Origin of the sequence: Corynebacterium sp. Marseille-Q4381 (assembly GCF_036881695.1) — a bacterium.
Taxonomy (GTDB): domain Bacteria; phylum Actinomycetota; class Actinomycetes; order Mycobacteriales; family Mycobacteriaceae; genus Corynebacterium.
The window spans coordinates 1-111322 of sequence record NZ_JBAJNR010000007.1 but is presented as its reverse complement, the minus strand read 5'-3'; the positions used below and the strand labels follow the sequence as shown (position 1 = coordinate 111322).

Below are 111322 nucleotides of genomic sequence, written 5' to 3'. Positions count from 1 at the left end.
CGAAGATGCGATCCACCAGCGCGGCGTCCGCGATGTCGCCTTCGTAGTGGTCGAAGCGGCGGGCGAAAACGCGCAACCCCGTGGAGTAATCATCAAGAATCACCGGGGTGATCCCGTTGTCTGCGCAGCAGCTAGTGATGGTCGAGCCGATGTAGCCGGCCCCGCCGGTGATAAGGACCTTCATTGCTGTCACCGGGAGTTAGTTCAAGCCCGCGTAGGAGTGCAGGGACGCGGAAACGAAGTTGACGTAGGTCATGTTGAACACCGTCATCAGCATGGCGAAGACATTAATCCACGCGGCCTTCGAGTTCTTCCAGCCGGCGGTGGCGCGGGCGTGGAGGTAGGCGGCGTAGAGCACCCACGTAATCATGGACACGGTTTCCTTCGCGTCCCAGTTCCACGGGCGGCCCCAGGCGACCTCCGCCCAGATCGCACCGAAAACGATGCCGATGCCGAACAGCGGCAGCGTAACAATCGCGGACTTGTAGGTGATGCGGTCGAGCGTCTTCGCGCTTGGCAGCGGCTTGGCGATCGCGCCAAAGAAGCCCTGCTCCTGACCCTTGGGCTGCCACATACGCAGCAGGTACAGCGCAGCGAAGACGCCGGAGACGATGCCGATCGACGCGCCAACGGACACCGTGGAGACGTGCACCGGCAGCCAGTACGACTGCAGCGCCGGCACCACCGGGGCCGCCCTCAGGTGGAACACGGTGGAGTTCAAGAACATGGTCACGACCATGGGGAACAGCAGCCACGGCCACAGGGAGTGCCAGCTCTTGCGCTGGATCACGGTGGCGGCGACGACCATGATCACCGCGGTCATGAACAGGATGTACTCGTACAGGTTGCCCAGCGGGAACCGCTGCGTGGCAATACCGCGGGTGACAAAGGCGACGATGTGCAGGGTGACGCCGAACCAGACCAGGGCCTGGGTCATGTTCGCCCACTTGCGCGCGTTGGCCACGCGCTGGTCGTACTCGCCCGGCGGGATGGAGTTCTCGCCGCGGGATACCGGCTCCTCGACCACCACCTCGTGGTTGCCGCCGCCGGCCGTCACCGCGACGGCGGTTGTGACCGCGGCGCGCTCACGGCGCAGGTCGATCACGCTGATCAGCCGGCCGTAGTAGATGCACGACATCACGAGCGCAGCGATGTAGATGACAAACGCCGTGCGGAACGTCAGGTCCGACAGGGCGGCCATTGAAGAATCCACGAGCATGTGCTTAAACTACCGCACCCGTCAAGCGCGTTCCAAGAGGTCGGGTTCGTCCTCGTCCAGCTCATCCAAGTCGCCGACGAGCTTTGAATCGGCGCGCCCGAGCACATGCGCGGCGATGTCGTCGAACTCGCTACCCCAACCCGCGCGGTCCGTGCGCGATAGCCCCGCGATTTCGACGAGGGTGCCGGAGGAGGGGTTCGTGGCGTCGGCAAGCGAAAGCCTGACCCAAATGCGGCGGCGGCGAATCGTCAGCGACGCGGCGAGCGCGAGCAGCATGGTCACCGTGGTGACGAGGATCCAGGGCTGGAACGGGTCGCGGGAAATTTGGTAGTTGGCAAACTCGGCGGCGCCGTCGAAGCGCACACTCACCGGTCCGGCGGGGTCGCCGACGTCCACCAAGGCCTCCTGGCCCGGCTCGAGTTGGAGGCGGTCGACTTTTTGCAGGCGGCCGTCGGCAAGCAATGCCTGATCCAGCACGAAAATGTTCTGCGGGCGACCGGTGTCGAGCCCGGCGTCGCCGGAGTACACCTCAACCACCATCGCCGGGTCCTCCATCGCGGGGAAAGCGGACTGCAGCATGTCGGCGTTCGGCCCGACCCAGGACGCGGTGGGGGCGAAGACGCCCTCGATCGCGATTTGGTGCTGGCGGCGGTCGTTCAAATCCGGGTACATGCCCGCCGGCGGGTCAAAGCGCATCACGCCGGAGGAGAGGAAGGTCTGCACGTCGGTGGGCCTAAACTGCACCATCTGGGTGCGGGATTCGCCGTTCGGCCAGGTGATTGTCACCTGCGGGGCGAACCCGTGGCCCTGGAGGTAGACACGGTCGCCGTTGATGCGCAGCGGGTTGTTCACCTGAAGGGTGTAGGGCTGCCACTGATCCTTCGGGGTAGCCAGGTCATCCGTGTAGGTGATGTCGGACCAGAACCCGTTGGCTTGGCCGTTGTTCAGGTACGCCGCGCGGAAGTTCTCCGATTCGATGCAGAAGGGGGTAAGCCCCGTGCCGTCGAACAGCGGCCCGGCGCGGAAGACGTCGAAGTTGGCGGGGCTGGTGTTGCAGAACTCGCGGGAGCGCTCCACCGGCACCGCGTACTCGGATTCGGAATCCGTGACCACGATGACCTGGCCTTCGTAGAAGACCATACGGCCGGCGGCGAACGTGACGATCATGCCGACCAAGCCGATGTGGAAGATCAGGTTCATCAGCTCGCGGGCGTAGCCGCGCTCGGCTGAGATGGAGAACGCGCCCGCGCGGTCTTCACCCGGCGCGTAGTCCGCGACGTGCCAGCGCTTCAGCGCGCCTTTGGAGCGGTCGGCGATCTCCTCCACCGACTCGTCGAGGGTGGCGCTTTTGTACATCGGCATGCGCGCCAAGTACTTCGGGGCGCGCGTGGGCGTGGCGCGGTAGGCGCGCCAGTGGTCGACGGAGCGGGGGATGATGCAGCCGACGAGGGAGACCATCAACAGCGTGACAATCGCCACGAACCAGGTCGAGGAGAACACGTCGAAGAACTGAAGTCGGTCGTAAATCGGACCGAGGGTGGGGTTGGCGTTGAGGTAGTCGTCGACAAGCGATGTGCTCACCTGGCGCTGCGGCAATAGCGCGCCGGGGATCGCGGCGAGCGCGAGCAGGAACAACAGAATCAGCGCGGTGCTCATGCTGGTCAGCCAGTGCCACGCCTTCCGCAGGTAGAGCCACACCGTGCGCATTGCCGTCACCTCAAATCACCGTCGTTCCGAAACCAACCGTAAGCTGCCGCGCCCAGCCGATGAAATGATTCCACGCGCCGGTGATCAGCAGCACACCGACCACGATCATGGCCACGCCGCCGATCACCTGGATCTGGCGCGAGTGGCGGCGCAGGAAATCGACGCTTCGCACCGCGCGAGCCGAGCCGAGGGCGAGCAGGAGAAACGGCAGACCGAGCCCCAGGCAGTACATGATCACCAGCACCACACCGCGCGCCGCGGTGACACCGGCGGTGCCGACGGACACGGAGATGATCGCGGCGAGCGTGGGCCCGAGGCAGGGCGTCCAACCGAGGGCGAACACCCCGCCGAGCAGCGGCGCGCCGAGGATGGTGGCCCAGCGCTTCGGCTGCATGCGGGTGTCGCGCTGGAGTAGCGGCACCGCGCCCATGAACACCACGCCCATCACGATGGTGATCACCCCGCCGATGCGCATCAGGGTGTCGGCGTTGAGCTGGATCAGCGAGATCGCACCAAAGACCGAGACCGTGGCTAGGAGGAAGACTACGGTAAACCCGAGGATGAACAGCAGGGCCGCCCCCGCCACGCGGGCCTGCTTGGAGGTCACGCGCGGGCCGTGGTCGTCGAACTCCATCTCGCCGCCGACGACGCCGGTTAAGTACGACAGGTAGCCGGGCACCAGCGGGATGACACACGGGGAGGCAAACGACACCAGCCCGGCGAGCATCGCCGCCAGCATGCCGAGCAGCAGCGGGCCCTCGGCGGCAAGGTTGGAAAAGAGATCGCCCACGTACGCTATTCCGTTTCCAGCTTGGCGGTGACCTCGAGGATGTCGTCGGCGCTTATCTCGCGCAGGAACACCGCCGCCGGGCGGTGCTGCTTGTCCAGGATCACCGTGGTTGGGATGACGGAGCTGGGCACGCCGCCGAGGAACGCGGCGGTCTTGAACGGCGGGTCGTAGATCGACGGGTAGGTCACCCCGTTGTCGGCGACGAAGTCGCGGGAGATCTCGGGGTTGAAGTCGCGGACGTTGATGCCGAGCACCGTGCCTTGGTTGTGCGCCTGGAGGGTCTCGTGGACCTCCTGCAGGTCGTCCACCTCCGCCCGGCACGGCGCGCACCACTGGCCCCACGCGTTGACCACCACGATCTGGCCGTCGAAATCCGACAGGCGGATCTCCTGGCCCGGGTCGGTGAGCGATTCCCCGCCGAAATCTGCCAGGGGTTTGCGCTCAGCCTCGTCGTAGAAGATCTCCACCTGCCCACCCGGCGAGTGGAACGAGAACGTGCCGCCACCGTCGGTGGTATCGCTCGCGCAGCCCGCCACGCCGAAGACGGTCAGGCAGAGGGCGGCGCTTAAAAACGGTGCGGCAAACCTGGAGTGCATGGCGTGGCTTTCTAAATGTGGGCGGCAGGGGTGTTGTACGACCAGTCAATAACAACGTCGTCGTCGAACACAAGTGAGGTCACGCTGGCCAGGTCGCACTCGCGCGAGGCGTGGTAGAGAGGTTTGCCCTGCACGTGGCGCTGCACCATGACAATCGGCAGCTGGTGGCTCACCAGCACTGCCTCGTGGCCCTCGGCGTGCACCCGCGCGGCCTCGATGGCGGTCTCCATCCGGGCGAGGATCTCCGTGTACGGCTCGCCCCAGCTGGGCTTGAGCGGGTTGGTCATGTGGCGCCAGCGAATCGGGTTCCACAGCTGGGAGCGCACACCTTTGGTGCGGAGCCCCTCGAAGGTGTTGGCCGCCTCGATGACGTCCGGGATTGTGTCAATGGCCAGGCCGGTAAGTTCCGCGATCGGCTGCGCCGTCTCCTGGGCCCGCTCGAGCGGGCTGGCCGCGAGGTAGGTCACGTCGCAGCCTTCGAAGAAGCGGGCGGTGGCCGCCGCCATTGACTGGCCCCGGGAACTTAAGTGGTAGTCGGGCATGCGCCCGTAGAGCACCCGCTTCGGGTTGAACACTTCCCCGTGGCGGACCAGGTGCACGGTGGTGCGCGGCGCGTCTTGCGTCATCAGCGCGGCTCCGCGGCCGCTGCCGCCTTCGCCGCCGGCACAAGGGCCTCTTCGATGCGGCCGAAATCCTCGTCCGTCAGCGCCGTGGAGACGAACCAGGTCTCAAACGGGCTCGGCGGGGCGTAGACGCCCGCGTCGAGCAACGCGTGGAAGAACGCCGGGTAGCGCCACGTCTGCGCCGCCTTCATGTCGTCGAAATTGTGGCCCTGCCCTTCAGCGAAGCGGACCGACAGCATCGTCGCGGCGCGCTGGATGTTGTGCGCAACCCCCTCGCGCGTCAGCGCAGTCGAGATCAGACCAGCCAAGGTGTCCGCGTTGCGGTTGAGCACGGGGTAGATGTCCTCGGAGGCCAAGCGAAGGCTGGCCAGCCCCGCTGCCATGGCGACCGGGTTACCGGAGAGCGTGCCCGCTTGGTAGACCGGCCCGTTCGGCGCGAGGCGCTCCATAATGTCACGGCGCCCGCCGAATGCTGCTGCCGGGAGCCCGCCGGAGATCACCTTGCCAAAGGTGGTCAGGTCGCCCGCCACGCCGTCGACGCCGTACCAGCCCTTATACGAGGTGCGGAAGCCAGTCATGACCTCGTCCAAGATGAGCAGCGCGCCGTGCTCGTGGCAGACGTCTTTGAGCTTCTGGTTGAAGTTATCCTTCGGCGCAACGGTGCCCATGTTGCCCGCCGCGGCCTCCGCGATCACGCAGGCGATCTGGTCGGGGTTGTCCTCGAAAGCCTTCCGGACGGCGTCGATATCGTTGTAGGGCACCACGATGGTGTCGGCGGCTTGGGCACCGGTGACGCCGGGGGAATCGGGCAACGAAAACGTCGCCAAGCCGGAGCCCGCAGACGCGAGCAGCGCGTCCACGTGACCGTGGTAGCAGCCGTCGAACTTGATCACCTTCGGCCGTCCGGTGAAGCCGCGGGCGAGGCGCACCGCGCTCATCGTGGCCTCCGTGCCGGAGTTGACCATGCGGACCTCTTCCACGCTGGTGCGGTTGACCAGGTGCTCGGCGATCTCCACCTCGGCCTCCGTCGGCGCGCCGAAGCTCAAGCCCTTGCTCAGCGCGTTTTCCACCGCGGCGATGATGTCCGGGTGCGCGTTGCCGTGAATCATCGGACCCCAGGAGCACACCAGGTCGACGTACGCGTTGCCGTCCGCGTCAATCAGCGTGGAACCGTGCGCGCTGTCGATAAACCGCGTCTGCCCGCCGACGGACCCGAACGCGCGCACCGGCGAGTTCACGCCGCCGGGAGTGAGCTGCTGCGCGCGAGCGAACAGTTCGGCGGAGCGTGTCGTGTTTGCTGAAGTCGGTTTTTGGGCAGTCATGGTTGCCTATTCTAGGCCATATGAACATTGCATTTTTAGGCCTCGGCCGCATGGGCACCGAGCTGGCGCTCAAGCTTGTCGACGATCACGATCTCACGGTGTGGAACCGCACTCACTCCAAAACCGAGCCGCTGGTTGCGCGTGGTGCGCGCGCTGCAGACTCCCCTGCCGAGGCGGTGGACGGCGCCGAGCTGGTCATCACCTCCCTGTTCGGCCCGGCGGAGGTGCGCGAGGTTGTCATCGAACCCGCGCTCATCCCCGACGGGGTGACCTGGGCGGACGCCACCACCATCTCCCCCACGGACGCCGCCGAGTTCGCCGCCGCGGTGCCCGGCTTCATCCACACCCCGGTTGTCGGTTCGCTGCCGCCTGCGCGCGAGGGCAAGCTCGGGGTCTACGTGGGAGGAGCAGATGCTTCACGACGCTCCCTTGTCGCCTCCACCGTCGCCCCCTGGGCAGCCGCCAACCCGGATCGCCTGCGCGAAGTCGACAGCGCCTCCAAGGCCGCGGTGGGCAAGCTCTTGGCCAACCTGGCGCTTGCCGTGAGCATCGAAGGCTTCCGCGAAGCCCTCGACATGGGCGAGTCGCAGGGGCTGACCGAGGACGAGGTCATTTCGATGCTTGGGTCAACGGGGCTCGAGTTCATCGTCAACATGAAGGCGCCGTTCGTGCGCGGCGAGCGCTCCACGGACCCGGGCGACTTCTCCGTCGACGCCATCGCCAAAGACGCGCGGTTGATGATTGCTTCCGCCGACCACGAACTGCCCGCCGTCGCTGCGGCGCTGCGCTCCCTTGAGGCGCAGCAGCGCGCAGGCCACGGCGACGAGGATCTGTCGTCGGTGGTTGTCTACCGCGACAACTAGCCCTTGCTTGCTAGTGGCCAGCCTCGATCTCGTTGCCGACCACCTCAGCGGGGCGGTTGGCTGACTTCGACTGCTTGCGGAAGATCCCGAAGAAGACCACCACGATCAGGCCGATCGCGATCCAGTTCGCTACCTTGGCGTACTGGTCGAGGACGGTGACCACGGGTTCGCCGATCCACCAGCCAAGGCCGAAATAGAGGAACGACCAGATGGTTTTGGACACGAAGTCCAGCACCATGAACTTCCACAGCGGCATCCCGGTCATGCCCATCAGCACGAACACCACAAAGGCGATGGGCAGCGGGATCGGCACGTACGCCAGGAAGATGCCCAGCCATCCGAGCTTGACCGCCCAGTGCTCGACGCGCTCAATATTCTTTGCCGCGCGCTTGGAGTTCGCGCCTTGGACCTCCAAGATGCCGCGGCCCCACAGCTTGCCCGCCCACCAGTAGATCCAGTCGAATTTGATCGCGACGATCGATCCGATGAGCAGGTAGACCAGCCAGTGGGGCGCTTGCCCAACCGCCGCAAGCGCCCCTGTGGACGCCGCACCAAGGCGTGAACCCGTGAGCGCGAGCATGATCGGCGGATCGAGACCCAGCAGCCACGCCCGGAGCGGGATCATGGCGAGGCCAAAGAGCCCCACGAACCCGAACCAGCCGAGGCACCAGTAGTCAGCCTTGGTGGGTTTGCCGTTCCACGGCAGGCCTTCTTCCTCCCACCACTCCTTTTCCTGCGGTTCCATTCGTGTCACCTCTGCTTCAGGATTTCCTGCGCAGCGGCGCGGGCGTCTGCGATCACGGCAGGCACGCCCACTCCTCCGGCCCACGCGCCGGTGGCGGAGATGCCGACGACGCTGGCGAGCTGCTCGCGGGCGGTGGCGACGGTGGCGAGGTGCTGCTCGTCGAAGCGCGGCAGCCCGCCGAACCAGCGCTGGACGTAGATCTCTTCCAAGCCGGCAGCGCGGCCGTCGAACCCGGTGATCGTCTGCAGGTCGTCCAGCGCCCAATCCACAAGATCGTCCTCGTCGGCGCGCAGCGGGACGTCGTCGCCGAAGCGGCCGAAGCTGGCGCGCACCAGCGCACCGCCGCGCTCTGCCAAGTGCGGCCACTTGCGCGACGAAAGGGTGAACGCCTTAGCGCCGACGTCGTCCGCGCCTGCGGCCACCAGCACACCAGAGTTCTCCGGCAGGCCCTCATCAGTGGCAAACCGCATGCCCACCACCACCGAGTTCGCGAGCTGCACCGTCTTCAGCGTCGCCGCCACCTCCGGTGCGACCTGCTTGAGCAGCAGCGCCGCTGTTGGGGCGGGGGTGGCCAACACCACGTGGTCGTAGACCGTGTCCTCGCCGCCTTTCAAGCGGAACCCCTCGCCCTCGCGGGTGATGGCGGAGATGAACGCGTCGATATAGATGTCGGCGCCAGATTCCTCCGCCAGCGTTTCGTAGAGCTCCTGGTAGCCGTCGCGGAACGCGTTGAACACCGCGCCTTGGCCGGTGGGCAGCTCCTTGCGCGCGTCCTCGAGGTTGCGCACCGCCTCGGACAGGTGGACGGTGCCGTTGTCGCTCGCGGCGGCAAGGCGGTCGAACTCCGCCGCCAGCTGCGGGATGGTGGCGCGAACGCCCAAGTCGTCCGCCGCGCACGAGTAGACTCCGCCGAGCAGGGAGGTGACCACGTTGTCCACCACCTCGTCGCCGTAGCGCTCGCGCACCAGCTTGCCCACGTTCTGATCCCCGCCGATCTCCCACGCGAATCCGTCGGTGCTGCCCTCGGCGTCGATGCGGGCGGCGGTTTCGGCGGACACGAGGTGCGCTACCGGCTCCGACGTGGACGGGATACCCATGATGCCTGCGCGCGGCAGCGGCTCAGTGCGGCCGTCCACGTACACCAGCGACCCCAGCCCCGAGGGCTCGACCAGCGCATCGGCTAGTCCCAACTGGTGGAAGAGCTCCACGGCGTCTTTCCGGCGCGCCATGAACGCCTCGGCGCCCATGTCGGTGGGGCCGGCCTCGAAGGGGACGGTGAAGAGTTTGCCGCCGATGCGGTCGGTGGCTTCGTACACGTCCACCTCGATGCCGCCGCCCTCGGCGGTGCCCAGCTCGTACGCGCAGGTGAGCCCGGCTAGGCCGGCGCCGATGATTGCTACCTTCATGTTCTTCGTTGCTCCTCTTGTTACGCCTCGTGGATCACGCGCACCGCGTGCGTGATGGCGTCCGGGTCAGTGGTGGGCAGCACGCCGTGTCCAAGGTTGAAGATGTGGCCGGTGGCGGTGCCTTCCTCGATCGCGGCGGCGGCCTCGGCCTTGATGCGGCGCACTTCGCTCTTGATTACCTCGTCGCCTGCGAACAAGATGGCGGGGTCCAAGTTGCCCTGCAGCACCCTCGGCGAGGCGAAGCGGCGCGCAGCGGTGTCGAGCGGGACCCGCCAGTCCACACCCATGACCTCGCTGCCGGCCTCGCTCATCGCGCCGAGCAGCTCGCCGGTAGCCACCCCGAAGTGGATGCGCGGAATCTCTCCCGCGACGGACTCCAAAATCTCCACGGAGTACGGAAGGACGTGGGTGCGGTAATCCCGCTCCGTCAAAAAGCCTGCCCACGAGTCGAACAGCTGCATCGCGTCGATCCCTGCTTCCACCTGGGTGCAGAGGAACGCCGTGATGGTGGGCACCAGCTTGCGCATGAGCGCGTGCCACGTCTCCGGGTCGGCGTGCATCATGGCTTTGGTCTTCTCGTGGTTCTTGCTCGGCCCGCCCTCAACCAGGTAGCTGGCGAGGGTGAACGGCGCACCGACAAAACCGATGAGCGCCTGGGTGCTGTTCAGCTCCTCGAGGATGATGCGGATACCCTCGGCGACCTCGTCAACGTGGTGGTCGAGCTCCGGCAGGGCCGCGACGTCCTCTTTCGTCCGTATCGGCTTGCCCATCACCGGGCCCTTGCCCGGCACGATCTCGACGTCGACGCCCGCAGCTTTCAGCGGCACCACGATATCGGAGAACAAGATCGCCGCGTCCATGTCGTGGCGGCGCACCGGCTGCAGCGTGATCTCGGCGAGCAGCTCCGGCATGAAGCACGAGTCCAGCATGGGGATGCCCTCGCGGACCTTCCGGTACTCCGGGAGCGAGCGGCCGGCTTGGCGCATGAACCACACAGGAGTGCGGGTTGGGGTGCGGCCACAGGCGGCGTCGATAAGCGGGGCGTGGTCGAGGTCGCGTCTGGTCATGCTGTGTAAGCCTAGACGGGGAAGCGCCCAGCGCGTAGCGAGCGTTGCTCGATGATCAGCGACGACCCGAGCATGAACAGCGTCGCACCCATCGGGGGCAGCACACCGAACATGGCTAAGCCCACCGCCGCGGCGTTGTAGATCAGGGCGAACGCCATGTTGGAGTCGATAATGCGGGACACGCGGCGGCCGTGCTCGATCAGCTGCGGCACCGCCATCACGTCGTCGCGCATGATGACGGCATCCACGCCTTCCTCCCGGGCCTTAAAGTGGCCCTCGAAGAACTCGTCCTCGGCGTAGAGGATGCCCACGTCGCCGACCTCGATCACGTCAAGCACGCTGGTGGAGCCGACCATGGCCACGTTCGCGCCACGCGTGTGGAGCTGGCGCACCGCAGCCGCCTTGTCCTGGGCCGTGATGCCGGCGAGCACGGACGTGATACCGAGCATGTTGGCGAAACGGCGGCCCACGGTATAGGTGTCGCGCGTCAACATGACGGTGGTGGTGCCCATTGCTTCGAGACGGTCCACTGCCTCCGCAGCGTCCTGCTTCTCCGGGTCGTGGAGCGTGATCACTCCGCGGTCTTTGCCCTTCCAGCGCACCACGATCGGGGCGCCGCCGGACGTCGCCGCGAGTGCGAGCCGGCCGGACAAGCGGGACATGTTGAGCGGGCGCCACAGCAGTGCGTCGAGGTGGGTGGAGGCGTCGTCGTCGGCCACGCGGCCGTCAACAACCGGGCGCAGCGTGACGCGCCCCTTCGTGGTGCCGTCGGCACCTAGCTCGACTTCTTCCAGATCGACGCGCCACGGTGCGCCGCGGCCTTTCGCCTCGCGGGCGGCGGCGACGATGGCGCGGGCTGCCGGGTGGTTCGACTCCACCAGCAGCGCCCCGGCGATAAGCAGGACCATCTCGGAGTCTTCCCCGCGCGCGGCAGTGACCGTTTCGACGTTCATCTCCGGTTCAACCAATGTGCCGACGCGGTTGAAGACCACCGTGTCTACGTCAGCCAGCCGGCGCAGGGTGATGCCGTCGCGCACGAGCACGGCGTTGCGCGCCGCCGCCTCGATGCCGTGGCGCGTGGCGAGCGCCGGGGAAATCGCCAACGCCACCGGCGCCACGACCGCGAGAATGGCGAGCGCGGTGGAAAAGGCGGCGTTCAAGTCCCCAGTGATCAGCCACCACATGCCGAAATCCACCACTGCCAGCACGTAGGCTGCCGGGATGAGGAGACTGGCGGAGCGGGTGGAGACCATCGTCGCGGCGTTTTCCCGGCGCGACGCTTCCTCCACCCAGCGGCTCACCGAGGACCAGCGGGTGGCGTGCCCGGTGCGCTGCGCGCGGATCTTCACGGAGCCGCGTTGGACCACGGCGCCTGCCGCCACATCGTCGCCCACGCCGACGGAGTCTTTGAGGTCGACGTTGGTAAGCACATGCCTCAAGCTCGCAGAACCGCCGACGACCTCCCCGTCGACCGGGACGATCGACCCGCTTCCAACCACCACGTCGTCGCCGCGGTTGATTTCGGAGAGCGTGAGCCACTGGCTCTGACCGCTGCCGCGGCGGGCCACTTCATATTTGGTCTCGGGATCCGGGGCGAAGCGGCGCATCTGGTCCACCAGCGAGCGGCCAATGCGTTTGGAGTAGTAGCGGCCGATGAGCAGCAGCGCGGTCACCCCACAGGCAACGTCGAGGAAGATCTCAACCTCGTTACCGCGCCTGGTGGGCAGCCACCCACCTGAGGAGACCCAGCCGATCTCACCGGCGGAAGTGAACACCAGCGCCGCGGCGGACCAGATGTAGGCTGCCAGCACCGCGACGGAGCTCGCGCCGTCGAGAGCCGAGAGCCCGCGGCGCACGCCCCCTGCCATCGCGCGGTGGAACGGCAGGGCGCACCACAGGGCAACCGGGGTGGCCAGCGCGAAGCAGACCCACTGCCAGCCGCGGAACTGGATCTCCGGGATGTAGCTGAGGACAACCACGGGGATGGCCAGCACGATGGCGGTGATCAGACGGGCAGGGGTGACCAAGTCGCGGGCGGTAAAGAGCACGTCGCCGGAGTCAGTCTTCCCGCGCGTGCGGCGCACAAACCCAGCCTCGCGCGCTGCTGTGAGCGTCGCCTGCGCATCCTTGCGGCGCTTCCGGATCTGCCCCGACATCCCACGCGTGCTCAAGCGCGGCGAGCGGCGGTCGACCGGCTCGTGCATGAGCGCCCGGCGACGCAGCGTGGAATCCGTCATCTCGGCCGTGACGTCGAAGGACTCGATCACCTCCGCGAGCTTCAACGGGTCGATCGTCGTCGGCGCGGTCACCCAAGCCATGGAAGTGGAGTACACCAGCTGGGCATCCACACCGGGGATAGCTTCAAGCGCTTCCTCGATGTCACCGAGCTGCGGCCCGTCTTTCAGCCCGTCGAGCTCGAACGCGTACGACGCGTTCGCCTGGCGCGGCGCGTCCTCGTCGTCGGAGACACCGTGCACGGCATCCGGGTCGATGCCCGCCAACTTGGCTGCGCGTCGGGCCTGCTCAATGGACTCGGACAGTTCCTCAGAGATCAACGCACCACCGTCTTCGTAAGCTTCGTTAGCTGACATTGCGCCACAGATCGCCGCTGCGCTCGTCCACGAACGCGTTTGCTGACGGGCGGAAGATAAAAAACGCGCCCACGGCGAGGAGCGCCACAATGGCGAACACCACCCAGCCAGCGACACCGACGAAGAAACCGGCGAAGTTGAGGAAGATGGTGAGGAAGATAAACAGCGACGCGGAGCGGCGGGCGCGCTTGGACCCGCGCTCGAAGAACGCCGCGCACGCGGTCAGGCACAGCGCGAGGATGATGTTTCCGGCAGCGACGATGCGCATGTTGCGGCGGAACGACATCGCGACGTCCTGCTCTAGCTCCGCAGGCGCGCCGGCGCGCAGCATGAGGAAGCTAGACACCAGCATCAGCACAGCTGCGAGCAGGAAGCACCAGTACCCCGCGCGCAGCGGTGCGGGCCACTTATCACCCACCGGCCCCGAATAGCGGCGGTTGCGGTCGTCGGGGTCTGCGACCATCGAAGGAAACATCCCGGCCATGTGTTCTTACGCTCCTTTATCACCGGGGCCCGCGCTTCCGCCGCGCCCCTTGGTGGGCGGTGCACCAGCTTCCGCCCAGTCAGTCGCTTCCTTCTGGGAAGCGTAAAACAGGCCGAGCGCACCCGCCACGCCGATAATGATCTGCACGACGCCGTCGAACGCGTAGAACGCCAGCGGCACGGCGGAGGCGGCGGGCTTCGCCACAAACACGGCGAGCACGCGCACAGCGAAGAAAACTGAGAACACTTGCAGCAGACGGCGAGCGGTCGGAGCCCACTTCTTCTGCTTCTGCAGGGCAACCAGTGCGGTTACAAACAGCGCGATGATAGCTAACTGGATCAACGCGGCGATAGCAATGGAACCCCACATGCTGGCCGAAACCACCGATTCGGGAACCTCTTCGCCCTTGGTCTTCGCCGCCTGCTTTGCGGCGGCGATGAGCTCGCTCGGGTCGATAACGATGGCGACAACCGTGAGGATCTGGTGGAGCAGCTCGCCGGCGATCATGACCGCCCAGCTCAACAGCATCAATCGCACAGCCTCCGGCTGCTTCGGGTTCTTCGACGGGCCTTTCTTGCGGTCCACAGCAGCCGGGTCGACGTGCGATCCGGTCTCCGGGTTGACCGGCGGCCCGGCTGGCGCAGAAGGCCCCGGAGGCGCGGGGATGTTAGCCACGGCCGCCGCCCAGACGCTTGGCCGCCTCGATGGCGTAGTAGGTCAGAATCTGGTCGGCGCCTGCGCGCTTGATGCCGATGAGGGACTCCATCATCGTCTCTTCGAAGTCGATCCAGCCGTTCTGCCCGGCAGCTACCAGCATCGCGTACTCGCCAGAGACCTGGTACGCGGCGACCGGAACCGGCGACATCGCGGCCACCTCGGCCAGCACGTCGAGGTACGGCATCGCGGGCTTGACCATGACGAAGTCTGCGCCTTCGTCGATATCCAGCTGCGTCTCCAAGATGGACTCGCGGATATTGGCCGGGTCCTGCTGGTAAGTGCGCCGGTCGCCCTTGAGCGACGATCCCACGGCGTCGCGGAACGGGCCGAAGAACTTCGACGCGTACTTGGCGGAGTACGCCATAATCGCCACGTCGGTGAAGCCGGCCTCGTCCAGCGCAGTGCGGATCGCCTCAATTTGGCCATCCATCATCCCCGACGGGCTGACAATGTGGGCGCCCGCCTCAGCCTGCGCTACCGCCATCTTGGTGTAGAGATCGACCGTTGCGTCGTTGTCCACCACTTCGCGGCCCCAGCGGTCGGTGGTGAGCACGCCGCAGTGACCGTGGTCCGTGAACTCGTCCAAGCAGGTGTCAGCCATGATCAGCAGGTCGTCGCCAAACTCGGCGCGCAGCTCCCGGAGGTTGCGGTTGAGCACGCCGTCGGCGTCCCAGGCCACCGAGCCTTCTGCGTCCTTGTCCTCGTCCACCGGGACCCCGAACAGGTCGACACAGGTCACCCCGGCGTCGAGCGCTTCGTGGCAGATCGCCTTCAAGCTGTCGGTGGTGTGCTGGTACACACCCGGCATCGAAGTGATCTCGCGGGGAGCATCGATGCCGTCGGCCACGAAGAGCGGGAGGATGAAGTCCGCCGGGGTCAGCCGCGTTTCGGCCGTCAAAGTGCGGATTTGCGGGTTCTGCCGCAGGCGGCGCGGGCGGCGCAGCAGCGGCAGGGAGTGGGCGTTGCGATCTTGCGACATGTGCCCCATCTTAGGACGAGGGGCAAATTATCGTGCTAGCTCGCGGTATCCGCGACGTCCTGGCCGGCAGCAGCGGCGGTGTCCTCGCTCGCCTTGCGGCGCGCGCGGCGCTTCTTGCGCGGCGGCGGCAGCTGGCCGGCGGCGCGCAGGTCGGCAACATGGGCCGCGAGGGCGTCGACAAGCGAAGGCACGTCTGCCACCTCGGGGACGACGTCGACGCGCAAGCCCTGCTCCCGCGCCTCCGCAGCGGCCATCGGACCGATGCAGGCGATGATCGTGCGCGGGTGCGGTTTGCCGGCGATGCCGACCAGGTTCTTGACCGTGGACGCGGACGTGAAGCACACCGCGTCGAAGCCGCCGGACTTGATCATGTCGCGCACCTCAGGCGCCGGCGGGGCGGCGCGCACGGTGCGGTACGCCACCACGTCGTCAACCTCCCAGCCCTTCTCCACCAGGCCGTCCACCAGCACGTCCGTTCCAAGGTCCGCTCGCGGCAACAGCACGCGGGAGACTGGATCGATGTCTTCGACGTACTCGGGGAAGACTTCCACCAGGCCGGCGGCGTTCTGCTTCGTGCGGTGCGGCAGCACCTCCGGAAACATGCCGCGGGCGCGCACGGCGTCGGCGGTCTTCTCCCCCACCGCGGCGAGGTGCACTCCAGCGAACGAGCGCGCGTCGAGGCCGAGTTCCTCGAACTTGTCCCACACCGCGTCCACCGCGTTGGTCGAGGTGAACACGACCCACTGGTAGCGGCCCTCAACGATGCCCTTGATCGCGCGGTCCATCTGCGCGGGGTTGCGGGGCGGCTCCATGGAGATCGTGGGCACGGACTGCGGGATCGCGCCGTAGGAGCTCAGGCGGGTGTTCATAGGACCCGCCTGTTCCTTCGCGCGGGGCACGAGCACGCGCCAGCCGTAGAGCGGGCGGTTCTCCCACCAGGAGTATTTCGCGCGCTCATCCGGCACGGTGCCGAGGGTGACCACCAGCGAGCCAGACAGGTCGGCATCCAACTTCGCCAGGGTCTCAAGCGTGGCGTCGAAGGTGCGCTGCAGCCGCGTCGTGCCGTTCGTGGTGACCGAGACCGGAGTCGAGCCCGTGAATCCGCGCTGCGTGAGCTCAGCAACCATGACCGCGAGGTGCTCCTGCGCGGCCTGGAACACCAGGGGCTGCGGCGCGGTGGCCAGCTGGTCCCAGTCCACCGACTCGTTTGCCAGGTCGGTTTCGGTGTAGGTCGAGCCCAGCGCGATGCCGGCGAAACTCGGCACCGTCGACGGCAGGCTCATGCCCGGCACCACCTGGAATTCGAGCCCGGCAGCCGCCGCTGCGGAGACCTCCGCCATGACCGAATCGCGGGTCAGCGGGTTACCGCACACCAGGCGGATCACGTCGCCCTCGCCGCCTTCGCCGCGCTCGGCCAACTCCTCAGCGTCCGCGAGGGCAGCTTTTAGCTTGTCGACGATCCCTTCAACCCCACACTCAACCTCAACGACCTCCGCTGCGGTCGGGTCCTCGGGGCGGGCGGGTTTGCGGCGCGCGCCGGCCTCTTTGGCCTCAGCGACCATCTGCTCGTACGCGGCGTCGGCGGCCTCGAGCTTGGATTTCGGCACTGGCAACCCAGCGGCGATGACGTTTTGGACCCCCTGAGAAACCTGCGGATCCACCAGCGCGATAGCATTGGATTCCAACACCTCGCGAGCGCGGATGGTCAGCAGATCGGGGTTTCCCGGGCCTGCACCGACGAAGATGATCTTTGTCATAAGTGAACTTTTCTAAGGCACAAGTAGTCGTCTCGGCAAAAAGGCCCCGTTTAAGGGACCCGATAGCACCGAGACTTGGGTGTGTTTGCTAGGTCCACCTTAAGGTGGACGCGTCTCGAAACAAAAACGCGTCTTAGGCGTCGCCCATCACAACCGCCGCGCCGCGCTCCAACAGCGCCGCGGCAACCCGCTTCCCCAGTTCCTCAGCCGAATCCGCCGGGCCCGCCAGTGTTTCGACGATTTTTTTCGAGCCGTCGAGAGCGAACACGCCGGCGCTCAAAGTGAGCACGTCCTCACCGCCGGTCTCCCCGCCGTAGGTGGCGTACGCCGCGACCGGTGCGGTGCAGCCAGCCTCCAGCGTCGCCAGCACCTGGCGCTCTGCGCGCGCCTGCACCGTCGCAACCCGGTCGGACAGCGCATCGATCGCGCTGCGCGTTTTGTCGTCGCCACTGCGGCACTCCACCGCCAGTGCGCCCTGGGCAGGCGCCGGCATAAGCACGTGCGGCTCGAAGATTTGGGTGGCCCGCTCGGCGTAGCCGCCGCGGGACAGCCCCGCGTACGCCAAAACGATCGCGTCCAGCTCGCCGGAGGTGACGTACCCCATGCGAGTCTCGATGTTGCCCCGCAGCGGGCGGATCTCCAGGTCCGGGCGCAAACTGCGCAGCTGCGAGACGCGCCGCGGCGCTGACGTGCCCACCCGCGCGCCTTGCGGCAGTTGGTCGAGAGTCAGCCCGTCGCGGGCAATCAGTGCCTCCCGGTTGTCTTCTCGCGCGGGCACGATCAGGTGCGCCCGCGGCTCGTCCGCCGTCGGCAGGTCCTTGAACGAGTGCACGGCAATGTCCACCTCGCCGGCGAACAGCGCGTCGCGCAGCGCGGAGGTGAACACACCCACGCCGATGCGCTCGACTGGGGCCGTCGACACATCGCCGGGCGTGGTCACAATGTGCAGCTCGGCGGGGTGGCCTAACTCCCCGAGAGCGTCCCTGACGTGTCCGGACTGGGTGGTCGCGAGGTGCGATCCTCGGGTACCGATGCGCTTCATGCGTGCTCCTTTGGGTTCATGTCCTCTGGGCGCGGCAGATTCTGCGCGTCGACGGCGATGCTCGACCTGCCGATGCCGAACAACTCCTCGAACACGGTGTCAATGCTGACGGTGTTCGAGGACGCCGCGAGCTCCTTGATCTTCACCGTCGGCGTGTGGAGCAACTTGTCCACAACGCGGCGCACGGTGCGCGAGACCTGTTCGAAGTCGTCGTCCGCCATCTCGGGTAGCTTCGCGCGCAGCTTCTCCAGTTCGAGTTCCTGAATCTCGTTCGCGGTCCGGCGCAGCTGCGCCACGGCCGGGGCAACCTCGCGGACGCGCTGCTCCGAGGAGAACGCCTCGACCTCTTCAGCCACAATGCTCTGGGCGAGTCGCAGCGCGGTCGCGTCCTCACGCGACGCATCCCCGCGGCGTTTGTGCAGGTACTCAATGTTGATGAGGCGCACACCCTCGCGGGAGACGACGTCGTCGGCGATATCGCGGGGCAGCGACAGGTCGATCAGCGTGGCGGGCCCCGAAAGGTCCTCCGCGGTGATGGTGAACCCGTCCGACGCAGTTGCAGAGACGGTGATGTCCGCCCGCGAAATCGCTCCGGCGCGCGCGTTGAAGTCCACAACCTCGGCGCTCACGCCCGCCTCGCGCGCGTGCTCGGCGAGGCGCTCGGCGCGCGAGCGCGTGCGGTTGGCAATGATCAGTTTGCTCACCCCGCGCTTGCCCAACTGCGTCGCCGCGAGCGAGCTCATCGCCCCGGCGCCGAGCACCAGCGCTGTTTTGCCCTCGAACCCGGACGCATCCATGGCTGCCGCGGCCTCGTCCAAAGCGAAGGAGACCATCGACACGCCCTCGCCGTCGATGCTGGTCTCGGAGTGCACGCGCTTGCCGGTGTGCAGGGCTGTTTGGGCGAGCGAGTGCAGCGTCGGGCCCACGGTGCCGCGCTCGGCGGCGTCGAGATACGCCGTGCGCACTTGGCCGATGATCTGCTGCTCTCCAACCACCATCGAGTCGAGGCCGGCGGCGACGGAGAACATGTGCTCCGCGGCCGCGTCGGCGTAACGCACGTAGAGATAGGTGCGCAGCTCCGCCTCGGAGACACCTGAGACGTCCGCCAGCACCTCCAGCACGTCCTCCACCCCGGCGTGGAACGCGTTGGTCACGGTGTAGATCTCTAAACGGTTGCACGTCGAGATGATCATCGCTTCGCTCAGCGACGCCTGATCCACCAACGCCGCCCCGGTCTGGTTTTGCACCGCGGCGTCCATACTCAACCGCTCAAGCAGCGCGACTGGAGCCGAGCGGTGGGACATCCCCACGACCAATACGCTCACGCAATTCCTCCTCAGCTGCGAATCAACCGAAAGTATAATGCCTTAGGATTCGAGCTCTGTTTCCAGCTCGTGAAGGTCCACTTCCCAGCACGCGAATTCCTCTCCGTCGATCACCACCACCGGCACTCGGTCGCCGAATTCCGCAGCCAGCTCGGGGTCGGTGTCCACATCCACGGTCCGCATCAGGGCATCATGCTTATCGACGACGCCCTGCACCTCCCCAGCCACCCTCACACACGAACCGCAGCCTTCGCGCACCATAATCTCGACCGTCTTCACACCCGTTCCTCCTCGTCTTCCTCAGCGCCACCATCCGGTACCATGAACTAATCCGTTCACGCTAACAGCAGAAAGGCGGGCTTTAAGGAAAGCCATGGCTGAGCCCAGTGAGCTGCTTTCGCAGTGGAGCGTCTCGCACGGTAACTTGCGCCGTTTTTTCGAGGACCGCGCTCTGCCCCCGATCGACGAAGCATCCCAGCGCACCGCCGGCGAGGCCGCAGCCGCAGCCGCTATCGAGGAGACGTTCGGTATCAGCATCGAGGACTTCTCCCTCGGCGTGCACTCCGTCGGCGGCGCGTTCGCGACTGCCGGTCGCCCGCATCTGACCCAGCCCGACCCGGACATCCCAGTCGATGTCGGCGCCGCCGCCTTTTTCGACGTCGACAACACACTCATCCAGGGCTCGTCGTTAATCCTGCTCGCCGAAGAGCTGGCCAAGCGCCGTTTCATCTCAATTCGCGAACTCCTGCCCGCCGTGGTCAAGCAGCTGCGCTACCGCATCTCCGGCTCCGAAAACGCCGACGACATTGCTGAGGGTCGCGAGCAAGCTCTCGCCATCGTCCGCGGCAAGTCTGTCGCCGAACTTCAGGAGCTGTGCCGCGACATCGTCGACCGGCACATGCTGACCAAGGCGTACCAGGACACCATCGAGCTCGGCGCGATGCACATCGCAGCTGGCCAACAGGTGTGGCTTGTCTCTGCTACTCCTGTGCAGATTGGTCAGGCGCTGGCGGAGCGCCTTGGATTCACCGGCGCGCTGGGCACCGTCGCGGAGGAAGAAGACGGGGTGTTCACCGGCCGCCTCGTCGGCGACATCCTGCACGGACCGGGCAAGAAGCACGCCGTCGCCGCGCTCGCTGCAATCCAGCAGCTGGACTTAGGCAAGTGCACTGCATACTCGGACTCGGTCAACGATCTGCCGATGCTCGAGATGGTCGGCGAGCCCATCGCCGTCAACCCTGACAGAAAACTACGCCAGCACGCGAAGGCCCGCGGGTGGGCCATCCGCGACTACCGCTCCATGCGCCGCGTCACCCGCTCGTACGCGCTTCCAGCTCTTGCCGTCGCCGCCCTCGGCGCGGGTGCCTTCGCACTGAACCGCCGCCGCTAGGCCAGAGCCGAGGGGTGAGGCTTCTCTAAGTTAGAAGCCCGCCGCGGATTATGCGCGGCAGAATTTCACCCCACCTGCAACAGCAGCATCAACCCCGCGAGGACACTTCCCCGCCGAGTTGACCGTCACCCACCGCGTTTCCCCAGGACATTATGCGAGGCATAATTTCGCCCCACCAGCCCCACGGGCCACACCCGCAGGTTGAGAAGCTGCCGCGGATTATGCGTGGCAGAATTTCGCAACACCTGTCACAGCCACGGGTCCACCAGATCGAGCACTGTCCACCGTCAGGCATAAAAAACCGCCCCCGCTGCAGACAGTTTCTGCTGCGGAGACGGTGTGAAGCCCAGAAGACTTACTTGCCAAGCTTGCGACGCTGAACGCGCGTGCGGCGCAGCATCTTGCGGTGCTTCTTCTTGGACATACGCTTGCGGCGCTTCTTAATTACAGAACCCATTGGGTTTGCCTCGTTTCTACAAATCGGTACATGTACTCGTTCACCGGCAGGCCAGGCCGGTTGGAATGGGTAACAGCTTACCCAGTGCCCCTCGCTGGAGACAAAAAGAGAAACGTCCGACGCCTCACCCAAAGGGCGGCGCCGGACGGGCTTTGGGGTGCGGAGCTAAGCGCAAAGGCTTAGACCGCATCCGTTCCCACGTCGTACACCGAGGACTCGAGGTACTCGCTGACCGCGGTCTCGTTCACGCGGAACGAGCGACCCACGCGCACAGCCGGCAGCTCACCGGAGTGCACGAGGCGGTAGACGGTCATTTTGGAAACGCGCATAATCTCCGCGACTTCCGCGACGGTAAGGAACTTACCCTTCTCTTCATTTGCCATGTTATTAACCTTCCGCACGGTAGGCGCGCTGTAGGCTTCCCCTCCCACAGGACGGACACGCACGTGCTCACGCGAGCCTACCGTGAACCTTGTGCCACGCGCGACTTATGATCTAAAAATTTTTCAAAGTGCTGTGAGATCGCTCGTGTGATTCACGGGACGAAGCGGGCGGGCTACAGACCAAGCTCGGCAGAGCGCGCGGCACACGCTTCAGTTGCTCGGTAGACCGCGCCGCGCAAACCCGATTCCTCCAGCTCGCGGATTGCGCGCACCGTTGTGCCCGCGGGAGACGACACCGCCGCGCGCAGCTGAGCCGGCGAGACTGGGCCTGAAAGCATCACACCTGCCCCCTCCGCCGTGGATGTCGCCAGCTGGGTAGCCAAGTCGCGGCTTAGGCCGAGGGAAACGCCGGCGTCGATTAGCGCCTCTGTGAACAGGAAGTAGTACGCGGGACCTGAGCCGGAAATCGCCGTCACCGCGTCCATCTTCGCTTCGGCGACCTCGACAACCTCGCCAGCGGAGGCGAGCAGGCAGCGCACCACCCGGCGCTGCTCTTCGGTGACGTAGCGCCCCCACGACACTGCGAAGACTCCCTTGCCCACCAGCATCGGGGTGTTCGGCATAACGCGGACGAGCGGCGCACCGGCGGTGGGGACCGCCGCCTCCATCGCGCTTAGGGTCACACCCGCCGCCATCGACACCAGCACGGTCGCGACGTCGTTGCCTTCGACAACCTCGCCGATCTCCTCGAGCACCTCCCCGATCTGGGCGGGCTTGACGCACAAAAAGACGGCTTCAGCTTCCTGAACGGCTTCGCGGTTGTCGGTCTCAGTGTGGACCTGGTAGCGCGCGGCCAACTCATCCGAGTGCTGCGCCGAGCGGTTTGTCGCGGTGATTGTCTTCGGGTCTACGTCCGCGTCGATCAAGCCAGCGATCAGCGCCTCGCCGATGTTGCCGGCTCCGATGACTGCGATCTTGCGAACGCCCTTCGCCTGCTCCACCGCGGTTTGCTCCACAGTCTCCTCTGGTGTGTCCATACCGGCCAAGCCTAAACACGTTCACCCCGCCGGTCTAGGCGGCGGCCTAGAGGCGGGGTGAACGGTAAGGGGAGAGATCTATAGCAGTGCGGGGCCGAATGCGACAACGATCGCGGCGATACCCGCCAGCGCGGTGGTGAGCCAATCGCGGCCGGTACCCAACGCGCGTGCTCCGAAGATCGCGCCGGCGACAGCAGCGATGCCCAGCACCGCCGCGAGGATGGCCGAGGTGTTCGCCCAGAGCCACTGGAAGAGCAGGAAGCCGGCGACACCGACAAGCACGCCGAGGAAAACCAGTAGGACCAGAAGGATCGGGTTGACGCCCTCCTCCTCAACCACGATCTCATCGGCGGGAACAGTCTCAGGCTCGAGGAACTCGTCGAGTTCATCCGCAGGTTCAGTAACCTCAACCGGATCGGTGTCCTCGACGGGAACTTCCACCACCGGCACTGCATTCGGCGACGTCTCCGCCATCGACGGCGCGGGTTCCTTCGCCTCTGCCACAGGCTCGACGCGATCGACACGCTCCGGCTCCGGTGCGGCAACCTTGCGCAGAACCGTCGTCTCTTCGCCTGTCTGCTCTTCACGCGCCGGTTTCGCAGCCTCAGCCTTCGGCGCCTCAACCTTTGGCGCTGCAGCTTTCGGTGCCTCAGCCTTGGGCGCAGCAGCCTTCGGCGTCGCCTCCTTCGGCGCAGGCGCAGAGTATCGAGTGGAGCCCGGCACCTTTGGCACTTCCGTCTTCGGCTTTTCAACCTTCGGCTCTGGCGCGTCGATTGGCACGGAAGAGTGGCGCGACTCGACCGGCTTGGCCTCGACCTTCTTCAAGGACCCGGTGAGTTCTGCGACGGACACACCGCCGTCTTCCAAGCTGCGACGACGACGCCGGCGCGTCCCTGCCTCGGGGTTCTCCTGTTGCGCCTTGGCCAGGATCTCCGCGACGGTGAGTTGCTTCTGCTCAGACATCAGTCGTCCGCTCCTTCATCCATTCCTCCGGCACCGGCTGCGGTGTCCTGGTCGATCCACTTCAGGATGACACCCTCGCGCAGCGCCCACGGACAGATTTCCAACTTATCAATGTTTAGCGCGCGCATCGCGGCTTCCGCGACCAGCGCGCCGGCAACAATTTGGTGGGAACGATCCGAGTTGATGCCCTCGAGTTCCGCGCGGTCCGCAGCGGTCATGCGGGAGATGAACGCGATGAGCTGGCGCAGGCCCGGCGCGGTCAACGTCCGCTTAACGTACGGCCCGGCAGATGACGGCGCGGCACCAGTCAGGCGGGCAAGCGAGCGGAAGGTCTTCGACGTGCCGACTGCTAGGCCGGCTTCGCCCATGGCGCGGAACTGCTCAGCGGGGCCAGCAAGCTCTGCGTCGATGTAGTCGCGCAGCAGGTTGATCTTTTTGCGCTCCGGCGGATCGGTGTCAAACCACTCGTGGGTGAGCCGGCCCGCACCGAGGTCGAGCGACACCGCGAGGTCGGGGATCTCTTCGGTGCCGGTAGACATCTCTAGTGAGCCGCCGCCGATATCTAAGTTGGTGATGCGACCTGCTGACCAGCCGTACCAGCGGCGCGCCGCGAGGAACGTCAGCCGCGCTTCTTCTTCCCCGCTGAGCACGCGCAGGCGAACGCCGGTTTTTTTCTCCACGCGCTTAAGCACCGCGTCAGAGTTCGAGGCGGAGCGCACAGCAGAAGTAGCAAACGCCAAAAACTCCTCGCAGCGGAGGTTGTCCGCGAGGTCGGAGGCTTCTTGGACAGCGCCGACGAGCTTGTCCACGCCCTTGTCTTCGATGTTGCCGTCTTTATCAATCAGCTCCACCAACCGAAGCGGTTGCTTCCAGTCCGACATCGGGGTTGGCCGGCCGCCGCTGTAGGCATCCACTGCCACGAGATGGACAGTGTTGCTGCCTACGTCCAATACACCTAAACGCACACAGCCAGCGTAACGGGTCTACGGTACCAAGGTGTGAATCAACCAGCCTCTCAACCAGTTTTCCTTGGATTTCCTGTGAATTCCCCCGCTGGGAGGTCTATTGCCGCTGGGCGGGAGCTGCCCCCGGATTTCCCCCGCGAGTGGTTCGAGTTCGTACATCCGGAAGATCCGCTGCACTCGTTCTCCATTGACTTAACATGGGCCGAATCGACGTGGTCCTGCCGCTTCGGCACACCGCAGTGCCACGGCGTGAACGCTGACTTGCCGGTTGTTGGTTGCTGCACGCACGGGGCGTACCTTGCCGACGAAACCGACCGCGACGATCTCTACGCCGCTGTCGGCGACTTGCCGGCACACTTCTGGCAGCTTCGCCCCGCGGGTGTCGACGAGTACCTGGCCAACCCCGACCCAACCCAGCTGGAACCGTGGCTGGAGTGGGACGACGATGATGAAGAACCGTCAGTAAAAACGAAGGTTATCGACGGCGCGTGCATCTTCGCCAACCGAAGCGACGCCGAGACGGGGCCGGGCTGCGCGCTGCATCAATGGGCGGTGGCTGCGGGTAAGAACCTCGTCGGATCGAAGCCAGAGGTGTGCTGGCAGGTGCCATTCTCCCGAGTCGACGAGTGGGAGGAGCGCCCGGATGGCCAGGAAATTCTGCGCACCACCATCGGCGAGTACGACCGTCGTCAGTGGGGCGGCGGGGGCGAGGACTTCGATTGGTGGTGCACGGCCGACCCGACGTGCCACACCCAAACCTCCGACGGCACACGCGAGCCGGTGTGGGTCACGATGAAAGATGAGTTAATCGGATTGATCGGCGAGGAACCCTACGCGGTGTTGGCGGCGCACTGCCGGGCACGCCGAGCGCTTCCCGCCGAAGTCAAGGCGGTGCACCCAGCAACGCGCGCCGCCGACGAGCGCGAGGGGGCTTAGGCCTCGAACTTGTAGCCCAAGCCTCGCACTGTAACCAGCTGGGTCGGGCGCGAGGGCTCTTTCTCAATCTTGGTGCGCAGGCGCTTGACGTGCACGTCCAGAGTCTTTGTGTCGCCGACGTAATCGGCTCCCCAAATCCGGTCGATCAACTGGGCGCGGGTGAGGACCCGGCCGGCGTTGCGCATCAGGTACTCGAGGAGGTCGAACTCTTTCAGAGGCATGGCGACGGGCGCCCCGTCGACAAACACCGTGTGACGCTCGACGTCCATGCGCACTCGACCGCCCTCGATAATCTGGTCGTCGAACTCCTCAACTTCTTCGATCTCCGGGCCGCGGCGTAGCACCGCGCGGATGCGGGCAACCAGCTCGCGGGTGGAGTAGGGCTTGGTCACGTAATCGTCGGCGCCAAGCTCGAGGCCGACGACCTTATCTATTTCAGAGTCGCGGGCGGTGACCATGATGATCGGCACGTCGGACTCGGCGCGCAGCTTGCGGCACACGTCGGTCCCGCTCATGCCGGGCAGCATCAGGTCGAGCAAGACGAGGTCCACGCCGTCGTCGCTAAACTGCTCCAGCGCGCTCGGGCCGTCGGCGGCCATGATCGTCTCGAACCCCTCCTTGTTGAGGAGGTACGCGAGCGGTTCCGCGAGCGATTCTTCGTCTTCAACGATGAGAATTGTCGTCACTTCTCTTGGTTACCCTTCGTGTTCTCCGGCCGGCTGTCAGGCTGGTAAATCGGCAGCTCGATGGTGAACGTAGAGCCCGTCCCAAGACGGGACCACAACTTGATATTACCGCCGTGGTTTGCCACCACATGCTTGACAATGGCCAAACCCAAACCAGTGCCCCCGGTCGAGCGCGAACGCGCCTTGTCCACGCGGTAGAAACGCTCGAAGACGCGCTTCTGGTCTTCCGGCGCAATGCCGATGCCGCGGTCGGTCACCCGGACCAGCACGACGTTCTCGCGCACCACCTTCTGCGAGATACTCACCGGCTGCCCGTTCGGCGAGTAATTGATCGCGTTCGAGACCAAGTTGGACACCGCCGCCGTCAAAAGCGGGCGGTCCCCCATCACCCGGATGCCGGTGTGCGGACCACGGGTTATGTCGATCTCGCGGCTTTCGGCGTTGACGTGGTTGCGCTCGATGGCGTCGTCGATCACGTCGTCGATGCTCACGGGCACCATCTCCGGCAGTGCTTCGGCGCCCTGCAGCTTGGACAGGCTGATCAAATCCGTGATCATCTCGCCCATGCGGTGGGATTCTTTCACCAGCTTCTGGCCGAAGTGCTCCACCATCTCCTCGTCGCCCGGGTCCTGCAGCAGGGCCTCCGCCAACAGGGCCATGCCACCGACCGGTGTTTTGAGCTCGTGTGAGACGTTGGCGACGAAGTCGCGGCGGGCGGACTCCATGCGCACGTTCTCGCTCTCGTCGGTGGCGTACGCGATCACGTAGGCACTCTGGGTCAGCGCGAGCGGCTTCACCACCACCGACACGTTGCGGATGCGGCTGCCGGTCGCCCGCCTTGGCAGGTCAAGATCCAGCGTGTGCGTCTCGGAGTCGACGAACGCCACGAGCGCCGCGTCCCACACCTCGGGGTTGATGGTGCGGTCGTGCACGATCGACATGTCGTGCGCCCGCGGGTTCGACATGATGACGCGACCGGAGCGGTTGAAGATTGCGATGCCCGTCGGCGAGCCCTGGACCGCCAAATTCAGAAGCTGGCTGACGGTCTGGATCTCGTCGTCGTTGCTGGACTCCGCCGAGCTGTTGCGGTCGCGCCAGCTACGCACGGAGGAGTACATCCAGCACGCCAATACGGCGAGCGCCGCGCCGAGCAGGAACGCGACAATGGGTGCTACACCCACGGTGTCGCTACCTCCCTATCGGTTTACTTCTGGCCCTGGTTCGCCACAGCCGCAGCGCCAGCCTCGGCCGCCTCGGGGTCCAAGTAGGTGCCGCCCGGGTTGGTAACACGGCCGGTTTCATCGAACTCGTAGACCAACGGCATACCGGTCGGAATGTTGAGCCCGGCGATGTCGTCGTCGGAGATGTTATCCAGGTACTTCACCAACGCGCGAAGCGAGTTGCCGTGGGCTGCGACCATGACGGTCTTACCCGCGAGCACCTCGGGCAGGATGCGGTCGATGTAGTACGGCAGGAAGCGTTCCACCACGTCCTTCAAGCACTCGGTGCGGGGCACCTCGGGCAGAAACGCGTAGCGCGGGTCATCGGTCTGCGCGTACTGGTTGTCGGTGTCGATCTCCGGAGGCGGGGTGTCGTAGGAGCGGCGCCACTCCATGAACTGCTCTTCGCCGAATTCCTCGCGGATCTCGGCCTTGTTCAGGCCCTGCAGCTTGCCGTAGTGGCGCTCGTTGAGGCGCCAGTTGCGCTCGACCGGAATCCAGTGCCGGTCGGCGGCGTTCAGCGCGATGTTGGCGGTGCGGATCGCGCGGCGCAAAAGCGAGGTGAACACCACATCCGGCAGCACGCCCTTGTCCACCATGAGCTTGCCGGCGTTGACGGCCTCGGCCTCGCCCTGCTCGGTCAGATCGACGTCAACCCAGCCGGTGAACTGGTTGGATTTATTCCACTCGCTCTGGCCGTGACGGACCAGGATCAGCTTTCCGTTACCCATGTAATAAAGCATGCCATGCTTTAGACTGACCGGCATGAACTTGAGGTTTTCACGAGCGGCTGCGGGCATGATCGCAGCCGCACTGTCGTTTTCTGCCGTTCCCGCCGCACATGCAGCAGAGCCGGCGCTCGCCGCTCCCGGCGCGCCGATGCGCATGCTGCCGGTCAACCCGCCAGCGACCATCACCAACGTCTACGGGGACCAGGTGAAGGTGCCGCCGGAGGCGTTCGTCCAGTTGTGTTCCCAGGGCCCGATTGGCACGATCCGCACCCTCGATGGCACGACGCAGCACGTCATGCTCACCGCTTCGCACTGCATCAACCCGATGCCGGGCATGCCTGCGATGGACGACGCCGTCAGTGTCAACGTCGACGGGGAGTACCAGCGCATCGGCACCCGCGGCCACTCCAACCACGTGCCGCCGGCGGCACTCGACCTGTCGGACCCGGTGGCCACTTACAACACGGCGGACTGGGGCGTCGTGCTGATCGACGATGGGGTGACCGACACACGCACCGCCCAGTCCCGCGGCAACGGCCAGGCGCAACCGTCTGAACCGGTGGTGCTGACCTCGATCAAGGACTACCGCACGCTAGCCCCCGGCGCGATCTCCTTCGACAACGCCGGCCAGCCGATCTGCAAGGACGGATCCACCACCGGCCGCACCTGCGGCACGCAGCTGTTCCGGAACCGCGACGGCGTCTTCTCCTGGGACTTGAACTACGTGGTGGGCGACTCCGGCGGCGTGAACTACGACCCGCGAGACAACTCCGTGATCGGCGTGAGCTCCATGGTGCTCGGCCCGCTGGGTAAGGCGCAGGCCGCCGACCGCATTATTGAGGAGGCCTACGGTATCCCGGACGGCGCGGTCAACGACCACTTCACACTGACCGAGTCCACCGCCCCGCACGCTGCGCTTCCGACTGCGGCTGAGGAGTTCGCTGACATGGGCGAGCAAATCGAGGCGATGAACCCGGATCTCGCGCAAACCGACCCGAAGGCGGAGCTGGACAAGGCGATCGCCGGTGCACAGCAGGATGCCCAGCGCATTGTGGACGAAGCGCTCCGCGGCAACCTCGACATCGCGGAGGCGCAACACACCGCGGGCTACCACGCCGGCAAGCTCACCCAGCTGGGCGAGCTCGCCCTCCAGCAGAAGCTGCTCGGCTAAACCCCGGCCGGCTGGCGGGTGGCGGCCTGCGGGTCGAACCCGTCGAGCACGGTTTGGTACACCTTGTAGAGCTCGCTTGCTGACGCGCGCCACGAAAATTTCTTCGCGTGCGCCACTGCGGTGGTGGCCATGGTGATGCGCAGGTGGTCGTCGATAAGCAACTGCTCCAGCGCCGTCGCCCAATCGGCAGGGTCGTGGCCTGCCACCAGCACCCCCGACTCGCCGTCCGCCACCGCGAGCGGCAGGCCGCCCACTCGCGCTGCCACCACGGGTGTTCCTGTGGCCTGCGCCTCGACGGCGACCAGCCCGAAGCTTTCGTTGTAGCTGGGTACCGCCACGATGTCGGCGGCTTGGTACACGCTCGCCAGCTCCTGCGGGGGACGCGGGCCGAGGAAGCGAGTGATCGACGCGATGCCCTCTTCCTGGGCGATGGCGCGGTAGTGCTCCACCGACGAGCCCGCGCCGGACGCGCCGCCGCACATCACCAACCGTAAGGGGGCGTCCAACTGGTCGCGGCGCACCACCTCCCCCACCGCGCGCAGGAGCACCTGCGGACCCTTGAAATCCTGCAACCGGCCCACAAAAGCGACGACTTTCGCGTGCAGCGGGATGCCCAGCGCGCGACGGGCGCGCTCCGTGTTGCGGTCGGTGCCGGGGGTGAAAAGTTCCGTATCGGCGCCGGGGCTGACCACGGCGATCTTCTCCGTGTCGACGTCGTAGAAGCGGGCGAGCTGCTCGGTCTCGTCGGCGGTGTTGACCACCACGACATCGGCGTTGTCCACCAGCTGCTGCTCGCAGATGCGCCGAGCCTCACTTTCTGCGCCATCAACGCCAGAGGCGTTCTTCACCGCAGCCCACGTGTGCCCGGTGTGGACCAGCGGCACGCCGATGAGATCTGCCAGCAACCACCCCACCTGACCGGAAAGCCAGTAGTGAGAGTGGATGAGGTCGTACTCGAGCGCGTGACCGCCGTGGCCGTTGGTGCGCAGGAACTGGATGATCCCGCCCGCGAAGGCCGCGAGTTGGGTGGGCAGCTCGTCCTTCTCCAACCCTTCGTACGGCCCAGCCACGATGTGGATCACCCGGTACCCGGGGGCGGCCTCGACGATCTCACCGAGGCTGGGGCGCGTGGCGCGCGTGAACACGTCGACCTCCACACCCTGGCGCGAAAGCTGGGTCGCGATGTTGTGGATGTAGACGTTCATGCCCCCGGCGTCTCCGGTGCCCGGCTGCTCAAGCGGGGAAGTGTGCATGGAGATCATGGCGACGCGCATGCAGCTAGCGTAGCGCTCCCGAAGAAAGTTACGGGCTCGTACCTTACGGTTGCGTAGGTTTGGCGTATTGTTGTCCGCATGAGTACGCCCCTGAACAACGACGCACCCGGCGTGGACCCCAACGAGACGCAGCCGTGGCTGCAGTACTACCCCGAGTGGACGGACCACACGCTCGAGTACAGCAACAAGACACTGCCGGAGATCTACCTGGACAATCTCGAGCGCAACGCCCACAAACCGGCGACGCGCTTCTTCGGCCGCACGCACACGTTCGCCGAGCTTGACCGGGAGGTGCGCCGCGCCGCGGCGGGCCTCAAAGCTTTCGGCGTGCGCCCCGGCGACCGCGTGGCCATCATGCTGCCGAACTGCCCGCAGCACGTCGCCGCGTTCTACGCGGTGCACCTGATCGGCGGCGTGGTCGTTGAGCACAACCCGCTCTACACCGCTAACGAGCTGCGCCCGCAGTTCAACGACCACGGCGCCCGTGTGGCCATTGTCTGGGATAAGGCGGCGGACACGCTTGAGCAGCTGCGCGTGGACACCCCGCTGGAGACCGTGGTCAGCGTGGATATGACGAAGGCGATGCCGAAGCTGCAGCGCTTCGCCCTGCGCCTCCCGCTGCCGAAGCTGCGCGAAGCCCGCGCATCGCTGACCGGCCCCTCCACCAACACCGTGCCGTGGGAAGCGCTGGTCAGCTCTGCTATCGGCGGGGAAGGCGCCGACTTGGAAATCCCGGAAAGCGTTACCGCCGAATCCCCCGCACTGGTGCTTTACACCTCCGGCACCACCGGCGCGCCCAAGGGTGCGGTACTCACCCACACCAACTTGCTGGCTAACCCGCAGCAGGGCCGCGCGTGGGCGAAAGAGCTGCAGGAACCGGGCCAGCGCATGCTTGCCACCTTGCCCTTCTTCCACGCCTACGGCCTCGCGTTCTCGCTCACGCTGCCGATCCTGGTCGGCTCCGAGCTCATCCTGATCCCGGCCCCGAAGATGGAACTGATCATGGATGCGATGAAGAAGCACACCCCGACCTTCGTGCCGGGCGTGCCCACCGTGTTCGAGCGCATCATTAGCACGGCAAAGGAAAAGAAGATTGACCTTTCCAAGGTGCAGATCGGCTTCTCGGGTGCGTCCTCGCTGCCGGCTCAGGTGATTGAGGACTGGGAGGCGCTCACCGGCGGCTACCTGGTCGAGGGCTACGGACTGACCGAGACAGGCCCGATCCTGATCGGCAACCCGCGAAGCGCAGACCGCCGCCCCGGCTACATCGGCATCCCCTTCCCCGACACCGAAATTCGAATTGTGAACCCGGACAACCCGGACGAGCTGATGCCCTACGGCGAGGCGGGCGAGATTCTGGCGAAAGGACCCCAGGTTTTCGGCGGCTACCTCAACAACCCAGAAGCCACGGAGAAGGCTTTCCACAACGGCTGGTTCCGCACCGGCGACATGGGAGTGATGGAGGAGGACGGTTTCGTCCGCCTCGTCTCCCGCATCAAAGAACTCATCATCACCGGCGGCTTCAACGTCTACCCGGCGGAGGTGGAGGAAGTCATGCGCCGCCACCGCGACGTCAAGGACGTCGCCGTGGTCGGCCGCCCGCGCAAGGACGGTTCGGAGGACGTCGTCGCCTGTGTCGTGCTGGAAGACGGCGCGGCGCTCGACCCGGAGGGCTTAAAGGATTTCGCGCGCGAAAACCTCACCCGCTACAAGGTGCCGCGCACCTTCTACCACTTCGAGGAGCTGAACAAGGACCAGATGGGGAAGGTCCGCCGCCGCGAGGTGCGCGATTCACTGCTCGAACTGCTGGCGGAAGACCAGCGCTAGAAACCGATCCAGACCGGTTCGGGGTGGAGCTCCACACCGAACCGGTCTTTCACGCCCGCCTGCACATCCCGCGCGAGCGCAACGATGTCGTCGGCGGCGGCGCCGCCGCGGTTGGTCAGCGCCAGGGTGTGCTTGGTGGACAGGCGAGCCGGCGCGCCCTCACCCGGGTAGCCGCGCGGGAACCCGGCGCGCTCAATCAGCCACGCGGCCGACAGTTTCTCGGTGCCGTCGGCCGCCGCGTAGCGCGGCATGGCGGCCTCGCCCACGCTGCGCTCGATCTCTTCGGCGAGCGCGGCCGGCACGACCGGGTTGGTGAAAAACGAGCCAGCGGACCACGTGTCGTGGTCGGCGGCGTCGAGCACCATGCCCTTTGATCGGCGGGTCTGAAGGACAGACTGGCGGGCTTCAGCGAGCGGGACCTCGCGCCCGCCCAAGTGGCGGAGCGGGATAGAGCGGTCCGTGGGGTTAAGCTTCAGCTCGATCTCCAGCACCACGGCACGGTTAGTGAATTTCAAGTTGGAGTAGCGGTAGGCCAAGTCCAGCGCGGACGCGTCGACCCACTCGTCGCGCCCGGTCTCCCGGTTGTGCAGGCGCACGCGCGTGAGCACGTCCGAGATCTCGGAGCCGTAAGCGCCGACGTTTTGCACCGGGGTCGCGCCCGCGGAGCCGGGGATGCCGGAAAGCGCCTCGATGCCGCCGAGGCCGTGATCGACGGCGAAAGCGACCACGTCGTCCCACGGGGTGCCGGCTTGGATGGAGATGGTGGTGGCGTCGACAAGCGAAATGCCCTCGTTGCGCACCAGCACCGCCGTAAGATCCAGCGGACCGTCAGCCACTACCAAGTTCGATCCCCCGCCGACCACCAAAAGCGGGCGGCCGTCGGCGTCGAGCCGGGCGACCGTCTCCGCGATTTCTGCGGCGGAGGTGCACGCGGTCACCTCCACGGGCGTGCCGCCGACGCGCAGTGTGGTCAGATGGGCGAAAGATAAGTCCTGCACCTATCTCACGGTAGTCTGTTGACCATGACTGTACGTAGCGAAACCTCCGTTACCATCAACCACCCGGCACAGAAGGTCGCCGAGGCGTACGCGTCCAAGGCGTACTGGGAGTTCATCGCAGAGAAGCTCTCCCCGGAGCCGGGCTCGCTCAACGAGTTCACGGGCAACCAGGCCGTGCTGTTCGAGATCCTGCCGAAGTCCATCATGCCGGCCGCCGCGCAGGCCATGATTTCCCAGGACCTGAAGCTCAAGCGCGTAGTGAACATCGGCGAGCTCGACGGCGGCCGCGCCACCCACACCTTCACCGGCGACGTGAAAGGCACCCCGGTGGACTTTTCCGGCGAGATCGAGATGACCGGCGAAGGCGACACCACCACCCTGGCGTACGACAACGAGGTCAAGGTGGACATCCCCTTCATGGGCGCGGCGCTCGAGCCGAAGGTGGCCGAGGCGCTGGAGGAGATCGTGGGCAACGAGGCCAAGCTCACCGAGCAGTGGATCTCCGAAAACCTCTAACCCTGTTCACACTTTCCAACGAAAAGCGCTGATGGCGCACTACCACAACCTGCGGGCGCAGGCGGGCCCCGGAAAGCCGTACGGCGTGATCACGCGCGGCACCACCGGGGTAAACCGCCTGCGCCGCTGTGATCGTTGGACCAGGTTCAACCCGCAGGTGCAATCGCTTCTGCGCTCGGTTCCGCAGCCGCTGGCGCTCGATGTGGGCTACGGCGCCTCCCACACCACCACGGTGGAGTGGGCCGGGTGGTTGCGCCAGATCAACCCGCGGGTAGAGGTGGTCGGCCTCGAGATCGACCCCCAGCGAGTTCTGCCGCCGCGCGATCGCGTGCGCTTCGAGCTTGGCGGGTTCGAGCTCGCCGGGTACCGCCCGCAGCTCGTGCGCGCCTTCAACGTGCTGCGCCAGTACGACGTGGCGGATGTCGCCGACGTGTGGGAGGAAGTCTGCTCGCGCCTCGCGCCCGGCGGGTTGTTCATCGAGGGCACCTGCGACGAGCTCGGTCGCCGGGGGGCTTGGGTGCTTCTCGACGCCGCGGGGCCCAAAACCCTCACCCTGGCCTGGGACCCCCACGACGTCGCCTCCCCCAGCGACGTCGCCGAGCGGCTGCCCAAGGTGCTCATCCACCGCAACGTGGAGGGAGAGGCCATCCACGCGCTGCTTGCCGACGCCGACGCCGCTTGGGCCAACGCCGCCGGATGGGCACCCCACGGCCCGCGCGTGCGCTGGCGCGAAGCGCAAGCGGAGCTGATCCGCCGCGGCTGGCCCGTCACGCCGCAGCGGCGCCGACTGAGAGACAACGCGCTCACAGTCGATTGGGCCGCTGTCGCGCCATCCGTAGACTGAACCGCATGAAAACAGCGTGGAAGGTCATCGTCGGAATTCTCGCGGCGCTGCTGGTGCTCCTGATCGTCGCCGAGATCGGGGTGCGCATGTTCCTCACCAACCAGATCACCAAAGGCGTCGAGCAGCAATCTGCCGGCCAGGCGGTCGCAGCCGGCCAACCGGAGGTGTCCTTCGGCTCGCAGCCGGTCACGCTGGGCCTGCTCACCGGGTCGCTACCGCACCTGACGGTGACGACCCCTTCAACGCTCACAGTCAGCGGCGACACGATCTCCGGCGAGCCCGGCGCCACCATCAAAATGGACAAGGTCAACATTGTCGACGGCGAGCCGGTGGCGCAGGCCTTCACACTTACCACCGAGCTGCCGAACGACTTCCTGCGCGCCACGCTAAACCAGTCGCTGCACGAACAGCTGGGCGACAACCGCTGGCTGGACAGCCTGATCACCGTCTCCGAGGTGACCACCGATCCAGCAAACGGCACCTTCACCGTGCTGTTCACCAGCGGTGTGGCCGGTATCGAGCTGCGCCCGGCGCAGACGGGCGGCGGGGTCTCGTTCGAAGCCGAGAGCACCCAGCTCTTCGGCTTCAACCTGCCCAGCGAGGTCGCAGGCGTGATCAACAACTCGCTCGAAGAAGGGATGGCGTCCTTCGGGAACTCGCAGATGCACCTCAGCGACGTCGCCGTCACCCCGGACGGCTTACAGATGCAGCTGAGCGGCGAGAACGTGAACTTCAACGAGCTGCAGCAGTCCTTGGTGCCATCGCCGCAGGGCACCCAGCAACAAGAAAAGCCGGCCTACGCCGGCTAAAAGTGGGCTGGTCGCAGCGGGTTACCAAGCGCCGCCGCTGTTGCCCTCGATCTCTCTGACCTGCGGGCGGACATCGAAGTAGTAAATACCCACCGCTACGGCCGCGAACCACGCGATGAACGGCAGCCGCAACAGCAGCGCCAACGTGGACAGAGCCAAAATCGCGACCCACGTCATCTTCGGCTGGCGGCCCGCTGCCTCGAACGCGTCGGCCCGCGTGATGGATGCGAAGATGACACCCGCGATGCCGGCGACGCCCACAGCGACGAAGAGGATGCGCTCAGCCACCACGGGGATTCGCATGATCGTGGTGATTTGATCGAGGGCTGATGCATCCATGCAGGCGGATCTCCGTTACTTGTTCAGGTCGGCGGCGGTGCTGCCACCCTCGTTGTCGACGATTTCGCCGTCGATGATATCACCGGCCTCGTGGCGGCCAGCAGCGTCCTCGCTGCTGGTGAACTGGTCCTGAATGCGCTCGACCAAGTCGTCGAAGCGGGTGCGCAGATCCTTCAGGGTGCTCTCCGCGGTCTCGGAGCCGGACGCGTCGACGCGGTCGAGGCGCTCGTTGAAGGACTGGCGGATGTCGGCGACCGACTTGCTCAAAGATGCCTTCGCGTCGTCGGTGAACTTCAGGTCGCGCTCGCGCAGCGAGTTAAAAGCCTTCTCCGCCTCGTTGGTCACGTTGGCGGCCCAGGAGCGGACCTCACCCTCGGTGTTCGCCGAGTTGAGGGTCTCGCGCGCGGAATCCGATGCGATCTTGAAACGCTCCGGCAGGCCCTCAGCGAACTTGCCGAATGCGGCGCCGATCGCGGAACCGGCTGCCAAGAGCGCGTCGCCCGCCTCGCGGAGGTTGTCGCGCACCTCGGAGGAAGTCTCCTCGGTCGTGGACTCTGCAGCGGCCTCGAGGTTCTCGTTGATGTTGTCGTTGATGTTGTTGTGCTCGGTCATGGGGTGCTCCTTACGTAAAAAACAGCAGTTGAGACACAGTGTAAATAACTAAGCCGGCCAGCGCACCGACGATTGTGCCGTTCAGGCGGATGAACTGCAGGTCCTTGCCCACCATGAGCTCGATTTTGTCCGCGGCCTCGGCGCCGTCCCACCGTTGGATCGTCTCCGCGATGATGCCGACGATCTGTCCCGCGCCGTTCTCCGCCGCGTAGTGCACGGCTTTCTCCAGCCGCTTTTCGGCCTGGGAGCGCACCTGCGGGTCGGTGGCCAACAGCGCGCCCCAATCCTGGATGGAGCTTTGCGCTTTTCGACGCAACGTCGAATCCCCATCCGTCAATGCCGCTACCAGCGCGGCCGACACCTGCTCCCAAATTCCGCCCGCCGCGGACGCGACCGCGCTCGAGCCCATGATGTCGTGCTTGAGTTCCTCCACGCGGGTGATCATGTCGCCGTCGAACTGCAGGTCCTGCGCGAACTGGTTGATGGTGCGGCGAATCGCGCGGCGCGCCTCGTGCTCGGGCTGAGAGTCGACGTCCTCCATGAACTCCGTCATCTCCCGGTAGACGCGGTCCCCTACCAGTTCCTTCGCAAACTTTGGCGCCCACTTCGGCATCCGCTCGTCGATCGCGGTGACGATCGTGTCTTCCATGCCGTCAAGCTTGCGCCTGCCCCATGCGACGATGTCGTCGACTACGGGCTCCACCTTGCCGTCGGCGATGAAGCCCTCCAGCATGCGGCCAAGCGGCGGGCCCCAAACAGGTTCCGAGACCCGTTCTACGACTTGGGTGTCGATCAGCGCCTCGGCGTCTGCTGGGTCAATGCCCTTGACAATGTTCGCCGCGAACGTTCCCGCCTCCGCGCTCACCCGCGCAGCGTTGTCCTCCTGCGCCAGCCAGCGGCCGGCTTTCTCCGGGATACCCGCCTGCATCACCTTGTCCGTGATGGTGCGCGCATTGAGGAAGTTTTCGCTGACGAACTCACTCAGTGCCTCGGCGACCTGGTCCTTCTTGTTCGGGATGATCGCCGTATGCGGAATGGGGATCCCCATCGGGTACTTGAACAGGGCTGTCACGGCGAACCAGTCCGCCAACCCGCCGACCATCCCGGCCTCCGCCGCGGCGCGGACGTACCCAACCCACCCCGGTGCTCCGCCGCGCGACTGCCACCACGAGCACGCGAGGAAGATCACCGCAGCCATTGCAAGCAGACTGGTGACGAAGATCTTGTGGTTGCGCAACACGCGCCGGCGCTCTACCTCGTTGGACGGCGCCGGCATTAGGGGTAGCGATTCCATGCTGTCGATTAAAGCAGCCCTGCCCAACATCACCTGAAACCAGCGAAAAAGGCGCTTCCCTACCCGGCTTTGGGAGGGAAGCGCCTTCGCTTACGACGCGCGGTGCGTTAGTTCACGCGGCCCGTGGTCTTGCGGTAGTTCTTGTAGTCCTTGCGGCCCATGGACAGCAGCACCGCGGCAGCCACAATGCACACGGCCATCTCGATGCCGCCGAGGATCATCAGGCGGCTGGAGAAGTCCTCGCTCTGAGCGCCCCAGCCCACGAAGTGCGCGCCAGCGCCCCACACCAGGATGCCCAGGCCGAACAGGGTGGCCAGGATCAGGCCCATCGACACCCACGTGGAGTAGCGGGACAGGGAGGAGTGCGGCGCGCCCAGCGAAACCGGGTCGTAGCCCTCGATGTACGAGTCGTGCAGCTGGGTCTGGTAGCCCGGGAACGACTCCGACTGGATGTCTGCAACCGCGTGCTGGGAAGCCATGTCTATGTCCTTACGTTTCCTGGAAAGATCCGGATCTTGTACCTAGTTAGCCACTATACGGCATGCTCTAGTCGTCGCCGCCACGGAAAGCAGCACGTGCGCGCTCCGCGTTGATGGCGCCGACAGCGTCGAGCGGGATGCCTGCCGGGCACACATCCGCGCACTCGCCGTAGAGCGAGCAGTGGCCGAAGTTGGTCTCCAGCTCGTCAACCATCTTGCGGGCGCGGCGGGCGCGCTCCTGCTGGCCCAGCGGAAGCAGCTTGAGGTGCTTCAGCTTCGCGCCGGTGAACAGGTGAGCTGCGCCGTTCGGGCACGCCGCAACGCAGGCGCCGCAGCCGATGCAGGCGGCGTAGTCGAGTGCGAGCTCGGCGTCGTGGTGGTTGACGTGCAGGGTGTCGGCGTCCGGTGCGGTGCCGGCGTTGACGGACACGTAACCGCCCTGCTGCATCACGCGGTCCAGTGCGGAGCGGTCCACAGCGAGGTCCTTGATCACCGGGAACGCGCCGGAGCGGAACGGCTCGATCTTCAGGGTGTCGCCGTCTTTGTAGTTGAACAGGCGCTGCAGACACGCAGTGGTGTTCTGGCCGGCGCCGTGCGGGCGACCGTTCACCGTGAGGCCGCAGGTGCCACAGATGCCCTCGCGGCAGTCGTGCGCGAAGGTGAAGGGCTCCTTGCCCTCCTCCACGTAGCGGTTGTTCACGTGGTCCAGCAACTCCAGGATGGACATCTGCTCGACAGCGTCGTCGACCTGGACGGTTTCGAAGCTGCCGTCGGTATCGGGTCCGGCCTGACGCCAGATCTCAAGTGTCAGTTTCATTTACTTGTAGTTCCTTGCCATCAGCGGGATCGAATCGAAGAACAGGGGTTCAGCGTGGCGGATGAACTGGCCTTCGCCGGCCGGCTCCCACGCGGAGACGAAGCACCAGTTGTCGTCGTCACGCTCGGCCTCACCGTCGTCGGTGAGGTGGTCCATGCGGTAGTGAGCACCGCACGACTCGTCGCGGTCCAACGCGTCCACGCACATAAGCTCGCCGAGGTTGATGTAGTCCACAAGGCGGAGCGCCGCCTCGAGGGTCTGGTTCATGTCGTTCGGGTTACCCGGAATGTGCAGGTTGCGCCAGAAGTCCTCGCGCAGTGCACGGATACGGCGGATGCCTTCCTCCAGGCCCTCGACGGTGCGGGACACACCGCAGAACTCGTAGAGGATGGCGCCGAGCTGCTCGTGGAAGTATTCCGGGCCGTGTGGCTCAACCGCCTGGATGCGCATCAGGGATTCGATGCGGTCCTGGGTGCGGGTGACGGCTTCGGCCACCTCCGGCGCCTCGAGAGAGAGCACTTCCTCGCCCAGGTGGTTCGCCAGGTAGTTCGGGATGGTGAACGGCAGCGTGAACCAGCCGTCAACGGACGCCGACAGCAGCGAGTTCGCGCCCAGTCGGTTGGCGCCGTGGTAGGTCCACGAGCACTCGCCGGCAGCGAAGAGGCCGTCAATCGAGGTCATCTCGTTGAAGTCGGTCCACAGGCCACCCATGGTGAAGTGGACGGTCGGTGCAATGCGCATCGGGGCCTTGTACGGGTCCTCGCCAGTGGAGTCCTCGTACATTTCGAACAGGTTGGAGTAGCGCTCGCGGATGGTGTCCTCACCGAGGCGCTCAATCGCGTCGGAGAAGTCCAGGTACGCGGAGTTGTGCAGCGGGCCCACGCCGTAGCCGGCGTTCAGCTGCTGGGAAATGGCGCGGGACGCCACGTCGCGCGGCACGAGGTTACCGAACGCCGGGTAACGGCGCTCGAGGAAGTAATCGCGCTCGTCCTCCGGGATGTCCTTCGGGTCGCGGTCGTCGCCCTTCTCCTTCGGGGTCCAGATGCGACCGTCGTTGCGCAGCGACTCCGACATCAGCGTCGTCTTTGCCTGCCACTTGGCGTTGACCGGAAGACCAGTCGGGTGGAACTGCACGAAGCACGGGGACGCGAGGTAGGCGCCACGCTCGTACGCGCGCATCATGGCGGACGCGTTGGAGTTCTTCGCCAGGGTGGTCTTGTGGTACACGTTGCCGTACCCGCCGGTGGCGAGAATAACGGCGTGGCCGGTGAACGGAGTGATCGTGCCCGTGATCAGGTTGCGGGTGACAATACCGCGGCAAGCCTTCTTGCCGTCCTCTTCCGTAATGATCAGATCCATCAGGTCGTTGTGGGTGAAGATCTCCACGTTGCCCAGGTGGATCTGGCGCTGCAGCGCGGACGCGGTCGACAGCTGCAGCTGCTGCCCTGTTTGGCCGCGGGTGTAGTAGGTGCGGGACACCTGCACACCTCCGAATGAACGGGTGGCCAGGGTGCCGCCGTACTCGCGGGCGAACGGTGCGCCGATGGCGTTCATGTGGTCGATCACGCGGACCGACTCGATGGCCAGGCGCCAGCAGTCGGACTCGCGGCAGCGGTAGTCGCCGCCCTTGACGGTGTCCTTGGTGTGGCGGTACGCGCCGTCGTTGTCCACCTTCTTGCCGCGGGCGGAGTTCACGCCACCCTGCGCTGCGATGGAGTGGGCGCGGCGGGGAGCGTCGTGGTAGGTGAAGACCTTCACGTTGTAGCCCAGCTCGCCGAGCGCGGCGGCGGCGGCGCCGCCGGAGAGGCCGGTGCCGACAACGAGGACGGTGAACTTGCGGCGGTTCAGCGGGGAGACCAAGTTCATGTGGTCCTTCTGGTACTCCCACATGTCGCGCATCCGAACTTCGTCGCGGTTCGGCTCGTTGCTCGCCAGCACCTCGCCGATGGTCACACCGGAAACTGCGGACTCTGGCTGGCGGAAGCCGCCGGTGACGTCTGCGCCCTGCGGGGCAGAAGCGGTCAGCTGGTCGCCGGAAGCGCCCTGCGCCGCGTTGATTGAGGTAGTCATAGTTTTTCTCCTAAACAGCCGTTACCTGGTAAATCCCGGTACCCAGCCGAATGCGATGGCGATCGGCATGACGATGTTGCCAATGACAACGATGAGCGGAAGAACGTAGGCGAGCAGCACCATCAGCCCGCGACCGCGCTCGCCGAGCCAGCCCAGGTCGGACACCGCGAGGTAGACGCCGTGGGTCAGGTGCAGCGCGAGCGCAACCATGGCGAGGACGTAGAACAGGGTGACCGGCCAACGCGCAGGCGCGAAGGTGGCCAGCAGGTTGTCGCGGACAGCGCCGTGGACGAACTCGTCAGACGCGACGACCTCACCGATGGTCAGGTCCAGCAGGTGGAAGATGATGAAGAGCAACAAGATGACGCCGGTGGTCAGCATCGCGCGGGTCGCGGTGGACTGCCAGCCGCCCATGAGGTTGGTGCGGCGGAACTTTCCGCGCGACTTGGACGAACGCGCGCGCAGCGCGAACGCGCCCCACACGTGCAGCACCAGGCAGGCGAGCAGCACAATGCGGACAATCCACAGGAAGCCCTCCCGCGGGAACAGCGGCTCACCCAGCGTGCGCAGCCACTCGCCGTACTCGTCGATCGGCGCAACACCGTTGGCGTTAAGCGGCATGAAGATTTTCAGGTTGCCCACCATGTGGCCGAGCACAAACAGCCCGAAGATCAGGCCGGTGATGGCCATGGTGAGTTTGACAGCCCAAGTTGGGAAAGATGGCCGCTCGCGCAGCGGCGCTTCGGTAATTTTTCCGTGACGAATGGCCTCACGGTCTGCGTTTTGTACAGTCATGGCACCTCCAGTGTCGGTTTCACTTTAAGGAAGGCGCCGCGCCCCCACACATTTTTGGCCGGCGCTTTTCTTCAGGCATCTCCCCGGCTCCTTACAGCTTCAATCATCGGACGCCACTCAGAGCCGGTAGTCGCGCCATTTTCCCGCAAATCGCGCCAATTGTGATATTGCGCACAAAGTACTGCTGCCACCCCTTTCAGCGTCAACCTTTGGTTGGTAAGTATTATCTTACCTCGCGTTATGGCGAAACGCGGTACCCTTGGGCACATGACTGAAGCAACGAATCAGAACTCCGCAACCCGCACCATCGACGCACCGGCAAAGGACATCTTCGACATCCTTTCCAACCCGGAGCGCCACAAGGAAACAGACGACTCCGGCATGGTGGTCTCCGCAGACCAGGCTGAGCGCCTGAAGGCTGTCGGTGACACCTTCACCATGAACATGACCAAGGAGGACGGCGACTACCAGACCAAGAACGAGGTCTTCGCTTTCCAGGAGGACCGTGTTATCGGATGGAAGAACGTCGAGAACACCACCGCCGAGGTGAAGGTCGGCGCCAAGTGGCTCTACGAGCTCGAGCCGGTCGACCCGGACCACACCGAGGTCACCCTGACCTACCAGCGCGACGAGATCGAGTCCGACGAGGTCCGCAAGATGAGCGAGAAGTTCGACGACGACTTCCTGGCGAAGTCGCTCGACTCCCTCGCTGCGGCTGTTGCCGGCACCGACAACTAGAGAGCCCAAAAAGCTCCCGCACGGCGCGACGCTGTGCGGGAGCTTTTTTGGGCTTTGCTTGGCGACGCTCGCCCCGTCGCCAAGCACCTGCCCCTTAGAGGTTGATCATGTGGCCTTCGACGCCGTGCGCGATCTCCTTGATCACCTCGGGCAGGGTCGGGTGAATGTGGATCGAGCGGGCGATCTCGCCTGCGGTGAGGTCGAAGCGCTGAGCCAGGACGACCTCCGGCAGGAGCTCGGAGACGTTGGCGCCGACGAGGTGGCAGCCGAGGATCTCGCCGAACTCGGCATCCGCGACGAGCTTGCCAAAGCCAGCGGTCTCCGCCAGGCCGACTGCCTTGCCGTTCGCGCTGAACGGGAAGGTGGCGACCTTGATGTCGCGGTCCGGCCACTTCTCCTTGGCCTGCTCCTCGGTGTAGCCCATGGAGGCGACCTGCGGGTTGCAGAAGGTGGCGCGCGGGGTCATCATGTAGTCCTCGATCTCGAGGGTCTCCGCGTCCGCGATGGTCTCGGCGGCGATGATGCCCTGGGCCTCCGCCACGTGGGCGAGCTGGAGCTTCGCGGTGACGTCGCCGATGGCGTAGATGTGCTCGACGTTGGTGCGCATGCGCTCGTCGATGGCGATGGCGCCGCGGTCGGTGAGCTCCACGCCGGTGTTCTCCAGGCCGTAGCCCTCGGTGCGCGGGGCGAAGCCGACGGAGATCATGACGCGGTCGGCGGTGAGGGTCTCAACGTCGTCGGAGCCGTTCTTCTTCACGTCGACCTCGACGGAATCGCCGTTGTCGCGCACCTCGGTGGTGGCGTGGCCGGTGAGCAGCTTCACGCCGAGCTTCTTGTACGCCTTGGCGATCTCCTTGGACACGTCCTTGTCCTCGTTCGGCAGGACGCGGTCCATGTACTCGATGACGGTGACGTCAACGCCGTAGTTGGACAGCACGTACGCGAACTCCATGCCAATCGCGCCGGCGCCGACGATGACCATCTTCTTCGGAGCCTCCGGGTTGAGGATCTGCTCCTCGTAGGAGACGACGTTCTCGGACAGCTCGATGCCCGGCAGGGTGCGCACAACTGCGCCGGTTGCGATGATGCAGTCGTCGAAGGTGATGGTCTTGCCCTTGTCGTCACCCTCTGTGATCTCGATGGTCTTGGCGTCCTTGAAGATGCCCAGGCCGTTGATTTCCTGGATCTTGTTCTTCTTCATCAGGTAGTGCACGCCGCCGACAATCTTCTCGGAGACCTTGCGGGAGCGCTTTTGGGCGTCCGTGTAGTCGAACTCCACGTCACCCTTGATGCCGAAGGTCTTCGCCTCGTGGTTGAAGATCTCCGCCACCTCGGCGTTCTTGATCAGGGACTTCGACGGGATGCAGCCCACGTTGAGGCAGACACCACCCCAGTACTTCTTCTCAACAACGGCAACCTTTTTGCCAAGTTGAGCTGCACGAATTGCGGCAACGTAGCCACCGGGGCCCGCGCCGAGGACAACAACGTCAAAATGTTCGGTAGTCACGCCCTACAGAATACGTCGCTTAGGCACACGAGGGGCGGCGAGTTGGCAGATTACCGGACGGTAATGCTCGCGCAGTCTGGCAAGATAAGGAACATATACGCCTCGTGCCCGCCAACTCACAGGAAGAGAGCTCACAGAGCATGAAACACACCCGCCGCGTTCTCACCACCGTCGCCGCGATCGCGCTTGTGGCAGGCGCCGCTCCAGCCGCTGTCCACCACCGCGCTGCGGAGGACGCGCAGGGCTTGCAAACAATTGCACGCATCCAGCCGGCCGACGAGCAAGTCGAGGTGGTTGCTGAAGCCTCGGAGCCTGCTGATTTAGACGAGATTGCCAACGCCGCCGCGGAGAGCGGCGCGGCGGGTGACGCGGGGGACGCGGGTGACACGGACGAGACCACGGCTGACACGACCGTCGTGGAAGCTGAGACGGTTGAGGTCGTTGAAGCGCAGGAGGTGGCCGAGGCTCCGGTTGTGAACGGCGCATCCGTCCCCGACGGCGACGGGCAGGGCTTGACCAACGTGGTGGAGACGGCGCTGCAGCCCGAGGCAACCGGCGAGGACGCCGACAACATGCCTGAAGCGGTGACGGCGCAGGACGCCGCTGATTCGCTCGGCGAAGTGCGCGAGCTGACCGCGGCACCGAAGGACTACAACGGTGAGGACCAGTATTGGTTCAGCCAGATCAGGCGGTACCGTGGCGGCGAGGCCGTGGAGGTCTACTCCCAGGCCATGGACCGCTACATTCCCGTCGCGTTGATCCGCGCGACCGACCAGGAAGGCAAGCCGGTCGAGGACGCACCGACCTACTACCTGCTCAACGGCGCCGGTGGCTCCGAGCAGAACACCGACTGGATCTCCCAGGCCGCCACCACCGTGCAGGACGTGCTGGAGAACGAGCCGGTCAACGTTGTCATCCCGATGGAAGGCGCGTTCTCCTACTACGTCGACTGGCTGACTAAGCCCGAGGAGAACAAGTACTTCAAGGGCGAGCAGAAGTGGTCGACGTTCTTGGCTCACGAACTGCGCCCCTCCATCGAGGACTACACAAAGGCCAGCGACAAGCGCGCGGTCTCCGGGTTCTCGATGGCTGCGACGTCCGTCCTGCTTCTGGCGGAGCACAACCCGGACATGTTCGACGCGGTGGGCTCGTTCTCCGGCTGTGCCGCCACCTCGACCCCGCTGCCCAACTTCTTCGTCGGCCTGACCGTCAACCGCGGCTCTGCCGGCACCGGCAGGGTCACCCCGGAAAACCTCTGGGGCCCGCGCGGGTCCGAGTACAACCGGTACAACGACGCGCTGGTAATGGCAGACAATCTCAAGGACTCCAAGACGAAGTTCTACGTCTCCGCCGGCACCGGCCTTCCGGGACAAACCGACATGCTGGGTTACCTGAAGGAGAACCAAACCTCTTCCGTGGCCCTGCAGCAGGCGCTCACCCTGTGGGTTGAGGGCGGCGCGATCGAGGCTGCTATGAACGCGTGCACCCACGACTTCAACACCAAGGCGCGCAGCGTGGGCGCAGACGTGTACTTCAACCGCCGCGCGGTAGGCACCCACTCGTGGCCGATCTGGCAAGACGACCTCAAGGTGTCCTGGGACAAGGTGATTAAGCCGGCGCTGCTCGGTTAGTTACGGCCCCCGAACGAAGAAGAGGAGCCGCGGCGCGTGCCGCGGCTCCTCTTACGCTTTCTGGCTCTTCTTAGAACAACCCGATGCCGAACGCGATCTGGGACGAAGTGGACGAGCCGAAGTGGATTAGCTGGCCGAGGACCTCGTTGATCTGCAGCTGCACGTTCTCAATCATGTGAATTCCTTTACGGGTGAGGAAGCAGTTGTGGGTTATTGTTGCACAATTTGTTTACTGTGACCGTAATATGGCCGGTTATGAGCCTAAAGCGTACCGTCACGGCCGCAGTCGCGGCAGCCGCCATTGCCCTCGGCATCACACCCGCAGCTACTGCTGCCCCGGTCAACCCCGCGCAGGTCGCAGGTCAGACCCCGGTCGGCACTGTCAAGGCTTGGAACGCGCCGGGTAACCCGCCACTGATCGTGAGTTCGGGCCTTCCGCAGGAGTGGGTCAAGCAGGTCGACCACAAGACCGTGCTGTCCTACATGGTCTACTCCCCCTCCATGCGCCGCGACGTCCCGGTTGCGGTCATCCCTGCCACCAATGCGCAGGGCCAGCGCGTGGCAAAGGCACCAACCCTGTACCTGCTCAACGGCGCCGGCGGCGCAGAGCAGAACCAGGACTGGCTGAACATGGCCCCAGTCAAGGACTTTTTCGCTGGCAAGGGCGTGAACGTGGTCATCCCCCAGGCTGGCGCGTTCTCGTACTACACCGACTGGCTCGACGAGTCGATGAACACCCCGTACATGCGCGGCCCCCAGAAGTGGGAGACCTTCCTAACTAAGGAGCTGCCGGGTCCAATCGAGCGCATGCTGAACGCCGACAACCGCCGCGGCATCGCCGGTTTCTCCATGTCTGGCACGTCTGCGCTCGTACTGCCCGAGCACAACCCCGGGTTCTACGACGCCGCCGCGTCGTTCTCGGGATGCCCGGCCACGAGCTCACCCCACGCGTACAACTTTGCGCGCCTGACGGTGAATCGCGCCGGCGGCTCTGATTTCCAGACCATCACTCCGGAGATGATGTGGGGCCCGATGGGCGGCCCGTACAACCGCTGGAACGACGCACTCGTCAACGCGGAGAATCTCCGCGGCACACGGCTCTACCTCTCCACAGCCACGGGCCTCGCAGGCCGCCAGGACCAAGTCGGCTACCTCCTCGGCCAGGGCGCACCGCAAGGCATCGCCCAGTTCGCGTCTGCCCGCCTGCAGGTGTCGGGCGGCGCGATCGAGGCCGCCATCAACCAGTGCAACCACGACATGCGTGTGAAGCTGGACTCCCTCGGCATCCCGGCCCACTACGAGTTCCGCAACGTCGGCACACACTCTTGGCCGTACTGGCGCGAGGATGTTGAGAAGGCTTGGTTCACCACCTTCGCACCGGCCTTCGGCCTGTAACTCACAGAGCCGCACGACGCCGCGACCACCGAGTCCTTTCGGATCGCGGCGTTTTTGTTGCCGCATTTCCCCAGGACATTATGCGAGGCATAATTTCGCCCCACCGGCCCCACGCGCCACACCCGCAGGTCAAGGCCCTGTTGGGATTATGCGCGGCAGAATCTCGCACCACCCGCCACATCCGCAACATAGCTGCGGTGGGTCGACAGCGGCGCAGACTGCCGCATTCCCTTAGGCAATTACGCCGCGCATAATCCCGGCAGCAACGCGAGAGCTGGCCCGCAGTAGACTTCCCCTCGATATGATCATGCACCGTCTGAACAACGAGCCCGCTGGGTCGCCGGCTTCCACGTCGAAACCCGCCACGCGCGATGCGTACACGGGTGTGGATTTCAACCTCGGTTTTCACGTCTCGCACTACAACCTGGACTTCGATTACCGGGTAGGTCCGAACCGGTTAGACGCCACCGCGACGCTTACGCTGACGCCGTGGCGCGACTTGGAAACCATGACGCTGGATCTCGTTGACGGGATGCGAGTGCGCAGCGTGGAGGCGAGCGCTGCGCCGGTGAAGCGGTTCCGGCAGTCGGGCAACAAGCTGCGCATCACGTTTGCGGAACCGGTTGAGGTGGACACTGAGTTCCGGCTTGCGGTTCGCTATGTCGGCAACCCGCACCCGCGCCGCACGACATGGGGCCACCTCGGGTGGGAAGAGCTGACCAACGGCGCGCTGACAGCGAACCAACCCAACGGCGCGCCGAGCTGGTTCCCCTGTGACGACGCCCCCGGCGAAAAGGCGACCTACACCATCGCAGTGCGCACGGACCGCGGCTACCAGGCCATCACCACCAGCACCACCCGCCCTGTCCCCGCGTACCTGGCCAGCGTCAACATTGGCCAGTTCCGCCACGTCCGTTCGGGCCGCAACACCGGCACATGGCTGCCGCGCAGCGTCGAGATGGGCGACTTCGCGCTGCAGCAGGAGATGTTGGACTTCTTCGAAACGCGCTTCGGCCCCTACCCGTTCGAGCGCTACGACGCGATCGTCCACGAAGACAACCTCGAGATCCCGCTGGAGGCAGCGGGCCAGTCAATCTTCGGCCGCAACCACACCTCGGGAGAGGAGCGCCTCATCGCACACGAGCTCGCGCACCAGTGGTTCGGCAACTCCTTGAGTATCGCCGACTGGGGCGATATCTGGCTCAACGAAGGTTTCGCCTGCTACGCCGAGTGGCTGTGGCTGGACTTCAAGGGCCGGACCACTCTGGACTCGTCGGTGACCACCCACTACAACATCCTCGCCTCTCTGCGGCCGCTGGAATTCCCGCTGGCAAACCCGGGCCCGAAGGAAATGTTCGATGACCGGGTGTACAAACGCGGCGCGTTGACCTTGCACGCGTTGCACATGGCGCTTGGTAGCGAGGCGTTCTTCTCTGCAGTGCGCAATTACACCGCCAAGTCAGCTCACGGTGTGGTGGAGCAGGGGGATTTCGCGCGGGCGTTGGGCGCTGCGTCGCCAAGCATGAAGCCCCAGATCGACGCCGTGTGGAACGCGTGGCTCCGCACCACCGCCCTTCCCCCGCTCGGGTAAACCGCTATGCGCAACCTCTCGCTCGCAACGGTGTTCTCAGCGCTCGCCGGGTTCATCCTCATGTGGGTGGCGAGCTGGGCTTTAAACGTCGGCACGGAGTACCGCTACTTCCAGGCGTACTGGGGGCTGTTCTTCGCTTCAACAGGACTTATCGACGGTGTGACCAACGAAACCACGCGCGCCGTCGCGCACGCGCGGGAAACGAAAGTCCGCGGGAGCGCCAACCCGTGGCGTTTCGCCTCCATGGTTGCGGCGTTTGTCGTGGTGGTGGTCATCGCTGCCGGCTACTGGGCGATGCGCGCGATCGTGCCGATGTCGCCGACGCTAGCCACCTCGCTACTGGTCTTCGGGCTGGTCAGCTACATCTTCCAGGCGGTGCTCGCCGGGATCTTGTCCGGCGCCGGCCTGTGGGACCAGTACGCCGGGCTTGTCGCCCTCGACTCCGGCATCCGGCTGCTGATCGCGCTCGCCGCGTGGGGGCTCGGCTGGGGGCTGGACGCGTTTTTGTTCATCACCGTCATCGGCGCAGCTAGCTGGCTCGTTGTCTTGGGCGCGTCGACGTCGGCGCGCAGCAACATCAGGATCGCGCTCGACGTGGACCGGGGCGCGTTCATCGGCCGCGTCGTCTCCGCCATGGTGGCCTCGGGCGCATCAGCGGCGCTGATCACCGGGTTCCCGACGGCGGTTTCCGCCGCGTTCGCTGACGGCGACGAGCGCGTCTCCACCATCGTCGCCGCGGTCAACAACGCTGTCATGCTCACCCGCGCGCCGGTGCTGGTGCCGCTGCAGCGCTTCCAATCCGCGCTGGTGGTCCGCTTCGTGGAAAAGAAGGACCAGATCTACCGCGCGCTCGCTGGCCCGGCGGCGGCGGTGTTAGGCGTCGGCGCGATCGGGTTCGCCGCCGCGTGGGCGGTCGGGCCGTGGATTCTGCGCGTGGCGTTCAAGCCGGAGTTGTTTGTCGGCGGGGTGACGCTGGGGTTCCTGACGCTCGCGTCAGCGATCATGGGCATGCTGATGATTACCGGCGTCGCGGTCCTGGCAACGGAGCGCCACGGCTGGTACGTCGCCGGGTGGCTCGTGGCCTCGGCGGTGGCGTTCGCGGTGCTGTTCATCGGGCCGTGGCCAGTGATCACCTCGGTGATCGTGGCCCTGTTCGCGGGGCCCCTCGCCGGCGCGTTCGTCCACGTCCTCGGGTTGTCGCGGGCGGTAACATAGCCACGCATGACAACTTTGCTGGTAACCGGTGGCGCCGGGTTCATCGGTTCGAACTTCGTGAGGCTCGCGGCGCAGCGCGGCGCCGCCGAGCGCATCGTGGTGCTGGACAAGCTGACCTACGCCGGCAACGAGGCGAACCTCGACGGCATCGAGGGCGCGGCCCTCGAGTTCGTGCTCGGCGATGTCGCCGATGCTGAGCTGGTCAGCGAGCTTGTGCGCCAAGCGGACGCGGTGGTGCATTTCGCCGCGGAGTCGCACAACGACAACTCTCTGCGCGACCCGTCCGCCTTCGTGCAGACCAACGTCGTCGGCACGTTTGCTCTGTTAGAGGCCGTGCGCGAGCACGGCACGCGCCTGCACCACATCTCCACCGACGAGGTCTTCGGCGACCTCCCGCTCGGCGGCGATGAGCGGTTTGTGGAAACGACCCCCTACAACCCCTCCTCGCCCTACTCTGCAACCAAGGCCGGCTCCGACCACTTGGTGCGCGCGTGGGTGCGCTCCTTCGACATCAACGCGACGATCTCCAACTGCTCGAACAACTACGGTCCATACCAGCACGTAGAGAAGTTCATCCCCCGCCAGATCACCAACATCCTCACCGGCCAGCCGGCGAAGCTGTACGGCTCGGGCGAGCAGGTGCGCGACTGGATCCACGTCGACGACCACAACGACGCTGTGCTCACCATCCTCGAGCGCGGCAAACCGGGCGAAACCTACAACATCGGCGCGAGCGCGCCCGGCGACGCGCACGTGACGAACAAGCAGGTCATCGAGGCCATCTGCCAGATCATGGGCGGCACCTACGAGCACGTGGCGGACCGCCCCGGGCACGACCAGCGCTACACCATGGACGCCACGAAACTGCGCGAAGAACTCGGGTGGCGGCCGCGCTACACCGATCTGCGCGACGGTCTTGCGCAGACCATTGCGTGGTACACCGATAACCGTGGATGGTGGGAGGGGGTGAAGGGTGGCGTCGAAAAGCAATATGCCCTGAGCGGACAGTAACTTGGGCACCATGCGCACCCCGATCGACGGCCTGGAAATCCACCACCTCACAGTCCACGAGGACTCTCGCGGCTGGTTCAAGGAGAACTGGGCGGGGCAGGCGCTGGTGCCGCGGCAAAACAACGTGAGCTTTAACGCCACACCCGGCACCACGCGCGGCATGCACGCTGAGCCGTGGGACAAGTGGGTCAGCGTTGCCACGGGCCGGGTCTACGGCGCGTGGGTGGACATGCGCGAGGGCTCGCCGACGTTTGGTGCGAAGTTCGGCGTAGAGATCACCCCGTCCACCGCGGTGTTCGTGCCGCGCGGGGTGGCCAACGGGTTCCAGACACTCGAACCCGACACCGCCTACATTTACCTGGTCAACCAGCGATACAACCCGCGCGGCGACTACGCGTACTGCTCCTACAAGGAGATCGACTGGCCGCTTACGCCCACAAAGCTATCGAAGGCCGACCAGGAGCATCCGCTGCTTGCCGACGCCCCCTTAGTCCCCCCAAAGCGCATCCTTGTCACGGGAGCGAACGGCCAGCTGGGCCGCGCACTCCGCACCCGCCTCGGCGAGGGTGACGCCGACTTTGTCGGTCGCGACGAGTTCGACATCACCGCGATCGACCCAGATTTCGACTTCTCCCCGTACCGCGCGATCATCAACTGCGCCGCGTTCAACGACGTCAACGGCGCCGAAACCAACCGCGCGCAGGCGTGGCGGGTCAACGCGGACGCCCCGGCGCGCCTCGCGGAGATCGCGAACGAACACGACCTGACGCTGGTGCACGTCTCCAGCGACTACATCTTCGACGGATCGGTGGAGGTGCACGCGGAAGACGAGCCGGCCAGCCCGCTGTCGGCGTACGGCGCGTCGAAGGCCGCAGGCGACACGGCCGCCCAAGTCGCGCGGCGCCACTACGTCATCCGCACCTCCTGGGTCTTCGGCGACGGCGGCAACTTCATGTCCACGATGGCGGCGCTCGCCCAGGCCGGGAAGCAGCCCAGCGTGGTGGCGGACCAGCGAGGGCGTCCCACCTGGGCCGAGGACTTAGCCAAGGGCATCCTGCACCTTTTGGACACGGGCGCGGAGTACGGCGTGTACAACCTCACCTCCGACGGCGACACCGCCGGACGCGACGAGATCGCCATGGCCGTGTTCATCGGGCTCGGCCACGACCCCTCCGACGTGCACCCCGTAACCACCGAGCAGTACACGCAGCTTTACGGCGCGGAAGCCCCGCGGCCGAAGGAATCCACGCTGGATCTCACCAAGATCAAGGCAACCGGATTCTCCCCGACCAACTGGCGCGCGGCGCTGGCGATGTATCTTCCCACCTGCTAGCAGTTGTGTTTAGACTGTGTGCAGTCTTTTCACGCTTCAGGATGTTCTCAAGGAGCCCCTCCATGTCCCGCACCCGCACCTCGATTGCCCTAGTCACCGCCGCGACGTGCGCGACTGTGCTGGTTAGCCACGCTCAGGCGGAGCCGACGGAGGTGCCGCCTACGCCGGTGGCGCCGGTTTCTGCGACCGGCACCCCGGTCACCACCACGCCGACGCCGGGCGCAACCGTTTCCACCACGGTGACCACCACCCCGACAGTCACGGTCACCAGCACCACCGTCGCGCCGACAACCCCGAAGCCCGCAAGCGCGGGCGACGTCGTACGCGCGATGTCCTCCGGTGACTTCTCCGAGGTCGGACCGGCCTCGATCGCGCTGTTCGTCATCGCTGTCCTCACCGGCCTGCTGAACATCATCATGCAGTTCGACAACGGCCAGATCGAGGCGATGCTGGCAAACGTCCGCCTGCCGGAAATGCCGCAACTGCCGGAAATGCCGCAGCTTCCGCAGCTCCCGCAGCTCCCGCAGCTGCCGCGCTAGGCAGCGGGGCGGGCTGACGCGGTGAAGGGGATCATCCTGGCTGGCGGATCGGGCACGCGCCTGTACCCGATTACAAAAGGCATCTCGAAGCAGCTGATGCCGATTTACGACAAGCCGATGATCTACTACCCGCTCACCACGCTGATCAGCGCCGGCATCCGCGAGATCCTCGTCATTACCACCCCGGAGGACCGCCCCGCGTTTGAGCGCCTTTTAGGCACCGGCGCGCAGTTCGGCGTGATGCTGAGCTACGCCGAGCAGCCCTCCCCCGACGGGCTGGCGCAGGCCTTCCTCATCGGCGAGGACTTCATTGGCGACGACGCGGTTGCGCTGGTGCTTGGGGACAACATCTTCGACGGCAACGGGCTTACCGCAGTGCTGGGTGAAACGGACAGCACGGCCGGAATCGACGGCGGCGCGATCTTCGCCTACGAGGTGTCGGATCCGCAGCGCTACGGCGTGGTGGCGTTCGCCGCCGACGGCACGGCGCTATCCATCGAGGAGAAACCCACGAACCCGAAGTCGAACTACGCCGTGGTCGGGCTGTACTTCTACGACAACACCGTGGTGGAGAAAGCGAAAAGCATCACCCCGTCGGCGCGCGGCGAGCTGGAGATCACGTCGGTCAACGAGGCCTACCTCAACGAGGGCAACCTGAAGGTGCACCGCCTGCACCGCGGCGACGTGTGGCTGGACACCGGCACGATCGACTCGATGGCCGAGGCCAGCGCGTACGTCGAAGTGATCCAGAAACGCACCGGCACGGTCATCGGCTCGCCCGAGGTCGCTGCGTACCGGGAGGGATTCATTGACGCGGCCCAGCTCGAACGCCTCGCCGAGCCGATGCTGAAATCCGGCTACGGCCGCTACCTCATTGACGCTGCAAGGGACTAACCGGGAGCACACCATGGCCACGCTGTCTGTCCTTATGACCATTTACCACGGCACCAACGCCGCAGAACTCGCCGTCGCGCTGCAGTCCTTGGCGGCGCAGACCCGCCCGGCGGATGAGGTGGTCATCGTGTTCGACGGCCCCGTCGCGGAGGATGTTGAGCACGTAGCAACCGGCTTTGCCGCTACCCAGAAGGCCCGCCTGATCCGCCTGCCGGTAAACCGCGGCTCGGGCCCCGCCTCCCAGGCTGGTCTGGAAACGATCGAGTCGGACTACACCGCCCGCCTGGACTCCGACGACGCCGCGCGCCCGGAGCGCTTCGAACGCCAACTGTCGTACCTCGAGGCGCATCCCGAGGTGGCGGCGCTCGGCACGGCGGTCGAGGAATTTGAGCATTTGCTTGGCGACGCCGCCCGCATCCGCACGCTGCCCCAAAACCCCGCCCAGTACGCCAAGATGAACTCCCCGATCAACAACCCATCCGTGATGTTCCGCACGGACGCGGCGAAGAACGTCGGCGGGTACGAGGATGTGCCGTTCATGGAGGATTACGACCTCTGGGCCCGTATGCTCGCCGGAGGGTGGGAACTGCGCAACTTGCCGGAGCCGCTGACGTATCTGCGCGTCACCGATGCCCAGCACCGCCGCCGCTCTGCCAACCAAACCCGCAGAGCGGAGCGCATGATGCAGCGCAACTTGGTGCGCTACGGTCTGATCTCGCGTCCGCGCGCCGCGTTCAACCTCGTCGCGCGCAATGTTTACAGGTTGCTGCCAATCGGTGTGGTCAAGCGCGTAAACACCGTACTTTTCCACCGCGGCGGGTAAATTGTTTCGCGATGGAATCGCGGCGCGCCAAAGAGGCGAATCTTTACGGGGACACTTGGTTGGTGATCCCCTGCTACAACGAGGGTCAAGTCATCCAGGACGTGATCACCCAAGCTCGCCGCACCTTCCCCAACATCGTCGCGGTCAACGACGGCTCCGCGGATAATTCCGCCGACGCCATCCGCGCCGCCGGCGCCCATCTAGTCAACCACCCGGTGAACCTCGGCCAAGGCGCCGCAATCCAGACCGGCGTGGAGTACGCCCGCGCCCAGCCCGGCGCGCAGTACTTCGTCACCTTCGACGCCGACGGCCAGCACCAGGTTAAAGACGTCGTCGCGATGGTGGAGCGCCTGCGCACCGAGCCCCTCGACATCGTCGTCGGCACCCGCTTCGCCGGCCAGGACAACTCGCAGGTGCCGTGGATCAAACGCCTCGTGCTGAAGACGGTGGTCATGCTCTCCCCGCGCACCAAGCGTCTCGGGTTATCGGACGCCCACAACGGGCTGCGCGTCTTCAACCGCCGCGTCGCCGAAGAGATGAACATCCGCATGAACGGGATGAGCCACGCATCCGAGATCGTGGCGATGATCGACGACTGCGGCTGGCGCGTCGCCGAGCAACCGGTGGACATCCTCTACACCGAGTACTCAATGGCCAAGGGGCAGTCGCTTATTAACGGTGTGAACATCCTCGCCGACGGAATCATGGCACGGAGGCTCAAGTGATTCAGCTGCTTCTGATCATCGCGACGGTCGCGCTCGCGGCGTACTTCTTCACCAACCGCAAGAAGGCCAACGCGAAGGCGTGGGTGAAGATCGGGTTTGTGGTGATGATGGTCGCCGCGATCTGGGCGATCCTGCGCCCCGACGACGTGACGGTGCTAGCGAACTGGCTCGGTGTCGACCGCGGCACCGACCTGATGCTCTACATCCTGATCATCGCGTTCTTCTTCACCACGATCTCCACGTGGACCCGGTTCCGCGAACAGGAGCTGCGCTACGCCCGCCTCGCGCGCGCGGTTGCCCTCCAGAACGCCGAACCCCCGCACGCGGACGCGCTTCCCAAAAGGTAACCCCCACCCGGTAACTACCAGAAGGTCATTAACCGCCGTCGCGAAAGATCACCTCTTTGCGGTTACCCGGTTAATGACCATCTGCAAGCAACACTTTGCGGGTGACCATTTGCGCCGCGGCGGCTAGGAGCCCGCGATGACGCGTGCGACGTGGGCGTGGCCGCGCTGGTTGACGTGGATGGGGAGGTTGCCGGGGCCGCCGTAGAAGTCGACCAGGCCTGCCCACATGCGCTGGTTGTCGGGGGCGCACATGTTGTTGTTCCAAGTGGACGGCTTCAGGTCGAGGAACTCGACGCCGGTGGCGCGGGCCAAATCGACCTGCGCCCACTGGATGGAGTCCTCCCAATATGCGACTTGCTGGAACGGCGTGGTGTCGGAGACGTTCGGGGCGACGTGGAAGAGGCAGACGTTGCCGTTGGAGGTGATCTTCGGGTAACCGACGATCTGGATGCGGGCGTTCGGGGCGGCGGCGCGGATGCGGTTGACCTGCGGGGTCATGGCGGCGACCCAGTCGCGCCGGAACGCTGCGCGGTCACGTCCGTCGTTGTGGTACGTGTCATTGAAACCGGTGGTGATGACCACGCGCGCGGTGTTGCGGTTGAGGCCGCCGTCGCGGACCGCGCGGTCGACCTGGGAGGAGAACTGCGGGCCGGCTTGGATGGAGACGGTACCGGTGCAGGAGTAATCCCACGCCGGCAGGCCGAGCTGTCCAGCCGACTGCTTGCCCCAGTTCGTCGGGCTGGTTGGGCACCACGTGGTGACGTCGGAGGAGCCGCGGGGGTCGAGTCCCAGCTTGCCGCCAAGCCATTTCGGCCCGGACGGGTCGGAGACCACCGAATCGCCGAAGATGACCATGTTGCGCTGCTGCGCTTCGGCGTGCGGGGCGGGGGCAATCGCGCCGACGGCGATGGCGGCGGCTGCGGCGATGGCGCTGAGGCGGCGGCGGATCGTAGGGCGGGTCATGGAGGTGCCTTTCTTACGCAATCACTACTGAAACAATAATCCCATCAGCACCTTACGCTACATTTCAAGTATGCGTCCCACCGAAAACCCTATCTTCGTGATGAAGTCGTTCGCGCGCTTTCTCCCCGCAGTCCTGCGCGCCGGCGTTCTCAGCACCGAGGGCGGCCCCCGCGCGGCCGCCCAGCTCATCCCAAATCTGGCGAGGTACCGCTTCACCACCGCCCGCGAGATTGAGCAGGGTGCTGCGGCGGTGCCCGAGCGCACGGCGATTATCGACGACGACGGGTTGCTCTCTTACCGCCAACTCCGCGACCAGTCGCGCACGCTGGCAAAGTGGCTGCTCAGCCTGAAGGAGGAGCGCGGCCTCGAGGAGCTGCGCATCGGCGTGATGGCGCGCAACGGCCGCGGCATCATCCTCCCCCTCGGCGCGAAGGGGTACGCCGGCGGCCACATCTTCCTGCTCAACATCGGCTCCTCGCCGGAGCAGCTGCGAGGCATCTTCGAAGAGAACAACATCAACGTCCTGTTCATCGACGACGAGTTCGCCGACCGCGTCCCCGCCGGCGCGGCAGATGCGGTCACCGTCGTGCGGGCCCATACGGCAGAGGGGCGCGAGGGGCTGTCGATTGGGGATGTGGTGGTTGAGGGGGGCGTCGATAAGCAACTGCCCCTTTTCCCGCCCCACGGCAACATTGTGCTGATGAGCTCGGGCACCACCGGAATTCCGAAGGGCATTGTGCGGCCGGAGCCGCGGCTGCCGTTTGTGCTGAGCGGGTACCTGGAGGCGATCCCGTGGCGCGGCGGCGACACGGTGCAGCTGTCCGCGTCGATCTTCCACACGTGGGGTTGGTCGGCGCTGCAGGTTGGGCTGGCCACGCGCTCGACGCTGGTCATGCGGCGCGTGTTCGACGCCGAGGCCTGCTTCAAGCAGATCCAAGATTTCCGCTGCGACGGGCTGATCTCCTCTCCCATCTTTTTCAAGCAGATGCTGGATCTGGACGAGGACTACGACACCTCGACGCTGCGCTACCTGGCCACCGCCGGCAACGCCGTCACCCCTGCGCTGCTGAGGCGCACCACGGAACGCTTCGGCCCCATCCTGGCAAACATCTACGGCTCCACCGAACTCGCGCTCGCAGCCGCCGCCTCCCCCGAACAGATGCAGGCTGACCCGACGATTGTGGGCAAGGTTCCGCCCGGCACGGTGCTTCGGCTTTACGACGCCGCGGGCAAACCCGTCCCCACCGGCCAGACCGGGCGCATCTTCTTGCACAACGAAACCGCGCTGAAGGGCTACACCAACCCGCACACGGACGTCGTCGAGATCGACGGGCTGATTGAGATCGGCGATCTCGGGTACTTCGACGAGCGCGGGTTCTTGCACGTGCAGTCGCGCAACGACGACATGATCATCGTCGGCGGCGAGAACGTGCACCCGCAGTCCGTGACCGAGGTGCTCGACGAAATGCCGGGCGTCGACGAGGTCTACGCGCACGGCGTGGACGACCCGGTGATGTTCAAGCGCATCGCCGTGTGGATCGTGCCGGGCAAGGACGACGCGGGCAAGGCGCTCGATGTGGAGTCCGTGCAGGCGTGGGTGCGCGACCGGCTTGCAGATCACTCTGTGCCGCGCGACGTGCACTTTCTGCCGGCGCTACCGCGCAACGCCGTCGGCAAGGTCGTGCCGCGCTTCCTGCCGGGAATTGGCGGCGACGGTTCGGAGGTTGGAAAGTGATGCGGTTGCCTAAGGTGAATCTGCTCGCACCGAAAACGCTTGAGCGCTTCATGTGGCTGTGGCCGCCGTTTCTCGGCGCGGGCATCCGCGTCAAGGAATTCGCGCCCGACGGCTCCCGCGTCGTCGTTGCGCACACCCCGCGCCTACTCACGCAAAACGGCGTGGGCACCGCGTTCGGCGGCACCATGATGGCGATGACCGACCCGTTCTACATGCTCGCCTCCATGTCCCGGCTGGGCAAGGGGTACTCGATTTGGGACGCCGGCGCCGAAATCACGTTCGTCAAACCGGGCCGCGGGCGTCTGACGGCAGAAATGCTGATTGACGACGCCACCTACAACCTCATCCGCGAAAAGACCGCCGCCGGCGACAAGTATTTGCACTGGTTCGACACCGACATCGTGGATGCCGGCGGAGACGTGGTCGCCCGCGTGCGGCGGCAGGTGTACTACCGCAAGAAGCGGCCGCGGTAGGGGCGGTTGGCCGCTGTTGGCCGGCCGGCTTGCTCGGTGATAGCGGGTAACTCGAGTCGACAACCGCGTTTCCGCAGGTCGCCGGAACCGCCCCCGCGAGTTACCCGCTATTAACTCCCGAGGGCACCGGGAGAGAACGCCGAAACCCCAGCCAGACGAACAATCTAGCTGGGGTTCCACCTGAGCCACCTGCGAGAATCGAACTCGCGACCTTCTCATTACGAGGACAATGCTTTATGGCCTTGACCTGCGCGTTAGATGGGCGTGCGCGTTCTGTGCGCGTTATCGGCATTTGAACCGCTGCCGCGGATAGAGGTGGCTCCCGGAGTCAACGCGGCGGATTCCTCGCCCTCGGCGGGGAGTCAATGAGTGCCTGCCACGAGTCCACATCAGGAGCCGGCGGAGCTGCGATCGTGTCAGGGGCAGAAAGATGCTCAAGAGCCTCTGCGATCCAGGCGAGCGCTCGCCGCAAGGCGTCTCGCAGATCGCCCGCGTGAGACTGGATTGTCTGCAGCTCCGCGCGAGTCTCGCGGAGTTCTGCTTCGATCGCATCGAGTCTCGTTTCGAGCTTGTCGATGCGCGCCGCCTGGCCGTTGATTAACGTCTCCGAGGCGGATGCCTTCGTCTCGTCGCGGCGCCCCAGCCACCCAATGGCGGCGACGAGGAGCGCTCCGATACCGGAAATGATCGCGATGATGACCTGTTCACTCGTCATACGGCCACCACCCGCTCCCGGCGCGCGTTGTCCCGCGCAATAGTCCAGGTGGTGAACGCAGCCATCGCGGCGAGCAGCGCATAGTTTTTGCCGGTCACCCACCCGCGGGGCTCGTCGTAGAAGAACGCCACTGTCCAAACGATCAGTGCGGCGCAGGCGATCATCATGCCGCCGATGCGCAGCCAACGAGCGACGTCCTGAACTTTGTCAGGGGCGGTTGAGGGGGCGAGAACGCCGAGCGCGAGCGCGATCGTGGCAAGTGCCCAAATCGTCCAAAGCGGCACACTGGTCGCTTTGTCCACGACTTCGAGCTGGGGTGGAACTCGATCAACGTAGGCCGCTGCGGTGGCCATGCTCCACAGTGCCCACATCGCCGCCAGGAGCCGAGGAAGGTGCTGCTGTAGGTATTCCTTGGCGTTTTCTCTAGCGGGTTTAGCCAACACTGTGAGTTCCTCCCTCCGGGACCTCACGCCCTTCCCGGTACGCGGCCTGCCGCCCTGCGGCAAAGGCGCTCACTGCGGGCGCGTGGTCTTCGTTGGGGTCGGAGATCTCGACCGTCTCGCCGGGGTCGATGACGTATCCGGAGACGGACTGGCGGTCGGGAACGCTCTGCTCTGCGGCAGCTTCGAGCTTTGCGGCCTGCGAGGGGGTGATGGCACCTGGGGTGCCCGCGTGGATGAAGATCTGGCTTATGCCGATAACTGCCGCGATGGCGACGTTGGCCCATTCCGGCATGTCGGATCCGTAGGCGACAAGGACGTTAGCGATCTGCAGGACGAGCCCCGCGGCCGCGGTGAGGGAGTCTTTGCGGCGGATATACCAAGGTTGGTCTACGAGTGCTTGGCTCACTGCTGTCTGAAAGATGCTGGCCATTACTTCTGCTCCTTTTTCTCGATCACGTCTGCGAGGCGGGCGACCTGGTCGGCTAGCCGCTCGGTCTCCTTGAGGTTTACGGCGATCAATTCCGGCAGGGTGCCATGGTCGCCTTTACGGCGCTGGTACTGCTCGATCAGCCACGAGATGGACCAGCCGTCGTAATTTCCGGCATCGCGCCCTCCCGTTATCTGCTGTCGAATGTCCTTGACGTCGGAGATGATCGGGCCGATGAATCCGACGATGAAGTCAGTGAAGAACTTGGTTGAAAGCGGCACGGTGTCCTCCTTGGGTTTCGGTGGCGGGGCGGGTTTTCCGTACGGGTCGCCTGTTCGGGTGAAGTTGTCGATCAACTGGTTCACGAGCTCGCGCTGCCGATCCATGTTCATCACGACTCCGGCTTTCCCGGTGCCAGCGCCCGGGTCCCATTTACCCTGGGCCTGCATCGAGTACTCCCAGTGCGCGATCATCGTCTTCTTTGTTGCTCGCTTGCCGAGGAACCAAAGGATGGCCGCAGTTGCGAGCCTGGTGGATTCGAGCTGTTCCTCCGGCCATGGCGAGATACCGTCGTGCTGCATCTCGAAACCGAGGCAGACACGGTTTGCATCGTTGGTGGGCCACCCGTCGAGCCAGCCGCGACCGGCGTGCCAGGCAATGCCGGCACCGAGGATGGTCTGCAGCCCGTTCGGCGCGGTGTGGAACTGCGAGGAAAGCCCGTTACTTAGTCGTGGGTTGTTTCGGATGTATTCCGGACTCGTGTTCATGGCGCCTGTGTGGTGCCACATCACGCCCTGGATGACGCCGAAGTCCCCCATTCCCCAGTCTTTCCAGCCCGGGTATTCGCGGAATTTGACGCCGAAGGCGCGGAATACTTCCGGCAGGAACGTGGGGTCTCCTCGCCAGTTTGGGTTTGGTTTGATGGTCATATTCGCTCTCCTTTGACATAAAAAATCGCCCCTGCGGGCGCTTGTCCGGTGATCGGTAGGTCTAAATCGCGGCGAGGAGTGGCGCGCCGTGAATTGTGAGACTGGGTCCGCCGATGCGGATAGTCATCTGGGAGATGTCCTTGTCCCTCGGCAAGGTCAGGTTGAGGCGGTAGGCGCGTTTCTTGCCGTCGCCCGGCACCTCAAATTCACGCTGCGCGTTCCAGTTTTCAGGCTTGCCGAGCTGGTGCATTTGCAGCGTCAACGTGGTCGGTGTGGTCGCCGAGGCAGTCACAACCAATTCGTGGGCTGCGCCCATCGCCCACCCGAAACGTGAATACAGCAGCATCGACTGGCCAAGAGGCTGCGCGCTCCCAGTGGAGGTGAGTGTCACGTCCGGGCCGGGGTTAGTGACTGTCCAGCCGGTCATGTACGTCCACCAGTCTTTATGCCCGTCGGTGAAATCGGGCTTGACGAGCAGGTTTCGACGGCGTGCGTGGGAGGAATCAGCGACACCACCGCCGGTTGCGGTCATGACCATAAGCCGGCCCTCGTCACGGCGACGTGCCAGCTCAGCACAGAACACATCGAAGTCATCGAAGCTAGCGAACACGATATTGCCGTTCGCCCCCGCCCAGTCGCGGAGCGCCTGTTCGGACGCGAATGTTTGCACCGCCCCGTTCTTAGGGTCAGTGAGCGTGACTCGCCCGTCGGGTAGCTTTGCCCACGGCCAGTTCTTCCCACCCACAAGCACGTTCTGCATCGAACCTGGGTGCGCGTACAACGTGACCCCACCACCGACCGTTTCAACGGTATCGACCTGGGCGATCATCTCCGCCGCTGTCGAACGGTCAAAACTGAAATGCGACTGCCCGATCTGCGGGGTGCCGGTCAGTGGATGGAAAAATCCGCCAGACTTACCCTCCACCACAGCGTGCTCCGAGAGCACCAGCTGGCCGGCGTAGGAATCGGTGTAGTTCGCCAAGGTACGCCCGAGATCAAGGCCAATATCGCCGTCAATGTCGCCGTTATAGAAGTACGACGCACCATGCTCTTGCCATGCCTCTACCGCTACCCGCGGCATCGCTTTCTCCAGGTTGCGCCGCCCATTCACGATCTCGTGAAAAATACCCTCCGTGGTGGACTGGTCGCGGTGGGTGGAGCCATGGTTAGCAATCTCAATGCACTTGTACTGGTTCCAGTCCTGAATGTGCTCCCAGGTGATTGAGCCGCTGCCGTTTTGCTCTAGCTCGAGGTTGTCGTGGTTCAGGTTCAGCGTTGCCGGCAGCTGGTACTTCTCCAAGATAGGCAACACCTTGTCACGGAACGCAACGAGCCAGTGGTCAAATCGCAACATAACCACGGGCTTCCCGCCTGTACCAATGCTTCCGCCCCGGCGGGTTTTCGCGTACTCCACCCTCGCTGCGTGGGACGACGTGTAGGACCGTGCCGTAGCCTGCGGGCTCGCCACCTGCCCACCACCAGCAGAGCTACCGCCGCCGATACGCTGCCACTCCGGCCACCCAGATGTAAGCGATGTGAAGCGAACATACGTGGCAAGACCCCCGGATCTCTGGTTGATCGTCATGCGCTGCATCGCCATACCAGTACCCGCCGCAGTCAGAGTTTCAACCACACCCTGCCCCGCCACAGGGTTGCCATCAGCGTCTTTCGGCATATCCAGCAGCTTCAAGGATTCCGTGAGGGAGACCTGATAAGCACCCTGCGCCCGCCACTTCTGAAGATCCGTACCGGACGGCAGCACACCTGTTGCTGACTGGTCTTCCCACGGAGTCCAGCTATCAGCGCCTAGAGCCGCGGAATACCGCAGGTAACGCCTAAACGACCCACCCTGCGACACAATAGCTTCCTGAATGGCCACACTCGTGCCCTTATTGGCGTACACAGCGAGCACGCCACCAAACTTATCCGGCCAGGCGTCCAAAGACCGGCCCACCACAGATGACGGCACCGTATAAAAACCCGGATCGCGGACAGCATTCAAATCGACAGTGTTGCCAACCACGCCTCGCCAAGTAACCTGCCCCTTGACATACGCATCCACCGCGCCCGGGACTTGCTTCTCGATAGCTGCAATCGCGGCATCAGTGACAGCCCTATCGGACGCAAGATAGTCCATCACTAGTGGCTCCACCTTGTCCTGCAACGCTGCCAAAAACTCCTGTTTCGTCGCATAAGTGCCATTAAGTGCCGCCTCCGTCAACCACGGCGGTAGCGCCTGGCCTGCCTGCGACGCCTCATACGCTTCACCCAAGGCGATAAGCATGTTTTTGACCTCAATCGTGTGCGGCAGCGCATTCACCACCGCCTCCCACAAGGTGGACATTCCAGGAGCGGCAACAAACCGGATCGAGTCCGACCAACCATCCCCCTCAACGAACAACCAGCCCACGCCCTCAACCACCTGAATGGTGAGCGTTCCACCTTGGGAAGCCTCGACCGCTACAGGCTGGGAAGTGGTGAGGTCAATACCTGGCCCGGGCCCGTAAACGGGCGATTTAACAGAAATCCTTGTGATGCGCTCAACTGGCCGCGAGGTGATATCAGTCAAACGGCCCGTCAAAGTAATTGTTTCAGCCATAAGTCCCTCCTCCTATACATGCACTGAGTAGATGCGGTGATCGGTTGAAAAATTCGTTTTAGGTAGTGGGAGGCGTTTCCAACGCTTCAACCCGCTTTCGCAGATCGGAAACTGCGGATGTCAGCTCTTCAGCCGATAAGAGCGTGTCCACTTTCGATTGCAGTGACGCGAGCTTCAGTTCCAGAGACTCGACTCTGCTTTGCAGGTCAGCAAGGGTCGCCGCTACTTCACCTGCCGACGTGTTCGCGGAATCTGCTGTCGCGTAGATCTCGTCCAGGGCCTCGCCGATGGGCTGCCCGACCTCGCCAGCGGTGGCCGTGAGGTCATCGGCAAGCTCCTCGCGGACGTCGCGTACGATGATCTGCTCGCCGCTAGTGATTGGTCTAATCCCCACCGCTCGGCTCCTTGTCGGCATCGCGGATCAACCCGGCGCGCTGGGCCTGCTGCGCCTGAACGATCAGAGCTTCGAGCTCGTGCGGTGTCATGGCCGCGAGGTCCCGCGCGGGAGCGGGGTCGGCGGCGGGTGGTGTGTAGCGCGGCTGGTCAAGCGGAATCCATTTGCCGGCGGTGTCCGGGCCGCCCGGACCGCCGAGGGGGTCGTACTTGGTGCGCGGGGCGAGGCGGAAGGTGGCGGAGTAGAGGCCGGCTTGCTTGAAGACGCCGACGAGGCGGCCGGTGTGGGCCTCGAGGCGGATGCCTGGCGGGAGCGCGCCGTCGATGATGGTGACGGCGGTGTCGAAGCCGAGGCCGATGTCGAGTTTGTGGCCGACGTGGGCGACGTCGCGGTCTCCTGGGTCGAGTGCCCAGTCGACGGCCCAGCCCATTGTGACGTCGCGCGGCTCCGGGAGGTGGAGGCGGGCGCCGAGATTGTCGTAAAGATGGCGGCAAAGACGGTTGATGGTCGCGGTGTCTAGGCCGTGGCCGTAGAGGGTCCAGGCGAGCGGGTGCGCTCCGTCTGGGACGTTGTAGGGGTAGAGCTGCATCGTGTCCTCCTAGTTGACGGTGGATGTGAGCCGCGCGAGGCGCGACTTGATGGTCTCGACGTTGGCGGCGAAAAGCTTCTCCGGTGAGGTGACTTGGCGGAGGTCGCCGAGGGTGATCTCGTAGCCGACAGGTTCACCGGGGGTCGAGGTCCAGGTGATCTCGGAGACGTAGGCGGCCCAGACCTCACTCCAGGCACCCAGGCCGACGGTGTCGCCGAGCTGGAAGTCTCTGCCGGGTTGGTACGGGTAGGCGTCACCGATACGGAACTCAACACTCAACCCGCCGTTGGTCTCCGTTTTGGCTTGCCATGCCTTCTGGATGGAGTCGACGCTGTTGGCTTCGCCTTGTTTGGCCACGGAGATGTAGCCGGAGCGGCCGTGGCGGACGTAGCGGTCCCGGTCGTGGTGCTCGTTGAGGTTGAGGAAGCGGTCGGCGGATAGTTCGGCAACCATGTCGGCGCCGTAGGTCGCGAGCGACGCGAGGCGGGGAAAGAAGAAGCCCAGCGTCGCTCCTACGCCCTTCACGCCGGCGTTGACCACGGTGTTGATGGCTTTGGGCGACTTGCCGCCGACGAGGAAGCGGCTATCGGTCGATTTGCGGATGGTGACGCGCGGCGCGTCCTCGCAGTCGAATACGACCCACGGCGGGCGGCCGTCGCGGGTCGGCGGGGCCACGTCAGAAAATTCGGTAACGGAGGTGAAACGATCGCCGGCGTCGATCTTCCGTCGCAAAGACTGGATGCCCTGCCCGAGCATGGTGCGCGCGCCGGTGACCGTGGAGACCGGCCGGAAGTCGACGATGACGGTGGGCATGGTCAGTTCTGTGTGGTTCGGGAACGGCTGGCGGTCGCCGGGGAGCCAGAGGGTGACGATCGGCAGGATGCCGGATGCCTCCCACGTCGGCTTGAGCAGATCCCACGCATTGTCCCATCGGGCGGTAACAATGCAGTGTTCGGACGGCAGGCCGGATGCCACTGGCGAGCAGATAATGCGGTGCATCTGTGATTGCATCGGCCGCCAGCGGCGCGGGTCGTCGTAGTCGTCCGTCATGGTGAACGAGCCGACCTTGCCGTCGAGGATCTGCGCGAGCATCGACGGCTGCTGGTAGCCGATCAGGTTGCGGCCGATCAGCTTTCGCGAGACGAACTCGGCCGAGCCTGCCTGCTTGTCCTCGAACTGCAGCTGGACTACTTTGCTCCGGTTCGACGGGTCGGCCCACAACGGCAGGTGCTTGAGGTACTCGATGCCGTCCAGCCCGGTGATGGTGACCTTGTCCGGGTAGTCGCGGCCACCCTCGGGCGAGATGTCGAGGACGCGGTAGAAGCGCCGCAGTGTGCCACCCCGCCCCGGCCGTTCGACGATGACCGTCAGCGCGTCGTGGAAGACGCCGTCCGGGTCGTCGCTGCCGGTCTGCAGGAGATAGCGCACGAGCGGGTTTTGCACGCCCGGCTTCACCTCGCCCGGGAGGACCATCTGCATGTTGGCGGTGTCCTGGAACGTCTCGCCCCAAGACGCGCCCTCCCAGTCCTCGATGTCCATGACCGGCATGAAGTTCTTGTTCAGGAGGCCGACGTACTGGCTGCGCGCGGCAACGATGTTCTCGCGACGTCGCTTCTCGGCTGCCCAGTCGAACTCGTTGAGTTCGCGGTAGTCGGGCAGGGCGAGGCCCGCGAGGATTGCTTCCATAATGCTCTCTTCCATCGGTCACCTCCACGGGTGTAGGTAGCGGGGTGTTACGCGCAGCTCGCAGCCGGAGAGCGCCCAGCGGGTCGGAATGTGAGGCTCGAGCTCGAGCCCGCGCATCTTGCCCGCGAATGCGGACCAGAGGGTGTCCAGTTCGTTGCCGGCGGCATCGGTAGGCCGGCCCATCATGCCCGGCTCGAGGTCGAAGAAGACGGTGTCCGGGAGCTTTTTGCTTATCGACGACGCCTTGAACGTGATCCTGTTGCCGGCAGGAAACGTCACGTCCAGGTCCTCGGCCGTGTTCCACGCGAGCGTGAGCTTCGCGGAGAAACCCGGGTCGGATGGGTCGATCACGGTCGCGGCTCCGGAGTAGGTGCGGGCGGGCCCGCTCCAGGCGCCGTCCGGGCATGTCCAGGTGACGTCGCACGGGTAGGACGGCTGGCCGCGCAGATTGTGCGGCAAGTCCGACATGTCCACGAGCCGGAAGTTGGCAAAGGCGTTACCGCCGTCCGTGGCCGCCACGGTCACCTTGGTGTCTTCGAACGGGCTCCACAGCTTGCGCCAGTTCCGGTCGACGTGACCGAGCTTGAAGCCCGGCGCGCCGACGAGCGTTTTGAGGGTGCCGCCGAAGGGCGGGAAGCGCTTGCCGTACTCGCGTTCGCCGTAGCGGTTGACGCTTGCACGGGCTCGGCGCTCCGGCTTGACTCTGAACCCGTCAGTGCCTCCTTTCAGTAGTAGGACGGGCTGGTGTTCCCGCTCGTGGCGGTGAGGGGTGGCGATGTTGAAGGTCTGCCCTTGCGGGCCGGTGAGGGTGATCTTGTAGTCCCCCTCGGCCAACAGGCCCGGTTCCAGGAGTTCCATCACATCGCACCTCCTCGTGTCGTCATCATCGGCGTCGGTCGGCGGGGCGTCTTCAGCCCGATGATGTCCTCGGTGTTCAGGTCGAGCTGTTCCTCGACGTCCTCCAGGCGGCGGCGCATGACTTCCTGGCCATCGATGTTGATGACCACGGTCGACCCGGCGCGCTGTGCAACTTGCCGCACTCCAGAGAGCGCCTGGAACGCGTTGTCAAAGCCTGTGCCGGCAGCGCCGACGCCGTCCAGAGCTGCTGCGGCAAGGCGTTCGTCGCCGAGGTAGCGTGCCGTGGCCGCGAGACCGAAGTCCTCGCCGCGCGCGGCTGCTGTGAGCTCCTCGACGGCGGTGCCGAGCCAGCTGGCTTCATCCACGAGGGCACGTCCGGCCTCCTCGCCGAAAATGTGGGCAGCAGAGCCATACCCGAAGTCGCCGCCGGCGAACGCCTCCTGCAGCTCTTCAACCAGCCCGCCTGCCCAGAACGCAGAATCCGCGAGCTGGTAGCCGACCTGCGCCCCGAAGAGCTCAGCCAGGGCGCCATATCCGGCATCACCGCCGGCGGCCGCGATGCGCAGCTCCGCCCGGGCTGTGTCAATGGTCTCCATCATGCCCGGCAAGAAGCCGATGAACCGGCGGAACAACGGCGTCATCGCAGGAGAAAGAACCTCCTCCGGCTCGATGGTCGCCTTGCGCAGGAATCCGAGGCCTCGCGCGAGCCCGCCACGGTCGAACACGCCAGTATTCGACAACAGCTCGGCCGCCTCGGCCATCTGCTGACCGTAGCGGTCTGGGAACGCACTGACCTGGACACGCTGCGCCGCGTCGCCGGGCGCCATGGCCCGGTAGTCGAAGCTGCTCAGCTTGCGGAGGAACATGCCGGCAGACTCCGCAGGCGTCATCCGGTCCTTCACCGAGCCCCACGCACCATTGTTTCGCTGCTGGAACAGGCCCACTGAATCGTGATCGCTCCCCAGCGCGTCATGCCGGAACGACAGGGATTCCGGGACGGCCCGGTTCGCGTACATCTTCATGGGGTTGCCGGACTCAACCAGGGCGGTGGCGATACCGATCTGTGCGGCCAACTTGTCCAGGCCCATCGACTTCGCCTGGCTAGCTATCTCGTGGGCGAAGAACTGCGGACCCCACTCGGGCACGTCCGGCTGCTTCACGACGTCCGCGTCCTTAACCTGCGACAACTGCGGGTCGCGTGCCAGCTCTGCCGGGGTCATCGACGTGAGTGCTTCGTCGTGAAGCTGTGCAGCATGTGCACCAGCCACGTTGGTGGACGGGTTGCCCACCGCGGCGGTCTGGTTGACGTCGGCCACGCCGAGGAGCTCGTCCATCGGCGTGAACAGCACCTTGCGGGTCGCCTTCGGGTCGACCCCGAAGAAGTCCGCTACGGCGTCGAAACCAATCTGGCCAACGGTGCGGTTGCCCATCTCGGCGGCGAACGTCGTAGCGAACGCCTCATACGGTGTCTGCGGGCCTTGCTGCACCGGCGTCGACGTGGAGAGCTCCGCGGTGTCTACCGCGGCGACCACGACCTGGCGCTCATCGGCGGATAGATCCTTCAGGCCGGTGACTTCCGGGTCCAGCCACTTCTGCTCCTGCATCGGCAAGTAGAAGAACTCGTTGTAGTACGAGTCCCATGCACCGGCCGCGCGACCGCCGAGCTGGCCGTTGCCTCTGGCTCCGCCCATCTCGAAGTTCACACCGTTCGGCAGCGTTCCGGACGTGTGCCCACCTGCAGGACCGCCGTTTCTGAAGCCGATGCGCAGATCGCCCTCGCCGCCGCGGCCACGGAGGAAGCCGTGAGAAGAAAGCCACGAACCCTGGGAACCAGTTGCGTAGCGGCGCGGTGCGGGGTTCTCCCCAATCGCGAGCGAGGTGACACTAGAGACCGTGCCGGAGCAGTCACCCCAGTACGGGTGCTGCCCGGCCCAGAGATACTTCGCGCCCTCCAGCGGGTACGCAGCCTGATATCCGTTGACCGACCCACCCTGCAGGAACTTCATCAAATCGTCGCCAGTGATACCGCCATCTGCGAAGGAACCGACGACCTGCGGGCCCAAGTAGCCCCGGTAGTTGGACTGGTACGGCACACCAGTTTTGGAGTCCACCAACGCGTAGCCGAAGTTGTCGGCCACGCGCTCGAGGATCGCTTCAGAGCGCTCACGCTTCGACGGTGCCAGCGGGATGAACGCCTCGCCGCCGGTTTCAGCTTCGGCCCACTGGACTAGGCCGCGCTTGCCGTGCGGGCGTTCGATGACTGCCTGGGTCGGCAGGTTGCCGCCGCCGTTCGCGTACACTTCTGCCGCGGCGATTCCGCCTGTGACGTACTGCGCGAACGACCCATTCGCGTTCGAGGACCCGCCACCGAAGCCGAAGGAGACCGACCCGACAGCGTTGCGGATACGACCCGGCAGGCTGGTGAGCCATCCGGTCATGTTGTCCCACATCTGCTGCATACCGGTCCAGAGACCCGAGATGATGTCGCGACCGGCTGACAGCAGCCACTGCCCGGCATCCGCAAAGATCGACTTGATCTTGCCAGGGATCTCCTGGACGTTGTTGACCATCTCGGTGATCTTGGTCTTGACCACATCAACCACGTCCGAGACCGTGGACTGAAACGTGCGCCAAGCATCACCAACCAAGCCCACGAGACCGCGGAAAAGATCCATCGCCACGTTGATCGGCCCCTGGACGATCTGCGAGATGAAGTCACCCATCGACGAGAACCGATTGCCGATGTTCTCGAAGTTGCCCGTCAGCACGTCGGCGAGCAATCCCGCGGCTTCCTTTAGGAAGCCCCAAGTCGGCGCGATGATATTTGTCCAAACGGACTGGATCATGGTGCCCACGAACTCGAAGCCGGTCTGGATCATCTGGAAGACGCCCTGCAGGACGGTCCACATGATCTGGGCACCCATCTGTATCAAGGTCCAGGCCGGTTGGATCACAGCGGTGGCCACCGAGGTGATCACCGAGCCAACCACCGAGAAGGCGTCGCGGACGCCAGAGAAAACCAGACCGAGCATGTCGCCGAAGATGCGGGCGTTCTCGCTAATGACGGAGACTGTCGAACCCACGACCTCCTTGATCACATTGAATGCCTCGGTGAAGAAGGTGACTACGGGCGAGACCCAGGTGTTGTAAAACTGGCCAAAGCCGATCGTGAACTCTTGCCACTTCGCGCCCATCCAGTCGAATGCTGCAACTGCGGCGTCTTTGAGCGTGATGATGGTATTGCGGACCGTGATCAGCGTTCCGAACAGCGCCGATGATTCGTCTCTGATGCCGAAGAGCCCGCTGTCCGGAACGGTGCCGTTGAAGAGTACCTCGAATACGCCCTTGACGGTGTCGACGACGGCATCGACTTTCTCCGCGACCACGGAGAACGCGCTGGAAACGGCGTCACCGATGTACTCAAAAATCGGAGCAAAAGTGCCCTTCAGCCACTCGCCAGCGGAGCGAAGCCCGTCCATGAACGTCGACCACAGCTCCTGGCCGGTCTCGGTCTTGGTGAAGAAGTAGGTCAGCCCGGCGGTAAGTGCGGCAATGCCGGTCACCACAAGCCCAACGGGCGACGCCAGGAACGATAGGTTCAATATCTTCATCATGTCCGCGAAGGTCTTAATGCCACGCGCGGCGGCGACAGCTTCCTTCGCGATGCCGACGGCTTTGACTGCGGCAGCTCCGGCCGCGAGCGACGCCAGGCCGCTGGCGATGCCGGCGATGACCGCCGGGTGGTCGCCGAGCCAAGTGAAGACGTTCTTGACGCCTTCGGCGAACTCGGTAATGGCGGGCTTCGCGTCCTTGATTTTCTGGGTGAGCGTCTCCACTCCGCGCGTCATCGGCTCCATGAAGGGCTTGATTAGCTCGGCTGCTGCGGAAGACACCGCCGTCTTGAAGTTGCCCATCTTGGCCGGCAGGGTGTCACCCATCTCCTTAGCCAGATCACCCGTTTTCGCGTTGATCGCGTCGATGACTTGCTCGTAGGTAATCTTGCCTTCCTCGCCGAGCTTCTTGACTTCCTCGAAGCTCATGCCGAGGGAGTCCGCGAGGTAGCCGTAGATGTTGACGCCGCGCTGCTGCAGCTGCATCGCGTCGCCGCCCATGAGGCGGCCGGCGGCCTTGATCTGCATGAGGACCATGCCGACGTCGTCGGCGGAGCCGCCGGCAATCGCGGAGATGTTGGTTAGCGCCTTGATCGAATCGTTGAGGGGCTTTCCAGCCTCGACACCGGCCTGCATGAGCATGGAGGCGGTGCCGGCCGCATCTGCGAGCGAGACGTTAGTGCCGGTGACCAGGTCGTTGAGGTCGTCCATGGTTGTGGCAGTCTGATCTGCTGACAGCCCGATGTTGCGGAACATAATGTCGGCGCGCTGCAGGTTGTTCAGTCGCTCAAAGCCGCCGCCGAGGGCCTGGCTAGCGGAGGCGACGCCCAGGAACGCGCCGCCGGCGAGAGCCGCCTTCTTGGCGAATCCGCCGAGCGAGGACATGAACCCGCCACCGGAGCGCGACGCGCCGTCCATGTCCTCGCCAAGCCCACGAATCTTGCGACCAGCGGACTCCGCCTCGTTGCCGGCGTTTCGCTCTGCGGCAGCCACATCCTGCTGGGTGGCCTTGTGAGTGCGGGTCTTTGCCGCCACGTTCTCCGTCGCGGAGGCGAGCTCCGCGCGCTTCTTCGTGACGTTTCCGGTCTCGGTGGCCACCCGTCGATCAGAAGCCGCAGCCTGATCTTTCGCCGTCTGCAGCTGCCGCTCCGCGCGCTCCGTTTCGCGGGTATTGGCGCCGTAACGGTCGCGCACGTTAATCAAGTTCATTTCGGCGTCGCGGACAGCCTGCGCACGCGCCGCTTGGCGCTCCTTGGCCTCGCCAAGCTTGAGCTCGGCCGTGTGCAGCTTGTCCGCCGCAGTCTGCGCCTGCGTCTTCGCCCGGGCGAGGTTGTCCTCCGCACGCGCCAACGCCGTGGAAGTGGCCTCTCCCCCGGCGCGCACGGATTCGAGGTCTTGCTCGGTACGCGACAGGGTGACGGTGGCGTCCTGGTGGCGGTTCTTCGCGGTAGCCAGCTTTTCCTCGGCTGCGGCGATTTGCGACGCGGAGGCGTCGGCCTGGCCCCGGAGGGTCTGGAGCTCTTGCTCCGCGCTGATCACGTCGGCGGCCGCGCGGGCTTCGACCTTGCGGGCGTTGGCCACCTTGGCTGTGATCTGCTCGACCTTTGCCGCTTGCGATGCGAGGCCGCCGGCGAGGGCTTCGCCGGCGTTCTTACCGGCCTTGCCCATCTCATCGGTGACCTTCTGCCCGGCCTGCCGCGCGGCGCCAGAGGCTTCTTTGACGAGGGTGCCGATGAAACCCTTCATCTCCGCGTTGACGGGCACCCATACTGCGTTCGACATGGCTGGTCCTCCTTAGAGTGAATCGAGGTAATCCAGGACTTCTTCCGGCGTGTGGTCGCCGAAGGAGCCGTAGGCATTCGGGTTGTTGGGCTTCTTCCACGGGAATTGCGGCATCTTGTCGAAGATGTTCTGGTCCTTGCCAGCCATGCCCTGAGCGATAGCGGCGAGCGCCCAAAGGGAGCGCCACCCAATGGCGTCAGCAGTGGAGAACGGTTGCCCGTCCGTGGTGTGCCAGCGTGCGGGTGAGTTGTCAGGCAGGTACTCGATAAGCACGCGGAGCTTACGGAGAGTGATTTCGCCGCGCCAATACGCGGCGAGCACATCCCACCCGTAGGCCTGCTCTAGTGCTGCTTCCGCCGCTTCCGCGCCTCCGCACGCCGCGAGGAGCGATTGCGCATCGTAGGGTTTCCCTCCGCATCCGAGGCGCGGGCGGTGCGCATGTGCTCGCGCAGCACTAGGAAGAAGAAGCTGGACGAGCCGGTCTTCTTGATGGTCTTGCCGTCCTCTGCCGGGATTTCGACCTCGGTCAGGAGGAATTCGTCGTATTCTTCGTCGCCCATGTACCAGGCGGCAATGTCAGCGTCGTAGTCGATGAGCTCTAGCTCATCTTTCTCATCGTCCGTGAGCATGAGCGGGTCGCGGAAGGAGAAGGTCTTGTTGCCGAACTCGAAGGGGATTCGATCGCCTGCGATGCCGGTGGCTTCGCTGCGCTGCTCGACGATCTCGTTGAAGTTGATAGTCATGGGGCTGGCTCCTTTTCGAAAGCTATGGGGCAGGCTCTTTAGTGCGGGTGGGTAGGCAGGGGTGCGGGCGAGCCTGCCCGGTGCTTTCCCGCACCCCACCCCTGCTAGTGGTCGCTTACTCGGTGACGGTCATGGTGAACTGGCGGCTGGCTACCAGGCCCGCGGCGTCAGTCACCTTGACGGTGAACGTGGTCGTTCCCGACTCGGTTGCGGTGCCCTTGATCTCGCCGGACTTCTCGTCGAGCGTCACACCCTTCGGCAGGGCACCGTTGGAGACCTCGTAGGTGTAGGGCGACGTGCCGCCGTTGGCGGTGATCTTCTTGGACACGGCGGGCTTCGAGGAGCCGAGAGTCGCGGCGGTGGCGATGGTCAGCGGGCGCACGCCGTCCGTGGTGGAGGACGTGGCGTCCTTGCCCTTGGCCCACGCATCGTTGAACTGCCAGTGCGCCGTCCGGCCTACTGCCGCAGAGTCGACGTCTTCGTACTCGGCGCCGGCGGGGAATGTGGTGATGGTCTGTTCCAGGCCGAAGATCTGGTCCTTCTTGAACACCATTGCGCCTCGACCGGTGAGCTGGGCGTTGAACGCCGTCAGGCGCATCGCTGTATCGCCGTCGACCACGTCGAACACCTGCTGCTCGTACGGGAACACCGGCAGGGCGTCCTCGTAGAAGCTCGCGGTGCCGTTGTTGTCGAAGACGATGTCATCCTCGCGCACGCCGAGGTGGTCGGCGATGTTCTTGAGGTTGGTCTCCCAGAGGGTGTACTTGATCGACTTCACGGACTTCGTGATGTCGGTACGGATTGCGGAGACCTCTTGCCACGGGATGTACTCCTGCTTCTCCTCGTCGAAGGAGATTTCCAGGCCGTCCGGGGACGTGTAGCCCTTGTTGGTGTGGGTCTCGGTGTCGAACTTGATGCCCAGCGGGACAACCGGGGTGCCGAGTGCGGCTCGGCGGATAGCTCCGGTCATGCCGACGCGGGCAGCGCGGGCGTTGAAGCCCTGCAGAGTGGACTGCTTAGCCATAATTCCTCCTAGGAACGTAGGTAAAGCCCCACCGGACGGCAGGGCTGGAACGGGTTAGTGGGGTGCGACGCCAAGGTCGGCGACAACCCCGAGGACTTTCACATACGGATTCAGCTCCTCGCGGGTTGCGAGGCGCGGGCAATCGACGTGCTTGACGCCAGTGCCCTCGATGTAGGGCAGCTGGTGAAGCGCTTGCCGCACTTTCACGCCGATCTTGGTGGCCTCCGCCCGCGACGGGGCAAACACCTCCACGTCGAGAGGCACCGCATCGAGCAGCGACGGGCTATCCCGGCCGCCCCACGGCACGGTTTCCTCCCCCGGCAGCAGATCAATCACCACCGCCGGCAAGCTCTCGGTGAGCCGGTCGGCCTCCGGGAGCCGATCAGCCACCCACGCACCGTCCGGCAGCACCTCGCGGACCGCGTCGAGCGCGATCTTGAGGATGTCCACCTCTTGAAGCTCGTCAATCACCGCAGACTCCTTCCTACCCGGCGCGCTATGCGGCCTGCTTTTCTGGCGTCTTCGGGTCTTGTGACGCTTCCGACGACGTTGAACGCGGCGCGGCCGCTGGGCGTCGGGTGTGGTTCGATCTTGACGGTGGCGTCGATGCCGGCGCGGCCGAGTTCGCGGCGGGTGAGTGCTGCGATTCTGGTCGCTTTTTCCTGGACTTTGGCCTGGACTTTTTCGGATCCCATGACTTGCATGAAGATCGCGTCGGTGTCGATGTTGATTCGGACCACTAGCGCCTCCTGCCGGAGGATTGGCCAGCGCCGCGGATGACTTCGAGGTCGACCTCGGAGTGCGGCAGGATGGCTGTCCGCCAGTGCAGCGGGCGCGCGACGGCCCAGAGGACCTCTCCCCAGGTGTCGACACGGATGCGGTCGGTGGGCCGGAGTTCCTCGATCAGGTGCGGCGGTTCGGTGAAGACCCGCCAGCGGTCGGTCACGAGGTGCGAGCGTCCGTCCGCGTCTTCGGTTGAGGTCACCGGCTGGACTGATACCGGGTGCGGGTAAGGGATTTCCTCTGCCTGCTCCCAATCCTCGACCAGGCCGCCGTATTCGCCGGGGGCCATGCGGGCGCGGATGATGGTGATCCGCTCGGTGAAGATCAGCGAGGCGGTCATGGCATCGGCCCTAGCTTGTAGCGGTCGAGCAGACGCCACTCAGAAGACTGCGGCGTCATTGCGCCCGGCGCGCCGACCGAGATTCCGCCGACCGTCATGTTGGTTCCGGGTTGGGTGGCGCGGGCGGCCATGTGCATGGCCACGCCCGCGAGAGGGGTGGTGTCGAATCCATGGGTGATGGTCGCTGTGGCGCGGCGGAATCCCCTGCCGCTGCGCCGTTTGAGGCGGACCATTCCGGATTCTGACCACTCGATGGTGTCCAGGCCAACCGGGGTGCCGTCGAGGGCGAGTGCGTGGACCTGGAGAAGCCGCAGCGTGGGTAGGAAGATGACGTTGTCTCCGGCGGTGTCGACGGTGACGGTCTCCTGCCGCACGGGCCAAATATGCCAGCCCGCCAGGTCGCGCAGCGTTTCAACGGCGAGGTCAATGTCTGCTTGCGTGACCGGGACGGCGGCTGACGGGTTGGGGGCCAGCCCATGGTCCAGGGTGGTGTTCATGGTGTGGTCCCTCCTTGGCTATTACTGCGACGGGGTGCGCTTGCGGGGCCGGCGCTCCTTGTCGGGGGATTCCTTGGTCTCCGGCAGACCCGTGGCGACGCGGACGGCGCCCGGGTAGCGGGTGGCTGCGGTCTCCTCCGTGAGGCGGATAGTGAGCGGGCCCTGGTCGGTGTTGACCCGGTAGGGGTAGAGCCTGCTCATGAGTTACGCACCTGCCCCAGGCGTGCCGAGGGTGCCGGTGACGAACGCTGCCGGCAGCGGCACCATCAGGCCGACGCGCTCCTCGGCGCGCAGCGTGATCAAGTTCTCCTCGAAATCCCGCTCGTTCTGGTTGGCGGCGTCGACGCGGACACCGCCCTTGCGCAACACGGTCGCACCCTGGCGGAAGTTGCCCACCACGTAGGTGCCCTCCGGCACCGCGGCGTTAGTAGTGACGGTCTTCAACCCCCAGACAGGCGGGTTGATCAGGACGCCGCCGTTGCCGTACTGGCCAGTGAACGGGCCGCCGGCGAGGAACTGGCCGTTGTTGTCCTGGGCGAGGCGCATGCGGCCGTAGTCGAGCTCGTTGAGCACCAGCGCGTCAGCGGAGAGGTTCGTGGCGCGGCCCGGCAGGCGGGACGCCTCGTACAGGCCCTTGAGCTGCTCGATGGGGTCGGCGGCGTCGATGTTGAACTCCTGGATGCCCTCGCGGTTGAGCAGACCGCGCAGGTTGGAGCCCTGGCCGTCGCCCTGCATAAGCTGGAACTCTTCTGCGACGGAGAGGTCGTAGACGAGCTGGTTGTTGATCCAGTCGACGATGAAACCGTAGTCTGCCGCCATCTCGTCGGAGACCTTGGTCAGGGCCGCGATCTTGGACAGAGACTCGGTGACAACGTCGAAGGAGTCGTAGCGGATGTAGGGCTTCTGCGCGCCCTCGGCGACGGTGGTGAACGCACCCTCGACGATGCGCTTCGCCTTCTCGACGAGGTACTTGATTACCGGCTGGGAGACGGAGGCAGATCCCATAAGGTCTGCGACAACCAGCTGCTCGCGGCGCTGGTTGACGATGGAGCGCTGAAAAGTGGTGCCCCACCCCGCCAGCGGGGCGTCGGCGGCGGGACGGACCATCGGGTCGTTGGCGGCCTTGACTTCGAACTCCGGCACGGCGAAGTCCAGACGTTCGCCGTTCTTCTGGCGCTTGACCATGTCCAGGCCGTGCTTGGCGAAGTGGTGGCCGAGCGTGTGCGGCTCGGCCGACTTCTGGCCGGGGGTGGCCTCGAACGTGGCGCCGGAGAGCAGCTTCTCCGCGTTGACCGTGATTTCGGCGGCGCGCAGCTCGGCGTCGATCTCGTCGACGGTGTTGATCGCGGACTCAAGGTCGCCACGGAGGTTGTCGTCGGTCGGGTTGGCCTTGTAGTTAGCCAGTGCGGAGCGGACGGCGTCCATCGCCGTCGCACGCTTTTCCATGAGGGTCTTAGACATAGTGCTTCCTTTCGAGGAATCGGACGGTTGCTTCGAAGACGGCGACGTCGCCGTCTTTGGCGTGGTTTGGCTCCTGGGGGACCTGCGCGCCGCTTTCGGCGGCGGGGTCCAGGAGCGCGGCGATGGAGCCCGCGTGCTTGGCCACGGACTCGGCAACTGCTGGGTTGGCCTGCTTCGCAGCGGTCACCAGCGCTTCGGTTGCCTGCTTGACGGTGAGAATTTCGGCCTGCGGATTCGCGCCGATAGGAACGACCGAGACCTCGAAGAGCTTCACGCGTTTGATCTCGTAGACTTCCTCGCCGTCGATCTCGGCCCAGCTGCCGTCAAGGACGTTGAACGCGAACGACATCTCGTTGAGCCGCTTTGCCTTCATCAGCCGGTAGACCTGGGCAGCTTTCGGGTTGTCCAGGTCAAGCCTTGCCTTCACCCGGAGCCCGTGGTCGTCCTCAATGACCTCCTCCACAGCCCCGATGTTCGAGAACGGGTCACTGAAATCGTGGCCGTAGAGCACCGGAATCACCCGGCCGCGCTCCTGGAAGTCCTTGATGGTCTCGGCGAACGCGCCCGGTCGGATCACGTCGCCGTAGGTGTCGGTGTTGTTGAACACGCTGGCGTAGCCCTCGAAGGTGCCGGCATCTACGATGTCGACGTCGTCGGGGGTTGCCTTGAGCCCAACAGTGATGGTCTTGGTCTTCACGTTGTCTCCTTTCTCCCCCGGTATCTCCGGCGGGTTGAGGTACCACTGCTTGATCCGCTCCACCGTTGAATCAGGCCGCCCGGCGCGGATCGCCCGGGCAATGCACTCCTCCTCGCCCGGGTCGAGGACGTGGAACTGCGCGCCTTGAGCTGCGAGAGCGGCAATAAGGGTGTCGGGTGGGCGGGAGTTGATTAGCCAGAACTCCTCGACCGGGGTCTCGACGTCGAGGAGCCACCCGGTGAGCCCGCGGCGCATAGCAAGCACCGCGTCGAGCACGGTGCCCGGCGCGGTGTCTGCCACTGGTTGCGCGGCGATGGTGGACGCGACCTGTTCGAGGTCGAAGCGGGCCACGCCCGGCGCGGCGGTGGTCTCGACGAAGGTGGTCTTGCCGGAGCAAGGCGGGCCCATTACGACGTGGATCATGGCGGGTCACCTCCCGGCGCGGGGTTGAGTGCCGGCGGCGGGTCTTGCGGCTCGCCTTGGTCGGCGGTGGCAGTGGTGACGTTGAGCGGACGAATGAGGTCGTCGCCGCCTTCGAGGGCTGGGAGGTTGCGCATGGCGCGGACCTCGTTGATGGTCATCCACGGGCCGCCGGCGGCTGCGGTCTGCATAGCTGCCTGCTCTTCGAAGTTGCCGCGCAGCTTCTCTTCGAGGTTGAACTCGACGTAGTAGCGGGTTTCGTCGACCTTGAGCATGGGCAGGACGAAGGAGTTGATGGTGCCCTCGATCTGCTTGATCAGCGGGCCGAGGCTGTCAACGTAGAGGCTTTGGCGGAAGGCCTGGACGTTGGAGTAGTTGGCGTTGTCCAGCAGGCCGACCATGGTTGGGTTGACGTGGTAGACCTGCGCGACGGTGGAGAGCGACAGCTTGGTCATCTCCGGTAGTTGTTCGTCCTTGGCGTTGAGGTGCTGCGGCTCGAACTTCATGCCATCTTCGAGGACCATGGTGCCGCCGGCGTTGGAGCCGCCGGCGCTGTATTGCGCCGCGAGCGACGCCTTAAAGCGACGGCGACCCTCCGGCGACCATTTGCCGACGTCCTTTTCCGGGGGGCGGGTGATAACGCCGCCGAGGCGCGGGCCGTTACGCCACAGCTCCGAGCGGTAGGACGCGGCCTGCAGCTGCTCGCGGAGAGTCTCCTTCAGGGAGTCCACCGGAGAGACGCCGATTTCCTCGTACTCTGGGTTGTAGCCGTGGACGTGGATCAGCTTTTCGCCGCTGTACTCGCGGACGTAGCCGCGGTTGTCGCGGATGCGGATCGCCTTGAGTGTCCACGGGTCTTCCCACTTGCGGCCGATGATCCAGGACACCGGGATGCGGACGATCTCCGGCAGCTTGTCGGGTGCCTCGTCGATCGCCCACATGAACTCGTCGAAGAGCAGATAATCCAGGATGGACGCGCGCAGCAAGTCCTGCATGAGCTGGTGCTTGTTGGGCTTCTGCATCAACAGCGGCACAAGGCCTGGGCGGTCAGCGTAGAGCGAATTGTCGCCGGTCTCGTCGCCGACGCGGACGCGCTCACGGCCGCCGTCCGGCATGCGCTCGAAGGTGTGCAGTGACACCGCGGCGATCTGCTCGGCGATGAAGGTCACCACCGTGCGCAGGTGCGGCTGCTGGGCGTAGAGCTCCGCAGCGCCGAGCTTGTCCACGTCCCGGGCGAGAGCGGTGAAGATCGGGGCGGAGAACATGTACTCGTCGTCGGAGTTGGCCACGATGGCCGCAGTCTCTTCGAGACGCCCGAATAACCTGCTGAAGATACCCACGGGCACCACCTCCTTAGACGAACATCAGTCCGCCGTCGTCAAAGTCCTCGCCGTCCTGTGGCTCGTCGTTTTCGAGCTCCTGCGCGGAAGCGTCATAGTTTTCGTCGTCGTACGCCGAGGTCACTGTCGTTTCGTGCCTGGTGGCCATCCACCACGCGATATTCGCGGCCACGGTCGGCGCCGCGTCGGTCGCTGACTTCTCGCGATCCCAGATGAAAATGTCACCGCGGCGCTTCTCCACCGCGCCTTCCACCGACACCGTCAGCACCGGCTGGTCGCGGTGGCGGATACCGCGGTTCTTGATTTCCGTGACAAAGCCGAGCACCGACGCCGACATGTCCGTGCCCTGCCACTCCGCGACGTCGATGCCGGCCTCCTGCAGTAGCGGCAGCAGCGCCGCCGAGGCGGAGCCGCGAACCTGCATGCCCACCGTCCCGGAGAACCACCCTCGGCCCTTGCGCGCCGCAAGCCACGCGGGTACCCACCGGTACCCGGCGCGGCTGGCCACGATCTCGACGTGCCACAGGCCGTCCTCACGCTGCGACGCTATGGCCACATGCGCCCAACGGCCGTCCAGGGCCACGTCGACGCCTACGAACACCTCCGCGCCCGGCGCGCGGGCCGAGGCGGGGTCTGTGAGCGATTCCCAGAGCTTGAGGGAAATCTTTCCGGGGGTGAGCACGTCTTGCCACTGGCACAGGCACTCGGCGCGGAAGCCGGCCTCGTTGTCGCCGGCGACCGCGTCCTTGGCCTCGGCCATGATGGATTCTTCGGTGAGGTTCGAGTAGCCCATCGAGGGGTTCGCCTGGGCGTGCGCGTCCGGGTCGAGGACGTCGGCGTCCGGGTGGGCCGAGTAAGAAAAGAACGCCGTGCGGCTCGCGTCCGACGTCCCGTCGTCAATCTGCTTGATCGCCGATTCCCGGAGGGAGCGGAGCACGACCGAGCGAAGGTCACCGGCGTTGGACAAGCCCCACACCTGCGACTGCGGCCGGTTACGCGAGGTCGGCACGATGGCGTTCCACGCTTCCCAGTCCAGGTGCTCGCGCAGCTCGTCGAGCAGCGCCAGGTCTGCCGACTTCGAGCGGCCGCCCTTACGCGAGGTCACCGCCAGCGACCAGATCGGCATCTTGCCGGCCAGGTCGAGCGCTTCCGGCCGGGGCGCGAGCGCGAGCTCCATTGCCGGCTTGCCGTTGGCGCGGGAGCGGTACGCGCCGTTGTAGGCGTCGTCCTCCTCGTCCGCGCGCGGGTTGTCCGGCAGAAAGTAGCGCAGCACCGGGTTCCACGCCGCGATCGCGAACGCCTCGTCGAGCGTGTCCTCGGCGTCGCCGAGCGACTGCGCTGCCGAGATGATGCGCGACGCGCCGAACTGGAACATCCGCCACAGGCCGAGCACCACCATCAGCAGCGTCTTGCCGTTCTGGCGGGCCACCTCCACGATGATCGTCTTGAACCGGAACTCGCCGGACGGCAGCAGCTCCAGGCCGTGAATCAGCACCCACTTCTGCCACGGGTACAGCTCAATACCGAGCAGCTCGGCGAACTCAATGACCTCGAATCCTTTCGAGGTCTCCGGGGTGAGCTCCCGCAGTGGCGGGGTGTAGAAACGCGGCTCGGTACAGCCCTTACGCCCCATTCTCCTTGGCCGTCTCGCGGCTCATGCGGCGCATAATGTCGATCACATCCGGGCTGGTTGTGCCGCCCTTCTTCGTCCCGGCAGTCTCCGGCGCTTCGGTCGGAGCGAGGCCAAGCAACTTCATCACGCCCAGCAGGTGCGGGCCAAGGTACAGCGACTTCGTCGCCGTCTCCGTGTCTGTCGAGCGCGACTCGTCGATGTTCTCCGCGTACGCCCGGCCGAGGGCGACGACGCCGCCGTACTCGGCGGGCGGTTGCTCGTCCAGCGCCGCAAGCGAATCGAGAAACGCCTGCTCTAGCTCGCCCACAGGGCGCTCGGAAACGTTGTCCACGGTCAACCTCCATTTCCACAACTCGACCCCGCTACCGGCCTCGGCCCTAGGGGGGATACCTCGCGGGGAGAGAGGCCTCCTCACCCGCCCGCAGGCGGCCGCGCGCGAACGCCAGCGATCTCAAGGCCCCTCCCCCTTCACCATTGCTCCGAGCACGAACCGAGGTCCGGCGGCGGAGCACCATCCTTGCGCGACCGGTTGCACGACGCGTGCGACGGCCGCCAATTCTCCGGGTCATCTTCCAGCTCCGGGTGCGTCGAACGCGGCAAGACGTGATCCGGCTCGAACGCGTTCACCGACTGCGCCGGCGCGGTGTAATCAATCGGCTGGCGGCACAGCCAGCACACTGACTGCATAGCCTCGTGCTCCGCCCGGAACTGCTTGCGCCGCTCCTTCGTCGCCCGGTCATCCCACGCCAAAGGCTCACCTCCCGCGGGCATGACAAAGGCCCCGGAACTTCACGTCACCGGGGCCATAGCTCTTTCGAGCGTCAGCTTACAACGCTAGGTGGGCCACCACTGAATCGACGTCGTTTAGCCAGCTCAACAGCGTCAGCCAAACGCACAACGCGACGCCCATCATCGAGCATGCGGCACTCAAGGTCGCCGGCATCTATCCACCGCCGCAGCGACGTCCGACTCGCAGGCACGCCGAGCAGACGCAACCACGATTCAACCTCCCTGGTGGTGCCCTCCTCAATCGGCTCCGGGTCGCTTGCTCTTGCAGGCGGTGACACCACGTCACGGACCAAGCGGGCCCGCGACGCCACCTCATCGGCCATCATCTCCGCCCACGGCATCGCCAACAATTCAGGGGCGTGGCCACGCAACCACCCCGCCCGCGCAGCGATACGCCGAGTCGTCGGCGGTGCCCCTAGTGCAGGAACCGACGCCACCAACTGACCGCACCAGTACCCGAGCACTTCCTCCACGTCCGCCTTGAGGTCCACTATGCCCAGCACCACCGGAGGCTTCGACTTGCCCCGCTGAGGAGCTCGCCCAGCATTCTCACCGGAAGTCGGCCGACGAGGAACAAGAAGATCATCAAGAAGATCTCCATCGGTCTCTAACCAGTACAGGTGCCTACCCAAATCATCAAGGCTCACTTATTCTTCCCTCCTCGCCTACCGCGCCTTCGGCGCTTACGCGCCATACCTGCCCGACCCGACCCGACCCGACCCGACCCGACGTTCCCAGGTCCGTCACCCGAGCGTCCTAGGACGCGTTCTAACTCCGTTACAGTTTCGTTACCCTCGCCGCCTGTCATCGTATTGGGCGCTGCTTGCCGTGGCGCTGCTCGGTGGTCAGGCGCTGCTGCCGCTTCGGGCGCTGCTGCCTTCTCATCCTGCTGCTGCCTAGTGGCCGCTGCTGCCTCATCGCCGGGTCGCGCTGCTGCCGCTTTGGGCGCTGCTGCGGGGGCGGGGCGGGATAGAAAATCGGAGATCGGCTGACGGAGCCAAGCTGGCTCGTCCTCGTCGAAGGTTGGCGCTGCTTGCCGTGGCGCTGCTCGGTGATCTGGCGCTGCTGCCGCTTCGGGCGCTGCTGCCTTCTCATCCTGCTGCTGCCTAGTGGCCGCTGCTGCCGGGTCCTCCTCGAGGGGGAGCGTCGGCTGGGTGAGCTCGATACGGATGCCGTGGTCTTGGCACCACTTGTCTTCGTTGACGAAATCTACTGTCTGCTGGCCGTAAATTAGCCTTTCTGGGGGTGGTGGCGGGAGTAGATTCAGCTTCTCCCCATTGCCTCGCTTGGTGTTACAGGGATTACACGCAACAACGAGCGTGTCGACGGTGCTGTCTTTATGACCGGTGAGCGAATCGTAGGTGGCGGCGCGGAAACCGGATCTGTTTTTCCAGCTGACCGACTTCGCGCACCAGCGGCAGCTATCGCCGTCACGGACGCGCACCTGGGCGAGCAGGCCGGGTGTGCGCTTATCGCGCGCACGACGCCGGTCTGTCTCGACTTCCTCACGGCGCTTCGCATGAACGAATTCCTCATCATCAATAACAAGACGGATGACCTTGTTTCCGTCCACCTCCACCTCGGTGGCAAGGCTGGCCTTTTTGAGAATGTTGAGCACCTCGCGCTCACGGCCCGGCGCGACTTGGGCGAGGGATCCGTATTCGACGAGGTAGTCGGTGAGGTGTCCTGCGGAGACGGAGGCGAGTTGGACGAGGACTCCGAATGCTTCGTTTTTTTCTTGGTGGTTGAGGTTGGTGGCGACGAGGAGTTTGGCCATGAGTGGGTGGGTGGTGGCGTTGTCGCCGATCCGTAGCCAGGGCATGTGCGCAACTCCTCTCTTCGTCTCGTAGTGGCAGTCATGGGGTTGTCCCGATGGGATTGTTCTGTTGGTATGAGCGTTTCGGTATTGGTGGCGGTGGGTTGCGCACTGCCCGCGCGAGCCGTGGGTAGCACTGGTCGCATAGTCCTTCGCCCCGATGGTCGCGTGCTCCGGCGGGGAGCGTCCTACTATTTCTCACACCTCCTTGCGGCCGCAGGGGTGCGCGGCAGCCGCGGCACGTGGTCTGCACGAACATGCGCTCTCCGCTGGAGTACGCGATGACGTCGGAGTACCGGCCAGCCATGACGCCGTCCACACGGAGGTTCTGCTTTTCCATGTCGCTGAGCGCACGTTCGCACGCTTCGAGCAGCGGGCAGCGGTGGCACCGCATGCGGGCTTCCTCGTGGCGTACAAGGACTTCTTTGGTCGATTCGCGGGGGTGGGAACCGTCCCACGGCGAAACGCCGGTGCTCTGGCGTTTGTACCAGCACAGTGCCGCGGTCTCGTCGCCTGGCTCCAGGCCCCAAAGGTGTTCTACCGTGCCTGACATCAACTTTGACCTGTCTGCCCGGTGCGGGTGGCGACGAATGGCCATGTCGAGTGAAAGTCACCGGCGTGCTCGTTGAAATAGGCCTGGACTGCTCGCTGGCACTCTTCTTCCAGTGGTGATGGGATGTGTATGCCGCGGTCCTTGAAGTGTTCTAAGGCCGGTTGGAGGAACCGGGCGGCGTCAAACATCGGTTGGGAGATTGCCCGGAGCAGCTCGGGATCAGCCCGATGGCGGTGCTTGATGAGCAGCGTTACTGGGTTCTGGGGGTATGTCATGCGATGCCTCCGACGGGTAGTGCGAGCATTCGGCGCGGCGGGAGGGCGGTCTGCTCCGGGTCGTCTCCGGCGGGCGGGGTGGCCACCGGCTCGGTGTGGCGGAGCTTCTCCTTGTTGGAGATGGTCATCTGCCAGTCGTCGCCGAGGACGTACCAGCGGGATGCGAACTCGGCCGGTTCGGAGCGTTTGAGCATGACGATTCGGCGGTGGAGCACCTTGGCCACGCCTGCGATGGTGCCGATGGCCTCGGGGGTTATCCAGAACGGTGCGCCCGGTGCGCTTGCGGCGTCGTAGAAGATTTTCTCGTGGTCGCCGGGGAGGATCGGGTCTTTGAGCCGGTGTTCGTCGCGGCCGCCGGCTGTTTGGAAGAGTCCGGTGGCGTCCTCGACGCGGATGCGCTCGTGGCCGATTTGGATCGAGACGAGCGGTTCGACGTCTAGCCCCTCGGGCGTTTTGACTTGGTAGCCGGCGAGTGAGTTGGCGGCGTGCTTGGATATCTCGACGCGGTCGTCGCGGTCGTCGTTCCAGTGGATGAAGTCGACCTTGACCTTGGCGCGGAATGAGAGGTCGTTGCCTAGCGCGGAGACCGAGAGGGTGTCCTCGTTGAGGCGGTGGAGGCGGACGAAGGCGAGCTCGTCTTTGCCAGCTACCTTGACGGCTGCTTTGAGTGCGAAGGCGAGGCTGTCCATGCGGCAGAGGAAGCTTGAGTCAGTCACAGTTTTTCTCCTTCCTGTTCCTGTCCCTTCTGGAAAAGGGGGATTTGGTTGGGTAGTTCGCCTGGGTCTTCATCTTTTGAGAGCCAGGAGTGGATCTGGGCCTTCCGCTTCTGCGGAAGGGCTGCCCACCAGTCGTCGAGGTCTCGTTCACGCACTGTCCCCCCGCTCCTCTATCGGATCGAGGCCGACGACCTGCAGCGCTCGGTTCATGGCGGCAGTGTTTCGTTTCGGCGGGTACTTAACCTCTATGCAGCGGTGGACGTACCAGTTCGAGACCGAGGTGCCCTCGGCGAGGGCTGTCTTGACCCGGACAAGGTCCCCGGCGCGGCCGGTTTTACTCTCGACGAGTATCGGCCCGGATTGCCCTTGCACTTCCCAGGCTTCGGCGCCGCATCGTTGACACCACGCCCTCCTCATTTGTGTCGCTCCGATATTCGGTGGAGCAAGGTCTTGAACTTCGGACCGTGCTTCCAGGTAATGCCCGCTTTTCGGGCAGGTGCAATCGCTTCGTGCTTTTCGAGCCATTCGAGGGCGTAGTCCGGGACGTCGTCGAGGCCACACTCCCCCTTGGCCAGGGGCACCAGCGCGTTACGGACACCTCGTGGCATGAGTCGCATGAGGTCGTCGGCTTTGGAGCTAACGCTCTTCGGTTGTCCGTCGCTGGCGGTGAAGCGCGGTGAGCAGTCGTAGACGTGGGAGGAGTACATCACGGCTCCTTCGGTGGTGACCCGTCCGGGTTCCAGGCCCGGGGGAGGTCGGTTCGGATGATGATTTGCTCCGGGTCGACGTAGAGCGGGTGCACTTCTAACGGGACCTTCACCCGTCCGCCGAGGAATGGCCCCTCGTAGATGGCGAGGACGCCCGGATTGGTTTTGAGCTCGCACCAGCGGCCGACGTGCTCGCCGTGCTGCTCGGGCGTGAGGTCTGCGAGGTTGATGCTCATGGCCACGCTCCTAGCTCGCGGGCGGTGCCGAGGGGCATACATCCGGCCTGCGGTATCTCCCCGGTGTCCACCCACACGTGATCTGACGGGCAGCGCTGCGAACCTCGGGCTTCGGAGAAGTTGATGACGAGCGTGGCCACCGATGCCACAAAGGTGAGCAGGCACACCACAAGCGTGGCGACCGTAGCTCGTGCCAGCTCGAGTTCCCTGGCGCTAAGCATTGGCCACCGCCTTTTCCTTGAGGGCTGCGCCGCGGCGGTACTGCTTGCCGAGGTAGCGAACTTCGCCGTCCGGGTCCTCAACGATGGGTGCGATCTGGAACGGGTGGGCCGGGAACTGCGGCAGGTCGATCGAGAAGTGGCTAAGCGTGTTTGCCCAGCGTTGGGCCTCGTCCTCGCTTAGCCGGAGGACGCGGTAGTGGCGGTTCGGGTTGTGGAAGGTCACTGCGTAGAGGTCACTCATTGGTCGTTTCCTTTTCGGCTGGGTGGTTCAGAAGGGAGAGGGCGCGAGTGATGGCGCGGAGCGACTTGTCTGGGGCCTCCTCGAACTGGGCGACGGCCGTCTCGAGATGCCGGCGAAGCCCTTCCTCGGCTACCGTCTGGCCGCTCTGCGGGGGGGCACCCTCGCTCGTGGCCACCGCTTCGCGGAGCTGCTCGATCTGTGACTTGAGTTCTTGGTTCTCCTCGATGACTTGCCTCTCGCGGGTAACGATGTCCAGCATCTCGGCGTTAACCCGGCGCGCCTCTGCTTCGGCGGCGTCGCGTTCTTTGGTGAGCGTGTTGTTGTCGGCCTGGATCTCCTTGAAGTCTTGGCGCGCGGCCTCGTAATCTTTTTGGAGCCGGTCGACCTCGGCTTTGGCGACATCTCGTTGCTCGAGGGCCTTTCTGATCTCGTCGTTGTTGGCGAGAAGTGTTTTAGTGGCCATGTCGTGGTCTGCGGTCTTGCGCTTCAGCTTTTCGTCAATGGCTTGGCGGGCGCGGCGGGCTTCGGCGGCGTCGGCCTTAGCACCGGCGAGCTGATTCTTGAGCGCGACGACCTCCTTCGCCAGGCGCGTGTTCTCGGCGGCGTTGTCCTGCCTCTCGAGTTCCTTGACCTGTAGGCGGGTAGCGGCGAGTGCTGCTTCGAGGGTGGCCACGAGAGCGGACTTGGTGTCGCGTTCGTTCTGCAGCCGCTTGTTCTCGTCGAGGACGTGGGCGTGCGAAGCCCGGAGGTCTCCGACGAGCGGTAATAGTTCGCGGATGATGTCCGAGCGGGTGGCAACGGGGCGCTGCTCTTCTTTGTCGGGGAACGCTTGGCGAATGAGTTCTTGCTGGGTGGTCATAGTTCTTCCTCCGGTTGGTGGTGAAGGACCGCTGCGAGCGTGAGCAGTGCGGCAGTTTGCGTGTCGACGCGGTTCTGGAAGTGGGCGAAGACTTCTTCCACCTCGATGACGGCGTCCGCGATATCGCCAAGTCGCCGGCGCATCTCGCGCGCCCTGGCCTGGAAGGCAACATCACCTGGATTTGGTGCGGCCATCATGCTGTCCCCAGCGCCCAAAGGCCGATCAAGACAAAGGCGACGCTGGCAGTCGTGAAGCCAGCGAGCCAAGCGGTGACGACCTTGACCACGATTTGCGGCGCCGCTTTGTCGGCGTGGTTGCGGGCGTAGAGTTCGGCGTTGAATTGCGGCATGGTCTTACGCTCCCCACACGGCCCATGTGGCCACGTAAAAGAACCAGAAGGTGAAGATGGCCAGGACGGCCGCGGCGAAGTCCTTCCCCGTTGGGATGTAGAGGTCTTCCTCCGGCTGGGCGTGCCGAAGTGCCGCTGCCGCCGGCGAGATGTGGTCGAGTGGTGGGCGCCGACGGCAGGCGAGGTTGCTCTCCAGGACGCCGACGGCGGTGGCGATGGCAGTGAGGTCGCTCATGGCTACACCCACGCCAGCTGGTCGAGGATGGGCTGCGGGAGGACCGGCCAACACACGTCAAGCGCGGAGTTGATGGCCACGGTCAAGAGTGTGGGGTCGGTGAAGAGCTGTTGCATTGTTTTCTCCTGGTTGTTGAGGTTGAGGGGAGACGCAAGTACGCCTTGCCGCGTCTGAACGACGGAGTAGCGAACTTCGCGACGCGGATCCGTCCTTCGGAGGAGCAGAAATTCCTCCGCGACGTCTCCTGGTGCCCGTCCCCGGACTCGAACCGGTGCGCACCTACAGCGCGAGGGGGACATGAGTCGTGCCAGACCACCTGGCATGGACGGGCTCGAGGCGGTTACAGCTGCAGGAGCATGCGTTCCTCCTTTGACACCATCTGTGCGGTGCTAAAGTTCTGGCTGCACTTCAGGTCCATCGAGAACACTCCTTTCGTTCAGATTTCTTGTGTGCGTCCGAGGTAGTTGCGAGCACGGAAAGCGGCCTAGGTCTTATGGGGCAGAACAAACATTTCGATGTCCTCCTTGAGCGAGTTCAGCGCGCGACGGCGCACCGAGACGAGATGTGGCACATCGCGTCCGAACATCTGGAGGCCCACCCGGTGGTGAAACACATCGACCGACGCCCAGATGAGCAGATCATCATGGTCGAAAGCACACACCCCTTCCCTCCTGCCTTGTCTGTGCTGTTTGGAGAGTGGCTTTACAATCTGAGGGCCGCGCTCGACGGACTGTTCTATGAACTCGTCGTCTACGACACCGCCACCGATCCCCCACCGAACGCCGGCAGACTGTCGTACCCGATGACCACCAGCCCCGCGTCCTTCCACGAGCGGATACCCAGCGCTTTGTCCGAGCGGATGCGCGAACTCATCGAAGCCACGCAGCCCTACCACTCGACAGGTGGCCACCTCGGAAGCGCTCTGTGGTGGATCAACGAGCTTGCTCGACTCGACCGGCACCGCCGTGGACGCTCTCTGACTTGGCGCGTGATCGAACTGAAGGTCAACGGTCCGTCTCTCGCTATCGACGCCTCGCGAACGCGTATATGCGATCAATTCGCAGCGTTCATCCGGGACGATGAGCAATTGGAGCTCGCCCGAATCGCCATCAAACCCGGCTTCACGCCTCAAAGAGACGACGGTATAGACGTCAGCTGGACAATCCAGTTCGATGTCCCCGAGTGGGTTCAACGATCCGTCCCCTCCTACGGGGCGTGGTCGATGGACGACCGGATGGCCAACGCCGAATTCACGGTTCACGAGACCGTCCAGTTCTTCCGTCGCCACCTCTTCGACATCTGAGGCAACGCCCGAATTGTGCAGCCGCAGAAGCATTCGCTGACGCTCACGGCCTGCGCTTTCGGCCAAGTCGAGATACTGCATCGCTCGAACTCCCTCGTTATCAATTCCCTCTAGGCGACTTCCTCCATGCGGACAAACCGCTGGACTTCCTGCTCGGGGATGAGGATCTTCACTCCCCTGCCTGGTTTCTGGCCGCGTCGACGGCCAGACCTGATTTCGCCGCGGCGTACGAGCTTGCGGATGGTCTTCTCCGAGTAACCCGTGCGCTGCGCGAACTCACGGACGGTGATGAACGTGCTCATTTCTTCACCTCCCGGCGGCGGGCAGCGTCCCCAAGCGGGAAACTTCGGTTGGTGCGGCGCATCACTCGCGCCTTGCGAATACGCTTCACGACATGGCGAACAACGTTTTCTCTCTTTGCTTCGAAGATGACCGTGAATACCCAATCCCCTTGCGGGATTTCGCGTATGTTCGCGCTGCCTAGGTGAACGCGCAGCAATACGGTGTGCCGGTGAAGCTTTACTCCCCTGGCAATCCGGTGCTCTGGCTTAAGCCAACCGATGACATCTATTTCGATGTCCCGGATGCCGCTGAACCCGAGTGTCTGCAGCCCCTCACGGAGGATGAGTACGACGGCTTTATGGATATCTTTTCTGGTCGTCGTCGGTACGGTTATTGGGTCCTGGACCTGCAAAGTGGCGGTGCCGAGCCCCTCTACACCGAGCCCGGCGACGAATAGCTCGACCCCTGCCCCGAAGAACCGTCGTGATCGATAAAACAGGTATCCGTCGCTGCCTGCTGTTCTGATCCACGCCATCGGTCAGCGCCCTTCTTCCAGGCCAGAAGCGGTGTTATCCAGCGGGGCGACCGCACGCGAGGTAGCTTCGGCGGCATGAGTAACGTCGTTTTGCACTACGCCGGTTCGAGATTCGTTCTTGCCGATGGGCTTTCCGTCGAGGACGTCACCTTCCGCATCATCGACCGCATGAATCATGCGGCGCACTATGCGAGCCGCCTCGACCGACGCCCCTTCGGAGAAGCGCAAGCCGTCCTCCAAGACGGACTTGGCGGTCGGGTCCTCATGCAGTTCGATCCGTTCGAGGTGCTGCCGCTCGCGGACGGCGGCGAAGTACGGGTCGCGTGCTACGACGGCGTTAACCTCGCGTTGGAAACCGAGGAGCGCGGTGAAGAACCCATCGATCGCTTCGACGGCGTGCGGTAGCCAATCCTCTGGGTGCCCGGTCACGTCGTACCATCGGAACAGGTCGAGGGCTTCGCCTAAATTCTCGAAGGATCGGCGCATTTCTGCTTGTGCCCTTTGCGGTTTTGTCATGTTGGCCCTGTGGTAGCTGCGCTGCTCCGGGGACAACTCGAGGACGCGCTTGCGCTCCCCTGATGGCCGTTGACGGTCCTCCGTCAGAGCTTCACGAGACGCCATTCGCCCCTCCGCTGGTGTTGAAGTGGTATTGTTCTGCATGGTTTTCCTTTTCTGGATCCAGACCCGCTTGCTGCTATCAGGCGGGTTTTCTTATGCGGCGATGCCGTGGAGGTCTTTTACGCGGCATGGTCCGAGTTGTCGGGGAGGATCAGCATGGTGCCGTAGGGTCGGCCGGTCAGGAACTGCAGCTTCACCAGATCTCCTGCGCTTGGAGTGGATTGACCGTGATACCACTTGCGCACGGTGTGGGCCGTTCGGCCAAGTTTGTTAGCAACCTGCTCGAAGCTGGTGAGTTCGTGCTTTTCCCGGAGCTGATCAATCACGGTGGGGTCCAATCGGGTTGCCATCCGCTCTCCTTTCCGAGTGGCGCGCGCAACCTTTACGCGCTGAACTCTGTTTTACGCACCCAACTTAGATTGCGCAAGCTGAATGCGCCCCTGATTTGTTTCCGCAGTTCAAAACGTGCGTAAAAGTTGCGCAATGCGCGTAACGTCACTAATGTTGCGTACATGAAACACACCGAATGGCTGCAGAGAGTTACGCGAGGGGACAGTTATCGGAGGGTCGCTGAGGTTTCTGGGATAAACGACCGGACTCTTGCTAACCAGATGCGGGCTGGCGAACTCAAGCCTGAGCTGATCATCAGAGTGGCCGAGGCTTACGACGAGTCTCCAGTAATTGCGTTGGTTGATCTCGGCTTCATGTCGGCGCGATGGATGACAGAACCGGGCGTGCTAACCGCGCTCGCCCGGGCCACTGACGAGCAGCTCACGGACGAGCTGTTGCGTCGGCTGAAGCTGATCGAGGACGTGCCCGTTGACGAGCTGGCCAACGAACGTTCGACTAATCGGGCGACTGAGTACCCACTCTCATACGCGGCGAACGAACGCGTGCCTGAGCCGGAAGAAGGTGATGACGATTACGGACCTGGAGCTTAAACTCCTCCGCTTAGCGGAGGACCTCGACGTGCGCGTTGAAGATGACATCGGCCAGCACCTTCAACGTGGCCACCTCGGTGGATGGTTCCCAGATGAACGCCTGATCCTTATCCGAACTGGCCTCGGGCCACGTAACCGAATCCACACACTGGCCCACGAACTCGGCCACGCAGCCAGCGACGACCCCGCGGGGCACCAATCTAGATACGAGATGCGCGCGGACCTCTACGCAGCAAATCTGCTGATTAACCCGCAGGAATACGCAGAACTTGAAATGATATATGACGGCCACCCCGGCGCGATCGCCGCCGAGCTCGGGGTCACTATCCACCTATTGGAAGTCTGGCAAGCAACCCGACGAGAACAGTTTCTGTCGAAGGATTTTACGAATGCTTAGCAAACCGGTGTACCCGCTTGGACTCACAGGGAAGAATTTTTCGGTTGAAGTGAAGGGGGCACACTACCATCGCCGCTCCTTGGAAGGCATGTTCCAAATTGAACGTGGACGAGACAACAAGGAGTTTTATGTTGACGTCACGCTGGTTCCAGAACCAGATAATCCGTTTAGCACTTCTGGCAATGCGATCTCAGTTCGATGGTGGGACAACGTCGTCGGCTACATCTCATCAGACGAATGTGCGAAGTATTCGCAGCTACGGCGAGTAGCCGCAAGCGGCTACGACGCAGGCGCAACAATGCGCGTTTGGACCAACGTTGGTTGGAAGGGCGAGCGGGACTTTTGGCTAAGTCTCGCGCTACCCGATCCAGACTTGCTCCTGCCACTTAACGACCCCCCGACAGATGGCTTTGTCCTGCTCCCCGAAGGCCCGAAGACACAAGTAGCGAAAGAGTCGGAGCACACAGAATATCTTGCTGACTTTGTCCCCTTATCTGGCTTGGGCCAAGTGCTTGTTTCGCTCCATCTTTTTGAAGCTGGCAAGACCAAGAAGTGGGAAGCAGTTGAAATCCGGCTAGACGGCGAGAGAGTAGGCGAGCTGTCGAAGGTATCTTCGGAGAAGTTCGCCCCGATAGTGCGGCATTTCGATTCACAGGGGCTTACTGTCATATCGCGGGCAACGATCTCAGGCTCATCTATCGCAGCTGAAATTGTGCTCGTCGCCGCTCGAGCGCACGAGCTTGCAGAAGAACTATTGGAAACAGACGTCACCAAGCCGTTGCCGCGCCTAGTTCATTACCAAGCAGACCCTCGAGAGTATGACGCAGTGCCTCGGTATCAACCCGAAGATGACGAAGCACCATTTTCGACAAGGCAACACGGGGACGAGGCGGAGGAAGTTACGTTGCCAGAGGTGGAATCCGTTGTCAAAACCACCCACCCTGACGCGTATAACGGCGATTCTTTAGACCAAGAGGTTCGCACTGAGGACGACGATTCCGATCTGGCTTTCGAATCCAACGCCTCTGACGTTAGGCGACCGTCTTCAGCGAATAGTCCGATCACGGAATCACACGTTTTCGGTGAGCAACCGCCGATCGCATCGTATGCGGCTTCACATAATCACGATCCATACTCTCAACGCCTCTCCGCACCCGGTGCGTCCCGTCCGGTAAATAAGACCATCGCATGGTTGTGGTGGGCCCTCCTGGGATTGTTAGGTGGGCACCGCTACTACTTAGGCAACATCGGAATGGGTCTACTACAAACCTTGACCGTCGGCGGATTCGGCATCTGGTGGATCGCTGACGCCTTTTTCATCAACAAGAGGATCCGCGACATCAACCTTCACCAAGCACCCCGAATCAAATTTTAAAAAGCGCGCCCCACAGGAGCGGACAGGCTCAATGCGGGGGCAGCACAGCAGTTTTACGAGAAGATCTAAACGGGAGGATCGATGATATGACTCAGCCGGACGAGGTAGTCATCTACAACACCGATGACGGCAAGGCACAGGTACGCCTCCAGGTGGTCGATGGCGATGCTTGGTTAACACAGAAGCAGATGGCGCAGCTGTTTGACGTCACCACCTCCGCCATCTCCCACCACATCAAGGACGTCACCCTATCGCACGAGATTGGCGAGGAAGCTACATTCAAACAACTTTTGAAAGTACCTGGTCAAACCCGGTCAGTGAACCACTACAACCTCGACATGATTATCGCAGTCGGCTACCGCGTACGGGGTCCTCGCGGAAGCCAATTCCGAGCATGGGCCACCCTCGTGCTCCGCGAGTACCTCGTCAAAGGTTTTGCCCTTGATGACCAGCGTCTGAAGAATGACGGTCGCGATACCCACTTCGACGAACTGCTCGAACGCATCCGGGAAATCCGCCTATCGGAACGCCAGTTTTTCCGCAAAATCTGCGATGTCATCGCCGCCTCCAGTGACGACTACAACCCAAAAAGCACCGACGTACAACGCTTCTTCGCCTCAATACAGAACAAACTGCACTTCGCGGCGCACGGCAAAACTGCGGCCGAACTCATCCTCGAGCGAGCGGACGCCTCGAAGAAGAACATGGGGCTTACAAACTGGGACAGCATTCACGGGCCCGGAAGTAAAGACGTCATCGTCGCAAAGAACTACCTCCACGACAACGAGCTCCGCGAGATGGCGCGTTTGACCACCATGTATCTCGACTACGCCGAAGATCGAGCCGAGAAGCGACAAGGGATGCTGCTTAGCGATTGGAAAGACCTCACTGACAAGTGGCTTGTCTTCAACGAGCGCGAGGTGCTCTCCGGCGCGGGCAGCCGCAGCAAGGCGCAGGCCGACAAGCATGCCAAGGCGCAGTGGATCGCCTATAAAAAGAGGCTCGACGATGAGGTAAACGCCAAAGACATGGCGGCCCTGGAAGCCGCCGTACGCGACATCAAAAAGAACTAGATGCGCCCCGCGGGAGCCGGCTAGCTACAACCGCGGGGCGACTTATGAGGTGTCCAACCACCCGGGGGGTGGGGGTGGGTGATCAGACAAGGAGAAGAATACATGGCACACGTCCGCGACGACTGGACAAAGCCAAACCCTGACAAAACCAGCCGCAAAACCCGCGTGCGTTCCGCGCGGTGGGGCAAGGGCAACCGCTGGCGCGCTGTCTGGGAAGAGAACGGGCGCAAGGTCTCAAAGACCTTCCCCACCCAGGATGCCGCCGAAGCGTGGTGCGCGAAGGTGGCCGTCGGCCAGGAGCAGGGCACCTGGATCACCAAGGACAAGCGCGATATCACCCTCGAGGACCTCTGGGATCCGTGGATTAAGTCCAAGGAGGGCAAGGCGAAGTCAACCGTGGCGTCTTACCGCTCCGCCTGGGCCCACGTGAAACCGGTCTTCGGCAAAACACCGATCTGCGAGTTGGACGGTCCGACGATCACCACCTGGATCGACAGCCTGCAGTCGCGGCGGCCCCACCAGAAGGAAGCGAAGCCGCTCGGCTCTGGGCAGAAGCGCAAGGTCGGCATCGTGATCAACGCCCTTTGCACGCTCGCGGTGAAGCAGAAGATCATCTACGACCACCCGCTCGAATCCGGTGACCTCGTTCGGCAAGAGAAGGGGAAGCGCCGCGCGCTGCGCGTGTCCGAGGTCGACCGGCTTCTGGAAGCGGCACCGACCCCGCAGGCCAAGCTATTTGTGCGGGTGTTGCTCTTGACTCTCGTCCGCCCGGGCGAGGCCAAGGGGTTCCATGTGGAGGATCTCGACTACCGCCGGCGGAGGCTGCACGTGCAGCGCTCTGTGGACCAGCTCGGCCACGAGGGCGACACCAAGAACCACCTCTGCCGCGACGTTCCCGTCGGAGGCGAGCTCCTGCTCGACCTTGAGGACGAGTGCGTGGGCAAAGCCCCCACCGATCCTCTGCTGACCGACGAGCACGGCAACGTCTGGACCACCGCCCGCTGGCGGCGCATCTGGGCACAGATGTGCAAAGACGCCGGGCTGGAAGGCGTCGACACCTACACCCTCAAGCACACCGGCGTCTCCATGGCCATCGCCTCCGGCGCTGACGTATACGCGGTGCAACGCATGTGCGGCCACGCCGACGCCTCCACCACCCTCAACATCTACGGCCACCTCTGGGACGAGGGCCTGGACGCCGTGCCGAGCGCCATGGATGCCTACCTCGCCGCCGAGCGCGAACGCGACGCTGCCCGAGCAAAGCGACGCGAAGAACGCACCGCCCGGCGCGACGGCCTGCGCGCGGTGCCGGACGCTGGTTAGCGGCTGAGACGTCGCTTGCTGGCCAGAATTTCTTGCTCGATGCGCTGCATGACTTCGATCCCCGCCTGGCGCGGCAGCGCGCGATACCCGGGGTCTGTTAGTCCTTAGGAGTGGGGGGTCCTTCGGATCGCCCGATAACGTAACCCAGCGCGGTTGTCGCGACGATTTGGAAAATGTTTATTGTGCTGGTGAAGGACTGTTCCTCTTTGGGCCACCAGTATTGCATGATTGCCATTGCGAAGATGGCGATCAGCGCCCCCACCACCAGCCGTTGGGCGAACTTGTGGCGGGTCCAGTCCAGCTGCTCTCTCCAATTCCGCGGTTTTGGCTCACTGGCTCGCGCTTTAGTTAACGTCGCCTTTGCACCTTTAGGCGGTGTCGACCTGACAATCCGTATCTCACGATTGGGACGAATCTGACCGATCGGCTCATCTTCGGTGTCGTTCACTTCCGGGGCAGGCTTCCGTCCCGGTTTGATCTCGCCCTCTTCGCTCACAGTCCTAAAGCATCCTGGTAAGTGTCATCTTCGAAGATATCGTGTGGATCCAGCACGCCACAGTCATTCTGATACGCCTTGTCCCATGCAGAGTCTTCCGAATGGGTGAGCTTGGATAAGAACACCGCACCTTTATCCCGAGTTGCCTCCCATACTTCGTCGAGCGCTTCACGGAGATACGGGTCTTCGCTTTCGTTCACGACGAGAGTGTTCCCCGCCGCATCTCTGGCGTATTTGGTGATCGGCTTCTTCGAAAAAGTTCGAAACTCGTCGAAGACCGTGTATTCCACCGGGCCATAAGCCCATGTCTCAAACGGCGCCTCAAGAAGGTAGTCCCCCTCCGTCTTCTTGGAGTACTGGCTCGTCACGAAGTAAAGAATCTTTTGGAGCTTCATTGGCGTGATGAGCCGCTTTTCTTCAAAAGCGCGAGCGAGGATGTTATTCGCTACAACACGGGGGCTATATGCCATCGGGGGCCTCCTTCCTGGTTCCGGCTTGTACTTTACCGTTCTCTATCTAATCCAACGCCGCTTTTCGCGCCCGTGTTCCAAATCGCTACCCCTCGCCGAGTGTGCGCTCTGTGTGCGCTCTGTGTGCGCCAATAAAAGAAACAACCTGGGACAACTTGGGACAACGCGAAACGTTAGAGACAAAAAGAAAGCCCAGCTAAAACTGGTGTTTAGCTGGGGTTTTGTTAGAGCCACCTGCGAGAATCGAACTCGCGACCTTCTCATTACGAGTGAGATGCTCTACCGACTGAGCTAAGGTGGCCGGACGCTGCGCGTACCGGTTAGAAAGCTTATATCACGCGCTACGGCCTACGTAAACCAGCAGCTAGGAGGGCCCTAGCGCACGCCGCACGCTTGGCGGATGCGGCCGAGCATGCCGTTGAAGGCGATGCCCGGGTCCACGTTCTGGTGCAGGCGCTCGCGGCACTGCGAGATGGCGTCCTGGCAGGCGACGAGGCCTTCGGCGCTGACGCGGTTGCCCACCTCGCGCGATAGTCCCTCGAAGTCGGGGTGCGTCAGGGCAACGCCGGCACCAGACTGCAACACCAGCGCGTCGCGGTACACACCGGCCAGATCCACCAGCACCAGGTCGAGGGCGTCGCGCTTGCGGCGGGTGCCGCGCAACTTCTGCTGCGCCTCGAGCGCTTTCAGCTCCGCGGCGGTGCCGGACATCGCCTTCGCCGCGCCCTTGCCCTTCGCACCGACGCCGAGGGCGTTCTCCAGCCGGGCCCGCTCGAGGGCGTCGGCCTCGGCGTAGTCGTCGATAGCCTCCTTCTGGGCGGTCTTCACCAGCGAGTTGGCTGCGCGGAAGGCCTGAGAGCCGTAGAAGACGTGCTCCGCGAGCTGGATGGCGTTGGCGCGGCGGGACTGCACCGACTGGGTGGTGACCAGCTTGCGGGCGCGGCCAATGTGGCGAAGCGACGTTGCGGCGGCGAGCCTCGCGTCGTCCTCGGCCGCGCCCTCTTCCTCCACCAGCAGGCGGACCACCTCAGCTTCCGAAGGGGCGGGGATGTAGAGGTGACGGCAGCGCGAGCGCAGGGTCTGGGAAATGTCCTCCGGGTCAGTGGACGGGGCGCACAGGATGATGATTGTCTGCTCCGGCGGCTCCTCCACGGTTTTCAAGAGGGTGTCCGCCGCGTCCTGGCGGAGGCGGTCGGCATTTTCGATGATGACAATGCGGTAGCGCGCAACCGTCGGCAAGCGGGCTGCTTTGGCCACAATCTCGTCGCGCACATATTTGACTCGGATGACCAGCTCCTGCGGCACGACGTGGACGACGTCGGTGTGGGTCCCGCCGAGCGCGTCGCGGCACGCCTTGCACTTGCCGCAGCCGATCACGTCAGGGTCAGTGCACACCAGCGCCGCAGCGAACGCCAGCGCCGCGTTCGAGCGCCCCGATCCCGGCGGTCCGGTGAAGAGCCAAGAGTGCGCGAGCGCGCGCGGATCAGCCCCAGAAACACCTCGTGCCGCGGCAGCCGCGGCCAGGATGGTGTCTCGCACCTTGGGCGCGTCGCCGAGGATCTCAGCAACACTGCGGGGGCTTCGGTTCGTCACATTTGCAAAGACTACTCGGTCGGAACAACACCCCATGTTCGACGCTAAGGTGATAAGTCATGGAACGACTCTTGCGCCGGCTCAAGTGGCTCTTGCGCACGTCGTGGCCGTTGTACGCCGCGAGTGTGCTGGGCACGAACGTCGTCGGCGCACTCGGAGTGATGTTCTTCGTCCGCTTCCTCGTGCCCATGGAGGAGGCGGAGGAACTCACCCTGGACCACATGGGCATCGGCGTGATCGGTGTGATCTACGCGCTGTTCGCCGTTGTGGTGGGCCTTGTGGCGACGCTTCTGATGTTCCGCCCCGTGTTCGAGTGGCAGCAAAACCCTGACAAGCACGACCCGAACATGGTGCGCAACCTCGTGCTCCGGCTGCCGGTCCTGCAGACCATGATCGTGGTGGCGGTGTGGCTGATCGGCATCGCCATCATCACGATCGCCGCGCTGCAGATCTCGTGGCAGCTGGCGCTGGTCATCTTCGTCGCCACACTTTTGACCTGCTTCGTCATGGCGGTGCTGACGTATCTGCAGGCCGAGCGCCTCGTCCGCCCCGTCGCCGCCGAAGCGCTAGCCCGCCGCTTCGAGGACTCCACGCTCGAGCCGCCGATCAAGCAGCGCCTGTACATGACGTGGATCACCACCTCCGCCGTACCGCTGGTGGGTATCCTGCTGCTGTTCGCCGCGCAGTCGCGGGGCTTTTTCACCCACACCGCGGGCGAGCTCGTGCCCGCGGTCTTCGCCCTGACCATCATGGCGCTGGTCACCGGCTCCATCGGCACAGCGTTCGGCGTCATGAGCGTGGTCGACCCCATCACGGAGCTCCAAGACGCCATCAACCGCGTGCGCCGCGGGGAGCAGGACACGCAGGTGGATATTTACGACGGCTCCGAGATCGGCGTCCTGCAGGCCGGGTTCAACGAAATGATGCGCGGCCTCAACGAACGCCAGCGCGTCCGCGACATTTTCGGCCGCTACGTGGGCACGGAGGTCGCCCAGAAGGCGCTGGAGGAGAAGCCGGAGCTCGGCGGGGAGGACCGCAAGGTCGCCGTCTTGTTCATCGACGTCATCGGCTCGACCACGTTCGCCGTCGAGCACACCCCGGAAGAGGTGGTTGCAGAGCTCAACAACTTCTTCGAGGTGGTGGTCGACGTGGTGCACCGCAACAAGGGCGTCATCAACAAGTTCCAGGGGGATGCAGCGCTGGCAGTCTTCGGTGCGCCAGTTTCGCTTCACGACGCAGCGTCGCACGCCCTCCAAGCATCCCGAGAATTGAGCGATGAGCTGGACGGGCTTGACCTCCAAGCCGGAATCGGCGCCGCGGCGGGACATGTCGTCGCAGGCCACATTGGCGGCCACGACCGTTTCGAGTACACCGTCATCGGCGACGCGGTAAACACGGCCGCGCGCCTGACAGAGCTGGCCAAGGACACCCCGGGCAAGGTCCTGACCAACGCCGCGACCCTGCGCGCCGCCAACGAGGTTGAGCAGCAGCGCTGGACGCTCATGAAGTCGGTGGAGCTGCGCGGACGCAACAAGATGACGCAGCTGGCCCGCCCGGTGCGCTCCACGATGGCGGACCGGGCTTAAGCGCTACTTCTTGCGCGCCTTAACCACCCGCTTGGTGGTCTTCTTCGGCCGCGTCGTCTTCTTCGCCGCCTTCTTCTTCGTGGCTTTCTTGCCGCCGTCTTCGGCCTCGCGAGCGCGGCGTGCGGACAGCAGCTCGTTAGCCCGCTGGTCGGTCATGGTCTCCGGTGTGTCGCCGCGCTGCAGCGAGGCGTTGGTTTCACCGTCGGTGACGTACGGGCCGAAGCGGCCGTCCTTGATGGTCATCGGCTTACCGGTCACGTCGTTGTCGCCAAGCATCTTCAGCGGCGGCTTCGCGGCGGCGCGGCCGCGGCGCTTCGGCTCCGCGTAGATGCGGCGCGCCTCGTCCAGGCTGATGGTGAAGATCTGGTCCTCCGACGCCAGGGAGCGGGAATCGCTGCCCTTCTTCAGGTACGGGCCGTAGCGGCCGTTCTGGGCTGTGATCACTTCGCCGTCAGCCGGGTCGACGCCCACCTCGCGCGGGAGACTCAGAAGTTGCAGCGCCTCCTCCAGGGTTACGCTCGCCGGCTCCATGGACTGGAACAGGGACGCGGTGGCGGGCTTGAGCTGCTCGGTGACCAGCTCCTCGATGCGCTTTTCTTTCTGCGCGGTCGCGGTCTTGGTCTCCCAGTTCTTCGCCCGCTTGCCTTCCTCGGCGCGCTGCTTGTCTTCCGCGGCGCGCTCCTCGGCGACGATCTCCTCGGCGCGGGCTTCGGCGTGGGAGCGCTCGTCGTCACGCACCAGCTCCGTGACGTACGGGCCGTAACGGCCCTCCTTCGCCACCACCATGCGGCCGTTGGCGGGGTTGGCCCCCAGCTCGCGGCCGGACTGGGGCGTGGCGAAGAGGCGCTCCGCCATCTCGAGCGTGATCTCGTCTGGGGTGGCGGATTCCGGCAGGTTGGCGCGCTGGTACTCCGGTTCGCCGTCTGCTGTCGTGCCGATCTGGCGCTCGATGTACGGGCCGTAGCGGCCGACGCGCACCACCACGGGACGGTCTTGGTCGTCGTTGAACAGGCGCAGCGAGTTGGCCTCGCGGGCGTCGATGTGCTCGAGGTTGTCCTCGATCATGTGCTTGAGCCCGCCGCGGCGCGCGATCGCCTCGGCCATCGACTCTCGCGCGTCGGCGTCGCCGTAGTAGAAGCCGTTGAGCCAGCGGGTGCGGTCGCCGTTGCCGTGGGCGATCTCGTCCAGGTTGTCCTCCATGGAGGAGGTGAAGTCGTAGTCCACCAGCGCGTCAAAGTTGTTCTCCATCAGCCCCACCACGGAAAACGCGACCCAGGTGGGCACAAGCGCGTTGCCGCGCGCGACCACGTACCCGCGGTCCTGGATGGTGTTGATGATGCTGGCGTAGGTCGACGGGCGGCCGATGCCCAGATCCTCCATCTTCTTCACCAGGCTGGCCTCGGTGTAGCGCGCCGGCGGGTTGGTGGAGTGCTGGTCTGCGGTGATCTTCTCGGTGTCCAGTGCGTCGCCCTCGGCGACCTGCGGCAGGTGCGTTTCCTTGTCTTGATCGGAGTACGCGCGCAGCCAGCCCGGGAAGGTAATGGTGCGACCGGTCGCCGCGAACTGGGCGAGCTGGCCGGTGGACGCGGTCGCCTCAGCCGTGACCTTGGTGGAATTGCCGCGCGCGTCCTCCATCTGGGAGGCAACGGTGCGCTGCCAGATCAGCTCGTAGAGCTTGAACTCTTCGGCGTCCAAGGAACCGGCGAGCTGGCCCGGGGTGGCGAAGCGCTCACCGGCTGGGCGGATCGCCTCGTGAGCCTCCTGTGAGTTCTTCACCTTGCGGTCGTACACGCGGGGGGATGTGGTGACGTAGTTCGCGCCGTAGAGCTCGCTCGCGGCGGCGCGGGCGGCATCCAAGCCCTGCTTGGACAAGGACGTGGAGTCCGTACGCATGTAGGTGATGTGGCCGTTTTCGTACAGGCGCTGCGCGATGCGCATCGTGCGGGCGGAGGTGAAGTGCAGCTTGCGGCCGGCCTCCTGCTGCAGCGTCGACGTCATGAACGGTGCGTAGGGTTTGCGCGAGTACGGCTTCTCCTCCACGCCGGCAACCCGCATCGCGGCGCCCTCGAGCCCGGCGGCGAGCGCCTCGGCCGCGGCCTTGTCCACCACGGTGACGTCTGCGGTTTTCACCTGCCCGCGGTCGTCGAAGTCGCGGCCTTGGGCGACCCTCGTGCCGTCGATAGCCGTCAGCTTCGCGTCGAAGGACACGCGCTCAGTCCCGGACTGAGGTTGAAGCGTCGCCGTCAGGTCCCAGTACTCGGCTTCGACAAACGCCATGCGCTCGCGTTCGCGCTCCACAATCACGCGGGTGGCCACCGACTGCACGCGGCCGGCGGACAGGCGCGGCATGACCTTCTTCCACAACACCGGGGAGACCTCGTAGCCGTAGAGGCGGTCCAAAATGCGGCGCGTCTCCTGCGCGTCAACCAGGTCCATGTCCACCTCGCGGGTGTTCTCCGCGGCCTCGCGGATGGCGGACTCGGTGATCTCGTTGAACACCATGCGCTCAACCGGCACCTTCGGCTTCAGCGTCTCCAAAAGGTGCCAGGCGATCGCCTCGCCTTCGCGGTCTGGGTCTGTGGCGAGCAGCAGCTTGTCAGACTCTTTCAGCTTCGCCTTGAGGTCCGCAACTTTCTTCTTCTTGTCCTGGCTGACCACGTAAATCGGGCTGAACCCGTCCTCCGGGTTCACACCAAGCTTCGCCCACGGCTCGTTTTTGTACTTCGCCGGAATGTCGGCGGCGCGACCGGGCAAATCGCGGATATGGCCCACAGACGCCTCGACGATGTAGTTGTCGCCCAGGTACTTCTGGATCTTCTTCGCTTTCGTCGCAGACTCCACGATGACCAGAGTCTTGCCGTCGGCCTTACCGCTTGCTGACAATGCCGAGCCACCTCACTTCGCGTTCGCAGGGATGTCCCTCGCACCATATACTGCGCCGTTTTCAGCGCGCCTTATATATAGGTGCGAAAACTTCCTCATTTGTAGCAGACTCCCCCAACACACCACCCAACACAGCACCCCACCCGTTCCCCCGCACGGCTAGACTCGCATCGATATCGCACAACGAGCAGACCACGTAAGCGGACCGGGAGGAAAGGAGCACGCAATCGATGCTTGGCCCCATGATCGATTCCTTCATCGCTTTCCTCCACACTTTGATGGCCACCCCCGCCTTCTACCCGCTGCTCGCGCTGTTGGTGGTCGGCGACGCGATTTGCCCCCTGCTGCCGAGCGAAACCATTCTGAACCTCGCCGGCGCGTTTTCCGCATCCCAGGGGGTGCCGAATGTGTGGGGCACGATCCTCGCGGCAATCATCGGCGGGGTGATCGGCGATAACTTGTGTTTCGCCCTCGGCAGCAAGCTGATCGGCGTGGTCGAGCGCCTCGACCCCGAGTCCAAGGCGGGCCAGGCGATTCAGTGGGTGCGCAGAAACATGAAGCGCGGCGCGGGCATCACGATCTTGGTCGGGCGCTTCCTGCCGTGGGCCCGCTGGGTGGCCACGATCGTGCTTGCCTCGGTGGGCTATAACTGGTTCGCGTTTTTCATTTACGACACCGTCGGCGTGATCCTCTGGGCGTTTTTGGGCGTGGGGCTGGGCTACCTCGGCGGCTCGCTGTTGTCGGACTTCCCGCTTTTGGCGATGGTGGTCGGCGTCCTGCTGGGGTCGCTGGTGGGCTTGCTCATCCAGCGCGCCCAGGCGAAGTTCTTCGAGTGGAGGGATGTCAGCCGCGGCGTGTCCGCGATTTGAAAAATCCCGCCGGCGCGCGGCCAGCGGGATCAAACAAAGCTCGTTGAGAGCAGAGCGCAAAAACTAGATGATGTGCACCTGCTGCGCCTGCGGGCCCTTGGAGCCCTCGCCGACCTCGAACTCGACCTGCTGGTTCTCCTCCAGGGTGCGGAAGCCGGAGCCCTGGATCTCGGAGTAGTGCACGAACAGGTCGGCGGAGCCGTCCTCCGGTGCGATGAAGCCGTAGCCCTTTTCGGCGTTGAACCACTTAACGGTGCCAGTTGCCATGGTGTAAATGAAACCTTTCAAAGATGTTGCGTTGTAGATATGGAAGGCCGTCCACCAGGGCTTTTCGCCGGTAGTTCGGGGAAAGTCCTGGCGCCCGCGTGCACAATCCTCGCGAGCGCCTTGTAGCAGGGCGCACACAAAACCTGTGACCTACCCATAGTGTGCCACGAAACGCGCTGCCCGGCACGCCGTTAACCTCAGGTATGACCTACCCTTTGTGTCCATGGTTGATTTCGGTGAAGAGCTGATCGGGTCGCTTACGCGCCGCCTGCCCAGCTCCACCGTCACGCACGTAGCCAAGGTCCCCTCGTCTCCGGCGCGCTACGCGGCGTGGCCCGCGTGGATTGAGCCCAGCTTGAAGCAGCTGCTTGTCGACGCCCACCTCACCTCCCCTTACCTCCACCAAGCACACACCGCAGAACTTGCCTGGGCGGGCCGCGACGTCATCGTCGCCACCGGCACCTCCTCAGGCAAGTCGCTCGGCTACCAGCTGCCGGTGCTGTCTGCGCTCGCCGCGGACCCAAAGGCGTGCGCCATGTACATCACGCCGACGAAGGCGCTTGGCTCAGACCAGCTGCACGCGGTCTCCTGGATGATCCGGGAGGCTGACGGGCTCGTTACCGCCGGCATCAACGCCGCGCCGTACGACGGCGACACCCCCGCCGAGGCCCGCGCCGGCATTCGGGAGCACACCCGGTTCGTGTTCACGAACCCGGACATGCTCCACGCCGGCATCCTCGCGGGACACCAGCGCTGGGCGCGCCTTCTGCGCCACCTGAAGTACGTGGTGGTGGACGAGTGCCACACGTACCGCGGCGTCTTCGGCGCCAACGTGTCGCTGGTGCTGCGCAGGCTTACCCGCATCGCCGAGGCCTACGGCGCGCACCCCACCTTCATCTTCGCCTCTGCGACAGCGGCGGACCCGGCGGGCCAGGCCTCGCGCCTGTGCGGCCGCGAGGTCACCGCGGTCACGGACGACGGCGCGCCGACCGGCGAGCGCACCATCGCGCTGTGGGAACCCGGCTTCATCGAGGGCGCTGAGGGAGAAAACGGCGCCCCCGTGCGCTACGCGGCCACGACCGAGGCCGGCGCGATCATGGCGCAGCTCATCGCAGACGGCGCGCGCACGCTCACCTTCGTGCGCTCCCGGCGCGCCGCTGAGATCGTGGCGATGCGCGCGCAGGAGGAGCTCATCCTGCTGGGCAAGCCGGATTTCGCCAGCCGCGTCGCCTCCTACCGGGCTGGCTACCTGGCCGAGGACCGCCGCAAGCTCGAGCGCGCCTTGGACAACGGGGATCTTCTGGGGCTGGCCTCCACGAACGCGCTGGAACTCGGCATCGACGTCGGCGGCCTCGACGCTGTGGTGATGGCGGGGTTTCCTGGCACGGTGGCGTCGTTTCGCCAGCAGGTGGGCCGCGCAGGCCGGCGCGGCCAGCACGCGGTGGCGGTCATGGTTGCCCGCGACGAGCCGATGGACACTTACCTGGTCCACCACCCGGAGGCGCTGCTCGACCGGCCGGTGGAGAACAGTGTGTTCAACCCGTCGAACCCCTACCTTCTGCGCGGGCACATCTACTGCGCGGCCGTGGAGCGCCCGCTGACCGACACCGACGTCGCCGCCTTCGGTGCTGAAGCAGTCGTCGGGGAGCTGGTGAGGCAGTGCTATTTACGACGCCGCGGGCAACGCCTCTTCGCCGTGCCCCAGCTCGAAGGCGACATCGCTCCCGAGACCGCCCACGCGCACGTCTCGCTGCGCGGCGGCTCCGGCAACGAAGTGGCGATCGTGGACATGAGCGACGGCCGGCTGCTGGGCACCGTCGACGCCGTGCGGGCAATGAGCCAGGTGCACGACGGCGCGGTGTACATCCACCAGGGGGAACACTTCGTGGTGGACACCCTCGACTTGGACGACCACGTCGCCCTCGTCGCGCCGGAAACACCCGATTACTCGACCCAGGCCCGCTCGACCACCGACATCACGATCCTTGGCTCGCCGTCCGCGATTGTGAACCCGTCGCCGGGGTTGTGGGTGGCCAACGTAGACGTGGAGGTGATCGACCGGGTGACGGGGTACGTCGTGCGGCTTAGCGACGGCACCGTGTCCGACCACATCCCCCTCGACCTGCCCGAGCAGCGCCTGATCACCCGCGCGGTGGCCTACACCATCGACCCGCTCGCGCTTGACGCGATGGGGATCAGCGCGGGCGAGGTCCCCGGCGCACTGCACGCCGCAGAGCACGCCGCAATCGGACTGTTGCCGCTTTTGGCCACCTGCGACCGGTGGGACATCGGCGGCGTGTCCACCGCGCTGCACCCCGACACGATGCTGCCCACCGTGTTCGTCTACGACGGCCACCCGGGCGGCGCGGGGTTTGCCGACGAGGGCTTTCACCGCTTCCGCGAGTGGATCACCGCCACGTACGAGGCAGTCCGCTCCTGCGGCTGCGAGGACGGCTGCCCGTCGTGCGTGCAGTCACCCAAGTGCGGCAACGGCAACCAGCCGCTGGACAAGCACGCCGCGCTGAAACTGCTGGGCGCGCTGGTGGCGATGACCGCGGGCGACGCGTCCGCTGAGGCCTAGGCCGGGCCGGCTCGCGCTTGGCCGCTTCCGGTGCGTGCGGAGGTGGAGGTGGTGAGGTGGCCGTCGGCAAGCGTGCAGCTCTGAAGCACCGCCGAGTTGAGCTCGGCTGTGCGCCGCGCCACCTCGCAGGGCTCGAAGCCTGCGTAGTAGGCCTGCGCACCGGCAACCGCGGCGAGCTCCGCGGCAACCTGCGCGCGGTGGGAATCGGCGACGTGCGCACCGATGCCCGCGACGCTGACCGCGAGCGCGGTGACGGCGCTGACGATGCCTGCGGCGGTTACCGCGCTCATTGGTACTCCACCGGAAACACCGCCTGGGCGCGCATGGTGCCGATTGCCGCGGGCACGCGCGCAGTGGCGGTGACGAGGCCGTGGCCCTCGCTCACCTCTACCGTGCCCCGGGGCGGCGCGTACGCGACGCCGATGGCGCTGGCGCGCGCGGCCGCCCCGGCGGTGTCGACGGCGGAGATGTAGGCCGCGATCGTCGCGATTCCGGCCACGATCGCCGCTGCCACCGTGACCAGCACGGTGAGCGAAAGCGCGGTTTCTACCGTAGTCATGTCTAGTTCGGGCGGTCGCTGAGCGCGTCGGTGATGACACCCTCGATTGCCGAGGTCACGCCGTTGCCGTTAACCACCAGATACAGCACGCCGGCAAGCGCCGCGGCCGCCAACGACCCGAAGGCGTATTCGATGGTGCTCATCCCGCGGTCGTTGCCGAGTTTGGCAAGGGTGTTCTGTGCCCAGCCGACGGCAGCGTTGTAGGAGGCGATGGTTGCTAGCTGGATGCGGTTCATGGTTGTTCTCGCTTTCGTTTTTCAAGGTTTGGCTATCGGAGGACGGTTGATCCCAGGCTGATCACCACCGGCGCAAGGCCGAGGGCGAAAAACGCCGGGAGGAAAAAGGCGGTCAGCGGGATAGCGATCAGCACACCCGCGCGTTCCGCCTTCGCGGTTGCGTGGTCGGCTCCCTCGCTGCGGAGGCGCTCCGCGATGCGGTAGCAGCCCGCAGCGAGCGCAGAGCCGGACGAGTTGGACATGGTGACAAGGTTGGCCAGGTCCGCCCCGCCGTCGACGGCGCGGAGTTCGGACCAGGCGCGCTCGGGGTCGGCCCCGAGCGCCAGAAGCGCGGCGGTGGTGTGCCAGGCAGTGCCGGAGCCGGCACTGAGGCCGGCGTACGTGTCCGCAACCGCGGCCGCCGCCTGCGCGGGCGATAGCCCGGCGGTGGAGCAGGCCGCGAACAGCGCGATGTCGCTGGCGCACCGGTTCGGATCCGCCCCCGCGGGTCCGTCGCGGGGGCGGTGCGTTGGATCCGGCGCGCCAAGGCTGAGGCGGCCGCGGGGCCTGGGGCGGGTCGTCGCGAGCGCGCCGGCGATGCAGCACAAGGCGAGCGGGGAGATCATGCGGCCGCCCTCCTGATGATCTCGCCGGAGGTCACCACACCTGCGCTCACGAGCGCGGTGCCAGCGACCAAAAGCACCGAACCGATGCCGGGAGAGGTGAGCAGCGCGACCGGCTGCGCCCCCATCGCCGCGCCCATCCCGATGCCAGCCAGCGGCAAGAGCGAGAGCACAACCGCGGTGGTTTTCGGCCCTGAAAGCGCGGCAGTCGTCGCAGCGCGGTGGCGCAGTTGGTGGTCGATCTCGTCGCGGGCGGTGGCTAAAAGCCCGGCAACTGGCACGCCCCGGGTGGTGGATAGCGCCCACAGCGCGGTGACGCGCTGAAGTTCCGGGGTGGCGACCTCCGGCGGGGCGTCGCCCCGCTGAGCGGCTGCTGCGAAGACGAGGCAATCGCGGCGCAGCGTCGCCGGAGCGGATTCGGGCAGCCGCTCGGTGGCGCGCGCTGCGGCACCCGCGAGCGTTGCTCCCGCGCTGACGCCCTCCGCCAGGTGGCCAATGAACTCGGCGGCCGCCGCCGCGCGGGCCCGGTCGGCGCGCGCGGCACGCCGGGCAGCAACCGTGTGGACGGCGCAAGCGCCGGCGCACGCCGCGGCAACGACCACCCCGGCGCGACCAGTGGCGAAAGCGGTAAGCGCCACCGCGCCGACAGCGACGGGAATCCAGGCGGGATTGAAAGAAGCGGTCTCGCCGCTGCGGGCTTCGATGCGGCCGAGCGGTCGCGGCGGACCGGTAAGGCAGGCCACGGCCAGTGCCACGATCACCGCGCGCATGCGAGCTCCTCGTACCCCTCGGCGGGCCCGGTGCCGGCGTCCCACACGCAGCGCGCGGTCACAGGCAAGCCGTCGAGCACGCCAATCTGCTGGACGAGGCGAGTGCCGTCCGGTCGGCGTTTGACCACCACCACGGCGTCCACTGCGGCGGCGAGCTGGGCGTGCAGGCCCGCGCGGTCGAGCCCGCCAAGGGCGGCGAGCGCCTCCAACCGCGCAGGCACCTCACCAAGCGAGTTCGCGTGGAGCGTGCCCGCGCCGCCCTCGTGGCCGGTGTTGAGCGCCGCGAGCAGGTCGATGACCTCGGCGCCGCGGATCTCACCGACGACAATGCGGTCGGGGCGCATGCGCAGCGCTTGACGCACCAAGTCTGCGACGGTGATCTCACCGGCGCCTTCGGTGTTCGCGCCGCGGGTGGCCAGGTTCACCACGTGCGGGTGGGCTGGGGTCAGCTCGAGGGTGTCTTCGATGGCGATGATGCGCTCGGACGCGTCGACCTCGGCGAGCATGGCTGAAAGCAGCGTGGTCTTGCCGCTGCCGGTGCCGCCGACAACCAGAAACGTCTTGCGCTTGCGGACGAGCCCGCGCAACAGCTCGGCACGCTCCGCATCGACGGAACCGCGCTCGACCAGCGACGCAAGGCTCGCCGTGGCTGTGCGCAGCACGCGAAGCGAAATACACGTGCCCGGCTGGGAGGTCGGTGCCAGCACGGCGTGGAAGCGCAAAAGGGTGCCGTCTGGTCGGGTGATGTGGCCGTCGCAGTACGGGTGGGTGTCGTCAAGCCTGCGCCCGCACCGCATCGCCAAACGGGTGGCTAAGCGGCGCACGTCGTCGTCGGTGTCGAAGAGGCGCTGCGGCGCGCGCTGGAGGCCGCGGCCAGCGTCGATGAAAACCTCGTCCGCGCCGTTGACGCAGATGTCGGTGACGTCGCCGCCAGCGAGCAGCGGCTCGAGCGGTCCCGCGCCGGTGGTGTCCTCGCGCAGGCGGCGCAGCAGGTCGAGCACGTCGACGTCGCTGATCACCACAGCTTCTTCCCGGATGAGGTGGGCGAGGCGTTCGGGGGTGGGGTTGGGCGGCTCGTCCGCAAGCCGGCGCTGCACGCGCTCGAGCACATCGTGGTTCGCGGCCATCTACGCTGCCCTCTTTTCCCGGGCCGCGGCGGGCAGCACCTCAGCAAGGCAACGCTCGGCGGCTGCAGCCAGCGGGCGCGGGAGCCGCTGCGGCAGCCCGCCGCGCTCGATGGTTTTAGCCAGCCCTGCGGATGTGGGCAGCTGCGCGATGATCCGCGACCCGGCAACGCGCTCGACCTCGGCGTCCGTCAGCGACTCCCACCCCGCGCGACGCAGCACCAGCGTGTGCGGCACACCGCGGGCATCGAGCTCGGCCGCGATCCTTGCCGCGGCGGCAGCCGGTCGAAGCTGGCCGGGCACGACGATGACAGCGGCGTCGCAGCGCTGCGGGATAGCCTCCACCGGCACATCCAGCACTGTCACACCCCCCGTGGCGAGCGCGCCGACCACGGTCTCAACGTCGGACGGAGTGATCGCGGCGCCGTCGGCGACGGTCGCGCGAGTCGAGGTCAGCACCGCTACATCGCCGCTGGTGGCGGGCAGCGCCCGGCGGATGTCCCCGCGCGCGATCGTGCCCTCCCCCAGCGCAATCTCGCCCCACCGCGCGCCGGGCCGCTCCTCGATCCCGAGCAGCAGGTCGGCACCTCCCGAGCGCAGGTGCCCGTCGATCAGCGTCGGCGCGTGAGCGTGGGCTTTCATGCTTATCGACGCCGCCAACACCGATACCCCCACCCCACCACACGCACCCACCACCGCCAGCAC

The 111322-nt window shown here is 65.0% G+C and carries 118 protein-coding genes, 1 tRNA gene and 1 pseudogene (1 of these 120 cut by a window edge); 32 read left to right on the top strand and 88 right to left on the bottom strand.

Annotated features, from left to right (window positions below):
- The 7 genes in view from galE to hemL are tightly spaced (at most 56 nt apart) and all read right to left on the bottom strand, a layout consistent with a single transcriptional unit that may run on beyond the window.
- Positions 1-184, bottom strand: the 5' end (the start) of a protein-coding gene (gene galE / locus V6D40_RS07635; RefSeq protein WP_334289806.1) for a UDP-glucose 4-epimerase GalE. 812 nt of this gene lie to the left of the window's left edge; 184 of the gene's 996 nt are visible here — the first part of the coding sequence; its start codon is at positions 182-184; the stop codon falls past the left edge of the window.
- 15 nt (positions 185-199) lie between these two features.
- Positions 200-1219: a c-type cytochrome biogenesis protein CcsB gene (gene ccsB, locus V6D40_RS07630; protein WP_334289760.1), complete on the bottom strand. Its 1020-nt coding sequence runs from the start codon at positions 1217-1219 to the stop codon at positions 200-202.
- A 21-nt stretch (positions 1220-1240) separates the two neighbouring features.
- On the bottom strand, positions 1241-2926 hold the full coding sequence (locus V6D40_RS07625; RefSeq protein ID WP_334289805.1) for a cytochrome c biogenesis protein ResB: 1686 nt from the start codon (positions 2924-2926) through the stop codon (positions 1241-1243).
- A gap of 10 nt (positions 2927-2936) precedes the next feature.
- Positions 2937-3665, bottom strand: a complete 729-nt coding sequence (locus V6D40_RS07620) for a cytochrome c biogenesis CcdA family protein (RefSeq protein ID WP_334289804.1) — start codon at positions 3663-3665, stop codon at positions 2937-2939.
- A gap of 56 nt (positions 3666-3721) precedes the next feature.
- The gene (locus V6D40_RS07615; protein WP_334289759.1) at positions 3722-4312 is read right to left on the bottom strand and encodes a TlpA family protein disulfide reductase; all 591 of its coding nucleotides are present in this window, start codon (positions 4310-4312) and stop codon (positions 3722-3724) included.
- 11 nt (positions 4313-4323) lie between these two features.
- Complete coding sequence (locus V6D40_RS07610) at positions 4324-4938, bottom strand: histidine phosphatase family protein (RefSeq protein WP_334289758.1); 615 nt, start codon at positions 4936-4938, stop codon at positions 4324-4326.
- A complete protein-coding gene (gene hemL / locus V6D40_RS07605; protein ID WP_334289757.1) occupies positions 4938-6257 on the bottom strand; it encodes a glutamate-1-semialdehyde 2,1-aminomutase in 1320 nt (439 codons plus the stop codon). Before hemL ends, V6D40_RS07610 begins: the two co-directional genes overlap by 1 nt.
- 20 nt (positions 6258-6277) lie before the next feature.
- Between hemL and V6D40_RS07600 the strand changes: the two genes are divergently transcribed.
- Entirely contained in the window at positions 6278-7120 is an 843-nt protein-coding gene (locus tag V6D40_RS07600; RefSeq protein WP_334289756.1) for an NAD(P)-dependent oxidoreductase, read from the top strand.
- Between the two features lie 10 nt (positions 7121-7130).
- Here the strand turns inward: V6D40_RS07600 and V6D40_RS07595 are convergent, their stop codons facing one another.
- The 11 genes from V6D40_RS07595 to V6D40_RS07545 all read right to left on the bottom strand — a co-directional run bounded on the left by V6D40_RS07595 (position 7131) and on the right by V6D40_RS07545 (position 19494).
- A complete protein-coding gene (locus V6D40_RS07595; protein ID WP_334289755.1) occupies positions 7131-7865 on the bottom strand; it encodes a DedA family protein in 735 nt (244 codons plus the stop codon).
- 5 nt (positions 7866-7870) lie between these two features.
- Positions 7871-9271 (bottom strand): protoporphyrinogen oxidase, encoded by a 1401-nt coding sequence (locus tag V6D40_RS07590; RefSeq protein ID WP_334289754.1) that lies wholly within the window; start codon positions 9269-9271, stop codon positions 7871-7873.
- Between the two features lie 20 nt (positions 9272-9291).
- Positions 9292-10338: a uroporphyrinogen decarboxylase gene (hemE, locus tag V6D40_RS07585; RefSeq protein WP_334289753.1), complete on the bottom strand. Its 1047-nt coding sequence runs from the start codon at positions 10336-10338 to the stop codon at positions 9292-9294.
- Between the two features lie 11 nt (positions 10339-10349).
- Positions 10350-12929 carry a heavy metal translocating P-type ATPase gene (locus V6D40_RS07580; RefSeq protein WP_334289752.1) on the bottom strand — a complete coding sequence of 860 codons (2580 nt, stop codon included), beginning with the start codon at positions 12927-12929 and terminating at the stop codon, positions 10350-10352.
- Entirely contained in the window at positions 12919-13413 is a 495-nt protein-coding gene (locus tag V6D40_RS07575) for a hypothetical protein (protein WP_334289751.1), read from the bottom strand. Before V6D40_RS07575 ends, V6D40_RS07580 begins: the two co-directional genes overlap by 11 nt.
- Positions 13414-13419: 6 nt before the next feature.
- Positions 13420-14088, bottom strand: coding sequence for a hypothetical protein (locus V6D40_RS07570; protein ID WP_334289750.1), 669 nt, complete (start codon positions 14086-14088; stop codon positions 13420-13422).
- Complete coding sequence (gene hemB / locus V6D40_RS07565) at positions 14081-15109, bottom strand: porphobilinogen synthase (protein WP_334289749.1); 1029 nt, start codon at positions 15107-15109, stop codon at positions 14081-14083. The genes V6D40_RS07570 and hemB overlap by 8 nt, the downstream gene beginning before the upstream one ends.
- Positions 15110-15144: 35 nt before the next feature.
- A complete protein-coding gene (locus tag V6D40_RS07560; protein ID WP_334289748.1) occupies positions 15145-16866 on the bottom strand; it encodes a uroporphyrinogen-III synthase in 1722 nt (573 codons plus the stop codon).
- 133 nt (positions 16867-16999) lie between these two features.
- Positions 17000-17908: a hydroxymethylbilane synthase gene (hemC, locus tag V6D40_RS07555; protein ID WP_334289747.1), complete on the bottom strand. Its 909-nt coding sequence runs from the start codon at positions 17906-17908 to the stop codon at positions 17000-17002.
- Positions 17905-19233 (bottom strand): glutamyl-tRNA reductase, encoded by a 1329-nt coding sequence (locus tag V6D40_RS07550; protein ID WP_334289746.1) that lies wholly within the window; start codon positions 19231-19233, stop codon positions 17905-17907. The genes hemC and V6D40_RS07550 overlap by 4 nt, the downstream gene beginning before the upstream one ends.
- A gap of 42 nt (positions 19234-19275) precedes the next feature.
- Positions 19276-19494, bottom strand: a complete 219-nt coding sequence (locus tag V6D40_RS07545) for a glutaredoxin family protein (protein ID WP_334289803.1) — start codon at positions 19492-19494, stop codon at positions 19276-19278.
- A 112-nt stretch (positions 19495-19606) separates the two neighbouring features.
- On the opposite strand from V6D40_RS07545, the gene V6D40_RS07540 reads away from it, so the two are divergent.
- Positions 19607-20623, top strand: coding sequence for an HAD family hydrolase (locus tag V6D40_RS07540; RefSeq protein WP_334289745.1), 1017 nt, complete (start codon positions 19607-19609; stop codon positions 20621-20623).
- A gap of 355 nt (positions 20624-20978) precedes the next feature.
- On the opposite strand, the gene V6D40_RS07535 is transcribed toward V6D40_RS07540, so the two are convergent.
- From V6D40_RS07535 to V6D40_RS07515, 5 genes are all read right to left on the bottom strand, one after another.
- Positions 20979-21080 (bottom strand): 30S ribosomal protein bS22, encoded by a 102-nt coding sequence (locus tag V6D40_RS07535; RefSeq protein WP_003855542.1) that lies wholly within the window; start codon positions 21078-21080, stop codon positions 20979-20981.
- A gap of 179 nt (positions 21081-21259) precedes the next feature.
- Positions 21260-21463 carry a helix-turn-helix domain-containing protein gene (locus tag V6D40_RS07530; protein WP_334289744.1) on the bottom strand — a complete coding sequence of 68 codons (204 nt, stop codon included), beginning with the start codon at positions 21461-21463 and terminating at the stop codon, positions 21260-21262.
- Positions 21464-21636: 173 nt separating this feature from the next.
- The gene (gene proC / locus V6D40_RS07525; RefSeq protein WP_334289743.1) at positions 21637-22500 is read right to left on the bottom strand and encodes a pyrroline-5-carboxylate reductase; all 864 of its coding nucleotides are present in this window, start codon (positions 22498-22500) and stop codon (positions 21637-21639) included.
- A 78-nt stretch (positions 22501-22578) separates the two neighbouring features.
- A complete protein-coding gene (locus tag V6D40_RS07520) occupies positions 22579-23463 on the bottom strand; it encodes a hypothetical protein (RefSeq protein ID WP_334289742.1) in 885 nt (294 codons plus the stop codon).
- Complete coding sequence (locus V6D40_RS07515) at positions 23463-24428, bottom strand: Ppx/GppA phosphatase family protein (RefSeq protein WP_334289741.1); 966 nt, start codon at positions 24426-24428, stop codon at positions 23463-23465. Before V6D40_RS07515 ends, V6D40_RS07520 begins: the two co-directional genes overlap by 1 nt.
- 33 nt (positions 24429-24461) lie before the next feature.
- On the opposite strand from V6D40_RS07515, the gene V6D40_RS07510 reads away from it, so the two are divergent.
- The gene (locus tag V6D40_RS07510; RefSeq protein WP_334289740.1) at positions 24462-25364 is read left to right on the top strand and encodes a hypothetical protein; all 903 of its coding nucleotides are present in this window, start codon (positions 24462-24464) and stop codon (positions 25362-25364) included.
- Here V6D40_RS07510 and V6D40_RS07505 read toward each other — a convergent pair.
- The 3 genes from V6D40_RS07505 to V6D40_RS07495 all read right to left on the bottom strand — a co-directional run bounded on the left by V6D40_RS07505 (position 25361) and on the right by V6D40_RS07495 (position 28001).
- Positions 25361-26050: a response regulator transcription factor gene (locus V6D40_RS07505; RefSeq protein WP_334289739.1), complete on the bottom strand. Its 690-nt coding sequence runs from the start codon at positions 26048-26050 to the stop codon at positions 25361-25363. The two genes, V6D40_RS07510 and V6D40_RS07505, sit on opposite strands and share 4 nt — an antisense overlap.
- The gene (locus V6D40_RS07500; RefSeq protein WP_334289802.1) at positions 26047-27168 is read right to left on the bottom strand and encodes a sensor histidine kinase; all 1122 of its coding nucleotides are present in this window, start codon (positions 27166-27168) and stop codon (positions 26047-26049) included. The genes V6D40_RS07505 and V6D40_RS07500 overlap by 4 nt, the downstream gene beginning before the upstream one ends.
- A gap of 86 nt (positions 27169-27254) precedes the next feature.
- The gene (locus tag V6D40_RS07495) at positions 27255-28001 is read right to left on the bottom strand and encodes a phosphoglyceromutase (RefSeq protein ID WP_334289738.1); all 747 of its coding nucleotides are present in this window, start codon (positions 27999-28001) and stop codon (positions 27255-27257) included.
- A gap of 34 nt (positions 28002-28035) precedes the next feature.
- Here V6D40_RS07495 and V6D40_RS07490 point away from each other — a divergent pair, with 34 nt between their 5' ends.
- Positions 28036-29172, top strand: coding sequence for a hypothetical protein (locus tag V6D40_RS07490; RefSeq protein WP_334289737.1), 1137 nt, complete (start codon positions 28036-28038; stop codon positions 29170-29172).
- On the opposite strand, the gene mshA is transcribed toward V6D40_RS07490, so the two are convergent.
- Complete coding sequence (mshA, locus tag V6D40_RS07485; RefSeq protein ID WP_334289736.1) at positions 29169-30446, bottom strand: D-inositol-3-phosphate glycosyltransferase; 1278 nt, start codon at positions 30444-30446, stop codon at positions 29169-29171. The genes V6D40_RS07490 and mshA overlap by 4 nt on opposite strands.
- 78 nt (positions 30447-30524) lie before the next feature.
- On the opposite strand from mshA, the gene V6D40_RS07480 reads away from it, so the two are divergent.
- On the top strand, positions 30525-32273 hold the full coding sequence (locus V6D40_RS07480) for a long-chain-fatty-acid--CoA ligase (RefSeq protein WP_334289735.1): 1749 nt from the start codon (positions 30525-30527) through the stop codon (positions 32271-32273).
- On the opposite strand, the gene V6D40_RS07475 is transcribed toward V6D40_RS07480, so the two are convergent.
- Positions 32270-33271, bottom strand: coding sequence for a UDP-N-acetylmuramate dehydrogenase (locus tag V6D40_RS07475; protein ID WP_334289734.1), 1002 nt, complete (start codon positions 33269-33271; stop codon positions 32270-32272). The two genes, V6D40_RS07480 and V6D40_RS07475, sit on opposite strands and share 4 nt — an antisense overlap.
- A gap of 24 nt (positions 33272-33295) precedes the next feature.
- Between V6D40_RS07475 and V6D40_RS07470 the strand changes: the two genes are divergently transcribed.
- Genes V6D40_RS07470 through V6D40_RS07460 form a run of 3 tightly spaced genes read left to right on the top strand, consistent with a single transcriptional unit; the run spans position 33296 to position 35440 of the window.
- Complete coding sequence (locus V6D40_RS07470; RefSeq protein ID WP_334289733.1) at positions 33296-33787, top strand: DUF2505 domain-containing protein; 492 nt, start codon at positions 33296-33298, stop codon at positions 33785-33787.
- Between the two features lie 28 nt (positions 33788-33815).
- Complete coding sequence (locus V6D40_RS07465) at positions 33816-34631, top strand: class I SAM-dependent methyltransferase (protein WP_334289801.1); 816 nt, start codon at positions 33816-33818, stop codon at positions 34629-34631.
- 5 nt (positions 34632-34636) lie between these two features.
- Positions 34637-35440 (top strand): LmeA family phospholipid-binding protein, encoded by an 804-nt coding sequence (locus tag V6D40_RS07460; protein WP_334289732.1) that lies wholly within the window; start codon positions 34637-34639, stop codon positions 35438-35440.
- 21 nt (positions 35441-35461) lie between these two features.
- On the opposite strand, the gene V6D40_RS07455 is transcribed toward V6D40_RS07460, so the two are convergent.
- The 7 genes from V6D40_RS07455 to V6D40_RS07425 all read right to left on the bottom strand — a co-directional run bounded on the left by V6D40_RS07455 (position 35462) and on the right by V6D40_RS07425 (position 41846).
- Positions 35462-35779 carry a DUF2516 family protein gene (locus V6D40_RS07455; RefSeq protein WP_334289731.1) on the bottom strand — a complete coding sequence of 106 codons (318 nt, stop codon included), beginning with the start codon at positions 35777-35779 and terminating at the stop codon, positions 35462-35464.
- Positions 35780-35794: 15 nt separating this feature from the next.
- Positions 35795-36391 carry a CGLAU_01105 family protein gene (locus V6D40_RS07450; RefSeq protein WP_334289730.1) on the bottom strand — a complete coding sequence of 199 codons (597 nt, stop codon included), beginning with the start codon at positions 36389-36391 and terminating at the stop codon, positions 35795-35797.
- A gap of 10 nt (positions 36392-36401) precedes the next feature.
- Positions 36402-37685: a DUF445 domain-containing protein gene (locus V6D40_RS07445; protein ID WP_334289729.1), complete on the bottom strand. Its 1284-nt coding sequence runs from the start codon at positions 37683-37685 to the stop codon at positions 36402-36404.
- Between the two features lie 107 nt (positions 37686-37792).
- Complete coding sequence (locus V6D40_RS07440; RefSeq protein WP_334289728.1) at positions 37793-38164, bottom strand: hypothetical protein; 372 nt, start codon at positions 38162-38164, stop codon at positions 37793-37795.
- 67 nt (positions 38165-38231) lie between these two features.
- A complete protein-coding gene (locus V6D40_RS07435; protein WP_334289727.1) occupies positions 38232-38981 on the bottom strand; it encodes a succinate dehydrogenase/fumarate reductase iron-sulfur subunit in 750 nt (249 codons plus the stop codon).
- Positions 38982-41051: a fumarate reductase/succinate dehydrogenase flavoprotein subunit gene (locus tag V6D40_RS07430; RefSeq protein ID WP_334289726.1), complete on the bottom strand. Its 2070-nt coding sequence runs from the start codon at positions 41049-41051 to the stop codon at positions 38982-38984.
- 21 nt (positions 41052-41072) lie between these two features.
- Positions 41073-41846, bottom strand: a complete 774-nt coding sequence (locus tag V6D40_RS07425) for a succinate dehydrogenase cytochrome b subunit (RefSeq protein ID WP_334289725.1) — start codon at positions 41844-41846, stop codon at positions 41073-41075.
- A gap of 267 nt (positions 41847-42113) precedes the next feature.
- On the opposite strand from V6D40_RS07425, the gene V6D40_RS07420 reads away from it, so the two are divergent.
- Entirely contained in the window at positions 42114-42584 is a 471-nt protein-coding gene (locus V6D40_RS07420) for an SRPBCC domain-containing protein (protein ID WP_334289724.1), read from the top strand.
- Between the two features lie 94 nt (positions 42585-42678).
- On the opposite strand, the gene lpdA is transcribed toward V6D40_RS07420, so the two are convergent.
- Positions 42679-44091, bottom strand: a complete 1413-nt coding sequence (gene lpdA / locus V6D40_RS07415) for a dihydrolipoyl dehydrogenase (RefSeq protein ID WP_334289723.1) — start codon at positions 44089-44091, stop codon at positions 42679-42681.
- A gap of 140 nt (positions 44092-44231) precedes the next feature.
- Here lpdA and V6D40_RS07410 point away from each other — a divergent pair, with 140 nt between their 5' ends.
- From V6D40_RS07410 to V6D40_RS07360, 11 genes are all read left to right on the top strand, one after another.
- Complete coding sequence (locus V6D40_RS07410) at positions 44232-45722, top strand: alpha/beta hydrolase (RefSeq protein WP_334289722.1); 1491 nt, start codon at positions 44232-44234, stop codon at positions 45720-45722.
- 255 nt (positions 45723-45977) lie between these two features.
- The gene (locus tag V6D40_RS07405) at positions 45978-47117 is read left to right on the top strand and encodes an alpha/beta hydrolase (RefSeq protein WP_334289721.1); all 1140 of its coding nucleotides are present in this window, start codon (positions 45978-45980) and stop codon (positions 47115-47117) included.
- Between the two features lie 301 nt (positions 47118-47418).
- A complete protein-coding gene (locus tag V6D40_RS07400; RefSeq protein WP_442891902.1) occupies positions 47419-48708 on the top strand; it encodes a M1 family metallopeptidase in 1290 nt (429 codons plus the stop codon).
- A gap of 6 nt (positions 48709-48714) precedes the next feature.
- Positions 48715-49923 (top strand): hypothetical protein, encoded by a 1209-nt coding sequence (locus V6D40_RS07395; RefSeq protein ID WP_334289720.1) that lies wholly within the window; start codon positions 48715-48717, stop codon positions 49921-49923.
- A gap of 6 nt (positions 49924-49929) precedes the next feature.
- On the top strand, positions 49930-50934 hold the full coding sequence (gene rfbB, locus V6D40_RS07390) for a dTDP-glucose 4,6-dehydratase (protein WP_334289719.1): 1005 nt from the start codon (positions 49930-49932) through the stop codon (positions 50932-50934).
- A gap of 10 nt (positions 50935-50944) precedes the next feature.
- The gene (locus V6D40_RS07385) at positions 50945-52267 is read left to right on the top strand and encodes a sugar nucleotide-binding protein (RefSeq protein WP_334289718.1); all 1323 of its coding nucleotides are present in this window, start codon (positions 50945-50947) and stop codon (positions 52265-52267) included.
- 62 nt (positions 52268-52329) lie between these two features.
- Positions 52330-52806, top strand: a complete 477-nt coding sequence (locus V6D40_RS07380) for a hypothetical protein (RefSeq protein WP_334289717.1) — start codon at positions 52330-52332, stop codon at positions 52804-52806.
- A 21-nt stretch (positions 52807-52827) separates the two neighbouring features.
- Positions 52828-53700, top strand: coding sequence for a glucose-1-phosphate thymidylyltransferase RfbA (gene rfbA, locus V6D40_RS07375; protein WP_334289716.1), 873 nt, complete (start codon positions 52828-52830; stop codon positions 53698-53700).
- Between the two features lie 34 nt (positions 53701-53734).
- Positions 53735-54523 carry a glycosyltransferase gene (locus V6D40_RS07370; RefSeq protein ID WP_334289715.1) on the top strand — a complete coding sequence of 263 codons (789 nt, stop codon included), beginning with the start codon at positions 53735-53737 and terminating at the stop codon, positions 54521-54523.
- An 11-nt stretch (positions 54524-54534) separates the two neighbouring features.
- Positions 54535-55248: a glycosyltransferase family 2 protein gene (locus tag V6D40_RS07365; RefSeq protein ID WP_334289714.1), complete on the top strand. Its 714-nt coding sequence runs from the start codon at positions 54535-54537 to the stop codon at positions 55246-55248.
- Entirely contained in the window at positions 55245-55595 is a 351-nt protein-coding gene (locus V6D40_RS07360) for a DUF2304 domain-containing protein (RefSeq protein ID WP_334289713.1), read from the top strand. Before V6D40_RS07365 ends, V6D40_RS07360 begins: the two co-directional genes overlap by 4 nt.
- Positions 55596-55718: 123 nt before the next feature.
- On the opposite strand, the gene V6D40_RS07355 is transcribed toward V6D40_RS07360, so the two are convergent.
- Positions 55719-56558: a GDSL-type esterase/lipase family protein gene (locus V6D40_RS07355; protein ID WP_334289712.1), complete on the bottom strand. Its 840-nt coding sequence runs from the start codon at positions 56556-56558 to the stop codon at positions 55719-55721.
- A gap of 70 nt (positions 56559-56628) precedes the next feature.
- Here V6D40_RS07355 and V6D40_RS07350 point away from each other — a divergent pair, with 70 nt between their 5' ends.
- Together V6D40_RS07350 and V6D40_RS07345 are read left to right on the top strand one after the other, a co-directional pair.
- Positions 56629-58293 (top strand): AMP-binding protein, encoded by a 1665-nt coding sequence (locus V6D40_RS07350; protein WP_334289711.1) that lies wholly within the window; start codon positions 56629-56631, stop codon positions 58291-58293.
- Complete coding sequence (locus V6D40_RS07345; protein ID WP_334289710.1) at positions 58293-58766, top strand: PaaI family thioesterase; 474 nt, start codon at positions 58293-58295, stop codon at positions 58764-58766. The genes V6D40_RS07350 and V6D40_RS07345 overlap by 1 nt, the downstream gene beginning before the upstream one ends.
- A gap of 328 nt (positions 58767-59094) precedes the next feature.
- On the opposite strand, the gene V6D40_RS07340 is transcribed toward V6D40_RS07345, so the two are convergent.
- From V6D40_RS07340 to V6D40_RS07220, 25 genes are all read right to left on the bottom strand, one after another.
- Complete coding sequence (locus V6D40_RS07340; protein WP_334289709.1) at positions 59095-59481, bottom strand: hypothetical protein; 387 nt, start codon at positions 59479-59481, stop codon at positions 59095-59097.
- On the bottom strand, positions 59478-59834 hold the full coding sequence (locus tag V6D40_RS07335; protein ID WP_334289708.1) for a hypothetical protein: 357 nt from the start codon (positions 59832-59834) through the stop codon (positions 59478-59480). The genes V6D40_RS07340 and V6D40_RS07335 overlap by 4 nt, the downstream gene beginning before the upstream one ends.
- A gap of 79 nt (positions 59835-59913) precedes the next feature.
- Positions 59914-60354 (bottom strand): hypothetical protein, encoded by a 441-nt coding sequence (locus tag V6D40_RS07330; protein WP_334289707.1) that lies wholly within the window; start codon positions 60352-60354, stop codon positions 59914-59916.
- Positions 60354-61280: a peptidoglycan recognition protein family protein gene (locus tag V6D40_RS07325; protein WP_334289706.1), complete on the bottom strand. Its 927-nt coding sequence runs from the start codon at positions 61278-61280 to the stop codon at positions 60354-60356. Before V6D40_RS07325 ends, V6D40_RS07330 begins: the two co-directional genes overlap by 1 nt.
- Before the next feature lie 61 nt (positions 61281-61341).
- Positions 61342-63879, bottom strand: a complete 2538-nt coding sequence (locus tag V6D40_RS07320; protein ID WP_334289705.1) for a polysaccharide deacetylase family protein — start codon at positions 63877-63879, stop codon at positions 61342-61344.
- 58 nt (positions 63880-63937) lie between these two features.
- Positions 63938-64273 carry a hypothetical protein gene (locus V6D40_RS07315; RefSeq protein WP_334289704.1) on the bottom strand — a complete coding sequence of 112 codons (336 nt, stop codon included), beginning with the start codon at positions 64271-64273 and terminating at the stop codon, positions 63938-63940.
- Entirely contained in the window at positions 64263-64862 is a 600-nt protein-coding gene (locus V6D40_RS07310) for a phage gene 29 protein family protein (RefSeq protein WP_334289703.1), read from the bottom strand. Before V6D40_RS07310 ends, V6D40_RS07315 begins: the two co-directional genes overlap by 11 nt.
- Positions 64863-64871: 9 nt before the next feature.
- Positions 64872-66563, bottom strand: coding sequence for a Gp37-like protein (locus tag V6D40_RS07305; RefSeq protein WP_334289702.1), 1692 nt, complete (start codon positions 66561-66563; stop codon positions 64872-64874).
- Positions 66564-66566: 3 nt separating this feature from the next.
- On the bottom strand, positions 66567-67406 hold the full coding sequence (locus V6D40_RS07300) for a hypothetical protein (RefSeq protein WP_334289701.1): 840 nt from the start codon (positions 67404-67406) through the stop codon (positions 66567-66569).
- A complete protein-coding gene (locus V6D40_RS07295; protein ID WP_334289700.1) occupies positions 67406-72799 on the bottom strand; it encodes a tape measure protein in 5394 nt (1797 codons plus the stop codon). The genes V6D40_RS07300 and V6D40_RS07295 overlap by 1 nt, the downstream gene beginning before the upstream one ends.
- Before the next feature lie 12 nt (positions 72800-72811).
- On the bottom strand, positions 72812-73120 hold the full coding sequence (locus V6D40_RS07290) for a hypothetical protein (protein ID WP_334289699.1): 309 nt from the start codon (positions 73118-73120) through the stop codon (positions 72812-72814).
- Positions 73121-73140: 20 nt separating this feature from the next.
- The gene (locus V6D40_RS07285) at positions 73141-73542 is read right to left on the bottom strand and encodes a hypothetical protein (protein ID WP_334289698.1); all 402 of its coding nucleotides are present in this window, start codon (positions 73540-73542) and stop codon (positions 73141-73143) included.
- Positions 73543-73657: 115 nt separating this feature from the next.
- Positions 73658-74566, bottom strand: coding sequence for an Ig domain-containing protein (locus tag V6D40_RS07280; RefSeq protein WP_334289697.1), 909 nt, complete (start codon positions 74564-74566; stop codon positions 73658-73660).
- Between the two features lie 54 nt (positions 74567-74620).
- On the bottom strand, positions 74621-75037 hold the full coding sequence (locus V6D40_RS07275) for a hypothetical protein (RefSeq protein WP_334289696.1): 417 nt from the start codon (positions 75035-75037) through the stop codon (positions 74621-74623).
- Positions 75034-75306 carry a hypothetical protein gene (locus V6D40_RS07270; RefSeq protein ID WP_334289695.1) on the bottom strand — a complete coding sequence of 91 codons (273 nt, stop codon included), beginning with the start codon at positions 75304-75306 and terminating at the stop codon, positions 75034-75036. Before V6D40_RS07270 ends, V6D40_RS07275 begins: the two co-directional genes overlap by 4 nt.
- Positions 75306-75689 carry a hypothetical protein gene (locus V6D40_RS07265; protein WP_334289694.1) on the bottom strand — a complete coding sequence of 128 codons (384 nt, stop codon included), beginning with the start codon at positions 75687-75689 and terminating at the stop codon, positions 75306-75308. Before V6D40_RS07265 ends, V6D40_RS07270 begins: the two co-directional genes overlap by 1 nt.
- Positions 75686-76186 (bottom strand): hypothetical protein, encoded by a 501-nt coding sequence (locus tag V6D40_RS07260; RefSeq protein ID WP_334289693.1) that lies wholly within the window; start codon positions 76184-76186, stop codon positions 75686-75688. Before V6D40_RS07260 ends, V6D40_RS07265 begins: the two co-directional genes overlap by 4 nt.
- 21 nt (positions 76187-76207) lie before the next feature.
- Positions 76208-76387: a hypothetical protein gene (locus V6D40_RS07255; RefSeq protein ID WP_042405702.1), complete on the bottom strand. Its 180-nt coding sequence runs from the start codon at positions 76385-76387 to the stop codon at positions 76208-76210.
- Positions 76388-76390: 3 nt separating this feature from the next.
- On the bottom strand, positions 76391-77647 hold the full coding sequence (locus V6D40_RS07250) for a phage major capsid protein (RefSeq protein ID WP_334289692.1): 1257 nt from the start codon (positions 77645-77647) through the stop codon (positions 76391-76393).
- Entirely contained in the window at positions 77640-78767 is a 1128-nt protein-coding gene (locus V6D40_RS07245; protein WP_334289691.1) for an HK97 family phage prohead protease, read from the bottom strand. Before V6D40_RS07245 ends, V6D40_RS07250 begins: the two co-directional genes overlap by 8 nt.
- A complete protein-coding gene (locus tag V6D40_RS07240; RefSeq protein WP_334289690.1) occupies positions 78764-80104 on the bottom strand; it encodes a phage portal protein in 1341 nt (446 codons plus the stop codon). The genes V6D40_RS07245 and V6D40_RS07240 overlap by 4 nt, the downstream gene beginning before the upstream one ends.
- Positions 80105-80117: 13 nt before the next feature.
- The gene (locus V6D40_RS07235; RefSeq protein ID WP_334289689.1) at positions 80118-81737 is read right to left on the bottom strand and encodes a terminase; all 1620 of its coding nucleotides are present in this window, start codon (positions 81735-81737) and stop codon (positions 80118-80120) included.
- Positions 81727-82068 carry a terminase small subunit gene (locus tag V6D40_RS07230; protein ID WP_334289688.1) on the bottom strand — a complete coding sequence of 114 codons (342 nt, stop codon included), beginning with the start codon at positions 82066-82068 and terminating at the stop codon, positions 81727-81729. The genes V6D40_RS07235 and V6D40_RS07230 overlap by 11 nt, the downstream gene beginning before the upstream one ends.
- Before the next feature lie 137 nt (positions 82069-82205).
- Positions 82206-82487 carry an HNH endonuclease gene (locus V6D40_RS07225; RefSeq protein ID WP_334289687.1) on the bottom strand — a complete coding sequence of 94 codons (282 nt, stop codon included), beginning with the start codon at positions 82485-82487 and terminating at the stop codon, positions 82206-82208.
- Positions 82488-83330: 843 nt separating this feature from the next.
- Complete coding sequence (locus V6D40_RS07220; RefSeq protein ID WP_334289686.1) at positions 83331-83621, bottom strand: hypothetical protein; 291 nt, start codon at positions 83619-83621, stop codon at positions 83331-83333.
- Between the two features lie 244 nt (positions 83622-83865).
- Between V6D40_RS07220 and V6D40_RS07215 the strand changes: the two genes are divergently transcribed.
- Positions 83866-84339, top strand: a complete 474-nt coding sequence (locus tag V6D40_RS07215) for a hypothetical protein (RefSeq protein WP_334289685.1) — start codon at positions 83866-83868, stop codon at positions 84337-84339.
- An 827-nt stretch (positions 84340-85166) separates the two neighbouring features.
- Here the strand turns inward: V6D40_RS07215 and V6D40_RS07210 are convergent.
- From V6D40_RS07210 to V6D40_RS07170, 9 genes are all read right to left on the bottom strand, one after another.
- Positions 85167-85886, bottom strand: a complete 720-nt coding sequence (locus tag V6D40_RS07210) for a hypothetical protein (protein WP_334289684.1) — start codon at positions 85884-85886, stop codon at positions 85167-85169.
- Between the two features lie 413 nt (positions 85887-86299).
- Entirely contained in the window at positions 86300-86593 is a 294-nt protein-coding gene (locus V6D40_RS07205) for a hypothetical protein (RefSeq protein ID WP_334289683.1), read from the bottom strand.
- Complete coding sequence (locus V6D40_RS07200) at positions 86593-86829, bottom strand: hypothetical protein (RefSeq protein WP_334289682.1); 237 nt, start codon at positions 86827-86829, stop codon at positions 86593-86595. Before V6D40_RS07200 ends, V6D40_RS07205 begins: the two co-directional genes overlap by 1 nt.
- Positions 86826-87050: a hypothetical protein gene (locus V6D40_RS07195; RefSeq protein ID WP_334289681.1), complete on the bottom strand. Its 225-nt coding sequence runs from the start codon at positions 87048-87050 to the stop codon at positions 86826-86828. Before V6D40_RS07195 ends, V6D40_RS07200 begins: the two co-directional genes overlap by 4 nt.
- Positions 87043-87291, bottom strand: coding sequence for a hypothetical protein (locus tag V6D40_RS07190; protein ID WP_334289680.1), 249 nt, complete (start codon positions 87289-87291; stop codon positions 87043-87045). Before V6D40_RS07190 ends, V6D40_RS07195 begins: the two co-directional genes overlap by 8 nt.
- Positions 87284-88150, bottom strand: coding sequence for a hypothetical protein (locus V6D40_RS07185; RefSeq protein WP_334289679.1), 867 nt, complete (start codon positions 88148-88150; stop codon positions 87284-87286). The genes V6D40_RS07190 and V6D40_RS07185 overlap by 8 nt, the downstream gene beginning before the upstream one ends.
- Positions 88147-88293, bottom strand: a complete 147-nt coding sequence (locus tag V6D40_RS07180; RefSeq protein WP_334289678.1) for a hypothetical protein — start codon at positions 88291-88293, stop codon at positions 88147-88149. The genes V6D40_RS07185 and V6D40_RS07180 overlap by 4 nt, the downstream gene beginning before the upstream one ends.
- A 50-nt stretch (positions 88294-88343) precedes the next feature.
- On the bottom strand, positions 88344-88499 hold the full coding sequence (locus V6D40_RS07175) for a hypothetical protein (protein WP_334289677.1): 156 nt from the start codon (positions 88497-88499) through the stop codon (positions 88344-88346).
- A 4-nt stretch (positions 88500-88503) separates the two neighbouring features.
- Positions 88504-88734, bottom strand: a complete 231-nt coding sequence (locus V6D40_RS07170; RefSeq protein WP_334289676.1) for a hypothetical protein — start codon at positions 88732-88734, stop codon at positions 88504-88506.
- Between the two features lie 493 nt (positions 88735-89227).
- Here V6D40_RS07170 and V6D40_RS07165 point away from each other — a divergent pair, with 493 nt between their 5' ends.
- Positions 89228-90037: a hypothetical protein gene (locus V6D40_RS07165; protein WP_334289675.1), complete on the top strand. Its 810-nt coding sequence runs from the start codon at positions 89228-89230 to the stop codon at positions 90035-90037.
- 110 nt (positions 90038-90147) lie between these two features.
- Here the strand turns inward: V6D40_RS07165 and V6D40_RS07160 are convergent, their stop codons facing one another.
- The 4 genes from V6D40_RS07160 to V6D40_RS07145 form a co-directional block, all read right to left on the bottom strand.
- Positions 90148-90339 carry a helix-turn-helix domain-containing protein gene (locus V6D40_RS07160; RefSeq protein ID WP_334289674.1) on the bottom strand — a complete coding sequence of 64 codons (192 nt, stop codon included), beginning with the start codon at positions 90337-90339 and terminating at the stop codon, positions 90148-90150.
- Positions 90336-90854 carry a hypothetical protein gene (locus V6D40_RS07155; protein ID WP_334289673.1) on the bottom strand — a complete coding sequence of 173 codons (519 nt, stop codon included), beginning with the start codon at positions 90852-90854 and terminating at the stop codon, positions 90336-90338. The genes V6D40_RS07160 and V6D40_RS07155 overlap by 4 nt, the downstream gene beginning before the upstream one ends.
- A 3-nt stretch (positions 90855-90857) precedes the next feature.
- Positions 90858-91514, bottom strand: coding sequence for a hypothetical protein (locus V6D40_RS07150; RefSeq protein WP_334289672.1), 657 nt, complete (start codon positions 91512-91514; stop codon positions 90858-90860).
- Positions 91515-91591: 77 nt separating this feature from the next.
- Positions 91592-91822 (bottom strand): helix-turn-helix domain-containing protein, encoded by a 231-nt coding sequence (locus V6D40_RS07145; protein WP_334289671.1) that lies wholly within the window; start codon positions 91820-91822, stop codon positions 91592-91594.
- A gap of 162 nt (positions 91823-91984) precedes the next feature.
- Between V6D40_RS07145 and V6D40_RS07140 the strand changes: the two genes are divergently transcribed.
- The 5 genes from V6D40_RS07140 (at position 91985) to V6D40_RS07120 (ending at position 96581) form a co-directional block, all read left to right on the top strand.
- On the top strand, positions 91985-92413 hold the full coding sequence (locus V6D40_RS07140) for a hypothetical protein (RefSeq protein WP_334289670.1): 429 nt from the start codon (positions 91985-91987) through the stop codon (positions 92411-92413).
- Positions 92388-92810, top strand: coding sequence for an ImmA/IrrE family metallo-endopeptidase (locus V6D40_RS07135; protein WP_334289669.1), 423 nt, complete (start codon positions 92388-92390; stop codon positions 92808-92810). Before V6D40_RS07140 ends, V6D40_RS07135 begins: the two co-directional genes overlap by 26 nt.
- A complete protein-coding gene (locus V6D40_RS07130; protein WP_334289668.1) occupies positions 92803-94185 on the top strand; it encodes an NINE protein in 1383 nt (460 codons plus the stop codon). Before V6D40_RS07135 ends, V6D40_RS07130 begins: the two co-directional genes overlap by 8 nt.
- 86 nt (positions 94186-94271) lie before the next feature.
- Positions 94272-95258 (top strand): RhuM family protein, encoded by a 987-nt coding sequence (gene rhuM, locus V6D40_RS07125; RefSeq protein ID WP_334289667.1) that lies wholly within the window; start codon positions 94272-94274, stop codon positions 95256-95258.
- A gap of 102 nt (positions 95259-95360) precedes the next feature.
- Positions 95361-96581 carry a tyrosine-type recombinase/integrase gene (locus tag V6D40_RS07120; protein ID WP_334289666.1) on the top strand — a complete coding sequence of 407 codons (1221 nt, stop codon included), beginning with the start codon at positions 95361-95363 and terminating at the stop codon, positions 96579-96581.
- Between the two features lie 97 nt (positions 96582-96678).
- Here the strand turns inward: V6D40_RS07120 and V6D40_RS07115 are convergent, their stop codons facing one another.
- The 4 genes from V6D40_RS07115 to V6D40_RS07100 all read right to left on the bottom strand — a co-directional run bounded on the left by V6D40_RS07115 (position 96679) and on the right by V6D40_RS07100 (position 99176).
- Entirely contained in the window at positions 96679-97077 is a 399-nt protein-coding gene (locus V6D40_RS07115; protein ID WP_334289665.1) for a hypothetical protein, read from the bottom strand.
- Entirely contained in the window at positions 97074-97547 is a 474-nt protein-coding gene (locus V6D40_RS07110; RefSeq protein ID WP_334289664.1) for a Panacea domain-containing protein, read from the bottom strand. Before V6D40_RS07110 ends, V6D40_RS07115 begins: the two co-directional genes overlap by 4 nt.
- A 228-nt stretch (positions 97548-97775) precedes the next feature.
- Positions 97776-97848 (bottom strand) — tRNA-Thr (locus tag V6D40_RS07105).
- Positions 97849-97922: 74 nt separating this feature from the next.
- The gene (locus V6D40_RS07100) at positions 97923-99176 is read right to left on the bottom strand and encodes a DNA polymerase III subunit delta' (protein ID WP_442891901.1); all 1254 of its coding nucleotides are present in this window, start codon (positions 99174-99176) and stop codon (positions 97923-97925) included.
- A 23-nt stretch (positions 99177-99199) separates the two neighbouring features.
- On the opposite strand from V6D40_RS07100, the gene V6D40_RS07095 reads away from it, so the two are divergent.
- Positions 99200-100726 carry an adenylate/guanylate cyclase domain-containing protein gene (locus V6D40_RS07095; RefSeq protein ID WP_334289662.1) on the top strand — a complete coding sequence of 509 codons (1527 nt, stop codon included), beginning with the start codon at positions 99200-99202 and terminating at the stop codon, positions 100724-100726.
- A gap of 3 nt (positions 100727-100729) precedes the next feature.
- On the opposite strand, the gene topA is transcribed toward V6D40_RS07095, so the two are convergent.
- Positions 100730-103609, bottom strand: coding sequence for a type I DNA topoisomerase (gene topA / locus V6D40_RS07090; protein WP_334289661.1), 2880 nt, complete (start codon positions 103607-103609; stop codon positions 100730-100732).
- 230 nt (positions 103610-103839) lie between these two features.
- Between topA and V6D40_RS07085 the strand changes: the two genes are divergently transcribed.
- Positions 103840-104478 carry a DedA family protein gene (locus V6D40_RS07085; protein WP_334289660.1) on the top strand — a complete coding sequence of 213 codons (639 nt, stop codon included), beginning with the start codon at positions 103840-103842 and terminating at the stop codon, positions 104476-104478.
- 63 nt (positions 104479-104541) lie between these two features.
- Here the strand turns inward: V6D40_RS07085 and V6D40_RS07080 are convergent, their stop codons facing one another.
- A complete protein-coding gene (locus V6D40_RS07080; protein ID WP_334289659.1) occupies positions 104542-104745 on the bottom strand; it encodes a cold-shock protein in 204 nt (67 codons plus the stop codon).
- Between the two features lie 223 nt (positions 104746-104968).
- Here V6D40_RS07080 and V6D40_RS07075 point away from each other — a divergent pair, with 223 nt between their 5' ends.
- On the top strand, positions 104969-107326 hold the full coding sequence (locus V6D40_RS07075; RefSeq protein WP_334289658.1) for a DEAD/DEAH box helicase: 2358 nt from the start codon (positions 104969-104971) through the stop codon (positions 107324-107326).
- On the opposite strand, the gene V6D40_RS07070 is transcribed toward V6D40_RS07075, so the two are convergent.
- The 7 genes and pseudogenes from V6D40_RS07070 to V6D40_RS07040 all read right to left on the bottom strand — a co-directional run.
- Positions 107323-107616, bottom strand: a complete 294-nt coding sequence (locus V6D40_RS07070; RefSeq protein WP_334289657.1) for an Rv3654c family TadE-like protein — start codon at positions 107614-107616, stop codon at positions 107323-107325. The genes V6D40_RS07075 and V6D40_RS07070 overlap by 4 nt on opposite strands.
- The gene (locus V6D40_RS07065) at positions 107613-107885 is read right to left on the bottom strand and encodes a hypothetical protein (RefSeq protein ID WP_334289656.1); all 273 of its coding nucleotides are present in this window, start codon (positions 107883-107885) and stop codon (positions 107613-107615) included. Before V6D40_RS07065 ends, V6D40_RS07070 begins: the two co-directional genes overlap by 4 nt.
- A gap of 2 nt (positions 107886-107887) precedes the next feature.
- Positions 107888-108121: a DUF4244 domain-containing protein gene (locus V6D40_RS07060; protein WP_334289655.1), complete on the bottom strand. Its 234-nt coding sequence runs from the start codon at positions 108119-108121 to the stop codon at positions 107888-107890.
- A gap of 32 nt (positions 108122-108153) precedes the next feature.
- On the bottom strand, positions 108154-108726 hold the full coding sequence (locus tag V6D40_RS07055) for a type II secretion system F family protein (protein ID WP_334289654.1): 573 nt from the start codon (positions 108724-108726) through the stop codon (positions 108154-108156).
- A complete protein-coding gene (locus V6D40_RS07050; RefSeq protein WP_334289653.1) occupies positions 108723-109493 on the bottom strand; it encodes a hypothetical protein in 771 nt (256 codons plus the stop codon). The genes V6D40_RS07055 and V6D40_RS07050 overlap by 4 nt, the downstream gene beginning before the upstream one ends.
- Positions 109481-110620, bottom strand: coding sequence for a TadA family conjugal transfer-associated ATPase (locus V6D40_RS07045; protein ID WP_334289652.1), 1140 nt, complete (start codon positions 110618-110620; stop codon positions 109481-109483). Before V6D40_RS07045 ends, V6D40_RS07050 begins: the two co-directional genes overlap by 13 nt.
- Positions 110621-111322 (bottom strand): annotated as a pseudogene (locus V6D40_RS07040) (septum site-determining protein Ssd); the annotation flags it as partial.

Coding starts and splice junctions, on each gene's coding strand:
- V6D40_RS07310 (WP_334289703.1), bottom strand. CDS start 64,862: ATGCAGCTCTACCCCTACAACGTCCCAGACGGAGCGCACCCGCTCGCC.
- rhuM (WP_334289667.1), top strand. CDS start 94,272: ATGACTCAGCCGGACGAGGTAGTCATCTACAACACCGATGACGGCAAG.
- V6D40_RS07385 (WP_334289718.1), top strand. CDS start 50,945: ATGCGCACCCCGATCGACGGCCTGGAAATCCACCACCTCACAGTCCAC.
- V6D40_RS07095 (WP_334289662.1), top strand. CDS start 99,200: ATGGAACGACTCTTGCGCCGGCTCAAGTGGCTCTTGCGCACGTCGTGG.
- V6D40_RS07540 (WP_334289745.1), top strand. CDS start 19,607: ATGGCTGAGCCCAGTGAGCTGCTTTCGCAGTGGAGCGTCTCGCACGGT.
- V6D40_RS07305 (WP_334289702.1), bottom strand. CDS start 66,563: ATGGAAGAGAGCATTATGGAAGCAATCCTCGCGGGCCTCGCCCTGCCC.
- V6D40_RS07185 (WP_334289679.1), bottom strand. CDS start 88,150: ATGACCACCCAGCAAGAACTCATTCGCCAAGCGTTCCCCGACAAAGAA.
- V6D40_RS07200 (WP_334289682.1), bottom strand. CDS start 86,829: ATGAGCATCAACCTCGCAGACCTCACGCCCGAGCAGCACGGCGAGCAC.
- hemC (WP_334289747.1), bottom strand. CDS start 17,908: ATGAAGCGCATCGGTACCCGAGGATCGCACCTCGCGACCACCCAGTCC.
- V6D40_RS07140 (WP_334289670.1), top strand. CDS start 91,985: ATGAAACACACCGAATGGCTGCAGAGAGTTACGCGAGGGGACAGTTAT.
- V6D40_RS07395 (WP_334289720.1), top strand. CDS start 48,715: ATGCGCAACCTCTCGCTCGCAACGGTGTTCTCAGCGCTCGCCGGGTTC.
- V6D40_RS07130 (WP_334289668.1), top strand. CDS start 92,803: ATGCTTAGCAAACCGGTGTACCCGCTTGGACTCACAGGGAAGAATTTT.
- V6D40_RS07280 (WP_334289697.1), bottom strand. CDS start 74,566: ATGGCTAAGCAGTCCACTCTGCAGGGCTTCAACGCCCGCGCTGCCCGC.
- V6D40_RS07345 (WP_334289710.1), top strand. CDS start 58,293: ATGCGGTTGCCTAAGGTGAATCTGCTCGCACCGAAAACGCTTGAGCGC.
- mshA (WP_334289736.1), bottom strand. CDS start 30,446: ATGCGCGTCGCCATGATCTCCATGCACACTTCCCCGCTTGAGCAGCCG.
- V6D40_RS07075 (WP_334289658.1), top strand. CDS start 104,969: ATGGTTGATTTCGGTGAAGAGCTGATCGGGTCGCTTACGCGCCGCCTG.
- V6D40_RS07195 (WP_334289681.1), bottom strand. CDS start 87,050: ATGCTTAGCGCCAGGGAACTCGAGCTGGCACGAGCTACGGTCGCCACG.
- V6D40_RS07160 (WP_334289674.1), bottom strand. CDS start 90,339: ATGAGCACGTTCATCACCGTCCGTGAGTTCGCGCAGCGCACGGGTTAC.
- V6D40_RS07155 (WP_334289673.1), bottom strand. CDS start 90,854: ATGGCGTGGATCAGAACAGCAGGCAGCGACGGATACCTGTTTTATCGA.
- V6D40_RS07070 (WP_334289657.1), bottom strand. CDS start 107,616: ATGAGCGCGGTAACCGCCGCAGGCATCGTCAGCGCCGTCACCGCGCTC.
- V6D40_RS07440 (WP_334289728.1), bottom strand. CDS start 38,164: ATGGCTTCCCAGCACGCGGTTGCAGACATCCAGTCGGAGTCGTTCCCG.
- V6D40_RS07050 (WP_334289653.1), bottom strand. CDS start 109,493: ATGCGCGCGGTGATCGTGGCACTGGCCGTGGCCTGCCTTACCGGTCCG.
- hemB (WP_334289749.1), bottom strand. CDS start 15,109: ATGTCGCAAGATCGCAACGCCCACTCCCTGCCGCTGCTGCGCCGCCCG.
- V6D40_RS07380 (WP_334289717.1), top strand. CDS start 52,330: ATGTCCCGCACCCGCACCTCGATTGCCCTAGTCACCGCCGCGACGTGC.
- V6D40_RS07470 (WP_334289733.1), top strand. CDS start 33,296: ATGACTGTACGTAGCGAAACCTCCGTTACCATCAACCACCCGGCACAG.
- V6D40_RS07175 (WP_334289677.1), bottom strand. CDS start 88,499: ATGCCGCAATTCAACGCCGAACTCTACGCCCGCAACCACGCCGACAAA.
- V6D40_RS07080 (WP_334289659.1), bottom strand. CDS start 104,745: ATGGCAACTGGCACCGTTAAGTGGTTCAACGCCGAAAAGGGCTACGGC.
- V6D40_RS07355 (WP_334289712.1), bottom strand. CDS start 56,558: ATGACCCGCCCTACGATCCGCCGCCGCCTCAGCGCCATCGCCGCAGCC.
- rfbB (WP_334289719.1), top strand. CDS start 49,930: ATGACAACTTTGCTGGTAACCGGTGGCGCCGGGTTCATCGGTTCGAAC.
- V6D40_RS07235 (WP_334289689.1), bottom strand. CDS start 81,737: ATGGGGCGTAAGGGCTGTACCGAGCCGCGTTTCTACACCCCGCCACTG.
- V6D40_RS07300 (WP_334289701.1), bottom strand. CDS start 67,406: ATGGAACTCCTGGAACCGGGCCTGTTGGCCGAGGGGGACTACAAGATC.
- V6D40_RS07295 (WP_334289700.1), bottom strand. CDS start 72,799: ATGTCGAACGCAGTATGGGTGCCCGTCAACGCGGAGATGAAGGGTTTC.
- V6D40_RS07460 (WP_334289732.1), top strand. CDS start 34,637: ATGAAAACAGCGTGGAAGGTCATCGTCGGAATTCTCGCGGCGCTGCTG.
- V6D40_RS07255 (WP_042405702.1), bottom strand. CDS start 76,387: ATGAGCAGGCTCTACCCCTACCGGGTCAACACCGACCAGGGCCCGCTC.
- V6D40_RS07260 (WP_334289693.1), bottom strand. CDS start 76,186: ATGAACACCACCCTGGACCATGGGCTGGCCCCCAACCCGTCAGCCGCC.
- V6D40_RS07450 (WP_334289730.1), bottom strand. CDS start 36,391: ATGACCGAGCACAACAACATCAACGACAACATCAACGAGAACCTCGAG.
- V6D40_RS07610 (WP_334289758.1), bottom strand. CDS start 4,938: ATGACGCAAGACGCGCCGCGCACCACCGTGCACCTGGTCCGCCACGGG.
- V6D40_RS07425 (WP_334289725.1), bottom strand. CDS start 41,846: ATGACTGTACAAAACGCAGACCGTGAGGCCATTCGTCACGGAAAAATT.
- V6D40_RS07490 (WP_334289737.1), top strand. CDS start 28,036: ATGAACTTGAGGTTTTCACGAGCGGCTGCGGGCATGATCGCAGCCGCA.
- V6D40_RS07495 (WP_334289738.1), bottom strand. CDS start 28,001: ATGGGTAACGGAAAGCTGATCCTGGTCCGTCACGGCCAGAGCGAGTGG.
- V6D40_RS07480 (WP_334289735.1), top strand. CDS start 30,525: ATGAGTACGCCCCTGAACAACGACGCACCCGGCGTGGACCCCAACGAG.
- V6D40_RS07560 (WP_334289748.1), bottom strand. CDS start 16,866: ATGACAAAGATCATCTTCGTCGGTGCAGGCCCGGGAAACCCCGATCTG.
- V6D40_RS07545 (WP_334289803.1), bottom strand. CDS start 19,494: ATGGTGCGCGAAGGCTGCGGTTCGTGTGTGAGGGTGGCTGGGGAGGTG.
- V6D40_RS07180 (WP_334289678.1), bottom strand. CDS start 88,293: ATGCGCCGGCGACTTGGCGATATCGCGGACGCCGTCATCGAGGTGGAA.
- V6D40_RS07325 (WP_334289706.1), bottom strand. CDS start 61,280: ATGACCATCAAACCAAACCCAAACTGGCGAGGAGACCCCACGTTCCTG.
- V6D40_RS07595 (WP_334289755.1), bottom strand. CDS start 7,865: ATGGAACCGCAGGAAAAGGAGTGGTGGGAGGAAGAAGGCCTGCCGTGG.
- V6D40_RS07530 (WP_334289744.1), bottom strand. CDS start 21,463: ATGGCAAATGAAGAGAAGGGTAAGTTCCTTACCGTCGCGGAAGTCGCG.
- V6D40_RS07120 (WP_334289666.1), top strand. CDS start 95,361: ATGGCACACGTCCGCGACGACTGGACAAAGCCAAACCCTGACAAAACC.
- V6D40_RS07365 (WP_334289714.1), top strand. CDS start 54,535: ATGGAATCGCGGCGCGCCAAAGAGGCGAATCTTTACGGGGACACTTGG.
- V6D40_RS07335 (WP_334289708.1), bottom strand. CDS start 59,834: ATGGCCACCGCAGCGGCCTACGTTGATCGAGTTCCACCCCAGCTCGAA.
- V6D40_RS07600 (WP_334289756.1), top strand. CDS start 6,278: ATGAACATTGCATTTTTAGGCCTCGGCCGCATGGGCACCGAGCTGGCG.
- V6D40_RS07135 (WP_334289669.1), top strand. CDS start 92,388: ATGACGATTACGGACCTGGAGCTTAAACTCCTCCGCTTAGCGGAGGAC.
- V6D40_RS07265 (WP_334289694.1), bottom strand. CDS start 75,689: ATGACCGCCTCGCTGATCTTCACCGAGCGGATCACCATCATCCGCGCC.
- V6D40_RS07245 (WP_334289691.1), bottom strand. CDS start 78,767: ATGATCCACGTCGTAATGGGCCCGCCTTGCTCCGGCAAGACCACCTTC.
- V6D40_RS07535 (WP_003855542.1), bottom strand. CDS start 21,080: ATGGGTTCTGTAATTAAGAAGCGCCGCAAGCGTATGTCCAAGAAGAAG.
- V6D40_RS07165 (WP_334289675.1), top strand. CDS start 89,228: ATGGGGCAGAACAAACATTTCGATGTCCTCCTTGAGCGAGTTCAGCGC.
- V6D40_RS07445 (WP_334289729.1), bottom strand. CDS start 37,685: ATGGAATCGCTACCCCTAATGCCGGCGCCGTCCAACGAGGTAGAGCGC.
- V6D40_RS07410 (WP_334289722.1), top strand. CDS start 44,232: ATGAAACACACCCGCCGCGTTCTCACCACCGTCGCCGCGATCGCGCTT.
- V6D40_RS07435 (WP_334289727.1), bottom strand. CDS start 38,981: ATGAAACTGACACTTGAGATCTGGCGTCAGGCCGGACCCGATACCGAC.
- V6D40_RS07055 (WP_334289654.1), bottom strand. CDS start 108,726: ATGATCTCCCCGCTCGCCTTGTGCTGCATCGCCGGCGCGCTCGCGACG.
- V6D40_RS07045 (WP_334289652.1), bottom strand. CDS start 110,620: ATGGCCGCGAACCACGATGTGCTCGAGCGCGTGCAGCGCCGGCTTGCG.
- V6D40_RS07285 (WP_334289698.1), bottom strand. CDS start 73,542: ATGACTATCAACTTCAACGAGATCGTCGAGCAGCGCAGCGAAGCCACC.
- V6D40_RS07220 (WP_334289686.1), bottom strand. CDS start 83,621: ATGAGAAGGCAGCAGCGCCCGAAGCGGCAGCAGCGCCAGATCACCGAG.
- V6D40_RS07350 (WP_334289711.1), top strand. CDS start 56,629: ATGCGTCCCACCGAAAACCCTATCTTCGTGATGAAGTCGTTCGCGCGC.
- V6D40_RS07215 (WP_334289685.1), top strand. CDS start 83,866: ATGACCGGTGAGCGAATCGTAGGTGGCGGCGCGGAAACCGGATCTGTT.
- ccsB (WP_334289760.1), bottom strand. CDS start 1,219: ATGCTCGTGGATTCTTCAATGGCCGCCCTGTCGGACCTGACGTTCCGC.
- V6D40_RS07625 (WP_334289805.1), bottom strand. CDS start 2,926: ATGCGCACGGTGTGGCTCTACCTGCGGAAGGCGTGGCACTGGCTGACC.
- V6D40_RS07370 (WP_334289715.1), top strand. CDS start 53,735: ATGACCATTTACCACGGCACCAACGCCGCAGAACTCGCCGTCGCGCTG.
- V6D40_RS07420 (WP_334289724.1), top strand. CDS start 42,114: ATGACTGAAGCAACGAATCAGAACTCCGCAACCCGCACCATCGACGCA.
- V6D40_RS07500 (WP_334289802.1), bottom strand. CDS start 27,168: ATGTACTCCTCCGTGCGTAGCTGGCGCGACCGCAACAGCTCGGCGGAG.
- V6D40_RS07190 (WP_334289680.1), bottom strand. CDS start 87,291: ATGAGTGACCTCTACGCAGTGACCTTCCACAACCCGAACCGCCACTAC.
- V6D40_RS07320 (WP_334289705.1), bottom strand. CDS start 63,879: ATGGCTGAAACAATTACTTTGACGGGCCGTTTGACTGATATCACCTCG.
- V6D40_RS07150 (WP_334289672.1), bottom strand. CDS start 91,514: ATGCAGAACAATACCACTTCAACACCAGCGGAGGGGCGAATGGCGTCT.
- hemL (WP_334289757.1), bottom strand. CDS start 6,257: ATGACTGCCCAAAAACCGACTTCAGCAAACACGACACGCTCCGCCGAA.
- V6D40_RS07520 (WP_334289742.1), bottom strand. CDS start 23,463: ATGTCTGAGCAGAAGCAACTCACCGTCGCGGAGATCCTGGCCAAGGCG.
- V6D40_RS07615 (WP_334289759.1), bottom strand. CDS start 4,312: ATGCACTCCAGGTTTGCCGCACCGTTTTTAAGCGCCGCCCTCTGCCTG.
- proC (WP_334289743.1), bottom strand. CDS start 22,500: ATGGACACACCAGAGGAGACTGTGGAGCAAACCGCGGTGGAGCAGGCG.
- V6D40_RS07100 (WP_442891901.1), bottom strand. CDS start 99,176: ATGGGGTGTTGTTCCGACCGAGTAGTCTTTGCAAATGTGACGAACCGA.
- V6D40_RS07065 (WP_334289656.1), bottom strand. CDS start 107,885: ATGACTACGGTAGAAACCGCGCTTTCGCTCACCGTGCTGGTCACGGTG.
- V6D40_RS07400 (WP_442891902.1), top strand. CDS start 47,419: ATGATCATGCACCGTCTGAACAACGAGCCCGCTGGGTCGCCGGCTTCC.
- V6D40_RS07085 (WP_334289660.1), top strand. CDS start 103,840: ATGCTTGGCCCCATGATCGATTCCTTCATCGCTTTCCTCCACACTTTG.
- V6D40_RS07575 (WP_334289751.1), bottom strand. CDS start 13,413: ATGGCCGGGATGTTTCCTTCGATGGTCGCAGACCCCGACGACCGCAAC.
- V6D40_RS07455 (WP_334289731.1), bottom strand. CDS start 35,779: ATGGATGCATCAGCCCTCGATCAAATCACCACGATCATGCGAATCCCC.
- V6D40_RS07430 (WP_334289726.1), bottom strand. CDS start 41,051: ATGACTACCTCAATCAACGCGGCGCAGGGCGCTTCCGGCGACCAGCTG.
- V6D40_RS07205 (WP_334289683.1), bottom strand. CDS start 86,593: ATGTACTCCTCCCACGTCTACGACTGCTCACCGCGCTTCACCGCCAGC.
- hemE (WP_334289753.1), bottom strand. CDS start 10,338: ATGACCAGACGCGACCTCGACCACGCCCCGCTTATCGACGCCGCCTGT.
- V6D40_RS07340 (WP_334289709.1), bottom strand. CDS start 59,481: ATGACGAGTGAACAGGTCATCATCGCGATCATTTCCGGTATCGGAGCG.
- V6D40_RS07405 (WP_334289721.1), top strand. CDS start 45,978: ATGAGCCTAAAGCGTACCGTCACGGCCGCAGTCGCGGCAGCCGCCATT.
- V6D40_RS07145 (WP_334289671.1), bottom strand. CDS start 91,822: ATGGCAACCCGATTGGACCCCACCGTGATTGATCAGCTCCGGGAAAAG.
- V6D40_RS07620 (WP_334289804.1), bottom strand. CDS start 3,665: ATGCTGGCGGCGATGCTCGCCGGGCTGGTGTCGTTTGCCTCCCCGTGT.
- V6D40_RS07250 (WP_334289692.1), bottom strand. CDS start 77,647: ATGTCTAAGACCCTCATGGAAAAGCGTGCGACGGCGATGGACGCCGTC.
- V6D40_RS07330 (WP_334289707.1), bottom strand. CDS start 60,354: ATGGCCAGCATCTTTCAGACAGCAGTGAGCCAAGCACTCGTAGACCAA.
- V6D40_RS07590 (WP_334289754.1), bottom strand. CDS start 9,271: ATGAAGGTAGCAATCATCGGCGCCGGCCTAGCCGGGCTCACCTGCGCG.
- V6D40_RS07170 (WP_334289676.1), bottom strand. CDS start 88,734: ATGAGCGACCTCACTGCCATCGCCACCGCCGTCGGCGTCCTGGAGAGC.
- V6D40_RS07110 (WP_334289664.1), bottom strand. CDS start 97,547: ATGGCATATAGCCCCCGTGTTGTAGCGAATAACATCCTCGCTCGCGCT.
- V6D40_RS07060 (WP_334289655.1), bottom strand. CDS start 108,121: ATGAACCGCATCCAGCTAGCAACCATCGCCTCCTACAACGCTGCCGTC.
- V6D40_RS07580 (WP_334289752.1), bottom strand. CDS start 12,929: ATGTCAGCTAACGAAGCTTACGAAGACGGTGGTGCGTTGATCTCTGAG.